This window comes from Vibrio galatheae, from assembly GCF_000967545.1.
GTDB lineage: Bacteria > Pseudomonadota > Gammaproteobacteria > Enterobacterales > Vibrionaceae > Vibrio > Vibrio galatheae.
In genome coordinates, this window is sequence record NZ_JXXV01000018.1 from 57672 (window position 1) to 173014 (window position 115343).

Sequence of the window (115343 nt, forward strand, 5' to 3'; positions counted from 1 at the left end):
ACAAGCAGCAACATAATCTAAAATGATAACTAGGTCGCTGACTGGCGAGAGATAACAACTCACAAGGATGTTTGTTTCACTAGTTTACAACTGATGTGACCCGTATGGAAATGGAGTCAAACAATGAGCCCAATTCATTTATTAATGAAAGTCTCGACCAAACCTTCGCGACGCGTATTGAAAAAGGCATTACGTATTGCCCATAGTTCTAATCAATCACTTAGAATTTATGCAGAAGACTTTAAGCGCAGTGAAGACCACACGTTTTTGGACTTTTTGATTCAAGGAGGAGAAAGTCACGCCAGATACGATGACTTTTTTGTCCAATGGTGCAGCTCCATTTTAGAAATGGTGGAAGAGATTCATGAGGAGTTAGAGTTAACAAAAGTCGATGTTGAACTCGAACACGCTAAAGACTCAAACTGGGTAAAAGCGCTGGTTAAGGATAACCAGGAACCACGCATACTGCTGGTTGACTATTCAACAGGGGTGCTAGCTGCCCACTTGCTTAGAGAACTGACGCGCAACAAATTCAATATCTTGCTCCTCACCAATAAAGGTTGGCAACAAAAGTTATCCATTGCGGCGGCTATCGACCCTCTCCACCGCGGTGACCAAGAAGCGAATGTGGACAAAGCGATCATTACGCAGAGTGTCAGCTTAAAGCAGCGGCTCAACGCTGGACTATCACTAGTCTATTGCCAGTTTGTTGCACCGCACTTATACAAACATAATCAGCAGATTCTTCTCAATCAGAAACAAGCGGTGCAAGCGTTTCTACATGATAATCAGCTTGATAAGTTTAACTTTAGGTTTATCAAAGGAAACCCAGAGCAAGGGCTACCACAAGTGGTTGAGCTGATGGAAGCATCAATATTGGCACTTGGGGCATGTAAGCGCAGTGCACTATCGCGTTACTGGTCAGGAAGTACGGTCGACGTACTACTTAAATATCCGCCATGCGATTTATTCTTAATCTGCGGTGATGCTAACTAAGTGAAATATGAACACACAGCGCATCCCTCACACTTAGAGAATTATGAGGGATGTGCGCGCAAACCTGCGACACTCATGCTTATACCCTTTACCACCTTGTCATAACCAGTTGTTCTATGAAAAGAATGTCCTTGGGCTTTTGATCAATAGGCGATGACCCAACCTTTATTATTGTCAGCCAACTACCTGAATAAGGAACACCTATGACAAACCAATACGTACCACCAAAAGTCTGGAAAAATGAACCAAGTTCTGGCAATCAATGGGCCAACATCAATAGCCCAGAATCTGGAGCAAGGTTTGAGCAAGCGTTACCTGTTGGGCAGCACCCATTTCAACTCTATTCACTAGGTACCCCTAACGGCCAGAAAGTAACCATTCTATTTGAGGAACTTTTAGCACTGGGTATCAAAGACGCTGAATACGATGCACATCTAATTAAGATTGGTGATTCAGAGCAGTTTTCGTCAGGTTTTGTTGGCGTCAACCCAAATTCAAAAATCCCTGCATTAGTGGATAAATCAGGTGATCAAGCGGTAAATGTGTTTGAATCTGCATCTATATTGGTTCACCTTGCTGAAAAATTTGGTCATTTTTTACCTGCCAGCGGTTCAGCGCGTACGCAAACATTTAACTGGCTGTTTTGGGCTCAAGGCTCTGCGCCTTTCTTAGGTGGAGGTTTTGGTCATTTCTACGCTTATGCCGATGAAAAGCAAGAGTACCCAATTAATCGTTTTGCCATGGAAGCAAAACGCCAGTTGGATGTGTTAGACAAGCAATTGGCAAACAATACCTATATCTCTGGTGATGAATACACCATCGCAGATATGGCAATTTGGCCTTGGTACGGCAACCTTGTGCTTGGCAAACTGTATGATGCCGCGGAGTTTTTACAAGTGCATACTTACGAAAATGTTGTTCGTTGGGCGAAACTGATAGAGTCTCGCGAAGCCGTGCAGCGTGGGCGTATCGTCAACCGTCCATTTGGTGAAGCGTGGGAGCAAGTACTAGAGCGTCATAGCGCTGAAGATATAGATAAGGTCTTGGCCTTAAAACCATAACGCGCTACAAAAACGCTCCATCAATTGGAGCGTTTTACTTCAAACTGGATCAAATCCACTCCAAGAATATTTCAGCGAATCTCATCTTTTTTGCCTTCTTGACTTCAAATTCGTAGACAGCAATAAACATAAATCACTCGTCGTGCTGAATTTAATCTAGACCTTTCCTTTCTATTTAATACCCAAACTAAGGAAGTGATATACGGGGAATACAGCTATGCTCAAAAGATACTATTGAGGCCACTGTTGTTGCACGCCTTAATAAAGACAGATGAATCAGATGAGCATAATTGCTTAAATTGAGGATTTCACACCGATGAATCAACATAAGGATAAGCCGCAATTTCGTATTGAGCAAGACAGTATGGGCGAGGTGAAAGTTCCGCTGAACGCGCTGTACCAAGCACAAACACAAAGGGCAATTGACAACTTCCACTTGAGCCAATATACGATGCCAACAGCATTTATTATTGCTTTAGCGCTGATCAAACAAACTGCCGCCACCACTAACGCTCAGTTGGGTTTAATCGACAACGACATTGCAGATGCCATTCATGACGCAGCCCAATTGATTATTGATGGCAAACATTTAGATCAGTTTCCAATTGATCTATTTCAAACTGGCTCTGGCACCAGCTCAAACATGAATGCCAACGAAGTGATTGCCACACTCGCCAGCAAAACCCTAGCAAAAGACGTTAAACCAAATGACCATGTCAATATGGGCCAAAGCAGCAACGATGTTATTCCAAGTGCGATACAAATTAGTGTTACCATGACGGTTAAATCACAGCTTATCCCTGCGTTAACTCACTTGGCTGAGACACTTGCGGCCAAACGAGCAGAAATTGGCAACGTAGTAAAAACGGGGCGAACGCATCTAATGGACGCCATGCCAGTGACCTTAAACCAAGAGCTTAGCGCTTGGCAGTTTCAAATCGAGCAAGCCCAAGCAGGTATTGAGCAAACGCTTAACTTAGTTAAAGCTCTCGCTCAAGGCGGAACCGCTGTGGGAACAGGTATCAATGCAGACTCGAGGTTCGCAGCCAAGTTTGCTAAAAATCTCTCCGATGTCACGCAAATCAATTTTACCTCTAGTGATAACTTCTTCTATAACTTGAGCTGCCAAGATGCCATTGTCGCACTTTCCGGACAGCTTAAAACGGCGGCTGTTGCACTAATGAAAATATCTAATGACTTGCGCTGGATGAATTCCGGCCCACTTGCTGGCTTAGGGGAAATCGAACTGCAAAGCTTACAACCCGGTTCGTCGATTATGCCGGGCAAAGTTAACCCCGTGATACCAGAAGCGGCCGCGATGGCTGCTGCTCAAGTGATTGGCAATGACACAACCATCACTGTGGCGGGTCAATCAGGGAATTTCCAGCTCAACGTGATGCTACCGATTATTGCTCACAATATATTAGAAAGTATTGAACTGATCGCAAACAGCGCCACCGCTCTAGCTGATAAGGCGATAAAAACCTTTACGGTACGCCAGAACAACCTCGACATTGCACTGGCTAAAAACCCGATTCTCGTCACTGCGCTGAACCCTGTGATTGGCTATTTAAAAGCGGCTGAAATTGCCAAAAAAGCCTATCAAGAAGGCGTTGCGATCATTGATATTGCGGAAAGAGAAACGGATCTCGATAGAGAAACCTTAGAGCGTCTGCTTAACCCAGCTAAGTTAACCAAAGGAGGTCTAGACTAAAGAGCGTCGAAAAAGCACACATCCTTGTGTCGTGTACTCTAGATTACATCCAAACCAGAGACAAAAGCAAAAGGGGTACGGCAACCGCCGCAGCCATTTTTGCCAACGCCAATACCTCGCGTAGAACCACTTCACGTGTCGGTGAAACTAGGTTTGTGCTACGGCATGACGTTGCAACTTGTGCACTATTCATAGATCCTCAATTAAATGAGATGCGAAAGGAGCGACAATTCTAGCGACGCTGCTGTAACGCTGCAACCGATATACGTTTGGTCAATCGTTTGCACGAATCTTCACTGTAGGTCTGATAATTTCAACCAGTAAAACTCGATAATTGCCTAAGGTATTCTCTCATTTTCTGTCGCCAGAACTTTCCATTTTTGAAAATAATTTTTCCATTATTAACAATTACTCATGCATAACAAAAGTGTTACTTTAAACAGCATTGGTTACACTGATATAAAGAATCTCTAAAGACTGAGGGTTTTTTATAACAGTTCAGATATGGATATTGGACCAACAATCTCCAAACAAACAACAAATATTGTTGCCCTTTTTGGCCCGCGTAGTTGCCCACTGCGCGGGCATTTTTCTCTCTAGATATCATTCACCTTCATCGAAAATTAGAAATTAATCACTTGTTTAAATATTGATTAATTTATGTCATATCGGTTAGTTAGCAATCTCTCTATAATTAATCATACGTTTAATAATGAGAGTTAACTTGTGGCAGAAACCAGCAGAAAAGCAGGTCGTCCCAGTGACAGTATTGATGCTAGACAAAAGCTTATCGATCACGCTCGTGAGCTCTTCACCATCATGGCCTACGATAAAGTATCGACTCGCCGCATCGCAAATCGAGCGGGTGTCAACGTCGCCATGATTCGCTATTACTTTGGCAATAAGGAAGGCTTATTTGAAACTGTCCTTCGGGAAACGCTTAAGCCAATGAAAAAACAGATTGAACTCATGGTGCGAGAAAGTTCTCAGAAGAACTTTCTCGACATTATGCGCACCTACTATCGGGAAATGTTCAAAGTCCCTCAGTTTCCTCGCTTAGTATTCCAAGTTATGCACATGGATAGCTCTGAAGTACAGCGTAAGCTACTTGAAAAGGTTTTCACTGACATTAGTCAGCCGATGCAAATGGTGATGTTTGATCGACTTATCGAGAGTAAAGTTTTAAAACCTGACGCAGACCCTAAGCTATGTAAAGTTTCGTTTATCAGCTTGATGGTTTTCCCTTTTATCGCTCCCCAATCTCTGCTTGCCATTCATGGCATTGAGCTTTCTGAAGAATTCCTTAACCAACTGTTAGAACACAACATAAAACTGATGACAAATGGCATTCTTCAGCCCAACGATCTGCAGGAACAACATTTATGAAAATCAATAAAAAACTACTGTTTTTTCCAGCGCTAGCCGTTGGCGTCATTACCCTAGTGCTGGCGGTCAAACTAAAACCGGATCTCCCAGTTAAACCCGCTGGCGACCGAGCACGTTTGGTTGATACTGTGCCATTGCAACTGCGCGCTATGGCCCCTCAGGCGATTGGTTACGGCAAAATCACGCCTAAAGTTGAATGGAAAGCCATCGCTGAAGTGACAGGAAAAATCGTCTACCGCCATCCTAAGCTCGAAAAAGGCCAAGTTCTTCCAGCGGGAACAGAAATTTTACGTATCGATCCACTCGACTATGAACTCAAACTGGTTCAAGCTCAGGCGGACCTCAAATCTGCTCAAACTTCTCTCGCCAAGTTAAACCAAGAAGAACAAAACCTCCACCAGACGCTAAAAATAGAGCGTAACCGTCTAGTTATCGCTAACAAAGAGTTGGAACGTAAACAAAATTTAAGGACAAAAGGGCTGACTTCACAATCGGACGTTGATCAGCAAGAACAAAGCGCACTCTCCCAGCGCAAGCTAGTGCTCGATATTGAGAATCAAATCGCTTTGATGCCCGACGAAAAGCGGGTCGCCGAAGCCTTAGTCAAAGTGAACTTGTCTAAAGTAGAAGAAGCACAACGTTCACTGGAAAAAACCATCATTACGTTACCCGATGATCTGCGTATCTCTCAGGTTGATATCGAGCAGAATCAGGTCGTTAACCTGCAACAAACCATGGTAACTGCACATGGTATGAACGTGATGGAGGTCGAAGCTCAACTGTCTATCCACGATATGCACACGCTCGCCTCAAGTATCGGCGAGTTTAATCGTGATCCATCAGGCATTCCCCAACCAGATATGACCTTTATAGACGCAAGCATTGAACTAAGCAGCGGTAATATGAAAGTAAGTTGGCCTGCAAAAGTGAGCCGAATCAGCGAAACTGTTGACCCCAATCAGGCCACAGCGGGCGTGATACTAGAGATCGAACAAGATTATCGTCATCTCAATCCAAGCTCAGTACCGCCACTTGTCAACGGCATGTTTGTCAGAGCATTTATCGAAGGGCAGCAAAACCCAAGCTGGGTGATCCCAGAACGTGCCCTTCACGGCGATAAAATCTATCTCATGGGAGAGGACAACAAACTTGAGATTAAACCAGTGTTGGTGCTCTATCGCCGAGACAATCAAGTCATCATTGATGGGCAATTGGAGCAAGGTGATAAGTTGATCCTCAACGATCTACTGCCAGCGATTAATGGCATGTTGTTGAAAGAAGCAGACAGTGGCACAGAGGAGTCGTCACTATGATACGATTCTTCTCTAAACACCCAACAGCTGCAAACCTGCTTATGCTGAGCTTGCTGGTAATGGGGTTGACCTCACTCTCCAGCATCAAGCGGGAAACTTTCCCTGAATTCGACCCACCCTACATAATGGCTGGTGTCGTCTACCCCGGCGCGTCGCCACAAGAAGTCGAAGAGAGCATCTGTGTTCGCATGGAAGATGCGGTTGACGGCCTAGCCAATATCGAAGAAACACAGTGTGAAGCGATTGAAGGCTCGGCAAGACTGATTCTAAAACTCAATGAGAAAGCCGATATCGGGCGCATGTTGGTCGATGTGCAGACTCAAATCAACTCGATCAATGACTTCCCTCAAGAGATTGAGTCTCCCGTGGTACAAGAACTCGACTGGAACGAACCTGTCGTGGACGTAGCAATTACTGCAGACACAAGCTGGCCTGAACTCAAAGCCTACGCGGAACAGCTTAAGCGCACATTAAAGCTTGATTATGATGTTTCTTTGGTTGATGTGGCAGGGTTTTCTGATCATCAGTATCGCGTCGAACTAGACTCACAAGCGATGCGTCAACTCGGCTTAAGTGTGGGTGATATTGCCACTCAAATTGGCCGACAGAATATTAAATTACCAAGTGGTAATGTTGAAACACCAGACAAGAACTTTCTGATCCGTTTTGATGAAAGACGAATTACACCGCAGCAACTAGAGTCGATCGTTGTTGGTTCTGGGCCAAATGGCTCACAGATTCGACTTAAGGACATCGCAACCATTACTGATCGTTTCGAGTTAGACGAACAGAAAGTACTGTTTGATGGCCACCCTTCTGCCCTGCTCAAAGTCAGCAAGAACAAAGAAGACGACGCGCTAAGAATCAAGGAGCGTGTTGCCCAGTTCGTTGAACAACAACAAGCGATTGCACCAGATGGCGTCAAACTCGAGCTTACCAATGATCTCTCATCGGTACTGTGGGATCGTTTAACCATGATGGTACGCAATGGCTGGCAAGGTATCGTTCTGGTATTTGCCACTATGTGGCTGTTCTTTAGCCTTCGCTATTCATTCTGGGTTGCCGCGGGCTTACCTGTTGCTTTCCTTGGGGGCTTATTCCTGATGGCGCAGCTTGGGCTGTCGATCAACATTATGTCTTTGGTCGGCTTACTGATGGCGATCGGGATTATGATGGATGATGCAATTGTGATTGCCGAATCGATTGCCGCTCATCTCGATCGAGGCGAAGATGTCGATAACGCCGTCATCAAAGGGGTGAAAAAAGTACTCCCCGGCGTTGTGTCGTCCTTCCTTACCACTGTGTGTATCTTCGGTAGCTTACTATTTTTGCAAGGCGAAATGGGCGCTGTGCTCAAAGCGGTTCCACAAGTGTTGATCCTTGTTCTAACGCTAAGTTTAGTCGAGGCTTTTCTTATTCTGCCTAACCACTTGTCACATTCACTGCATAAGGAGAAAAATGAAAAGCCACCCGCGAAATTTAAAAAGAAACTCCTAGATGGCTTTGAGAACTTTCGCAACACAACCTTAGTTAACGCAGTAGAAAAAGTGGTTGAGTTTCGTTACGCCTTCCTTGGTGGTGTCATCGCGCTGCTGCTTATTTCGGTGGCAACATTGGCCGGAGGATTACTCAAGTTTCAGCCCTTCCCTGAACTCGATGGTGATATCGCTGAAGCACGTATCATTCTACCTCCGGGGTCATCACTGTCTCAAACCGAGGCGGTTGTCGATAAGATCGTAGCATCTGCGAAAAAACTAGATAAAGAATGGACGCAAACTGTTGAAAACGGCGTGCCACTGATTGAGCACATTACCAGTCAATTTAACGCCAATGCGGACGCTAATGAATCGGGGCCTCACATCGCCACCGTTCGACTTGATCTACTTGGCGCAGAGAGTCGCAATACGGTTATTGATGATTTCATCGCCGCTTGGCGCCAAGATATCGGTGAATTAGCCGATCCCATTTCGCTAGTCTTTAAGCAGCCAACCATGGGACCTGGTGGACGCGCGATTGAAATCCGTGCAAAACATGATGATCTCGAAGCACTTAAAGCGGCGTCAATTGATATTCAGCAGTATCTCAACGAATTCGATGGCGTACATGGCGTGCTTGATGATATGCGTATGGGTAAGGAAGAAGTGCTAGTCAAACTTCGCCCAGGTGCAGAAACTTATGGCATTAATGGCCAACTGGTTGCCAACCAATTACGTGCCGCCTTTTTCGGTCAGACCGCAGACGAAATTCAGGTTGGCGTAGAAAATATCTCGATTGAAGCTCGTCTTGATAAAGTTCAAGCGGGAGACCTTCAACAACTGGCAAATTTCCCAATCATCATGTCGGATGGCAGTCAGATACCATTGGCAACGATTGCAACGTTAGACTTTCAGCGCAACTATGTTCGCATTCAGCGTATTGATGGCTTAAGAACCATCAGCGTATTTGGTGATGTCGACAACACCAAAGCCAACTCAACGGCGATCATCGCTCAGTTCCAACGCGATGAAGCAGCAAAACTGATGGCGAAATATCCAGGACTAAGGTTCGATTTTGAAGGTGAAGCTAAGGACACCGCTGAAACTGGCGCGTCTATGGGCAAAGGCTTCTTGCTTGGTCTGTTTGGCGTTTTTGCAATTCTCAGTTATCAGTTCCGCAGCTATCTAGAACCCGTGGTGGTTATGCTCGCTATCCCATTAGCTTTTATTGGCGTGGTTTGGGGACACATATTACTCGGTCATTCGCTTAGCATGCCTAGTATGATGGGTTTTGTTTCCCTCGCAGGTATCGTGGTCAACGATTCAATCTTGCTGGTGCAGTATATTCGCCATCACGTTGATGAAGGCGATAGCGTTCACGACTCAGTGGTGAAAGCGAGCCGAGAACGTTTCCGAGCGGTATTTTTAACCTCAATGACCACGGCGGCCGGTTTACTGCCTTTACTGACAGAAACCAGCTTGCAAGCTCAGGTTATTCAGCCTTTGGTTATCTCGATTGTGTTCGGCATCTTTGCCTCAACCTTACTGGTGCTATTTATGATCCCCGCGGCCTACTCGGTTCTCGCCGACTTTGGTTTGGTACATAAACACGAGGAAATTTAGTCGATTAACAGCGGGTCACATTGACCCGCTTTTGTTTAGTTTAGAAGCTCGTTATTGCTTTTTCGTCTCACCACTAAAGCTTTCAACTTAGTAAATAGCGCTTTGATATCTTCTAACATCAGATACAAGCAAGGCACCAATATCAGCGTCAGCAAGGTGGCAAACAAGACGGCAAAGCCAAGCGCCACAGCCATTGGAATTACAAATCTAGCTTGCAGACTGGTTTCAAACATAATCGGTAACACACCAACGAAGGTCGTGATCGACGTAAGAGTAATGGCGCGAAAACGTGCGCACCCGGCTTCGATAACCGCATCTTTAATACTCACTCCTTGCGCCCTAACTTGGTTGACATAGTCCGTCATAACTAGCGAGTCATTGACCACAACCCCAGCCGCAGCAATGAGTCCAAACGTGGACATCATGCTCAAATCCAGTCCAAACCAGTAATGGCCCCAAATCGCACCGGTTAAGCTAAACGGGATCACAGACATTATAATCAGCGGCTGAGAGTAGCTCTTTAATGGCACAGCAAGCAGTATGTAAACAATAATCATCCCCGCGACAAAAAAGATGATTTGTTCATTTTGCTGCGCTTGCTGCTCTTCAATGGTGCCACCAAGCTCACTTTTAACGCCTGGGTAAGCCGATAGGATGTCAGGAATCATTTCACTATTGATCTGTTCGACAATCTGATTTGGCTCTACTAGCTCCTCGTCAATTGAGCCGTACACATAGACACTACGATAGCCGCCTTCACGACGAATACTGCTCACGCCCGGCTTCTGCTGTATCTCTACCACATCCCCGAGCATCACTTTCTTCCCTTCTGGCGTGGTTATGACGGCGTAACGCAAAGAAGAAAAAGCTTCGCGAGTGAGCTGTGGATAACGCACCATGACTTTAATTTCTTCGCCATCACGCAACACTCGCTGCGCTTCACCGCCGTAAAAGCTACCACCGACCTGAGTCGCAATGTCAAACAGGTCTAACCCAAGGTCATAGGCGACGGGTGCGAGCGAAAGTAAAACCTCCTGACTGCCAGAGTCAATCGACGATGAAATATCAAACAAACCTGCTTGCTGTTGCAATTTGATGATCAACTCTCGACCGGCTGCATTTAAGCTCTCGATATCCGCGCCATACAATAAGAAACCAAACTCATCGCCTTTTTCATCGTCATTGACATTGTCAGAAACATTGAGCATTTTAAGACCGGGTATATTGGGCAGTCTTTCTCTCCAACGTCTGGCAAGCTCAAAAGTGTTAAACGGTCTCAGCTCTTCATCAACCAAGGGAATCACCAATCGCCCCTCTTTTCTCCCCTGATTAAAGGTGAGAATGTCGCGAATCATTTTTTGTCCGGTCTCTTGTTCAATCTCAGCATCAATCGTCAATACCGTCGACTCAATCAGCTTTAACGCGTCGATGGTTTGTTCGCTCGATACGTTGTCGTTCATCACCAGTTTTATACTTGGAAAGTCATGCGGAACTTTCGGCGAAGGGACAATGCGTACATAACTCGCTAAAACCATCGCAATACTGATGATCAGCAAGGCAGCGAAGCCCGCGAAAACACTCCAGCGCCAATACGTACACCTCTGAACAAACCGCTTATAAGGACCATTGATAAACCCGAAGAAGCGGATATTGAATTTATCGCGCCAACTCCCTTTCTTAATCGGTGCGAAATTAGAGTGCGCTAAGTGTGATGGAAGAATTAACTTAGATTCCACCAAACTAAAGAACAGGCACAAGATGACGATCGATGCGATACCAAAGAAAAATGCTCGTTCGATACCTTTCGACATCAGGAACGGGGCAAATACCGCCATAGTAGTCAGTACGCCAAATGTCGCTGGCGTCGCAACTCGTTTCACACCGCGGACAACATTTTCGACCCCTCCGCCATTTTTCTCAATTTCACTGTAAGCACTTTCACCGATGACAATCGCATCATCAACAACAATGCCGAGTACCATGATAAAAGCAAACAACGAAATGATATTGATACTGACGCCAATCGCAGGCATGAGCATAACCGCGCCTAGGAAACAGACCGGTAACCCAACCATCACCCACATAGCAAGTTTAACGCGCAAAAACAGGCTCAACATTAAGGCTACCAGCACGGCACCTTGTAGCAGGTTTTTCAGCATCATATCTAGACGAGCATTGAGGTAATAGGTCATATCGACCAAGGTTTTGATCTTCAGATCCGCAGGCAGTGTTTGGTTCTTCTGCTCAATGTAGGCCTTGACTGACTCAGCAACCGTCACCATGTTTTGATCTTTGGTCGCTTTGACCGAAAGATACATAGCATTTTGACCTGAATAGCGGAAATAGCGATCATCTTCAGTAAAGCCGTCTTTTATCGTCGCGATATCTTGCAACAATACTTTGCCACCATTGGCTCCAATTTTAACTGGAATCGCTCTGAACTCTTCACCACTGTAGTACTGGTTCTCGATACGTACCGAAATCATCCCCGCGTTGGTTCTAACTTCACCCGCAGAGTAGTTCGCTGAGTAACGTCTGATCGCATTGCTGACGTCGTTCAACGTTAAACTGTACTTTTGCAGCACACGTGGTTCTATCTCGATGGCAATTTCGTAGTCTGGGGCACCTAATTCGACCAGTGCAACATTGTTAAGCTGTAGTAGTTCATTTTCAATTTGCTTTGCAATAGGTTTCAGCTCAAGCAAGCTACGGTCACCCACCAGCGCCATCTCAATCACATCTTGACGCCATTCATATTGGTAAACCTGAATGGGTTCCATCGCATCAGGGAAGTTGGAGGTCGAGTCGACCTTTTGCTTTACCTTGTCGAGCACCGCATCGATATCTTCATCCACGCCGATTTCAAGCTCAATACTGCCGCTACCACGATACGCAGTTGACACCGCCTTTTTGATCCCAGTGACATCTTTAAGTGACTCTTCTAACTTAATCAGGATGCTTTCTTCAATTTCTTGCGGTGACGCGCCCGGATACTGTGCGCTAACATTGATGTAGTTAACTTCAATGTTGGGAAACATCTGCCGTTGAATAAAGAAAAAGCTCACGGTGCCAATAATCAAAATGAATGCCATCAGTAAGTTGGCCGCAACGGAGTTGTTAGCGAAATAGGCTATCAGCCCTTTCTGTTTAGTCTCTTCCATGATGGACCCTTACAAACTTGATGGATTGTCTTGTACCGCGACTTCAACCTGCAACCCTTTCTGCGGGTACTCTGGCACTGTGAGCACAATTTGGTCATCATCCGTTAGACCTTGGTTAATGAGCATGAATTCTTTCTCTGCTCGCAGCACATTGACGGTTCTTGGTTCCAATTGATTGTCACTATTCACCACCCAAACTTGACGGTTGTTCACCAGCTCTTGTGGGAGACGATAGATGTGTTTAAGTTCTTTGCCAGCGAACTGAACTTCAACATAAGAACCAAATTTAATCGGTGCTTTATCGCTTTCCATTGCATAAGGGTTATCAACTCGGACAACCAGGTTGATCATTCGTGTGCTGGCGTCGATAACACCCAGATCGCGGTCAATCACCGCAGTGCGCTGAACATTTTCGATCCCATGCTGAATGACAGTAGCCGAGGTGCCCGCATAGTCTTGTGGAAGAAAAGCACTATCAAACCCTGCGATAGGAAGGTGAATTTCCCCTGCCTCAACATTATTTAATACCGCAACTTGTGCTCCCGCTGAAATAAACTGACCGACACCAATTTGTTTCGCTACCACTAACGCGTCGTAAGGTGCAACCACGTTGCAGTTTTCTAGATCTCGTGTAGCACGCTTGAGTTCTGCCATCGCTGATTTTACCTGTGCATCGGCACTGAGTAGCTGTGGCTTGCGCAAGTACAGATCCGTGACTTGTTTCTGAGGGAGGTTTTTAGCCTGACGCGCTGCAACCTCAGCCTTGGCTTTCTCTTCAATTAAAGCAGCACGTGCGCTCGCCAACTGCGCTTCAGCTTGTAACACCGCAGCTTGATAATTGTCATTTTCGATGCGAAATAGCACTTCGCCACGCTTAACGACACCACCAACAACAAAATTAGGGTGCCAACTAACCACTTCTCCGGAGACTTGCGCTGATAGTTGAGTGACTTCAACGGGTTGAAGTTCGCCGTGGCTGGTAATCACAACTTTGTGATCACTCGACAATACTCGAGATACCTTAACAACAGGCGGAGCTTTGGGCGGCTTACTTTCCAATGGTTCAGGGGCCGTTGAAGCAATTGCGGCATACCCAGCATACGCGCCACCCATTATGATAAAGGGCAGCAACCAACGTAACGGCTTAATCGTCATTTGAATTCCTTGTTTGTCATTATTGTTATATACGTAGTGATAGAGCTTCGACATCAATATCGCGAAAACTATCCAAGCAAAAGATAAGTTTTATAAATTCCAATTATCTATTCTTAGAAATTGGATGCTTCATCAACTGCACACCCATACAGCAAATCAAATGCCAAGTAATATTTATATACATTACAATGGGATAGCCTTAGAAGCTGAAAACCAAAACCATTCACATGGTAAATATTATCAACATATGGTCAAATTTACCTGATACCGATAGAATAAGTTTTGAGCAAGGAAAACAGGAGATTAGAATGAGCCACGTTTATCTTTTTGATTGGGGCGACACACTGATGATAGATTTTCCAAGTCAAAGCGGGAAAATGTATCTTTGGTCCCATGTCGAAGCGGTTGCAGAGTCGGAACAGACACTTAAGCAACTAAGCCAACAACATACGATTTATGTTGCGACCAGCGCGCAGGATTCAAGTGAAGCAGAAATACAACGTGCTTTCGAACGCGTGGGTTTAGATTCATATATCAATGGCTACTTCTGTAAAGCCAACCTAGGGCTTGAGAAAAACAGCGCAGACTTTTACTTAGCAATTCTTGAATCACTTGGGGATAGCGCGTCTCAAGTTACCATGGTCGGTGATAGTTTAAGTAAAGATATTTATCCTGCGATAGAAGCAGGTTTGCATGCTGTTTATTACAACCCCGCAAGAGAGTACGTCCCTACAGATGTTACAAGTATTGAGCGCTTGTCGCAGTTGTTAGATATTGAGTGAAAAACCTCTTTACCTCAAGCTAAGTTAAGGTTTTATAGTCCTTTCATCTATTCATATCTCAGTACCAAAAAGGACTTATAGATGAAGACGTTAATCTTATTTTCAAGTGCTAACAAACATGGCAATACCGCCAAAGCGGTTGAAAAGATAAAAGCCAATCACTCAATAGAAGTTATCGATATTGATACTCTGACCATAACCCCCTATCGTTATGGAAACGACTATCCTAGCGATGACTTCTATTCGTTGGTGGAAAAGATGCTTAGTTCGGACAACCTTGTGTTCGCCTCTCCCATCTATTGGTATTCGGTCACTGCACCAATGAAAGCACTTATTGATCGTATGACCGAGTTGCTTGAAGTTGCCACACTCAAACCTAAAGCTCGCGCACTCGAATCCAAGCGCGGTTTTGTTGTCACCAGCTCAGGCCAACAGCATTTATGCCCAATATTTCAAGGTTTCTTTAGCGAGCTATTTCGTTACTTCAACATCGAATACACAGCAACACTCCATGCAGCCTGTCACAATGGTTTTTCGATAGTGGAGCAAGACATCAGAACGTTTAACCAAATACTCAATAATCAATAAAGAAAAAGGCTTAGCGTACGCTAAGCCTTCTTGACTATGACTTGTTGTTAAGCCGCAGTGGCTTGGGGTTGATATCTTCCCGGCTTATGATTCATCGCCAAAATTAAGTTGGTTGCGATCGCCCCCATAACGGAAAGAAGGATCAAGGATATATCGACGATAAACAGTGACAGAACAACAATTGTGCAGTCGAGAGCCATTTGAACTTTACCTGCACGGATTCCAAATCGTTCCTGCAAGAATAGCGCTAAGATATTAAAACCACCTAAGCTCATCTTGTGGCGGAAAATTACCAGCATTCCGATACCGATCATTCCCCCGCCTAGCAAGGCTGCATAAAACGGATCAATGCGCGCAATTTCAATAACATGATGCAAATGGTCTACGGCAAATGACACGATAGATACAGCGATAAACGTATTGAGCGTAAAACGCCAACCCATACGAGTTGTAGAGAGGATGTAGAAAGGTAGATTAAGGACAAAAAAGACTTGGCCAAAGCTAAAGTCACTCACTTTAGTCAAAAAAATCGCCAAACCTGCCGTTCCGCCCGTCAGTAATCCAACTTTATTGAAAAAAATAACGCCCAGAGACACTAGGGCACTTCCAAGAATCAGCGCGAGCAAATTCTCACGCATACTATGTTCTTTATCCATTCTTTGACTTCCTATCCCAAACAATTCACAAAAATGAGGTGAATCAAACCCGCATAAAATGTCGATTATTAACAAAGAAGTCTAGAATTTGGCTCAAATAGCCAAAATAGTAAGTGTTAAGCCAAATTTACACTGTGTTATTGCTTGTTATGTTGTGAGAACATTTCGATAACCTTTTTGTCCTCTTGAACGGCTAATTTTTGTCGTTTCTCCAGCGCGTTACGATCTTTGCTCTCTTTTTGCACATACATCGCTTTGTCTGCAATGCTAATCAAAGCAGCCTTACTTGAGCCTTGGTCTGGATAGCAGGCAATACCAATACTCGAGCCTACACTTAGCTCACACTCTTCAAATAGGACTGGTCGCTGAATTGCGGCACTAATTTGCTGTATCTTTCTCGGTATGCCTTCCAAGTCATTGAGTAAATCTAAACACACCACAAACTCGTCACCACCAATCCGGCCAACGATATCAGACTCGCGCACGCAATCTAATAAGCGTTCCGCGACCTTAACCAGCATATAGTCACCGGCATCATGGCCATAGCAGTCATTGATGACCTTAAAATCATCTAGATCGATAAACAGTACCGCTAATTTATGACCGGAACGTCGCGCCTTGATTATCGATTGCTCAAGTTGTTTATCAAAAGCTCTTCTGTTCATCAAATTGGTCAACGAATCATGTTCAGAAAGGAACAACAATTGATTCTGCTTATACTTAAGCTGCTCAGTCTGGCGGATAATTTCTTCTTCAAGCTCTTTCTTTGTCACTGTCGATTGACTCAATGATACCGTCATCTGGTTAAAGAAATTAGCAATAACGCGAAACTCACTATCCATTTTGACCGCCTGAACCTTGGTATCTAGGCGGCCTTGGGCTAAATTCAAGATTGCAGTTTTCATTGCTTCCGCACCAGATTTAAAGCGGAATAAGATTAACCAAGCAGTAAGACTGACCAAGATTGAACAGAGAATTAACCACGCGGCCGCCGTAGACATTACATTTGCGAGATGAGATGCGTTACGGTTAAGAACCAATTGATGAACATAAGCCAGCTCTTCTGTCATATTTTGCACAATCATATTGTATCGGGAATGGATTAACGCTCGGGCAGATAAGCTCGAATTGACCTGACTCTGACTCTGTCCCTGAGGGGCGAAGTAAAGACTTTTCTCCTTTAACAACAACGTGTGCAAGCTGTGATTCATACGTTGAATATTATCCAGTTGCAGGTTGTTGCCTTTATAAGCAGTAAGCTTAGTGGTCAGTTCCGCCTGAACCGAACCAATCTGGTTAAAACTTGAGGCGTCACTAAACTGCTGGAGCACCCACAACTGGCTTCTAAGAAGATCGACGCACAATTGCAGGTCAATAATCTGATCGAGTTCTGCTTTCGTCACTTTTTGCTGATCATTAATCTTAACGAACGAGACCACAATGAACAGCGTCAGAATCATAGTTGTCGTTGATAAAACAAACATTTTTTTAAACAGCGAGTCAACCATCAACATAGCTTAGTTCCTTAACGCTACGGCTTGCTGAAGTGGATAGCTATAAAAAAGCTCACGAAAATCTGGTGGTGAACCAGAAACATGACCACTTTCTAAAGCCCATCGTGACTGTAACTGCAAATTAGAAAGTAACGAGTTGCCGAGCGAGAGTCGAAACAGATAGTCATCCCATGACCACTGCACTTGGTTAAGCGGAATTTCTAGACGTTTGGCAATCAACGTCAATGCACTTTCGGGGTTGCTGTTTATCCACTCAATGGACATATCGAGAGCACGTAAAAGACGAACAGGTTCATCACCGACAAATTCCAAGTAAGGAGAGCGAGCAATTAAATTAAATGAAAGTTGGTAGACACCTTTGGTGCCCAAATTGGACACCTCAGCGACAGATAGCAAATCCGCTTCAAAGCCCATCGGTTCCCATGCAGAAATAGCGTCGACACGATAAGATAACAGAGACGGGACCAATTCTTTCGGTTGAAGGTAAACCTTCTCAACCTCAATATGCTGGGCGTTATTGCTGATCAATACAGAGTCAAAATAGAACTCGCTTGCAGAGCCTTTGATGATTCCAACCTTTTTTCCCGCCAGATCCAATACACTACGTATATTGACCGGGTTTAATGTGAGAAGTTTAAGGTCGTTGTCTGATTCGACAAAACTGACAATTAGTGAAAGGTCATCCCTTGCAAAGCTTTGGAACATAACAACTGATTCGGAAGCCGTTGCATAATCAACACTACGATCAAGCATAAGCTGTGTACATGCAGCGCCACCCGAACAAGGATAAAGCGTTACATCAAGACCAAGTTGTTTGAACAAGCCAAGCTGTTCTGCGACCAGAAATGGCGAAGAAAGAGGTGTCACTGACACCCCTATTTTAATTTTTGACGAAGACAGCTTAGTGTTTGGCGCTATCCCAATAATGACGCCAACAATTACTGTACATAGCAGCAATACAAACCCACCAAACGCCATTTTTTTATTGTTTAAAATCGGCATTCTAGAAGCACTCAGCCCAAATAAGAAACCTAGCACATATAAATCTAGACTATAGATTGAGATATTTAAATTACCAGCTCATTTTCTGCTCAATCTAGTGCATAAAGAAAGCGTAAATCTGTCAGTCGTCACAAAAGTAGATCACTATAGAACGACTAACCCTAGCGACTCTAACAATTGGGCCTGCTGCCAATCAGATATTTTTACCCCAACCATAGAGACCTTACGTAGGTTCAGACCTTCTAAATCGACGTGAGTGAGATTGCTGTGCTCTAGGTTAAATGATCCCCACTGCTCGGCGCTGAACTCGCCACCCGAAAGATCAGCGCCTTGCAAGTTTGCGCCAAATAGGTTGGCTCCATTCCAACGATTTTCAAACAGTTCACATTTTTCCAGTAGTACCCGCTCAAAATTGCTATAGGAAAGATTACACCCTGTAATATAAGCCGAACAAAAATAAGCTTTATGGCTAATATGATTTGCAAAATTGGCCCTTTGGAAGTTAGCTCCTTTAAGGTCACATTTGCGCAGTTCGATACCAAAACAATCGGCCCCGACGAACTGGCACATTGCAAGCATACAGTTGCTAAAGCTCGCATCTTTTAAGTTTGCATGTTGGAAACTGCAAGATTCTATTGCTTGGGGTTCGATAAATCGACAGTCGGTAAATCTCGCCTCTGTTAAATCAGCGCGGCCAAAATTGCATCTTATAAACTGACAACGCTCAAAAAGACTGTTTTTCAGATCTTGGTTAGAAAAGTCTTCAAATTCAAAAATTGCATCGGATTTAATCATAGTGTCTCCTTGTTAGACGCAAGGCTACCATTGTAAACGTCTGATTTTCCACAAAAATAAATATCTAAAAATCAAACACTTAAAACCCCTAAAAATCGCGAATTTAAGGCATTAAACCGAGACGTTAAGGGGGGTGTTTTTCGTTTTCCGTATGTGCTTGCCCTAAAAAAAGTTTCGTTCAATTTGGTGCGTTATAGGCGATGAATATGATTTAAACACCAACAGCCGTTTATCAACCAGATAATCTGTACTACTATCGCTGCAAATTCATAATGGAAAAGTCCTGTGTTAGAAGAAATTTATATTGCTGGTGGCTGCCTGTGGGGAGTACAAGAATTTATCAAGCACCTTCCAGGTGTCGTGACCACCGAAGCAGGAAGGGCCAACGGAACGACGAACACCACCACTAGCGAATACGATGGCTACGCAGAATGTGTCCGCACCCAGTTTGATTCAAACAAAATTTCAATAGCCGAGTTAATGGAATATCTGTTTGAAATCATTGATCCATATAGCGTAAATCAACAAGGCGAAGATATTGGTGAGAAATACCGAACAGGTATTTACAGCGACAATGAAGCACATCTAATTTCGGCTCGCGACTATATTGCTCGTCGCTCCGATAGTGAAAAGATTGCTGTTGAAGTAAAACTGCTCAGCAACTATGTGAAAAGTGATGAAGAACACCAAGATCGACTTTCACGCTTTCCAAATGATTATTGCCACATTCCTCTCGAACTTCTACATAAGTATAAAAACCAGTAGCCCGCGAGAATATTTACCACCTCAGGCTATGTAATCTTCGACAAATCAGTTAGTTTGGTATTTAGGATGGTGGTCAGTTCAGGGTGAAATATGTTGCAACAAGTGGTCGGAATACTCTTTCCGGTATTTGCATTGATAGTTGTGGGATTTATCGTTGGACGTTGGCTAAAACCCGATTTTAAGCCCATCAATCGCATTAACATGGACACATTTACTCCAGCGCTGGTGTTCTCATCACTGGTTGCTATGCCGCTTGATGTTAACCAAGTTCCTCTTTTAAGTGCATCAATCGTTGCTGTTCTAATGCCCGGACTGGTGATGATTCCTCTCTGCAGGCTCTCTAAGCTAAGATATAAAACATGGGCTCCGCCGCACATGTTCCGTAATAGTGGTAACCTAGCGATCCCCTTGTTTACCTATACCTTTGGTGACAGTGCACTGGCTCCTGCCGTATTGCTATTTGTCGTCTCAGCTTGCCTGCATATTAGTGTGGGATTAACGCTGTTAAGTGAAGGAAATCCTGCCAAGCAGATTATCAAAATGCCGATTTTCTTGGCAGCGATGAGCGCGCTTATCCTCAATTTTTCAGGTATTGGCGTGTGGCAGCCACTCTATGAGGCAACCGTATTATTAGGCCAAGCTGCAGTACCGGTGATGCTACTCTCACTGGGCGCGCAAATGTGCAACATGAGACTCAGCGGGCTGAAAATTGGCGTTCTGTGTACACTGCAATCCCTGTTCACCGGTGCTATTGCCTTCGCGGTGATCTACTTCTTCATTCCGCTTCCAACCATGCAGCTACAGATGATGGTGTTATTTACTATGCTCCCCCCTGCGGTCATGAACTACCTATTTGCAGAACGTTTTCAGATTGAGCCAGCGAAAGTGGCGTCTATGGTACTGTTTGGAAATTTCTTCAGTATTTTGACCTTACCATTATTACTCGGCTTCGCGCTCTCTCTGTGACCATTCTTCGGGGTTGGTGAGCAGCGTTTTACCTTTAAAGGTCTCTGCACGAATATCTTGCGGATTATAGATGGCACATGATTCCATTGAGAGGCAACCACAACCAATGCAACCACCAAGGTCATCCTGCAACGCTTTTAGTTGTTGTATTCGGTGCTCTAACATATCTTTCCAGCCCGACGCCATACGATCCCATTGCTCACGATTAGGAGCCTGATGTTTAGGTAGATGCTGCAGAGACTGGACAATCTCTTCCAGTGTTAGACCTACTTCTTGTGCCGCTTTGATTACCGCAATTCTTCTAAGAACGCTGCGGTGATATCGTCTCTGATTGCCCTGGTTTCTCCAACTGTATATTAAGCCCTTTTGTTCATAAAAATGGAGGGCGGATACTTTTATCCCGGCACGTCGTGCCACCTCTCCTACGCTCATTTCCATATCAGCCTCGAAATATTAAAAAATGACTTTACCTTAAGTTAACTTGAGGTTTTAGAGTAGCATCAAGTTAGCTGATTCACATAAGGAAATTTTATGAAGCGACTCTCAAACAATAGAACCTTTCCCTATCTCACAGGGCGTTTTTTCGACGGAATCTCTTCTGGGCTGTTCATGATGGCGCTGCCTTGGATAATGCTTCAATCGCCGAACATGGGTACCTTGGTTGCCTTGGTTGCGCTGGCTTGTACTGTGACATCTTTTGTCTTGACCCCTTTTTTCGCAACCTTGATCGATAGACGCTCACGCAAAGCTCTACTCATTGAAGTGCAAGTCGTTCAGTCAATGACAGCCATGATCGTCATGTTCGCCTATGGGTTAGAATTGGGTTCCTTTTGGTTATTGGCGAGTGCGCAGCTTATATTCTGGGTCACGAGCAACCTTGCATGGGCGACCAACAACGCGTTCACGCAAGAAAACTACGACCGTCACGAGTATGCATCGATTTCTGGAAAACAAGAAATTGTCATGCAGGGTACAACCTTAGGTGCTGGCGCGCTTGGTGTTTTGTTACTCCAAATATGGGGTATGTTTGAATTTGCCGCCTTCGCGGCTGCCGCCTCTGGGATTGCGGCGTGCAGTTACTTTATGACACCATATCGTCGCCAACTACGCCAAAGTCATGCGGTTGCGTTCATAGCGCAAATGAAAGAGAGCAAAACTATCTTCGCCCGGGAGCCACGCTTTTATACGTTTATATTACTCTCTTGCCTCTCCTATCCCATTCTCACCTTTTTAAGCAAGTTGGTGCCGATATGGTTTGCGGAAAATAACGTTTCCGGCGACTGGTTTGCGGGCTACAACATCGCATTTGGACTTGGCTCCCTACTGACTGGCGTCTTGCTGGGCAAGTTACTAACATTGAGTCGCCATCAAATCACGATGCAATACTCGATGGCTTTCATCGCCATCGCCCTTACCGGTATGAGTCTATCCGAGCAACCGATCTATATTTTGCTCTTCACTTTGATGTTTGGTTTTTTCAATGCGCTAAATCGTATTGCACGCACAAATTGGATGCACCATACGGTAGACGTCAATCAACGTGGCCGAGTCGATGGTGGGTTAGCGATGTTCTCAACTGCAGTTCAAAGCCTCAGCTATACCGCTATCGCCGTACTTGCCCACTATAATGCAACCCAATATGGATTTGCACTGGCGGCATTCGTTGTCTTAGTCGCGGTGTTTGCCATGGTAAAACTCAATAGGACATCGTTACTTAAGCCGCAGTTCGCATGAGCCTAAAAGCAAAAAGTGGCCGTTTGATAACGACCACTTTTTCATTTTCACTTTAGGATTAATCGAGTTTAAAGCGCCCGATAATTCCGGTGAGTTTTTGGTTCATATCTGAAATGTGTTTCGCTTCTTCAAGCGCTTGTTGGCCATTCGCATCTAGCTCACCCACAATATCGTTAATCGCAGACATATTGCGGCTCAATTCTTGGGTTACGCTACTTTGCTCTTCTGCAGCGGTCGCGATCTGCGTACTCAAATCATTAATATCCGTCACAAACTGCGTCATGACATCTAAGCTTTCAGCAACCTCACCTGCACCTTCAGCAGTCTGGGCACATTTCTGTTTGGTTGTTTCCATTGAGTCGACCACCGACTGACTTCCTCTCAGCAAGCTTGCCAGAGCCGCTTCGATTTCCTCTGTACTCGTTTTGGTACGACTTGCCAGGTTACGCACTTCATCTGCAACCACAGCAAAACCACGCCCTTGTTCACCAGCTCGGGCTGCTTCAATGGCGGCGTTTAGTGCAAGCAAGTTGGTTTGTTCTGCGATGTCGCCAATCACACCCAATATCGTGTTAATGCCATCGGTCTCTGAAGCCATTTTGTTGACATTATCAGAGGCCGTACTCACATCATCGACCAACTCTTGTACGTTATTTTGTGCCTGAGTCACCGTCGCCTTAGAGTTCGAACTGGCTTCATTTGCTTTGTGTGTCAGATCTGCAGTGTTAGCGGCATCTGTCGCCATCGAGTCGGCCGTTGAGTTCATCTCTTCAATCGCAGTCACCACTTGCTCGGTCTCTTGCACGTGGTTTTGCAATATCACGTTATTACGTTGGCTTTGATCTTTCATCCGATCGACGTTTTCATTCAAGTGGTTGGTGACTTCTCGAATGTCCAGCATCATCGCTTGTAAACTGGCGATGAACGCGTTAACGCCTTCAGATATTTGCCCTAAGTCATCGTTGGTTTTCACTTCAATGCGCTGTGTGAGGTCCCCATTACCTTGACTTAATCCGACCACGGTTTCTTTCAACACTAGGATAGGACGATATAGAACATTCAGAATCAATAAAGCAAAAATTACACTGACGACAGTCGCGATAACAGCAGTGACGATCGCCGTTTGTTTAGCCGATGCAAGGTCGGCGTAAACCACCTCTTTTTCTAGGCCCACAACAAAATACCAGTTCTTACCTGCAATAGTAATTTGATGAGAAAAGAACAATTTTTCTTTATCGCCCAGTTGCCCATCAAACACAGCTTCACTGGAACCAATCGCCTGCTTGGCAACGCTACTTAACCAAGGGAACTTATCTGAACTTTCTCCCGCTTTGACAGCGTCAAATGAAGAAGCGAGAACCGTTTTATCATGGTTGATAATCATAGCCAGTGCACCTGGTATCTCGTTGGCGTTTTTGACTATCTCGTTGAGAAATCCAAGCTGCATATCGACAGAAATCATACCGCTAAAGGTCTTACGTACAATCGATACCCAGTAAATATCTCCGTCGCTACTTAGATACGGTTCTGTCATCGCCGCAGTCGAGCTTTTACGACCAAGTTGATACCAACTTCGAGTAGTAACATCACCATCATATTTGTTATTCGGCCAAGTCTTGGCTGTTTGGTTCCAATAGCCATCACCATTAGTGAAAGCAACCACTGAACTATTAAGGTTCATGCCACCAGCGATAAGATGTGTGAGAGCAATAAAGTCTTTTTCTTCTCCCTTAATTGGGTCGTTCTCAAACAGTTTGCCGAGCTTATCCAGCCCTGCCACTTTCTCGTTGAGCTTGTTTTCAATCTCTTCAGCTTTGCTTTCTACATACTCTTGATTACTGCTGGTGATTAGATCTACTAGCGTCTCTTTTTGCTTAACATAAGCAACATAACTAGAGATTGATACGGAAAACACAACCAAAGCAATGATAGAAATAAGCAACAGCTTTCTAAATCCCAGATTCCTCATTACACACAACCCTTTTTCTCATCGATACCAAAAATGGCAACTGACTGTGACAATGCCACATTAATTAATTGTTAAATTTATAATTAAATTGTGGCTGTTATATGACAAAAATCCAGATTGGAGCGTGATAAATAGCAACTTCAGAGACAAAACTTACCTCAAAGCCGTCATTTATTTGCGAAATGAAAGCTTAGTTCACAAATAGCGACGAAAAAAATAACAGAATCATGAATAAATAATATCCGCCCAACGTGCTAATCCCGCAGTGACAGAGCCAAAATAGTTGCCGCTCACAATCGGAGTATTGGGTAGAACTTGGTTCACCGCTGCTCTTAATATGGGAGAGCGCGCAGAGCCTCCTGTCATATAGATAACATCGGGGTGGATACCACTTTGATTAATTGCTTCTTTAACCAAAGCTTTAATCTTATCTGTGGGTACTGCGATAGCAGCTTCCAACTCTGACTTGATGACAGGAATCGAAACGACTTCATTAAGTAGCTGAATTTTAGCCTCATAGCTGCTCGCGTCACCCAATGCGATTTTGGTTTGCTCAGCCTCGCGAATCAGTGCATACCCCAGCGTCGCTTGATACAGCTCAAGCAGTCGTCCGAGCTTTTCCGGCTGCAGCGCCTCTTTCACCATCAACTGGATTTGTTTTCGGTTTTCGTGACCATAGAACTTGCGTTGCGCTTGGACGTCGTTAATTGCTATCGGATTCCAAAACTGCGTGGTTGGCAGTTCCAAACCAGATTGATTTTGCGTTCCCAAACCAAACTCAGGCATAAACTGCTTAAACGCAGTGAATATATCAAGATCATTGCCGCCAACCATCTGCCCAGAGTGAGCGAGGAGCGATTCGCGTCTATCTTGTTTACCAGCCCAAGAAGGTCCCATACGCAAAAACGAACAGTCGGTTGTACCACCGCCAATATCTACCACAAGTACGTTTTTGTCTTTTGTCAGCGAAGCCTCATAATCTAGCCCTGCCGCAACGGGTTCGAACTGAAACTCGACCTCTTTAAACCCAGCTCGCTGAGCCGCTCGTCGCAATATACCTTCTGCTTGAATATTTGACTCTTCGCCGCCACGACCAAGAAAGTTAACTGGGCGACCAATGATCGTTTGGGTGATTTCCTTCTCTAGTGATAGCTCTGCGCGCTGGCGAATGTTCGCCATCATGGCGCACACCAGATCCTCAAAAAAAGACAACTGCATATCACGCAAGCCCATCGCACCCAAAAACGACTTAGGCGACTTTACGTAATACACATCTTGCGGGTCTTCAAGATAAAGGTTGAGCGCTTCATGGCCAAACTTCACCTCATCACCACGTACTTCGAGCCCTTCCTCCGCATTGAGTTTAATTGCTCGGCGTAGCATGTTTTCGCCCACTGAATCTGATGGTTTTATTCCCAGTGTTCTAAACAAATACTCAGATACTACTTCTGATGTGGGTGCACATAAGGTCGATGGAACATAAAACTCTTCATCTACCAAAGGGATTGGCTTTACCTCTCCATCAATGAGCGTTGCGACCGAACAATTCGCAGTTCCGTAATCAAATCCAATAGACATCGCGGGGTTACCTCTCAATGCGTGTAAATCTTATTGCCTGAATTTTGGCAAGCCGGAGAGTAAACCCTAGACAGGTAGTCAGGTCAACCCAGTTTCGATTCAGATGCAAAGAAAGAGGCACAGGAAAGGTGACCAGCAATAAAAAAGCAGCCACAAGGGCTGCCTAGGCAATTGAAATGGTAGTTATACGTCGAGAGACATACCAATTTGGCTTAGTTTGGTTTTAAACTCATCCACGCTAGCCGCTTCGTAAGTGGGAGAGCCATTAAAGTATCTGGGTTTTTCTGGCAGCATTGCGTTTTTTAACGCTTTTTCTTGGTCAATATCATCATGATAAACGGTAACGCGGTTGGGTATGTCCTGCTGGAACTTCGCCATGGTGTTCTCCTTTCCTGTGACGTTTAACTCCAATTAAGCGTAGAAAAGCTCACTCACATGTCAAAATAAAAGTTAGTAGCGAAAATATGCTGCTAATATGACATTACTCACTGATAATAATACAAATTCCTCTAAAACCAATTTCAAATAAGCGCAGACAAAGATCGTATTTCTGTGAAGCTTTGCTAATTTTTGAGCTGATTTATTAAGTTATCTAATTGAAAGATGATTGGCTTAACGCTTTCATTTGGCGCAAAGCGCTCACGTGATTAGTTACGATTGAAAAATTTCAACTAAAATCACATTTTACCTTTCTACGCCCCCTATAGTTTGCATAAGGATGAGTCTCTTACTAGACGCTTGTTCTAGCCTGTGAGAAACAACCGTTGGCGACCCTGCACAATGAAAAAACATAATATCTATCAAGTATTCACTCGACTATTTGGCAACACCAATCAAACCAATACGCCATGGGGAACCATAGAGCAAAATGGGGTTGGAAAATTCAGCGATTTTACCACTACAGCACTCAACGAGATTCGCAAGCTAGGCATTAGCCATATTTGGTATACCGGTGTCCCGCACCATGCAGTGATCCGTAACTACAGCGAATTTGGTATTGCAAATGATCACCCGAGTGTTGTGAAAGGACGTGCGGGGTCACCTTATGCCGTCAAAGATTACTATTCGGTCAACCCTGATTTGGCCGATGATCCTAGCCAGCGCAACCAAGAATTTTCTGCACTGATTGCCCGCACTCATCATGCAGGAATGAAAGTCATCATTGATATCGTTCCAAATCATGTTGCACGGGTTTACCAAGGGTTAAATAATCCTCACGGCGTGCGTGATTTTGGCGTCGATGACGATACCCGCGTTGCTTATGCAAAAGATAACAACTTTTACTATATCCCGAATCAAGCATTCGAGCTTCCTGATGCTTTGCAGGCAAATCCTCCACTCGGAGGCGAACAGCATCCTAGTTTGCAAGTTCCGTTTAAAGAGTTTCCAGCTAAGTGGACAGGGAATGGTTCGCGCCTTGCCAAGCCAAATCACGACGATTGGTACGAAACTGTCAAAGTGAACTATGGTGTAAAACCGGATGGCAGCAAAGATTTCCCTACCTTGCCTGATGATTTTCACGACAAAAGTGCGCAACAGCACTATCAGTTCTGGCAAGGAAAAGAAGTACCCGATTCTTGGATTAAATTTCGCGACATCGCTTTGTATTGGCTATCTCAAGGTGTCGATGGCTTCCGCTACGATATGGCAGAGATGGTGCCAGTTGAGTTCTGGAGCTTTATGAATTCATCAATCAAACACGTCAATCCAGATGCTTTTCTAATGGCCGAAGTTTATCAGCCACACCTGTATCGCGATTATATTCAGTTAGGAAAAATGGATTATTTGTACGACAAAGTCGACTTATATGACGCACTGAAAGATGTGATTCAAGGCAAGGGGTCAACCAAAGAGATTGGGCGCATCCAACATGAACTGCGTGATATTGAGCATCACATGCTGCACTTTATTGATAACCATGATGAGCAACGTATCGCTTCAGCAGAGTTTGCAGGCAGTGGTGACAAAGGCAAACCTGCCATGTTGGTATCAGCGTGTTTATCCAGCTCGCCAACCATGATTTACTTCGGCCAAGAAGTCGGCGAAGCAGGATCAGAGCAAGCAGGGTTTGGCCAACCATCACGTACCTCGATCTTTGACTATATCGGCGTACCTGCTCATCAACGATGGATGAATCATGGCCGTTTTGATGGTGGGCAGTTATCACCATCAGAAACTGAACTCAGAGTCTTTTATAGCAAGCTGCTTAACTTGACGTTAAATAGCTACGCCTTATGTGGCATGTACCATGATTTGTACGCTGCCAACTATAAAAACTTTGCTGAGATGAAAGACAAGCTGTATGCATTTGCCCGCTCAGATAAGCAGCAAGCGATCATTGTGGCGACTAACTTTAGCGATCAAGAAGAGAAAACCATTGAGCTCGTCATTCCACCGCAACTTGTACAGCTTTGGAACCTAAGTGATGGTCAATACCCAATCGTCGACAAGCTCAATCAGCAAACCTATCAGCTAAATGTTAGCAATAGCCAAGCGCAGATTGACATCCACCTTGCGCCACTGGCAACACACTTTCTATGTCTAGACAATCTCCAACAGTTCAGAGGTTAGTATGAAGTCGCTTCCTTTTCTTTACCACGGCCAGTCGTCTGATTGGTTATCTCTCCAAGCTGGCAAGTTAACGGTAACTTTAGCAACAGAAAAATCATATCATTTTACCAAGGTCTTGTTACGTCACGAGCCTGACAATGAAGAGTATTTGGTGGAAATGACGCTCAGCCGTAGCAGTGACCATTTGAACTATTGGAGTGCCGAGTTCCCTCTTAACAGCGACCGAGATATCACACACTATGTCTTTAAACTTCTGACGGAGACAGGCCAATATTGGCTTGATGCAAAAGGCATTTCGAAACGAACGTCAGCCAAAGAATTCCACTTTAAATATAACGCTAATCATCAGCCGCCAAGCTGGGTCAATCAGCAAGTGTTCTATCAAATATTCCCCGATCGCTTTTGCAACGCAAAACCTGACATCAGCGTAAAAGATGGCGAATATTTGGTATCTGGGGGACGTAAGCCCGTTGTTAGTAAGCAATGGGGCGAACCAGTAGACAGTAGCAATGGTAACGGCGGTTGCGAGTTCTACGGTGGCGATCTGTATGGGGTCGAAAGCAAACTGGATTACCTACAAGATCTTGGCGTCACTGCGCTCTATTTGAACCCGATATTTACCGCACCAAGTAATCATAAATACGATACTTCCAACTATCGTCAAATCGACCCACATTTAGGCACCAACCAACACTTCGCCGAGTTGTGCCAACAACTGCATAGCCGCGAGATGAAAATCATGCTAGACGCGGTGTTCAATCACACTTCGACTGAGCACCTGTGGTTCAACCTTCAAGGGAAACATAGCGAAATTGGCGCGTACCAATCGCCACAATCACCTTATCGAGACTACTATTTCTTTGATGGTGACAGTTCGGACTATGTTGGTTGGAAAGGCATTCAGTCTTTGCCCGTGCTTAATTTTGAAAATGAGCAGGTGCGAGATTATATCTACGCAAGCGACGACGCTGTGATCAAATATTGGTTAAAACCACCCTATCAGATCGATGCCTGGCGCTTTGATGTCATACATATGTTGGGTGAGGGGGAAGGCGCGAGTAATAATGCCCATTACGTAAAGGCGTTCCGCGACTCTGCCAAGCAAGTGAACCCTGATTGCTACGTCCTTGGTGAGCACTTCTTCGAGGCAACTCAATGGCTGCAAGGCGATCAAGAAGATGGTGCGATGAACTATTATGGCTTTGCTCATCCTGTTAGAGCACTGCTGACTAAATTGGACATCAGCTTTGACCCGATAGAGATTGGCGTGAGTGATTTTCTCGATTGGCAAGCAGAGGCGAGGGCAAAAATCCCGTGGCAGAACCAATTGGCCCAACTTAACCAACTCGACAGTCATGACACGGCGCGTTTTATTGAACTAGTGAAGCATGATCCGCGCTTGTTTAAACTCGCGAGCGCCCTACTGTTTAGTTACGTCGGAACACCTTGTCTCTACTATGGAACGGAACTAGGTATGATGGGAAGCCACGATCCAGACAACCGTCGTAGCATGCCGTGGGATGAGATCGAACGTTCAGAGTATTTAGGCTGGTTTAAACAACTCATTGCGATAAGAAAATCACACCCTGCACTACAAAAAGGTGACTATATCCCGCTGCATCACGATGACGAATGCTTTATTTTTGCCCGCAAATACCAACGCGATCTTGTACTTTGCGCATTTAGCCACAGCGACAAAACCATACATCGCAAAGTACCTGTTTGGCGTGTTGACATCCAAAACGCACTATTTAAAGGTGAACTCTGTGGTGAAAAGTCGCGCGCGTCAAATGGGTATGTCGCTCTATCACTGCCACCAAGAGGCTGTCGCTTATTGTCCCTACTAGATTAATTGTTCGCAGCTCACACTATTTACAACCAATAAAACGGCGCAAATATGGCATTGCGCCGTTTTATTTGATTACCCGCGAATAGCTATTTTCTTTTCACTTAAGTTCGAATCAAATTTAAATTAGCTGCTCTATCTGGCTTATAGTCCTCTGCGCCGATTGATAATCAACCTGAAGTTCGACCATTCCCTCGGCGGTTTCAACAAATAAAGACGGAAAACTATTGCCACCAATACTGCGCGCAAAGTCTAATTCACTGAGAAACTCTTCGTTTAGGGTCACTGAGCCAAAGTCAGATTCAAATCGCGCCACATCTAAGCCGATACTGTCAGCAAGCTCTATGAGTACTTTACTGTCGCTAGGGTTTTTGGCCTCTAGGTAATAGGCCGTTTGGATCGCAGTCAACATCTCTCTTTCCGCATTTTGCTTACGCGCTGCCAGTACTGCACGGCATGAAGGATAGGTGGAACGGCGTGGAACATTTTTGTTCCAAAAATCGTAGTTAAACTGAGTACCCAGATACTGTTCAATCTTGCGCCAATAAGAGGCTATCTGCTGCTGCATGGCTTCGGGCATAGGAAGATCTGAGTCTGGGGCCAGGCCACCCACCACATATTGAATCTCAATCCGTCCTTCTAAAATTTGGCAGATCTGCTGCCATACCGGTTTATAGCCCCAACACCATGAGCACATAGGATCATACACATAGTAGAGTTTGCTCTCGGACATCCGTTTCGCTCCAGCGTGTTATTGATAGCGTTAAGCATAACCTGTCGCAATTGGATTGCACTAGAATACGATAATTAAACTGGTAACAGGGTCACCAAAGGTTGGTAAATTGACTTTGCATCGCGCGGCTAATTGGCAATTTGGTATTGCCGATGACCACTTCCATTTTACCTGTAATCACTCTTTTCACCTTTTCCACCGCCGAGACATTAACTATGGTTGAGCGATGAATCTGCCAAAAGTGTTCTGGATTTAGCTGCTGTATCAACTCTTTAAGTGAGGTTCGCAGTAAGTACTCAACGGTTTGATTCTCTTCTTTGCAAAACACAGACACATATTTGTCTTCTGCCTTAAAATAGAGCACATCCGCAACTGAGATAAGATGAATATCATCACCTTTGCTCGCCTTTAACCAACTTAGATAAGTGGGTGCAGATCGCTGGCCCAGTTGTTGGATTTGGTTGAGAAGCGCAGCCATATTATGCGGCGGTGATGGAAGTTCGCTTTCGAGACGTTGTTTGAGCTTAGCAATACATTGATCGAGTCTTTGTTCGGAAAGTGGCTTCAAGAGATAGTCCAGCGCATTGGCTTCAAAGGCCTGCAAAGCAAATTCATCGTAGGCGGTAATAAAGACAACCTGAGTTCGACTGTGAGTTTTACTGAGCGCTTTAGCGGCCGACATGCCATCAAGTTGAGGCATTTTGATGTCGAGGAACACTATATCGGGAGCGAGTTGCTCAACCATCTCTAACGCTTCTTGGCCATTTTTCGCCTGACCGACAATTTCAAGTTGCGGCCAAGAGTCTGCTAACATCTTGTTGAGATGATGGCGCAATACTGGCTCATCATCGGCGATAACCGCACTAAATCCCTTGAATGTCATGCTACTCTTCCTATTTATGAATCCAGTGTACCTAACGGTAATTGAATGACAGCCAATACACCGCCAGTACTTGACTGCTTAATGGTGAGATTCGCAGTGTCACCATAAAGCGCTTTTATCCTTGCTCGGGTGTTTTCCAAGCCGATACCGTTGCCATTACTGCTTGAGGCACTCGAAAAGCCCACGCCAGAGTCTGTTACTTCGATCATCATATTTGCGTCTTGTTGAGAAATACAGATAGACACTTCACCACCATCGACTTTAGGTTCTATCCCGTGTTGAATGGCGTTTTCAACAATAGGTTGTAGCAGCAACGGCGCAAATGGAACGTCCTCACTCATCATATTGGTGATCTCGTAGCTCAGTCGGTCACCTAATCGAATTTTTTGAATCGCCAAGTAGGCATCAACCAGCTCTAGTTCTGCCTTTAAACTCGATACAGCTTGGCGGCTATTTTGCAAAGTACCTCTCAACAACTCAGTGAGTTTTTCCAACATATGCTGCGCTGCTTTCGGATCGTGGCTAATCAACGCACTAACATTGGCTAAAGTATTAAACAGAAAGTGGGGTTCTATCTGACTTTGCAGTTGGCTCAGTTGACTTAACACCAAAGCTTTCTCTTGCTCTGACTGAATACGTTTTGCTTTTTCAAGTTCCTTCTGAGCCATCAGTTTCTGCTCATGCGAGTAGAAATAGAAAAAACACGTTGTCGAGAAAATAAAACCAAGAACCACAATCGGCTTAAGCTCACTGATTTCAGCAAATTTGTCATAGCGACTTAACCACCAGTAGGCATTGAGCGTACCGAAAAGCATGGCACCAGTAATCGATAACACAGTAATGATATTATTGCTCAATCGAGGCCAAAGCGAGCTAACGATAAGTGAAGTCACCACCGAGCTATAACCATAGCCTAGGCTGATCGTCAAATGTTCAAGATAAGCACTAGGCCAGATTGATTGCGTGACAAAAGCGATAACAGCGCAAAATATCGTGGTATATGCGAAGCTCTTAAGTACATTTCTCGAATAGGTGGATGGTTCCATGATTAAAACTTCCCTCGTAGGTTGAGAAAAATCATACGCTTATCATTAAGATTTGCATACACCGAATCGCTGTCTCCGGTCATAAAACGGGCAGCAAGTTCAGCCGAAAATGACGCAGAGCCCGAGTCGTAGACTAGATAATCTAGCCATTGCGTTGCTATAACACCTTGATCCTGAGGTGAATAGAGCACGTCAAATGTTGGCGTTAAGCGATCAAGCCAAAGTTGCTCTTTTGACCACGACCATTGACTCCAACTTGAGGAATCTAACGACCAGTGGAACATCACGTTATGTTGCACCAAGTTGGCATGATTCAGTCCTTGAGCATAAGAAGTAGCAATTGGCTTGAGCGTCGCTTGACTCGACAAAGCAGCAACTTGTGAGTAGGCATTGTGCCATTCGGCGTCGCTCCAGCTACGACTGTCATACCAATACTCTAAAATAATGGTGTTACCTGCTGCATTAGCCCAATTGAGTCCGGCTAGCACTTGATAACCGTCATCTTTGGTTTGCAGACTGACCGGAGTAAAACCTCCCTGTTGAACATAGCTAAGGTACTTGTGCTGATAGAGCGCCGAACTATGAACAGACCAAGCCTCATTGACAACGGTAACGTAAGATCCGCCGAACAAACCACGGCGAACATCGTCATAGTAAGCCAATACTTGCCATTCACTGTCGCCCCACAGTGCGTAGCGCCTTAGTCCTATGCCTTGTTGCTCTGCTGCCTGTTCTAGACTAGTGCCTTGCTGCTGAGTCCATGATGAATCGCTGTAAACCAGACTCCATTCACCAGACATATCGAAGTACGAAGCCATCGCAACACCTGTCCCCTCTTCGACTTGAATGCCGACTGGATTACGACGATAAGGCTTAAATACATCCAGCGGACGATACCCATAACCAACGCCCCAGTCGAGCCGCACTTTGCCCAGCGTGATGTCGATTTCCATGCCAGATAACTCCACGTTGCCCTGCCAGAATAGATCCTGAATTATCAACTCGCCCTCCAAAGATTGTGTGTTATCGGAGCTGTAAATTTGATTCCCTTTAGCGGCAAACAGCCCCGTCAATCCCCTTCCTTCTAATTGCAGATCTAGCAGTGCATCTGCGGTTTCTGTTGTGTTTGTAACCGGCGCACCAAACAGCAAAGAATCGCGGTGCGTTGCTGTATTGGCGCTGAGCGTGTAATCCCAATCCAAACTAAACTCATTCGCCAAAACAGGCGCGGTAATGACGAGTGAGCTAAATAACGCGCAGTACGATTTCATTTACAACTCCGACAAGACATTTCGGGTTAAAAACGCCGGATTGTAGTATTTATCTTCAAGCTCAAATGGAGTGATTTCTTGATATTCAATCACGGTCTTTTTCGCGGGTTGAATCTGATCGTACAAGGTCATAGCAACCACCCGAACCTCCCCCTTTCGCTCACCTTGACTAAACCAAGCTTGTTTTGCGAGTTTGCCAGAATGTAGATAGAGATCCGCTTTGAGAGGGAAATCGTTCTTTTCATCTAACCACAGTTCGATCGTCGAGTAACTGGCGCCTTTGGTTGTGGCACGTAAACGCAAGTGGTTGGCTTGGCGCGGCTGGTTATCAACTTCGATTTGTTCTGGGTTAACAAAAGTCGCGTGGTAATCTTCACTCCAGGTGAGGGTAGAGATATCGCCTACCGAGGCTTCACCAAGCAATTTTTGCATTGGCGTAATGCGTATCGGACGACGGCTTTTCGGCATCACCAACCAGTAGTTGTCTCCCAGCATTAACATCTTCTGACCCGCTTCAACCTGAGACTTAAACAGCACCAGCGACTCACGATTTTGCCGAGTGTAGACATTGTACTCACGCGTTTTGTCCAGTTCACCATTTTCAAATAAGCTCACTAAAGAGACGACTTTCGCTGCATCAGAATCCAATCGGTACTGATCCGCATTTTTGACCATTTGGGCAACGTCTTTGGCGATAACGCTTGAAGCAACTAACATCAATAACGAAAAAATGGTTGTGTTTTTAATGACGTTAAACATAGATCAATGCCTCCGTAATCGGTTTTTTCACTCCTTTGGATGCTGACAACCAAGCCGCTAGGACACAGATTCCAAGCACGCCCAACGCTGTCATAGAGAGTAGTTCTGGCGAAAAATAGATATTCAGTGGGTAGGTTTCCGTCCTTCCCGGTGGTGGTGGCATTTGGACGTCGATCACTAACAGCAACAAACTGACCGCCAGACTTAAAACACCGCCTATCGCTGAACCAATCACAGCCAGAACTGCCGACTCGCGCACAAACCCAGAAACGATCTCTTTCGGATAGGTCCCCAGTGCCGACAAGGTTCCGATTTCACGCGTTCGCTCGGTGACGGACATAGTCATGGTGTTAAACAATGCAACAAACACTACCAATGCCATGACGGCACCCATGATGCCAAATATGCGGTCATAGAGTCCTTTCACCTTGATGTAGAAAAAAGCGCGATCTTGCCAAGGCGTCACTTCAACGGCTTGCTTGAGTGGAAGACCTGCGAGTTGCTGCTCTACCCAGTTTTTCATTTGCAGCGTCTGTTCGGTTTCGAACAAGAAAACAGACAAAGTGCTGACTTTGTCACTATTCAGCAAAGCTTGCGCTGAACGAATATGCAGGTAGAGCTGGCGCTTATCTAGCTCAGGGATGCCTGTGGAATAGATGCCCCTCACTTTGTAATCGTACGCGTTCAGTGCGCCATCGCTGGTTGTCGCCAATAACGTCACCCAATCACCGGGACTCACGTTAAGATTACGCGCTAAATCAACCCCTAGCATCACCTCTGGTTCACTCGGGTCATAGCGCGATGATTGTATACTCGACAACGTTTTTCCTTCTCGAACATCCAGAAATGGCCCTTTCATGTCAAACTCGCGTTCATTAACACCAGTACCAACGAAAATGGTCGACTTGTTGCCGTTGGATACCAGCCCAGTGAACTCGATTCTTGGCTGCACACCACGCACTTGTTCATTGGCAATCAGCCGCTGGGTAATCTGTTGACTGTCCGCCAAGCCATTCGCCAGAGGCATTTCTTCATCCTTTTCAAAGAAACCCGGTTGACTGATAGTCAGGTGCCCAGTATCTCTCGCTGTCGACTGTTTGAGTGAATCATAGGTATATAATCCAAAACCACCTGCTGAGGTCAGAGCGAAAATCGCAATAGCCACGATCAGCACCGACAAAACACTACGGCGTTTGTTGCGTTGTAAATTGAGATACGCAATGCGTAATGAGTGTGGAATTAACTTGCCCATTTCATTGGCTCCTTGTTAATTGTGCCGTCGAGTAAATCAATACTTCGGTCACATTGAACCGCCATGCGAGGATCGTGCGTAGCAACAATAAAGGTGGTGCCAAATTCATGGCCAAGACTTTTCATTAGTTCAATCACAACCGACGCAGTATGGCTATCAAGGCTCGCTGTCGGCTCATCGGCTATCACCATCTGTGGCTCGTGGACTAACGCTCTGGCTATCGCGACACGCTGCTGCTGACCGCCAGATAGATTATCTGGACGATGGTCAGCAAATTCTTTAAGTCCCACTTTATCCAGAATTTCGAGTGCTTTGCTTTTTTGGTCTGCCAATGAGTAGCCGTTAAGCATCAATGGATAAGCGACGTTTTCCCACGCCGTCATAACTGGAATCAGGTTGAACTTTTGGAATACAAAACCAAGCAGATTACGGCGCATTTTTGCGGCACTGAGCGCCTCTTTCGGATAAGCAACGCCAGAGAGTTCAATCGAACCCAAATAATCCATATCCAACAGGCCCAAAATGTTCAACAACGTACTCTTTCCTGAACCCGATGGGCCACACAAGGCGACCATTTCACCTTGATTAATCACGCCACCAACCTGATTCAAAGCATGTACTTGTTGCTGGCCGATCAGATAAGTCTTACTAATTTGCTCAAAACGTATCATAACCCCTCCTTAAGCTGCTGATTTCAGCATCGCTTCCGCTTGTACTGTCATTGAGTGATTAGGATTACGCACTTGCATATCTGCAACCCAAACTTGCGCTTGTGGCTTGTCTTCTGCTTTCAATGCGGCTTGGATGGCGTAGATATAAACCCACGAGATGGCATCGTAGTTTTGCTGTTTAAACGACGGATCAGAGAGTAAATCTAGGAAAATGTCATACCCTCGCTCGAAGTGGTTGAACATGTCTGGTAGCGAAGTAAATGTTGAACCTGCGATCGCCTTTGCTAACAGTGATTCAGGTAAACCCTGACGTAATGCCTGCTGATCAAGCGGTATAGCTTGTGTATTGAGTAAATCCAAACCTTTGCTAATGGTGGCTAATCCCTGTTCGGTATACTTCATCTTGTTCCAAGGCATAAATGCATCACGGCCCATTAAGGTTTTTGTACTTCCTAGGTAAACCAAACTCAATGGGTCCGCCCCGTCTTGCGCGATTTGTTGCTCAAGTTGCTGATAGACATACTCAACTTTTGCTTCATCACCTTGCGCGGCAAGGTTGTATTGAGTAATGATTTCTTCGCTGGGCGAAGCGACAGCTTGTGAAGTCATTAACAGGCCGATGCTTATTAAGCTCGCCAACGTGGTGGTTTTCATTTAAGTCTTCCTTGCTTGTTGTGATGCTGAAAGATTAACTTGCCAAACTAAACCGAGCAGCAGATTGCGATGAGCGGAAAAAAACGGGAATAAATGGTCGTTATGGGGATTAAATGGTGAAAACGCATACAACCAATCAGGCGCAACGGTAGCTTTTCACCACTATCATGGTTAGAGTAGCCGCAACGAGAAAACCGAGCGCTTGAGAATCGCGTCGGTAAGAAAAGAAATGTAGAAAGAGACCATCCTCATGATCAATGACGAAAGAATTATTGCCGACTTAACTGAACTAGAAGCCTTTCTAATTGCTGTCGAAAGTGGCGCTTTAGGACTAAGCAATGCAGCAGGCGTCGTATTAGCGACCAATAACAGCGATGGACGTCGATTTGTGGCGGTATTAGATGATAACCATCAACTACTTCTAGGGCGTTGGGTCACAGAGGAAGTGTTCCAAACCGGACAAGATTTGGTGCGTAATGGCCCCAAGCGACCGCACTAATCTAAATAGATTTGTACCGAGTAAGCGACTTGGGCTAGATTCACACATTAGATCTAGCCCTAGTGATAATCGAAGGATCTTATCTCACTAAGTTTCGCTAGCAATAAACATATTGAATACCTATAAGCCGCTGCCTACCGCAAAGTACACCACGCTCTCATCGAAACTGGTTGCCACATCTAAACCAATTCGAATGTCGTAAGTTTGACTGAGGTTATAGCGAAATCCTAAACCAACCGCGTCTGCGTTTTCTGTAACGCTATCATTACTAAGCACGTCGTCATTGAAAGTAACACCAACACCATAAAAACCAAGTAACGACCAACTGCTGTTTATGTCATATATCGCTTGGACCTGAGTAAAATGATTCATATCACACGATATCACTTTATCCTCGCCCAAAATACGCAACAAACAAAGTGCCCATTAGATTAATTCGGAGATAATCAAGCAATATGAAAAAGAGCTCCCCATGAAAATACTAGTTGGGCTGCTAAACAGATAGCTAAAAGCCTAGAGTTACTGCATAGCAGGTATAGGGATAATCTTCACTTTACTCATCGCCTTCTCATCACGGAGCTTTTTTAGTGGCGCGTATTCTGGAGAATCTTGCCACTGTTTTGCTGCGTTGACTGAAGGCCATTCTTGGAGCACGCACGCTTCTGAACTGAGCTCCCCATGAAGTGCGATCGGAGATTTGTTGAACGCGATCATTTTACCGCCATAAATCTTCATGGTCTCAGGAACACGTTGCGCGTACTCGCGAAATGCATCTTTATCTTCTATCTTGAATTGAATATACAAGTAAGTCGTTGTCACATTAACTTCCTATAAGTTGATGATTCTTATTTTTGCTTTACCTAGACTGATGCCAGTTTGTACATGGGTTAGTTTCCGCTTAGCACTCAGATTCTCCATGTAGCGCTTCACGTTTCGTACTATGTGACTCAGACCAACTGACTTCAGGACGGTTAGCTTCCACTTCTGTTAAAGGTTCAACCAACTTTAATTCTCTATGACAACGTGCCGAGAGTTTGTGATACATACTCGTACCTCTCTCTTTCCAAAGTAGCTCGTCAGCCGTCACCTCACGGATAAACCTTGCAGGGCTCCCCATGATCATACTGCGCGGTTCGAAATGCGCGTTAGTTTTGACAAAACTATTTGCACCAATGATGGACTCTTTGCCAATGCGAGCGAGATCCATGACCACAGCATTCATGCCAATTAAGCAATTTTCATCAATATGGCAGCCATGAATTATCGCCCCATGCCCGACATGAACATTTTGCTCCAATACGGTTTCTTTGCCCGGAAATCCGTGCATTACGCAGTTATCTTGAACATTGGCGCCATGACATACAATAAGACGACCAAAGTCACCACGTAGGACCGCATTCGGACCAATATAGACATTAGCCTCGATAATCACGTCGCCTATAATTTCAGCACTGGGATGAACAAAGGCCGATGGATGGATGACAGGAATCACATCGGCAAATTGATAGATTGGCATTTAACTTTCCTTGTTAATTCTGCCACGCTAATTTAAGCCACCAAAACGTAGATAATAATCGGGTGAAGGCAGTGGTAACTTACCACTCGATGTCTCACTATTATCTAATACATACTGCAATGCTTTAGCGTGAACTTTCTGATAAATATTGACAGTGAGTTGCTCAGCCTTCGGTCTTAACCACCCTTCTGGTAGTAGTTCCAATGGCAATTCTGGGTCTTTAACGATAATTCTTCGATAAAAATGAATCACAAGTAGACGCATCTTAAATGCATCTTCACTGGACAACTCTTCTATATTCATAGACTCCAAAATCTCCCAAGCTGGAGAAAATAGGTCAATAAACTTACGATATTCTTCATCAATCCTTTCAATATCCCAAGACTGACAAACCATATTGCTTAAGACTTCACCATCAGCAGCAAAGAATTCAGCCTGCTGAAATATTTTGGCACTTGGGATACGAGTGAGTATTTCTTGTTTAGTTTCAGGAGTCAGTTGCTGTAAGTCTGGCTGGATGAAAAAGTCTTTATCAAACAAACCAAAGCCTTTATGCAAAAGGAACTTCACTTCCTCTTTACTGCTGTGAGTCGGACCTAAAGAGGTATGAATAATATTCCATCGATGGTTCCAAACCCAGTTATTCGAGTGGTAGATCTTTTTGTTTGCATTGAGCATTTCATTATAGCGAGATGGCTCAAGATAATAATCACTTTTACGCCCCACCTTTTTAATGGTTAGCCAACCATCTTTATGCAAACGAAACACCGATGAGCGGACTACGCGCTGATTAAAACCTAGTGTGTCGAAGTGCTGAATAAGGCAGCCTAACCAAATGCCACCCCCACAAGTCCAAAGATAATCGCCGTAAAATGAAACAATAAGAGATGTACCACTAATGGATTGATGGCCGGAAATCCCCTCAAAAAATGACTCTAATTCACAATTCAAAATAGCTCCAATATGGTTAAAAATTTTTAACCATTTATTATTTATAGTATCTCCGTATTATTCACATTTCGCTTTGTTATACCACCCTCGGACTTGGCAAATGACGGGGGTGGTATTTTGCTACCTTTAAGACAATTTAGGACGCAAGTCTCTTACTCGGACCGCCTTGCCTTCAGAGCGAGGTATCCCATTAACCGGCAGTAGTTCTATCGTGGTAGAGATACCAATAATGGATTTAATTTGGTGTTGCAGACGTTTAGAAATGTAATCGCGATTGTCCAAATCAGCGTTATCTTTCACTTCTAAAATTACTTTTAGATGGTCAAGGTTACCTTTACGGTCTACTTCAATTTGATAATGCGCGCTTAGTTCATTGATTTTTAAAACTTGCTCTTCGATTTGTGATGGGAATACATTCACACCACGGATGATGAGCATATCATCACTACGACCAGTGATCTTGTCCATACGACGCATCGTTCGTGCAGTACCTGGCAATAAACGAGTTAAATCGCGGGTACGGTAACGAATAATTGGCATCGCTTCTTTTGTGAGTGAAGTAAATACCAATTCTCCATGCTCACCATCTGGCATCACTGAACCTGTATGTGGGTCGATAATTTCTGGATAGAAGTGGTCTTCCCAAATGGTCGGGCCGTCTTTCGTCTCGGCACACTCCATAGCCACACCCGGGCCCATTACTTCTGAAAGGCCGTAAATGTCCAGTGCAACAATTCCCAAGCGCTCTTCAATTTCTCGACGCATTTCATTTGACCACGGCTCAGCACCAAAAATGCCGACTTTCAGTGAACAACCTGATGCATCACCACCGTAGAACTCTTCCAGTTTATCTAGCAGGTTAAGACAATAAGATGGCGTGACCATGATCATTGTCGGTTTAAACTGATCAATAAGTTGCACTTGTTTCTCTGTTTGCCCACCGGACATAGGTATCACAGTCGCGCCCAATCTCTCAGCACCGTAGTGTGCACCTAACCCACCAGTAAATAGGCCATAACCGTAAGCAACATGGATAATATCTTTTGCACTACCACCTGCGGCGCGGATAGAACGCGCGACGATGTTGGCCCACGTGTCAATATCATTTTGTGTATAGCCAACAACGGTTGGTAGCCCTGTTGTACCAGATGAGGCATGCACGCGCACAACATCTTCCATTGGAACAGCGAAAGAGTTGAATGGGTAGTGCTCACGTAAATCTTGTTTAGTGGTGTATGGGAACTTGTTAATGTCTTCTAGGCATTTAAAGTCTGACGGATGAACACCAGCTTCATCAAACTTTTTAGTATACATAGGTGAATTTTTGTACGCATGCTCAAGAGTCCATTTCAGGCGTTTAAACTGCAGCTCTCTAAGTTCTTCTACTGAAGCTGTTTCGATGGCATCAAGCGTATCTGAGTACTTATTCATTGGTCGTTCTCCTCATAATTCCTTTTGTGCGGCTGACCCGCGACGTCTGTTGTTAGTTTATTTAGATTCAGACGTTCTCTATTATCATTGCAATCCCTTGGCCTACGCCAACACACATACAGCATAAAGCGTACTTACCGTTTCTGCGCTTCAGTTCATTACATGCAGCCATCACAATTCTTGCACCGCTCATACCTAGTGGGTGTCCTAATGCGATTGCCCCCCCATTTGGGTTAACATGTTCTGCATCGTCTGCGATACCTAACTCTCGCAGTACTGCTAATGCTTGAGATGCAAAAGCTTCATTCAGCTCTATGACATCCATGTCAGTGATGGATAAACCGGCTATTTCTAACACTTTTTTTGCAGCGGGGGCAGGCCCAATACCCATAATTGCAGGCTCAACTCCAACTGTGGCTGTCGCAATAACCCTCGCTTTCGGTTTTAAGCCGTATTGCTTCACGGCTTGATCACTCGCTAACAATACTACGGCTGCACCATCGTTCACACCAGACGAATTACCCGCGGTTACAGAGCCATTTTCTGCGAACGGTGTATTTAGCGCAGCCAGCTGATCCAACGTAGTCTGTGGACGTGGATGTTCATCTTCAGCCACTATAATCGGGTCGCCTTTGCGCTGTGGAATAGTGACTGGGACAATCTCTTCCGCCAGCACACCCTTCTCTTTCGCTGTATGTGTTTTCACTTGACTGCGCAGTGCAAACGCATCTTGATCTTCACGGCTAATTGCAAAACGATTGGCGACATTTTCCGCCGTTTCTGGCATTGAGTCAGTGCCGTATTGCTTGTGCATTTGCGGGTTGATAAAGCGCCAGCCGATTGTGGTATCAAACATTTGTCCGTTGCGGTCAAACGCAGTCGTAGGTTTGTTAACAACGTAAGGCGCACGAGACATAGACTCGACACCGCCTGCAACCATTAACTGAGCTTCACCTGCTTTAATAGTACGTGCAGCTAGACTTATTGCATCCATGCCGGAACCACAAAGACGGTTTACAGTTGTACCAGAAACCTCAATTGGCATACCAGCCAGTAGCAAAGACATACGTGCCACATCGCGGTTATCTTCACCCGCCTGGTTTGCACAACCGTAAAGTACGTCATCAATCGCTTTCCAATCGAGCTCTGGGTAACGTTCCATTAATGCTTTAAGAGGGATCGCACCAAGGTCATCTGCTCGTACCGCTGAAAGTGCACCGCCAAATCGACCGATAGGCGTTCTCACACCATCACAAATATATGCATTCGTCATCTAGTTGTTCTCCTCTACTAATTTTTTGCCAGTGCGGTGAGATTTACCTCTAAATAAGGCAACCAGCTTGTTGTTTTGATTGTAGATTTCAATGTCGTAGGTGCCGGTAACACGGCCCTGAGCTTTCACTTGTGCACAAGCCAGCAGCACATCGTTTTCAAAAGCAGGTCGGATGTATTCAATACTGCAACCAGAAGCGACCGCTGCGTAGTTCTCACTGTTACATGCAATGGCAAATGCGGTGTCCCCTAAAGTGAACAACATGCCACCGTGGCAAGTACTATGCCCATTCAGCATGGATTGAGTCACACGCATTGATACTTTAGCGATACCTTTGCCTACTTCGAGAACTTCCATACCCATTGACTTGGTGCAGTGATCATCTTTTAGCATTGCCGCGACGGCCTGCTCTGCGATTCGTTTGTCACTGTCTACCTGTGACACTTGTACTGTCTCTAATACACTCATTTTTCACCTCGCTGGCTTTGTAGTGCAAAACGGCGCAGTAGTGGTGATGGGCGGTACCTTTCTTCACAGTAAAAAGCCTGTAAATTCTCGATGCTTTGCAGTACGCGTGACCAACCCAGAGATTGCCCTTGTTCAATTGGCCCAAAAGGGTAATTGACGCCACTTTTCATTGCCACATCAACATCGGCCAACGACGCGCCTTTTTGATTCACAAGATCTAACGCTTCATTAATCAACATCATCCATGTGCGCCAAGCAATCAGACCAGGGTAATCATCAAGCACGATCACTCGCTTACCTTTTGCTTGGAAATAGCCAATCACGGCTTTGGTTTGTTCTTCAGTGTTTTGAATTGCAGGGGCAATCGCAATAACATCGCTACTACCGTAGTCTTGGCAGTAATCGACCAACACAACTGGCTGTTCAAGTTGGTAAGACAGTTGAGAAGCCGTTTCACATTGGGTTGGCATAACGCGAACGCCGTTCACCTCTAGACAAGGCTGAGTGCTCTGCGTGTTGGTAATCGGCAACCCTACCCACTTAGCAAACGTCGGTGCTTGGCTCCAGTCGCCAGATAGAGATAGCGTCCAATCGACATTCACCGAACAAGAAGGGGCAATATTTACTTCTGGCTTAGTTGCGTCAGCGCTGTAATCGTAGAATCCACGTCCAGATTTACGACCTAAGAAGCCCGCTTCTACCAACTCTTTCTGTACTAAAGAAGGCAAAAAGCGCTTGTCTTGGTAGTAAGCGTCAAAAACACTTTTCGTTACCGCGTAGTTGACGTCGTGACCAATCAAATCCATCAGCTCGAAAGGCCCCATGTTGAACTGGCCAGCCTGAGTCATGATAGTGTCGATATCTTGAACTTCAGCAACGCCGCACTCTAGTGCACGTAGCCCTTCCGCATAGAATGGCCTCGCGACACGGTTGACAATAAAACCAGGCAGCGAGCGAGTGATAACCGCATGCTTACCACACGATTCAACCCAACTTTTGCCTGTTTCAACAATATCAGTCGCAGAGGCAATTCCGCGCACCACTTCAACCAGCTTCATCAATGGGGCAGGGTTAAAGAAGTGCAGTCCGATACAACGCTCTGGTCTCGCTAATGCGCTAGCGATGGATGTAACAGAGATGGAAGACGTATTGGTTGCAAGAATCACGCTTGGTTTACACAGATCTTCTAACTGCCTAAATAGCGATTGTTTTATCTCTAAGTTTTCAACAATGGCTTCGATAACCAAGTCAGCTTCAGCCACATCCGCTAACGTCTCCGAGCAAAACATCGCTTCCAATAGAGTCTCCTTTTGCTCTTGAGAAATTTTGCCCTTGGCAACGCTCTTTCCTAAACGAGCAGCAATAGTCGCCTTCGCTTCTGCTGCTTTACCTTTTTCAAGATCAAATAATACGACTTGGTATCCTGACTGAGCGGCCACTTGAGCAATGCCTGCACCCATAGTGCCCGCACCAATAACGGCAACATTTTTGATATCGGTACTCATGATTTACTTACCTTTAAACTCAGGGGCACGCTTATCGAAGAAAGCGCTGATGCCTTCTCGGTAGTCTTGCGTTCGGCCTGCTAAACGTTGCAGATCTTTTTCCAGCTCTAGCTGCTCGTCTAAACGGTTTTGGCTCGAGTGATTAAGTGCGTGCTTAATAAAACCTAAACCTTTAGTTGGTTGAGTCGCCAGATGGTTCGCCACTGATAACGCCTTTTCAATCAGTTCATCATCAGCAACGCATTGCCAGATCATGCCCCACTCCTCAGCTTGGCTGGCAGACACTTTGTCACCAAGTAGCGTCAACGCTTTTGCTCTCGCCATGCCAATGACGCGTGGCAGCGTCCATGTACCGCCAGAATCAGGTATTAAACCAATTTTGCAAAACGCTTGAATAAAGCTGGCAGACTCCGCAGCGAAGACAATATCGCAGGCCAAAGCGATATTGGCTCCCGCCCCGGCAGCTACGCCATTCACGGCCGCGATAACTGGCTTTGGCATCGCAGAAATCTGTTTAATCAGTGGGTTATAGAATTTTTCGATGCTTTCACCAAGATCTGGCATCTCTTCACCACTATTCACATTGCGGTCATTGAGATCTTGTCCTGCGCAGAAACCTCGTCCGGTACCTGTCAGTAAAATCGCTCTGACTGAATCGTCTTGCTCGGCGTCTTTTAATGCTTTTTTAAGCGCTTTGTGCATCTCTGGGTTAAAGCTGTTTAGTTGTTTTGGGCGATTTAAGGTGATGATCGCCACTCCAGCTTCAACCTGAAGTAAAATTGTTGATTCCATGACTATTTTCCTTCGAATGTCGCTTTTCTTTTCTCTAAGAAAGCTTGAATCCCTTCGGCTCTGTCTTGCGTTTCAGCAAGCAGACTGAATAGTTGTCGTTCCATGAGTAGCCCTTGGCTTAAGGTGCCATTAGGAACGGACTTGAGCGATGCTTTCGCCGCTCGCACGGCTAAAGGCGCACGCTGGGCAATGGTTGATGCAATGTCTAGCGCTTTATTCAGCGTGTTTTCAGCGATGGTCACTTCACTGATCAACCCCGCTTCACGAGCCGTTTGCGCTGTTATCGCTTGGCCAGTTAATACCATTTGGTTGGCGAGAGATTTACCTATCGTACGTGCAAGTCGCTGCGTACCACCTGCGCCTGGCATTAAACCTAACGTGATTTCAGGTAAACCAAACAGAGTACCCTCTCCTGCCACGACAACATCACACAATAGAACCAACTCTAACCCAGCGCCCAATGCATAGCCGTTCACTGCCGCGATAAGTGGTTTTTCAAACTGATCAATGCGTTGCCATAGCTGAGGTCTTGGGTTGAGCCATGTTTCCACCGCATGCTGAGTCGACATTTCGTTTAAGTCAGCCCCGGCAGCAAACATGGTTTCACCGCCGTAAACCACAACAGTTTTAACTTCTGACTCACTCGCAGCCATGTCTAAGCAGCTGATAAGTTGGCTCAACACACCGTTGCTGAGCGCATTACGCTTTTCAGGGCGATTTAGCGTCACAACAAGGACACCTTGCTGTGTCAGCTCTACCAATAGATCGGAATAATCTGTGTGCATTTTCATTTTGCCTCTATACGTCGAAGTCAATTTCAACTTCACTAGTAGTTGGGACGGCTTGACAACTCAGTACGTAACCCGCATCCACTTGGTCTGCTTCCAAGCTGTAGTTTGTGCCCATTTCAACGTTGCCTGACTTCACTTTACAGATACATGTGGCACAGACACCGCCTTTACATGCGTATGGCAGATCCACCCCCTGTCTTAGCGCGGCATCCAGCAAGCTGTCATCTTGTGAGGTCATATCGATTTTCATCACGCGGCCGTCACGCTTTAATGTCACTTGAGTATTTTCTGACTGATTGGCTGACTTTTCTCGCGCTTTGTTTGCGGTATTAAAGCGTTCTACGTGATAATTATTTTCAGGTAAGCCGCCTTCTACGAGAGCGGTATAGGAAGACTCTAAAATTTCTTCTGGACCACAGACATAACACGCGTCAAATTCGCTCCAATTGAATAACTGCGCACCTAGCTGACGAAGCTTGTCACCGTCTAGACGGCCGTTCCAAAGTTCGACTTCGTTAGTTTCGCGGGAGAAAAAGTAGTTAACATGGAAGCGAGTCGGAAAACGGTTTTTCAGCGCCAGTAGTTCATTCTTGAACATCATGCTGTTTGAGTTGCGATTCCCGTACAGCAAAGTAAACGTACTGTTTGGTTCCGCTTCCAACGCGGACTTAAGCATAGACAAAATTGGCGTAATGCCAGAACCCACTGCGATACCAAGATAGTTAATCGCACGTGACATATCCGGCGTAAAGCCAAAATGACCTTGTGGTGTCATCACCTCTAGCTCATCACCGGCTTTGATCTCATTGACTGCAAAGTTTGAGAAGCGGCCTTCTTCGATCGCTTTAATACCGACTTGCAAACCCTTTTCGCTTGGCGATGAACAGATTGAGTAACAGCGGCGCAACTCTTCACCATCGATGGTTGATTTGATCGTCAAGTGCTGCCCTGGGTGAAAATCGAACTGTGTTTGTAATTCAGCTGGTACATCAAACTGTAACACGACCGAATCAGCGGTTCCTTTTTCGGCACTAGCGACTTTTAGAGTGTAAAAATCTGTCATAATAATCCCTTACTTTATATGCACTTGAAGTAATCAAATGGTTCTAAACACGATATACATTTAAAGTGCGCTTTACATGCGGTTGAACCAAACTCACTGACCAACTTTGTATTCTCGCTACCACAATGGGGACATTGAGGTTGCGCGTTGATAGCCGTGTGCATACATGCTTTTCTATCTGGTGGCGCAATCCCGTATTCTCGTAACTTGCGCTTGCTTGAATCTTGCATCCAATCTGTCGTCCAAGCTGGCTCTAATTGCACTTCGACTTGAACATTGTGGAAACCTTCGCTGTTTAGACGTTGCTTAATATCCCCCATGATCATTTCTGTCGCTGGGCAACCCGAATATGTTGGGGTGAATTTCACTAACCAACCAGAGCTGTGCTTGCTAATGTCGCGAACCATACCCAGCTCTCCAATAGAGATAACCGGGATCTCGGGGTCTGGAATGTCTTGAATGATTTTCCACATGCGGTGCAGGTCTGGGTCAGACAAAGAGTCGATTGTTTGCATCATCCCAAAACCCTACCACTGTTGGTTTGGATACGTCCGCTGCATGTATTGAAGCTCAGCAAGCAGGAATCCAAGATGTTCACTGTGTTGGCCTGACTTACCGCCAGAGAGAAAATATTCTTCCGCAGGGGTTTCGATGTTGCCTTGCGTAAGCACAGACTGAACATTCGATAACCATTCAGCTTTTAGCTCAGAAACATCGCCAATCACGCCCTGCTCGATTAATGCGCTTTCCGCTGCACCGAGTTCAAACATTTCATTTGTATAGCGCCACAAATCATTGACCGCGGTCTGAATTTTTTCATGACTTAGCTCTGTACCGCCCGCCAAACGCTCAATCCAACCTGTGCTGTAACGTAAATGGTAAGCGACTTCCTTCAGCGACTTTTTTGCAATGGCTGCTACTTGCTCGTCATTGCTTTGCGCCAGTGTTTGAAGCAATAGATTGTGGAAGTTATCAAACAGGAATTGACGGACGATAGTAATATCGAAACCCTCATTTGGTCTCTCTGCCAACAGCAGGTTTTTGTAATCACGCTCCTGTCTTAAGTAAGCGTAGTCGTCTTCCGTTTTGCCTTGACCGTCAAGTACCGCCGCGTACTGATATAAGTTGCGCGCTTCACCAAGTAGATCCAGACCAATATTCGCCAAAGCTATATCAATTTCTAGCTCAGGAGCGATACCACACCACTCTGCTAGTCGATGGCTAAGCACCAAGTTAGTATCAGCCAGTTGCAGCACGTAATTGAGCTTCGATTGTTGTGCATTCATTTCTGATACCCCTTACATATGCTTGATATCAGCCGGAATGGTGTAGTGGCTCGCGTGGCGGTACACCTTATCTTCAGCAGGATCAAACAGCGGGCCAGACTCGCTCGGTTGAGAAGCCGTAATTTGGCTTGATTCCACTACCCAGATTGAACAACCTTCGCTGCGGCGGGTATATAAATCGCGCGCACCTTCCAAAGCCATTTTGCCATCAGCCGCTCTTACGCTACCGACATGTTTGTGATCTAGACCTTGCTTGCTACGAACAAATACTTCATACAGTGGCCAGTTAATTGAACTCATTGTGATTCTCCTTATCTTTCTGCTTTGGTAGAGACTACGCGGCGCTTTGAACTTGTTTTTCGACAAAAGCCACTGCGGCTTCACGCACCCAAGCCCCATCTTCCCAAGCTTGTCGTTTGTCTTTTAGGCGTTCATGGTTACACATGCCGTGACCGTTGATGACTTGATAGAACTCCTTCCAGTCGATCGTGCCAAACTCGTAATGGCCTGTTTCCTCGTTCCATTTCAAATCTGGATCTGGCACCGCCATACCCAGTGCATGAACCTGGTGAACCGTGTTGTCAACAAACTTTTGGCGAAGGTCATCATTGCTAACGCGCTTGATTTTCCATGCCAAGCTTTTCGCTGAGTTAGGAGAGTCGTTGTCGTTTGGACCAAACATCATCAGCGCAGGCCACCACCAACGGTTAATCGCATCTTGCAACATCGCTTTTTGTTCTTCACTACCATCGGCGAGCACGCGGCACGCTTCGTAACCTTGGCGTTGGTGGAAACTTTCTTCTTTACAGATTCGTACCATCGCACGAGCGTAAGGGCCGTAAGAGGTGCGACATAATGCCACTTGGTTAATGATTGCAGCACCATCAACAAGCCAACCAACAACGCCCACATCCGCCCAAGTCAGTGTTGGATAGTTAAAAATTGATGAATATTTCATCTCACCAGAGAGCATTCTCTCGTATAGGGAATGACGCTCACCACCCAGCGTTTCAGCCGCGCTGTACAAGTAAAGGCCATGACCTGCCTCATCTTGAATTTTTGCCAGCAACACAGCTTTACGACGTAATGATGGTGCACGCGTTAACCAGTTCGCTTCTGGAAGCATGCCAACGACTTCAGAGTGCGCATGTTGACCAATCTGACGAATTAACGTTTTACGGTAACCATCCGGCATCCAATCCTTTGCCTCAATAGCGATTTCTTCTTCGATCTTGCGCTCGAATAACGTTTGCTCTAAAGACATTACCCCCTCCATTTGATACGTATTTATATTATTTAATAAATTAAATGTATCACTAAACGCACCAATCACAACATATATTTTACAAATTGAGCGAAAGATTGCGCTTTATTGTTAATAAAGTGATAAAAAAACGGGACCCGAAGGTCCCGCTTGGTTTCTTGAGCTAATGTAATTGTTGTTTAAAAGTCGCCATTCTGACGCGCAACTAAAGTCAGAATGGTATAAAGTGCCACTGGCTGATTATCTTGGTTAGTCACTTCCACGTCCCATGCCACAACACCTTGTGGTTGTTCTTCAGCGCTGCGTTGACGTTTTTGGATTTTCTTCTTACACGTCAAGTGTACTTGAATCGTGTCGCCAATCTTCACGGGTTCGATAAAGCGCAGCCCTTCCATGCCATAGTTGGCTAATACCGGGCCCGGGGCGGCTTCAACGAATAAGCCAGCAGCCGCAGAGATAACAAAGTAACCATGAGCGACTCGCTCACCAAACATCGACTCTCTCGCCGCAATCTCGTCCATATGCGCATAAAAGTGGTCGCCACTTAGACATGCAAAATTAACGATATCGGCTTCGGTTATCGTGCGTCTTGCCGTAGTTAGCGTGTCGCCAACACTGAGATCTTCAAAGTATTTCTTGAATGGGTGGATAGGATTGATGACCTTTTCAGCGCCGCGAACCCACTCGCGCCCGATTTGCGCTAACATGGTTGGAGAACCTTGAATTGCTGTACGCTGCATATAGTGTTTCACACCGCGAAGGCCACCCATCTCTTCACCACCACCCGCACGACCTGGGCCGCCATGAACAAGCATAGGTAACGGTGAGCCATGACCTGTCGACTCTTTTGACGACTGCTCATTGAGTATGTGTAAACGGCCGTGGGCTGGGCCAATCAATGAGGTTAGCTGAGCGGCAACACTGCCGGATGCGGTCACAATACTGGCAACTAGACTGCCTTGCCCTTTACTTGCTAGCGCTGCCGCATCCTCAATATCCTCGTATGGCATGATGGTACAGACTGGTCCAAACGCTTCTACCGAGTGCACTTCTTCTACTTGGTGAGGAGCATCGCAGCGCAGTAGTGTTGGAGGGTAATATGCCCCTTCAGCAGAGCCTTTAGGTTCTAGACACTGAGGGTTTCCGCCAGTCAGCACCTCACAATGATTACTCAATGTGGTCACTTTTTCTTGGACATCATTCAGTTGACCACGGCTAACCAGCGCCCCCATTTTCACCCCTTCAATCGAAGGATCGCCTACAGTGATGGATTCAAGTTTCGTCACGATCTCTTGAGAAACCGTATCGATTAAATGCTTAGGTACAATCGCACGACGAATTGCAGTACATTTTTGTCCTGCTTTCACCGTCATTTCGCGCACCACTTCACGGACGAAGAGTTTAAATTCTGGCATTTCCGGCGTGACATCATCGCCTAAAATAGCGCAGTTAAGTGAATCAGCTTCCATCGTAAATGGAATCGATTTTTTGGTCAGATTAGGGTGTGAACGCAGCATTTGCCCCGTTTGAGCTGAGCCAGTGAAGGTCACCACATCTTGGTAGTCTAGATGTTCAAACATGTCACCAACAGAGCCACACACAACCTGAATTGCGCCTTCAGGGAGTAGGCCGCTTTCTGACATCGCCTTCACCATTGCTTGGGTAAGGTAGGCCGTTTCTGTCGCAGGTTTCACCACTGCTGCTACACCAGCTAACCAAGTTGGCGCCAGTTTTTCTAGCATTCCCCAACACGGGAAGTTATACGCATTGATATGCAGCGCGACGCCTGTTTTACTGGTCAAAAAATGGCGAGCAGCAAAGCCGCCTTCTTTTGAAAGCGGGATTAATTCGTCCTCAGGCCAGATGGTATCATTCGGCAACTCGCGGTTTGCAAGGCTCGAATAGCCAAATAAAGTGCTCACGCCACCTTCGATATCAATCCAAGAGTCAACGCGCGTAGCACCTGTATGGTTTGACAAGGTATAGAACTCTTCTTTACGTGAAAGTAGGTACTTTGCTAAGTCTTTGATCATGTTAGCTCGTTCTAAAAAAGTCATTGCAGACAGAGCTTTAGTACCATGTTCACGGCCATATTCTAACACTGCGCGGGTATCCATACCTTCTGCGCTGACTTGATATAGACCTTCACCTGTTAAGGCACTATACACGTCACGCGGTTTGCCTGATCCGAAATACCACTCTCCGGCGATGTAGCTAGTTAATTGTTCCATTTTTGCCTCTTTATCCTTAGTTCCACAGCAATCGATAACTTATTCCTTGACTCAATTTGTGAGGTCAACGTTTGAAAATTTGACTGACGGTTTTGTTAATAGAAAAACAGAACCCGACTCACACAATTACAATTCATTAACATTTTCGATACACAAATCGATTTTCAAATGATACATTGCAAATGTCAAATCTAATTTCAATGTGTCATTTTACATCGTGATATAGACCTAGTGAGATAAACAAGGAATCAGTTATGTTCAAATCTACTTTAGCGAAAGGCCTAACGACATTATTTGCAGCAAGCATGGTGGTGAGCCCAAACGTATACGCTGAAAATCACGAATTAAAGATCGCTACTTGGCTAAGCCCAATGCAAACAATGAACGCCGATGTCTTGCCTACTTGGGGCAAGTGGATTGAAGAGGCGACACAAGGCCGCGTGACGATCAAACTCGAATATGATCTTGCCCATCCTAAAAGCTTGGTTGAATTAGTCGAAGATGGTGCCGTTGACGCTGCTTGGACTTTCCACGGCTATCAACCCGGTCGTTTCCGCCTCACTCAAATAGCAGAACTACCCGGTAACAAGTCGACGGGCGAAGCCGCCTCTGTTGCTCACTGGCGCATTAACGAAAAATATTTCAGTGACTCATTTGAATACGATGGTGTCGAACTCGCAGGAGTATTTGTACATGGCCCTGGCCAAGTCCATATGCGTGAGCCAATTAACTCGTTACGAGATCTCAAAGACAAAAAAATTCGTGTTGGTGGCGGCATCTCAACAGAAATTGGCAAACTGCTAAAAGTTTCTGGGGTAAGTGCTCCAGCGACCAAAGCCTATGAAATGCTTTCTCAAGGGGTTGCTGACGGCCTATTCATGCAAATGGACATGATGAAAGCGGCACGATTTAAAGACGTTGCTCCATACTCTTATAAATTACCAACTGGCCTGTATCTAGGTTCATTCGGCATTTTCATTAGCCCTCAGTTTATGGAAAAGCTATCTGAGCAAGATCGCCAAGCCATCCGCAGCGTGTCGGGTGAAAAACTGTCCGCTCTTGCGGGCCGCTACTGGTCAAAAGCGGACGAGATTGGTGAACAGGACATCATCAAGTCCGGCAGCAAAGTGGAAAACTTCCCTGCTGAAGATATTGCTTACTTTGAAGATTTGACCAAAGGCCTAGACAGCGAATGGATAAAATCGGTCAAATCACGCAAAGTTGACGCGCAAGCCGCACTTACCGAATTTAGGCAGATTGTCGACGGCTACCAACCCATTGAGCTGTAGTAGGTGCTGCTATGAAGCGCTCATTCATGATGTTAACCAAAAGCTGGGAGTTTAATGCCCAGCTTTTAGATAAACTGCTCAAACTTTGTGCTTGTGTAATCCTGTTTTCGATGATGACGCTGACTTGTATTGACGTTGTGGGGCGCTATTTGTTCGAGCATCCCGTCACAGGCAGCGTTGAGCTTACCGAAATACTGCTTGGGGCGTTAATTTTTTCCACTATGCCTCTCGTCACTTGGCGAAAAGAGCACATAAGCGTGGATCTGACCGACAGTGTTATTCCTCAGAAGGTCAAAAATATCCGTGATGTGGGCTTTGATCTTGTGGTTGCGATCAGTCTGTTCGTCATCGGTTTCAAGGTTTGGGAACTTGCAGGTCGAGCAGAAATGTATGGTGAAATGACGGAGTACCTCGAGATTCCTACCCACTACTTCATCTACTTTCTTGCTGCCTCTTGTTGGTTAACGGCGATAACATCCGTGGTTTTAGCCGTCACCCGAATTTTTAACAAAGAGTATTCAAATCAGAGGGATTGATATGACTGTTGCTCTAATTGGTTTTGCAGTACTGATGATACTCATTCTACTGCGTATGCCTATTGCCTTCGCAATGGGCGCGGTTGGTTTCTTTGGCTATGCGGCATTAGGAGATTGGAACTTTAACGGCGCTTTAACCGTAAGTGCAAAGCGCCTGATTGATACCGCGCAAGATTACGGCTTGTCGGTTATTCCAATGTTCATTTTGATGGGTAACTTGATTACTCGTGCGGGGATGTCTCAAGAGCTGTACCGAGCTTGTTACGCGTTCTTAGGTCACTATCGCGGTGGACTAGCAATGGCGACGGTCGCAGCCTGTGGTGGATTTTCTGCCATTTCAGGTTCTAGCCTTGCGACTTCAGCGACAATGGCCAAAGTAGCGATGCCTTCGATGCGTAAATATGGCTACTCAGACGGTCTCGCTGCGGCTTCAATTGCGGCGGGCGGTACGCTGGGCATATTGATTCCACCAAGCGTGATTTTAATTATTTACGGTGTATTGACTGAGCAAAGTATTCGCGATTTGTTCGCTGCTGGTTTTATTCCGGGCCTGCTCGGCATCGGCATGTACCTACTTGCGACTCGCTATGTGGTCTGGCGTAACCCTAATGCCGGTCCGAAAGGTGAGAAAATGTCCAAGGAAGACAAGCGTAGTGCCCTAAAATCAGTCTCTGGAATTTTAGGCTTGTTTGCCTTAGTGATGGGTGGTATTTACCTTGGCGTATTCACCCCAACTGAAGCGGCGGGTATTGGTGCTGGCGGTGCGTTTGCCATCGCTCTTTTCAGACGAACGCTGACTCTGGAAATCCTCAAAGAAATTTTGGTCGATACAGCAAGAACATCCACTATGCTGTTCGGCGTGATTATTGGCGCATTAATTTACTCAAACTTTGTTAACCGTACTGGCCTGCCGAACGAACTTGTAGAATGGATGTCGACGTTTGGTGCAGAGCCCATCTACGTCATCCTCGCCATCATGGGCATCTACATCTTGCTAGGTACGGTTTTTGAAAGCTTATCAATGCTGCTACTCACGGTTCCTGTTTTTTATCCGCTAGTTGCAAGCCTTGGTTTTGATTTGGTGTGGTTCGGTATTGTTGTTGTGGTTGTAACTGAAATCAGCCTGATTACTCCGCCAGTTGGCCTCAATATATTTGTATTAAGTAGCGTAGTAAAAGACATCAAAACCAGCACCATTTTTAAAGGTGTCACACCTTTCTGGTGCGCGGACATTGTGCGTTTATTGCTGCTGTTACTTATTCCATCGCTATCACTATGGCTGCCTAGTGTTATTTAATTAAAAACTAGCGTAGAAGATCTAGTTTAGGAATTAATGGCAGGTTCAATTGAACAAGAATCCGATATCGGTTACCTGATATCGGATTTTTATGTGTTTTGAAAGTGAGTTAGCGGCAGCCTTTCAGGCTTACAATACATTCGAAAAATATACAGAATTGCTATCTCCAGGGCTTGTTCAACAAAGCACCCTCTCGCAGGAGGTTGATTTCCCATAATTTTTTCTAATGTGTGGGAATTTATTGAACAATAGGATTGCTTGAACGTCCATTCAATATCCCCATTAGAGTCGATGTCGAAACTTTCGGTGGCACGATCATAACCAGATGAACATGAACTGGCTGAACATTTAGCTCCAAGACTTCACAACTTTTCATATTGAACGAAATGTAGATAGAGTGATAAAGCTTATTGCCAATATTGCCTTTCAAGATCTTAAATCTGTACTTTGGCGTTCCATGTGGTATTTACAACAACGCCAATATGCATGTAATGAACTTCTGTAATCGCCCATGTTTTTAGTTTCCTCTTACTTGTAGTGAATAAGAGCTTTACTTCTAACATAGGCTTTCCTTGGGGCAATAGCCCCAAGGAACAATCACTACCGTCCAAGGAGCTGGTTTAGGGCTGACAATAAAAAGCGGAGATGTTATTTCTCCGCTTTTTGAATGGCCATAGTATTAATCAAAAATGAATATGACACATGAGCTTATTGCGCTCGGCCTTGCTGATCATAGTACAGAGCCACCTGTTGTCTTTGCTCTGGCGTTAACTCATTCGCAATTTGCTGCATAATGACGGACTTACGTTCACCGCTGGCAAAATTGTTAAGCTGGTTAAGTAGATAGCCACTATTTTGGCCCAATAAGTTAGGCCACTCTGTGTTGATCGTTTTTCCTGACAGGCCATGACAAGAGACACAGCGTGCTCGAACGTCAGCACCTCTTCGATCCGCCGCCTGTTTTGGCGCTTTAAAGAAGGTCTGATTTGAGTAATGTGTCGCTAGCTGAGTAATATCTTTATCAGAGAGACCCTTAACGATGTCAGCCATCAGAGCGTTCTCACGGGTACCGTCTCGAAACGCTTTGAGTTGAGCTTCTAAGTAACCTTGCTTTTGTCCATGCAAAATTGGGTAAATATCTACCTGATTTACCAAGCTTTCATTGTGGCAGCTTTCGCAACTGTTAAGCAGCCCTTTGTTAAAGCCTGCATAAGCAGCGCCTATATTCAACGCGATACAACCCAAAAGAAAGCGTACTCCAATCCTTTGTAAACCTTTCATCTATTGACTCTCTTCTCTATTTGTCCCTTTGTTCAGCGCAATTTTCTGCACCAACCCTTTTCGATATTCCGTCACTTCAGTTAACGGGGACTGTCTTAGCCGACCAACTTCTTCGCTCGTGTAAGGTTTAAAATTATCTGGGGTGCTTTCACCGCCAAATTCAACCACAATCCAATTCATTAGATTGGCAAGGTCTTCATTATTAACCGCCGCATTCGCAGAGCCTGGTACCTGAATAAGATAATCTCGACCTTGAGGAATGGTTAAAAACGCGCCGATATGATCCCTCATATCGGGCACATCTTTACCACCACGGCCATCTCCGACATGACACCCCTGACAAAACATCTGATATTGGAAACGAACTTTGTGCAATGCCTTTTCGGTTTCATCTGAGTACCCAAACGAATAGGTACTCATTGAAAACAGCATCACTACAAAGCAGATTTTTGCCGTTATATGTCTCATTCTTCGAATGCCATCCCCACTACAATTGCAGTTGAACAATGGTAGACAGAACTTGATGCGCCAAGACACCAGTTAACATCGTTCGATTTATCCGAGCGATACAACGGCCTATCCCCCTCATCTCGTTGACACAAACACGTACCACACTGAGTTTTACCACAACAGTCGTTGTAGGAAATCACATAGTTGCGTCCATCGACTGGGTTACGGCAAGTACCGATCCAAGTAATAGGTGACATTTCCGTACCCGGAGGACAAGAGTTTGCAGAGCCGCCACAACAATCACACAAGAAACCGTCAATAGCACAGTATCGCCAGTAGTCACATGAGGATGGATCACCGGTTTCCGTTGGTACAGCTGGTTTTTCACTCGCCCGGGCAACTGGCAGTAGCGGAATACTCGCTCCACCAACGAGCAAACCACCCAGTTTTTTCATTGCGCCACGGCGGTCACTGGTTTGTGCAGCACTACGGACCGATTTTTCGAAAAACTTATCAAAGAAACTCATTATTTCACCTCAACAAATTGGCTGTCCGTGGTCTTACCTTGCATGTAGTCTTGAATCGAAGCGACACGATGTTCTTTCGCTTCAAATAGGCTGTCTAGGTGCTCACGTGAGTTGATGATACCCATTGATGCAATTGAACCTTGTTCATCCATAAGTACTGCGTATGGCAGTTTAGACACTCCAAAGTTTTTACCCAGTAGTTCTGACACCACGTAAGGAAAACGTTCTAACTGGTAGCGCTCAACAAACGCTTGGTGATCCACTTTGTTGCCATCACTCGCCAGTACTACTTCTAGCCATTGGTCTTCGTGTTTTGATGCAGACTTAAGCGCTGGCAGTAATGTTTTACATACCGGGCAATCTGGAGAAAGGAAGAACACCAATTGTGATTTGCCCGATTTGTTGCCACCAATTTCAACCAATTTTTTATTAATGGTTTGCAGTGACATTTCTGGTGCTTTCTGGCCAACTTCCAGTTTTTGGTTCATCGCTAGGGCACCTGCTGGTGCTACACGCTCAAACAAGATCCCTACTTGACGTAACAACGCATAAATAACCAGTGACTGAACGATCACGACCACCCAAAGCAGGCCCATTGAAACTACCGTAATATCCATATTAATTTGCCTTTAGTAATTTGATTTTTTGTAAATTAGAAATCGCTTTTTCAGCGCTTAAGTAGGTAAATGCAAAGAAAATAGCCAGCGCCGAAGCTAGAGCAATTGTTGAGCTAAACGCTGCAACGGCAGGTAAGAAACAGAGCGCAGCAATGATGCACAGCACAACATTCCTAACCAAAATTTCTGGACCGACTTTGATATTTGAATAAGGCCCAGAACAACCACAATCCATCTCGACTTTGCCTTGGTATAGTTGGTATGACATTAACGCCAGGTAAGAGACCAACAACGCGAGAATCGCAATCGCGCCAAGCATTCTTGTTGTTGGTGCAAGCAGTGCGAGCCCTGAGAGTAGCTCTACCCCACCGACCAGCATGATAACCCCACCTAACTTACTCGCCCAACTGCCCAAATACTCACTCATGAGATCTGCATAGTAACGGCGGTTCGCAGGTTTTAGCTTGCCTATCCCTGCACTAGCAAATAACCAGAACAGAAATAGCGCGCTTGAATCAGATAATATTTTCTCGATCATGCTTAGTACGCCTTATACACAACCAACGGAGTAATGTTGCCAAAGTCTGACAAGGTTTGGATAAGCTCACCCGTCCTTGGGTTAATAATATCCAGACCCATTTCACCGTTGGTCACGACAAGTACTGGCTCTTTCCCGCGAGTGACTGACATAGAGACTGCCCAATTTGGCGCATCGACAACGTTAATACGTTTCTTGGTTTTAACGTCAAATATCCAAATCTGGGCACCACCGTGAGTTTGGGAACCATCAAAGCCCTCGGGATTCATGATCACGTAGAACAAGCCTTGTTCGTCTGAATCGGTCAGTGCCAAGCCACCTGGTCGCCAGTTTGCACTTGCCTCTTGTTCTGTCACCAAACTCCATTTACCTAGGTATTTCGCGAATTCGCCATTGAGATCCACTTGGTGAAGTTCACCAGTGAAACTTGGGAAATAGGCAATACCATCAATGATGGCTGGACGTTCAAAAATTGGCGTCTCATCGGTATCAAAAAATGGTGCGATAAACTCTTGGCGCTTCTTGTGTCCTTGCTCGGTAAGCACTGTCGTCATCAACGAACCATTACTACAAATTGAAGTGATACTTCTCTTTCCGGTCGCAAAGGTCAGTACACATCCAGGAGTTTCGATTGACTCAACAACTTCGCGAGTATCGAGATCAAAGACAGTAAATGAAGCTGCCGGACTAAAGTTAGCCACATAGAGTAGTTTTTCGTCAGGTGACGTCGCCATTGCATGGCGTCGGGGCAGTGCGGTTAAACGCGTTTTCGGCCATTTAATCTCTTTTATTGGTGATAGAGTCTGCTTATCGTAGATGACTAACCAGTCCGTTTTTTCACCACGGCTGCCACGCTCGTGAAAACTCTCTATGACATAAAACTCGTTGCGCGTTTTCGGTGCTAAAAAGTTACCGATCAGGTTTTTATCAACCATCCCTTTGATGCGTTCGCTATGTTTCGGTTCAAGCGCATCCATCAGGATCATTTTGCCACCAAACATGCTCATAAAGCTGGCTTCATCGATATAAATCCAACTTTCAGGAAACGCCTGAGGTAACGTTTCAATTATGCCAATTTTCTCAATAGGTAATGGTGGTAGCGATGGATCAGCAACGATTTCCTGCGTAGGCGCAGACGTTTCTTCCTCCACCATTGCCGTTGGAGGCTCACTGGTGCTACACGCAGACAGCTGCATAGCTGTCAGCAAACACACTCCCCATTTTAATGTTGTTCGTTTTTTCATTCCTTTCATCCCTGAAAATTACTATTTGCACACTTTGACTGTTTTCAATGATACGTATTCGTGCAGACCATACTCACCAAACTCCACACCCAGTCCTGACTGCTTCAAGCCACCAAACGGTGCGTTAGGTTGGATTGCGCCGTGATCGTTAATCCACACGGAACCACTTTCGATCAACTGAGCGATTTGTTGTGCCTGATTAACATCGCTTGACCAAATTGATGCACCAAGGCCGTAAGGAGAGTCGTTGGCAAGCTCGATAGCTTGGTCAACATTTGAGAATTTGATGATGGGCAGTACAGGACCAAACTGCTCTTCGTCGACAATTGACATGCCATTGGTTACATCAGCGAGCACAGTTGGCTGATAGAAATAGCCCACGCCTTCAATTGGTTGACCACCAGCCAGCACTCGCGCGCCATCTTGTACTGCTTGTTCGACTAACTGTTTTACTTTGTTAAACTGCAGTTCATTTTGTAGCGGGCCTAGTTCAATGTCCTCTTCCAAACCATTGCCAACCTTGACTGATTTCGCACGCTCAGCAAGTAACTGACAAACTTTGTCATAAATACTTTCATGTACATACAAACGCTTCAAACATGCACAAGTTTGTCCATTATTGTGGAAAGCTGCAGTAAATAGCTTCTCGATAATGTTATCGACATCCGCGTCAGGCAGCACGATACCTGCGTCGTTGCCGCCAAGCTCTAACGTCAAACGCTTTAAGCTTGAAGAAGCCGACTGCATAATATGCTTGCCTGTTGCCGTTGAACCAGTAAATACAATCTTGCTCACTTTAGGATGAGACGTTAGCGCTTGACCAACATCCCCTTCACCAACAACGACGTTGAGCACACCTGGTGGCAAGATAGTATTAGCAAGCTCAACAAAGCGTAATGTAGAGATTGGAGTAAGCGGAGATGGCTTAATCACCACCGTATTACCTGCGCGCAGTGCTGGAATAACGTGCCAGATTGCAATCATCAGCGGCCAGTTCCATGGCGTGATCGACGCAACTACACCCAGAGGCTGACGCACCACTTCTACGTGTGCCGCATCCGAGTCTTCAAGTAAGTCGTTGCTTAGAGATAAAGTCCCTGTGTACTGCGTCCAAGCGATTGAAGCGCCGACTTCCATAATAGAACCCACACCGTTCAAACCATTAATTGGCTTGCCTGTTTCTTGGGTAACTAACTGAATCAGCTCCGGCATATTCGATTCAAGTAGTGATGCCAAAGCATTGATTTTCTCTACACGCTCAGTATCTGGAAGAGCTTTCCATGTTTTAAACGCTTCATCCGCCGCCTCTACGGCCAGATCAACATGTTCACTGCGTCCTTGATTATAAGTTGCAAATATTTCACTTGTTGCCGGATTCACGACTGACAGGATACTGCCATCAGAAATGATACTACCATTTAAGACTGTAGAAAAATGTCGCATTCTTTATCCCTTTTGAATACTTACGTTATAAATAAATAGGACCCACAAAAATTAGCCCTAATTGGATGTCGGTTAATAAATTACCAACAAACACCAAAAAAAAGTAATACTCAATTAACACAAAATCAACATTTAATGTATCATAATCATAATTAAAACCATGAATATAAACATGCATCACATCATTTTGGGACGTTATTCATTTAACACATTGCGCCTATTGCTAAGCATGCAGTTGGTAGATTGGTCTTAGCGAACATGTGATGTCGGTGTGTTTGAAATCTGAAATAACATTGTCCACGTGTTTGTCGACATCAAAATTAGCTAGAGCTGACTAACAGGGAAGGCCAACGTCTTGATGAAATAAGTAACGCACGCCATTATATGGACTAATTAAATAAGAACGTGGTCGGTGGAGAAAAAGCAGATTAATTAAACCATTGGTTTATTTGTGATAGCTCTTCAATCTGCTAACGGCTATGCGCATTTAGAAGCCGATATTTGGGATAGCAATGGCGCACTGATCGCCATCAGCAGACAAAGTGTCGCTGTATTTAGTTAAAAACGTGTAACGGCTAACTGGCGCAGATTTTTAGCTTAAATGTTGCTTGAAAAACGTCAGTGTCCGATCCCATGCGAGTTCTGCTTCAGTTTCCGCATAGCGACCTGTGGAGTCATTGTGAAAGCCATGATTGACTCCATCATAAAAATGCGCGGTGTAAGTGGCACCATTCGCTTTGAGCTGTTTTTCGTATTCAGCCCAAGTCGCATTGACGCGCTTATCCAAGCCAGCAAACTGCAGCAATAAGGGTCCTTTTACGTTTTCTTGTAACTCCATTGCCGCAGGTGTTCCGTAGAAGGGCACACCTGCATCGAGCTGTTCAGGAATAGTCGCTGCAAGCATGTTGACAATATAACCACCAAAACAGAAACCAACCGCACCCAATTTGCCGTTGCTCACTTGATGAGATTTTAAAAAACTGGCAGCGGCAATAAAGTCTTCTTCAATTTTTCTGCGCTCCATGCTTTTTTGCATCGCGCGTCCTTCATCGTCATTTCCGGGGTAGCCTCCAAGTGGGTAGAGCGCGTCTGGGGCAAACGCCACGTACCCTTTAGCGGCCAGCCGCCTAGCAACATCTTTAATATAAGGATTCAGACCACGGTTTTCATGCACCACCAAAACCACAGGGGCTTGACCATTTATCTCTCGGGGAACAACCAAATAGCCCTGACATTCACCACTCCCCTTTGGCGAGTCAAATTTGGCATACGTCGCTTTAATCGCCGGATCGTTGAAAGAAACTTGCTCGGCAAGGGCATAATTTGGCATTAACGCGGAGGTGAGTGTTGTCATGGTAAAACCTAATGCCACAATGCCAGAGAGTCGGGACATGAACTCTCTGCGTGTAATCAGCCCATGCGCATATTCGTCATACCAGTCAAAGGCTTCTTGGGGAATAGCTCGTTGCATTGTGTTTTGGCTTTCTTGCTGCATTTCCATCATACACCCGTCCTCGTTGCAAATTAGATAGAATCGGTCTTCAAGAAAGCGTAGTTCAATATAATGACAATTATTATCTTTTACATTAATTTACACAGCTCATCCGAAGGATCATCGTCATTCAAATGACTGGATACCATAATTTGCTCAAAATTCGCCGTGCAAAGCCATTCGCCTGGCGAATGTTATCGAAACGTTCTATTTCTAAGTAGAAGTACAAATAGCAGACTCGCTTTTGGCTACCAGCGCTCCGTTAGATCGCCGCATATTTTCGTCCATCAACACAAAAAGATACTCCGCACTGACTCTTATATAATCCACATCAATTTTGTGAACCAAATCAAATGTGCCACGAATACTCAAACGCATAATTCATTCGGCTTCAGTTATACAGCCTTTGTACCTAGAAATTTAGATGGAACCGAATATGAAAAATACCATTAACAAACCAGTTCTGCTCTCGCTTGCAGCAGCGCTAATAAGCGTATCTTCAAATGCCCTTGCCGAAGTACACAACATAACATTACTTCATACCAACGACATTGAAAGTGTCTACGAGCCGGTCGATGCGTTTTGGAACCCAAACATTACCCGAATTGGAGGTATTCCGTACCTTGCTACATTAATCAAAGAAACAAGAGCAAAGGAAAAAACAAGCTTCCTGCTAGATGCAGGGGATATTTTTACTGGATCCCTATCAAAAAAAACCAAAGGCAAACTCTCTTTTGATTTATACAGTGCAATGGGGTACGACGCGATCACGCTCGGGAATCATGAATTCGAATACGGATGGGAAACTCTGAAACAAAATATGCCTCGTGCGGCCTACCCCGTACTGAATGCAAATATCAAATTTGAACAAAATGACGCGCCTTTCGCCCAGCCATATACCATCCTAGAAAGAGATGGGGTTCGAGTGGGCGTCATTGGCGTAATGGGGATTGACGCTTTCTATAACACTATGTGGAAGGGCAACCGAAAAGGCTTAACCATTGATGATCCAATTGAAACGACACAGTATTGGGTTGACAAAATTCGTGATGAAGTCGATATGATTGTAGTGCTCACACACCAAAATAAAACAGCACCTATGCAAACTGACAAAGAAGCCGACCCAGAAGTTCAACGTGGATTCGACGAAGATTATGATATGGCAGGTAAATTAACTGGCGTTGACGTAATCTTTGGGGGTCACTCCGACCACGGTTTGTGGAAACCCGTTGTTCATCCTAAAACAGGCACAATTATCGGCTTAACTTTCGGACAAGGGAAATACCTTGGCTACACAAAATTCGCAGTCGATACTGATAAACACGATGTCAAATTACTTGAGGGCAAGCTGATTCCAGTGGAGTCTGACAAACTGAAGAAAGACGAAAAAACCAGTCAGTTAATTGAAACTGCGCGTGCCAAGCATCCAGAGCTGAAGCAAATATTAGCAACACTAGACAAAACCGCCTACCGTAGCTACTACCGAGAATCGAATGTAGGTAACTTGGTCGCCGACATGATGCGAGAGGCTGCAAAGGCAGACATTAGTATGATCAGTTCTGGTAGTATACGTGTCGACTTAAACAAAGGACCGGTAACAATGGAAAATATCATGGATCTTTTCCCTTTCACCGATAAGCTATCTTTGGTAGAGCTGACAGGAAAACAAGTGAAAGCGTTATTGGAATACAGTTACACTTTGCCATACGGCCTAGCACAGTTTTCAGGTATCGAAGCAAAATATGACAGCCAAAGACCTGAAGGCAACCGTTTACTAGCACTAAAAGTTAATGGCAGCACGGTAGATGACGATCAAGTGTATAAAGTCGCTACTTATTCTTATGCGGCAAGTGGTGGTGACGGGTATCAAGTGTTTGCTGAAGGTACGATGCTGTCAGAAACAGGCTCTATCACTCAGGTACTTATTGATCACCTCAAAGCGCATCAAAAAGTTTCGGTACCAGCTTTGGGACGTCAAATAGACGTATCCAAACAATAGTACCCTTATGGAGGGGAAACGGTGCGCTTCAGAGAAGATTACAATGGGTGCAAGACTTACGGTTGCCCAAATTGCGGGAACCCTAAACCCTCACTTTACTCTCGCTCAAACAGGCTCGGTTACGATGCTTGGTATTGCTCTGAATGCGGCGCTTACCCACCAGTATTACTAAATACACCCATCATTGCACTGGCGAAGCAAATTAGTCGTCGCCAGTGCGATATCTCTCTTTTTCATGGCTGCTCGTGCCAAAAACCACAATATCAACGCTATGGCTTTACGGCACAAGGTAGTCAGCGGGTACAATGTACACAATGCAAGCGTGTAATTACCCAACCCAATGCCAAGAAACTGGCAAACATACTCCAACCGATTATGGATGCTTTAATCAATCAGGTACGTCCCGAAGCTATCCAAAAAGCATGTAATCTAAGCGGTAAGGAACTTGCTAAGCATCTGGAGCTACTCGCCCATCTACTCACTCAAGTGAGTTTAAATTGGGAGAAAAAAGCCAACTTCCCTTTTATCCAAACTCGCACGACAAAACAGGTCTGCCGCTCAGGCTTACAGCACAACAATCATCAACAATACGAAACTCACCTTTGGACGCTTTCAAGTGTGGACTCTCAATCCGGTTATATGGTGTTGTTCAATGACAATGCTTTGTATGACGATACCCTGCTCACACCATCAGTGCTAGAAGAGAGTCTCTATCATCTCGATCACGTTGAACCCCTCTTAGAAAGTGATATTGAAGTACTGAATAAAGCCGAGATCACTTACAGTAAAATATTGGCTCGCAGCCAGTTTGATAAACTGGCGTATAGCCTCCAATGCCATGCTAAATCAAAAGAAGCACAGATACTTCGCCCGGTTTACGCCGCTCATGCCCACTTCCAAAACTTGTACATGAAGACAAATAAAATGCCACCATCAGCAATTATTCTCGAACATGAAAGCTTTTTACGAGGAGCTTCTATCACCGCTTTCAGTAACGAAGTAAGAAATGGTCATACAGACTTATATTATTGCCACCTAACCGACAATACAGATAGTACAAAGTCGAAGACAATCAGCAGAAATATGAGTTGGTGGAACGAGAAATGGTATAGCCTAGCGATTGAAAACTTACATGGTAGTTGGCAAGCGGGTATCGGGGTACTAACCAATGACACAAACAAAATTAGCCAAATTTTGCCTTCCAACCCCGACTGGAATCAACACTTCTGGAACAGTTTTAACCTGTGGCTTTCCCCTCAATACGCTAGACGCATTAGCCTAAAACGGCTCCATCAATGGCAATACATCTATCGATATTTGTACAACGTCGTCTTTACCAGCCGACTAAACAGTACAATAGTTAACAACGTTGAACCAACTGAGATAGGCTCTATCGTTACAGCCATGAACCAAGAAAATATTAGCGGATACAAATCGTAAGATTAGACGTTAATAAAAGAGCTAAGATTTCTGTATAGAGTGTTATTGTTAGGTGCGATAAAGAACCTTTACCACATGCCAACCAAACTTAGTTTTAACTAGGTGTGGAACCAGTGTTTCACCGGAAAAACAGACCTTGTCAAACTGGGGGACCATTTGTCCTTTGCGGAACTCGCCTAAATCGCCACCTTTCTTACCGGATGGACAGGTGGAATATTTTTTTGCGAGCGTCTGAAATTTTGCACCTTTTTTAAGCTGTTTGATAATGTCTTCAGCTTGTTCTTTATGCTTGACCAAAATGTGAAGGGCATGAGCTGTTTTAGCCATGTGGATGCCTGTATATATGACTTAATCTGCGAATTGTACCCCAATAAAACGAGATCTTCACCCAAGTAAATGGCGCTATTTATCTTGAATGGCTATCTTATCGACGTTTGGATACAATTTTGATTAGTGCCCATTGATCATCAGGGCAAATCCGTTACCATTTACATGAATAACCGACCGAATGAGAATCTCATGGCAAAACCAGTCAGTAAAGCAAATCAGTCTCAGGGCATGCTGATGTTTACTTTAACGCAAAGTAAGCAACTCTTCGCTATTGGTACTCTGAAAGTCAGAGAAATTGTACCATTCCAACCAACCACACAGATCCCCTATTCGCATCATCACGTGGTTGGCACAGTAACCATTCGTGGTAAAACCATCCCTGTGATTAATATGCCTGCCGCCATTGGTTTTCGCCCTATTCAACCGGAAGAGTACGAATCGTGCTACTTGATAGTCACTGACTGTCTGCGCACAGTCGTCGCCTTTATGGTTCGTTCCATAGAAAAAATCATTGAATGTGACTGGAAGTCGATTGAATCAGCGCCCAAAAGTGCCGGCTCAAACGTTTTTGTAACTGGCATTACTCGTTTCGACGGTCAAATTATTCAGATGCTCGATGTCGAATTACTGCTGTCTAAGATCTATCCTCAGTACGAGTCGACCAATATTCCTATGCTCACCGACATTGAGCGTGAGCGTTTGAAAGCTCTCAACATTTTGTTGGTTGACGACTCTTCAATCGCGCGCAAACAGCTATCTGATGCGCTAGATAGCATTAATATCTCATACCAGATCTGCAACAACGGTCTTGATGCCCTTGATTTAATGCGAGAAGAGGCATCCGCAGGTCGCCCTATCGATTTACTAGTTAGTGATATCGAGATGCCAGGCCTAGACGGATACGAACTCGCGTTTGAAACGCAGAATGACGCACAGCTTAAAAATAGCTACGTGATTCTGCACACGTCACTATCAAGTGAAATATGCGTTGACCGCGCCCAGCAAGTTGGTGCTCATGAAGCGCTAGAAAAATTTAACGCTGCCGACCTAATTCAAGCGATGTTGCGTGGTGCAAGCAAATTGGAATCAGGTAACGTTCGAGAAGAAGTACCGCATGGCGTTTAGCTAAGTTTGCTTCGGAGTTACTGAGGCAACTCCAAGTTTATGTCGCTATAATGTACCAATAGAGACATACAGTTGTGCTAAAGTTCATATAACGTATTAATTTATCATTGCAAATTGATACTAAACATACATCTAAATTAGAAATCCGCTACTCTTAGTGTAATGAGTGTCGAAATAAGATTATTCCTAACAAATGACAGACGACGACTTCAAGAAATCGACGGAAAACCTTAAAAAAGCCGTCCCATTGATGATGAAAAACTACGTAGCCGCCACACCTGCTAACTATGCACTGTGGTACACATACGTGGACAATGCTATTCCGCAGCTAAATCGTGAACTCGATAGCGTCGTTGAAAATTTTGGCATCTGCCCCCCAGCAGCCAGTGAACAGCTTTACAATACATATGTTGCTAGCCGTACTGAAACCGACATGCGTGATCTGCGCAATAATATCGAAATCTTAGTCAACGAAGTATCGCGTTCAATGAGTGACACCCTATCTGACACTTCTCAGTTTTCACAATTAATTGACAAAAGTTTCGATAATTTAGAGCGCGTTGAAGACCAAGCCATGTCAATGGACGAAGTCATGACGGTTATCCGCCAGCTGGTTTCAGAATCTCGCGAGATTCGTCATTCGACTCGTTTTCTAAACGATCAGCTTGAAACTGCGACCAGAGAAATTAATCAGTTGAAGACTCAACTCGCTTCTGTTCAGCAAGATGCGCTGTTTGATTCATTAACCAGTTTGTACAATCGCCGCTCTTTCGACAGTGACTTAAACACCCTCTGCCGTTCAGAACAGAAGATGTGTTTGATTTTGGCGGACATAGACCACTTTAAAGTGTTCAACGATACCTACGGACACTTATTTGGTGACACTGTCATTAAAGGAATTGCTCGCAGGCTTCAATTGAGTTGCCGTGATGGTATTCAAGCTTATCGATTTGGTGGTGAAGAATTCGCCATGATTGTGCCGAATAAATCACTACGCATTGCGAGGCAGTTTGGTGAAAGCTTACGCCGCGCAGTCGAGAAACTGTCGGTGAAAGATCGCCGGACTGGCAAACAAATCGGTAACATTACGATTTCGATGGGCGTAGCGGAATTAGAGCAAGGCGAGAAAGGTGAGTCACTCATCGAACGCGCGGACAAGTTGCTCTACGAGGCGAAAGAGTTAGGTCGTAACCGCGTTATGCCAATTTAAGCTGTTATTCGTTCCCACAATTAAAAACCGCCCCTAAGCAAAAACTTAGGGGCGTTTTTTACATCAGAAATTACTTAGCCGTCAGATGTGATGGCAGCTATCAGCTCTTGCTGCACACTTTCCGCTTGATCATTGCTAATCTGGCATGTTCCGGCGGCCTTGTGTCCACCACCACCATATTTAAGCATCAACTCACCAACGTTGGTTTTAGAGCTACGATCAAAGATAGATTTCCCGGTCGCAAACACAGTATTCTGTTTTTGGAATCCCCACATTTTGTGAATAGAGATATTGCACTGTGGATACAAGGCGTAGATGATGAAGCGGTTGCCCGCATAGATCACGTTTTCCCCAGTCAGGTCGAGAAAGATAAGGTTGTCATAAACCGTTGCGCATCGTTGAATCTGCTCTTTGAATAGATTCTCATGTTCACGATAGAGATCGATACGCTCTTTCACATCAGGTAACGCGAGAATTTCATCGATCGAATGGTTTTTACAGTACTCAATCAAGTCCATCATCAAGGTATAGTTAGAAATCCGGAACTCGCGAAAGCGCCCGAGCCCAGTGCGAGCATCCATAAGGAAGTTCAATAAATTCCATCCTGTCGAATCCAGCACTTCATCACGGGTAAACTGCGCGGAATCACCTTTATCGACAGCTTCCATCATATCTTGCCAGTCACTTGGAAAAACTTGCTCGCCACCATAGTAATCCCACACGACCCGCGCCGCCGAAGGAGCGTCAGGATCAATGATGTGGTTATCATTTTTGACAGGGTTACGTATCAGTTCTGAAAGATGGTGATCAAAGACAAGGTGAGCCTTATCCACGTAAGGTAAGTTAGTCACAATGTCATGAGAAGTGATGTCGACGACACCATCTTGCATATCTTTAGGATGAACGAACTTAATATCCTCAATAAGATCCAGCTGTTTCAACAGCACGGCACAAACAAGGCCGTCAAAGTCACTTCGTGTTACAAGTCGATATTTTTGATCCGACATCTGGCATTTCCTATGCTTAATCTTTTTATTCAGGGAATTTTTCAGTCATACCAAAACATTACAGCATGTTCTACTGCTTTGTTGTACAACTCCTTTTAATATTAGACATCACGAAGCTTTTAACAAACTCTAGACAGAGTTTTTCGTCCTGTGCTCTATAATCGATATGCTACCAATTGATTTTATATAGGTTTTGTTATGAATAAACTAAGTTTTGCTGTGGCTTGCGTGGGTGTTTTACTACTGGCTGGCTGTGCAAATGAACCGGATGAGTATGACGTTAAAGAATACACTTCTGTCGCTAACCCAGCCTCCGTTTACTGTGTGCAACAAGGTGGTGAGCTAGGTGCAGCAACCGAAAATGGTATACGCGTAACTTACTGTCTACTGGAAAACGGTGAAAGTGTTGAGCAGTGGGAGTATTATCGCCAAAACCATGATGGCCAATAACCTGACAATGATTGGAAAGAGAGCGCCATCCCAGCGCTCTCTTTCGCTCTATATCCCGTCCTCATAGCCTTGCTGCTCAGGGTCAAAGCGTCGATTGAGCTTAATCAAGTTGTCATTTAGCAGTGCTAATTGTTCACAAGCTTGCCCGTAATCAACATCCGCCGCAGTTGCGTCAACCGCAGACTTGATGATACCGAGCGCCCGCAGTGAATCAGCGTCAGTAATTAGATGGTTTAACTCTTTCAACGCATAACATGCAATCTTATAGGGCTGCTCACGAACCTGTGGAAGCGGCCTATTAAAGACGTTACTCTTTACCCCTTCCAAGTACACTCTATAAGTGGTGATCTCATCGAGAAGTAAAAACACTTGCCCAGCAGTCGAGCTATGTGGGTATGGTTCGGCGATATGGTCAGATATCGAAGTCGAAATGTTAAGCGTCAACCCACTCTGAGCACACTGCATTTTGAGCGTTCTCAACAACCCTTGCTCATCCATTAAAGTTTGAATCTCGAAAATACGCTTAAGGTGATAATCATTAGAAATGAAAGTCACTGTCACTGCCTGCCCCTGACGGCACATTTTACTGCTAACCAATTCTTGGGCGGCATTGGTGATATTTTCAATGGTGTTGGTCGATTTACCTTCAAGTATGATATGACGCGGCTTGTTGCCTTTATGGACATGTAAGAAGTAATCATACATCGCCTGAGCTTCTGTTTGCGTCTGTTCCCCCGTCATCCCGCCACAAAAAATTACCGCGCTCGATGCCAAGTTCCTATCATCTAACGCCTTAGATAGCGCTTCAACACGCGTTCTGCCTTCGCTGGTCAGCACATTGTTTGCGAGTCGTTTACCCAGTACCAACACCACATTTTCAATGTCCATTATTTATCCATGTCTCAATTATTCCTACCGACTTCAACATAAACTGTACAAGCATCTACTTTGTCGCTAGCTTATTGCAGGTTAATATTTTGTTAACAAGTCACAAACAAGACGTTATCCCCATTTACGTGCCATACTGGTAAATAAAAGAGCCTGAAACAAGGGCCACTACAACAGGAAGTAAAAGTTATGCTGTCAATATTTGATATTTTCAAAGTAGGCGTTGGTCCTTCAAGCTCACACACCAATGGGCCAATGCTTGCAGGGTATCATTTTACTCGCCTTCTTGCTTCATCAATAGAACAAGTGACTCGTGTTCAAGTTGACCTGTTTGGTTCGCTGTCTCTTACAGGCAAAGGGCACCACACAGATAGAGCCGTGATCTTAGGTCTACTGGGAAACAAGCCCGACACGATAAAAATGAGCAGCGCCAAACAAGCGCTCGCCAATACCATTGATCAAGGTAACCTACTGCTTTCAGGGACTCACGCCATCAATTTCAACTATGGGAACGACATCTTATTCCACAGTGACAACTTACCATTGCACGAAAACGGGATGACGATTACCGCTTATGATGCAAACGGAAATAACTTAGTGCACGAGATCTATTACTCCATCGGTGGCGGATTCATTGCCACCGCAAAAGAGCTCGAACAAGGCGGTTCAGCGAACAATGTTGAAGTCCCTTTCCCATTTACCAGTGCGGATGAAATGCTCGATATGGCCGAAAAAAATGGCCTAAGTCTTGGCGGAATGATCCTGAAAAATGAGCAAAATTTCTTTAGTGACGATGAGATTACTGCAAAAGCTGACCAAATCTGGAAAGTGATGTCTTTATGCATGCAACGTGGATTTGATACTGAAGGAATCCTTGAAGGCGGCTTAAACGTCACCCGCCGTGCGCCCAACCTACTCAAAAAGCTTGAAGCCAACGCCGCGATTGAAAACGACCCAATGGAAATAATGGATTGGATCAACTTGTTCGCTTTTGCTGTGAGCGAAGAGAACGCCGCAGGTGGGCAAGTCGTTACATCACCAACCAATGGCGCGGCTGGTGTTATTCCTGCGGTTTTAATGTATTACCATCGTTTTATCAAAGAGCTCGACATTAAACAGCTTAAAGACTTTCTTGCCGTCGCAGGCGCAATTGGTATTTTGTACAAGACCAATGCTTCCATCTCTGGGGCAGAAGTGGGTTGTCAGGGCGAGGTCGGCGTTTCTTCATCAATGGCTGCTGCCGGATTAACCGCACTGCGCGGCGGTAGCAACGAACAGATTTGTATTGCAGCTGAGATAGCGATGGAACACTCACTCGGTATGACCTGCGATCCAATTGGCGGATTAGTTCAGGTGCCTTGTATAGAACGCAATGCAATGGGTGCAATGAAAGCAATCAACGCGTCGCGAATGGCACTTAAGCGAACCAGTAAATGCCTTATCTCTCTCGACAAAGTGATTGCAACTATGTACCAGACAGGTAAAGACATGAATAAGAAGTACCGCGAAACCTCGCTAGGTGGCCTGGCGGTCATTCATATGGCTCCACCTTGTGAATAACACTTTAGAAACAACAAAGGCGCGATATTTTCGCGCCTTTGTTGTATTAATCCAGTAAGAGTTAAATCTTATCGACCATGGCAAGTGTTGCTGCCAGCATATCGTGGCCAAATTTAACGCTACGCTCAGGTGACCAACCATAAAGTGGATCAGGATAGTCGTTATTGTCCTTAAATGGCATCTCGACCGTGTAAGAAAGACACTTGAACTGCTCACCAACCCAATTTGAACCAACGGTCAGGTTCGCTTTACCTGGTTCATCTTTGTCGTAACCATGTTGATCTTGGAATTCTGGTGTCACTGTATGTAACGCTTGTTTAAACGTACTCTCAAGGTTTGCTAAACGCTCATCATAAGATGGGATACCTTCGGAGCCCGCCACAAAGTTAAATGGAATCGCTTCGTCTCCGTGGATATCAAGGAACATATCCACACCCGTTTCCAGCATACGTTGACGCACTAAATAGACTTCAGGACTGCGCTCAATTGACGGCGTCTGCCACTCTCTGTTGAGGTTAACCCCGATTGCGTTGCAGCGTAAGTGACCACGGATCGCGCCATCTGGGTTCATATTCGGCACGACATAAAGCACCGCATTTTCAAGCAAAGCTCGTGCACTGGTATCATCTTCATCAAGCAGTCTTTGGATAAAACCTTCCATAAACCACTCAGCCATTGTTTCACCCGGATGTTGACGAGCGATCAGCCAAATTTTCTTTTTACCCTCTTCTGGCTCACCAAACGTCAATAAACTCATGTCGTTGCCATCTAGCGTACTGCCTAAGGTTTCTAATCTGCAGTGATGTGCACTTTGCGCCATATGGATAAGATCGAGATGGCGGTCGTAAGTATAAGGTGCAAAATAAGCGAAGTAGATCGAGCTACGTTCAGGAATAACGGTAAACCTTAAGGTGTCACCATCAAACTCAGCAGGAATGCGGAACCATTCCTCACGGTCGTATGACGCTACGACATCGTAACCATTCCAGCCTTCTGGGTACGCTGAGTTTTTTAAATCGAGTAATTGAATCGTATGAGACTGCTCTGCTTGTGTCTCTAGGCGAAAATGAAACCACTGATAGAACTCAGATTGGTTGTCATTAGGGATCTTAAGTTGAACCTGATCTTTATTCTCGATACTCACTACTTCGATACTACCACTATCGAAATTACTGAAAATCTTCATGCTGACATTCCTTATACATTGGCCGAATAAGGCACGAGGCTAGCATAGTTCCTTACGTGAAAAAAACACTTTACTGTGCTGGATTGTCTCTTTGACTGGGAAAATTAAAGGAAAGCTGCTTCACGCAAACGATTTGGATCAATTACATTACAAATATTTATGCGAACTTGAGAAAAAGTCGTGCATCAAAAGTGCATTCTGCGATAATTGTTTCAATTTATTAAATGCCACTAATTATAATTTATGCAGATGTTATTGCTGAATTATAGCCAATAAGAGAGATTATTATGTGGAATAAACTCAACAAATCAATGATGTTTTGCCAAGCCATGTTTGGTTTATCATTCTATGGTGTAATGGTTATTTTGACCCGATTTTTCTTAGAAGATCTAGGGTACAGTGAAGCGGATACCATGATGGTTGTCGGCGCCTTTTCATCTATAGGTCCACTGTTTGCTATTGCTGGCGGATTTATCGCGGATAAATTCTTAGGTGCTTATCGCTCATTAACGATTGCCTATGGAACCTTTGCCACCGGGTATACATTGCTAGTGTTAGGTGCATCAACCACCAATGTACCATTAGCGCTTGTCGGTATTGCATTAGCCAGTTACGCACGTGGCTTGATGTCTCCGTCTTACCCTAGCCTTTACAAACGTACTTTTGCCAGCGAAGAAGACTTTGAAAATGGATACCCTGTTAACTATTCGGTAAACAACGTTGGTGCTCTTTTAGGTCAATACCTTTTCCCAATGTTCGTATTAGTGATTGGTTTCCATGGTAGCTTTACGCTTTCTGCTGTTATGGCTGGGTTTGCCTTTGCAGTACTGGTTGTCTTTAACAAACAATTGGTGAATGTTGGTGCTGACATCGACCAAAATCCAGTAAGCACTAAAAACTGGATCGCCTTCTTAGGCTTATCGGCAGCTATGGTTGGCTTGGTGTTCTTCATGTTCTCTAACATGGATATCGGGCAAAACATTGTCTACGCCATCGGTGCTGCCGCTATTTTGTACTTTGTATCACTCATGTTCAAAGCAGAGAAATCAGACGCGCTCAAGATGGGCACTATCTTGATTATGACAGTGCTCACTACCTGCTTCTTTGTTTACTACGGTCAAATGATGACCTCAATGACTATGGTAACGATCAATACCATGCGTGGTGACTTGTTCAACCTAATTCCAATCGCACCCGAAGCGTCAATGGCAATGAACCCACTATGGTGTATCGTTGCGGGTCCAGTTATTGCTATGACTTTCTCTTCCCTTGAGAAAAGAGGTATTAACTTCTCGACAGCTACTAAAATCGGTTTTGCGTTTGTTTTAACTGCAATTGCGTTTGGTATTTTAACCATGGCAGTGACAAACATCGGGGAAGATGTCGTCATTCGCCCAGAAGTTTTCCTAGCGATTCATTTCTTCCAAGCATTTGCAGAAGTGATCGTCGGTAGCTTGGTCGTTGCTTTCATTCTGTCAGTGGCACCAAAGCACATCGAAGGCTTCTCAGTGTCGCTGTTCTCTGTGGCGATGGCGTTAAGTGGTATTGTCGGTGCGGTGTTCTCGACTTCTATCGCGTTGGAAAAAGGCCAAGAGATTACCCAAGAAATTGTGCAAACTGTGTATGGGGATTACTTCCAACTGCTGACTGTTCTTGCTGTGGTAATGGTGGCTATCGCACTGGTCTCTTCGCTGGTTATTCGTAAGATGCTTGATGTGGCACGTGCTGGTGAGCAACCAGAGATGGTCGAAGCAGAAGGCTAATCTTTCTTTACCATCTAGACGAAAAAACCCAAGCTATAAGCTTGGGTTTGTATTTTTTTGCTAGCAGAAACCGGAATTCTGTACCTTAGTTTCTATCTCTAGCTCTAAACTCATAATTCACTTTGATTACAGGTTGAAACGCGATGTCACCTTCGTTAGTAACAATTTCGTTAACCGTAACTTGTGAGTCACGCAGTTCAAACGAATTTACGTCGACTTGGTCATTGCTTGAATAAGAAACTGAACGACTCAACTCATATGGAGATTTGTCATTAATATCCATAATCATACTTTTACCCGCAGCCAAAGCAGCTTCTCTTGACGCCACAGGATTACCGCTCATCGTTTCACTTTTCATTTTGGTCGTATACCCACCACCTGAACCTGCCACAACGACAGAACTGAACAAGACTATACTCGCTAAACTCATTAACTTAATCATAACTGACTCCTTAGTTACTTATCTTGCTTGCCTTACTTACCTAAAATAGAAATCAAAAAATCGAAATACATTGATGCACACGATTAACTAGATAGTACGTAACAACAGACCAGAAGGAATTAGAAATAATTGCACTTCTCATTCGAATAATTTGAATTGAGGTAAATCATAATTCAACCATTAGATGTAGGGGTTTAGCGGCTCGCAATATGCTTGTGGTTTTAAGATAACCACTTCAATCGCTTATTAGGCGTTCTGGCAAACAAGCGAAATAGCAGTGATGCCTATTTAGAGTGATTGGTTATAATGCAAAGTCTAAATATCATATTAATTTTTCCGCCTTTTTAACCAGATTGATTACACAACCGTCAAAACCAACCCGCTGAAGATCAAACCAGTGCCAAGAAATCGAGCTAAAGCAAAGCGTTCCTTAAGCAGCAACACACCCAGAATCAAGCCAAATACAATGCTCAGTTGCCTAAGTGCAACCACGTAACTCACGTTTTCTGTCATCGTCATAGCGTATAGCACTAAGCCGTAAGTCGTTGACATCATGATACCAGCCATTGCACACGGTTTTCTTATACTCCACGCTTGGGAAAACTGCTGCCACTGACGTGTGATTACGAGATACAAGGCAATAATCACAACAATCACCCAAAACTGAATGCCTAAATAGAAAATCGCCGAATGTAGATTTGATACAATTCTGGATAGTACCGCAATAATGTGTAGCGCTTCTTTATCTAAAATCGAATATCCGGTGGTACCAATCGCTGCGACTATGGCCCAGAAAACCCCCATATTTTGGTATTGAGCTAATTGCTGTTGGTGCAGTGTACTCAGTGGTACAAGTAGACAGCCGAAAGTAATCAATATAAATCCGCACCATACTTGTGGGCTAAGCTGATAACCGAGTGCTGCAGTACCGACGCCGACCATTAACACAGGTAAAGCACGAGCGATGGGATAAATCACACCAATATCACCATGTTGATATGCGTGCCCAAGCCCAATCAGATACACGCATTGGGCAACACCACTAACGAGCAACACCCACCAAAACACGCTAGGTATCTGGCTGAGACCCACTTGGCTCAAGTACCAAATGATATAGGGCGCCAATACCAAAGATGCCGCCGCGCAGCTTGATAGAAAAAACGCGGTGCCTGACGATTTATTGCTTTTGCTTAGTAGATTCCAACCCGCATGCAAAAACGCCGATATGACTACCAAAGCTATCGCCCATAGTGACATATTGCTCCCTTATTGAAGCGATAAATCGAAATAAAAGAAGACTTCTGCCAAACAGCAGAAACCGAATTGAAAACTCTAGTTAGCGTTGAAGTTGAGCGACGGACTCTATGCTAATTGCATCATGTCGCCAATATTCGATATCACAATCAATCAGCTCACCATTTTGATTGTAATTAACACGCTCAACCACCATAGCGGGCGTACCCGAGGTGGCTCTTAACGCTTGCGCGGTTTCACCAAGTAAGGTGCTTGTCGTGATTCGATAGCGAATCTTTTGGTATACAACGCCATAATGTTCCCGATAAATATCGGTAAGAGACTGGGATAAGTCAAAATCAAGCAGGTTAGGAAACAGCTCAGGGCGAATATAGTTGGTAACATACAATACTGGGCGGTCTTCCAAATAGCGCACACGATCAACTCGATAAACGTCGGAAAAAGGTTGTAAGTCAAGCAAACGAGCCGCTTGTTTGTTGGCCAAAATACCTTTTGCTGCGACCAATTCTGTCTTGGGCACTCGCTCCTGAGACTTCGCCATATTACTAAAGTTTAGCGTTTGAGTCGGGTCATACCTAAGTGGCAACGGAGAGATAAACCAACCACGTCTATCCTCTCGATAGATTCTTCCTTCTGCTTCAAGCAGTGATAATGCCTCACGCAAGGTCACTCTTGTGGTATCAAAGGATTCAGCCAGTTTTCGTTCCGCAGGAAGTTTCTGCCTTGGTGATAACATACCCGATTCAATTTGTTCGACTATTGAATCTTTAATTTTTACGTACTGCACTGTTTCCTTACCTTTTTCGCCAAGCTTGCGTTTTCGTTTCTAACCATTTGCCTAAAGTCATATGAACCAGTTTAGCCACCGCTGCAGACATCATAATCATGACTGCCATTGCCGCCGCCGCACCTGTTTGACCTGCGTCATCCATGTTCAACACTGACACCGAGGCTGGAATGGTATCGGTCGAATAGATAAATACTACCGCAGAAGTGGTGGTTAATGCATTAATAAACAAATAGGTAGCAATATCAAGCGTCGCCGGAATGCACACTGGTAATGTAACTTTAAAAAATAACTTGTACTGGGGCAGCTTGACTGACGCCGCCGTCGCTTCAATCTCTGCTGGAATCTGCTTCAGTGCGGTAACAGCGGTCATATGCCCGACCGTGTAATAATGGACGACCGTATTAATAACGAGAAACGCCATACCACCATAGAGAACGCTAAGAGGATTATTCGCATCATTGAAATAAAATATGTAACCAAGTCCTAGCACCATACCCGGCACAGCCATTGGCACAACACTTAACATCTGCATTACTTGGCGAATAGGTGAATAAGCGCGTCCTTTCTCGATACAATAAGCGCCAACAAAGATAATCATCGTACCAACAATAGCAGTCCAACTCGCAAGGGTTAGCGAGTTAAAGTAAGGCGACCAGCCATAGGTACTCATCTCAGAAAAGTTATAGTTATTGAGTGTTAGTGCTTTGTTCCATGGCCAAAATGTGACAAGTGAGCCATAAATCGCCATGCCAAGTACAGTAATGACGGCAAAAGAAATAGTCAGGCAGTAAACAAAGCAAATACCATCTCTTACTTTATTCGGTTCCGGCTGATAAGGTACAGAACCTGTATCAAACAAACTCTTTTGCTTCTTTTGCACCCAGCGGTCCGCAATAAAGGCCATCAGTGCAGGCAATAACAACAAAATACTGGTAACAGCGCCCATTGAGAAATTCTGCTGACCGACCACCTGTTTAAAAATATCCGTCGCAAGCACGTTATAGCTGCCGCCGATCACTTTAGCGACACCGAAATCACACACAACCAAGGTGAATACCACAATCAGCGTACTGATTAGGCCATATTTCGCGGCTGGAAGTGTGACAACAAAAAACGTTTTTAGTGGTGACGTTTTTAGTGCGCGCGCTGCTTCATATAACCGTGCATCAGACGTTCTCAACGACGTCGTCAAAATCATCAATGCATGGGGAAACGTCCAGAATATCAACCCTATCGCGATACCAATCAAGCCATAAACGGATTGTCCTCCGAGCATACCTTTTGCTATACCTTGGTTACCAAATAAGAATATCAAGCTAATCGCAGGAAGAAGCGAAGGTGCCAAGATTGGTGCACTACCCAAAACGTGAAACAATCCTTTAAAAGGCATACAAGAGCGTGTCAATGCGAAGGCGTAGCCAAATGCCAACACACCCACCACTGTCGTGACTAGGACTCCCAAACTAAAAGTATTTCCAACCGAGTACCACAAGCTGTCATTAGCAAAGTAAGCAAAAAAATTATCCAAACCAACGTATTCGCCACGGTCATTTTGCACACTTTTGACTAGCATTGCCCATAAAGGCATGACGATGAAGATCACTAGCAATGAAAATAGGCTTACCAACAGCCCAAATAGCACAAGGTTATCTTTACTGATTCTATCAAGGCATGACTTTGCGCGCGCCGGAATGACATTGAGATTCGAATTATACATACTTCCACCTTCCATCAACGCCACCTTAAGCCGCGATCGCTCTGTCGCCATTGGTGCTCAATCTTGGATAAGCAAGCACACCTTGATTGGAGAGCCGGACATAACGAATATCTCCAACATGCAATTTTAGCTCGCCAGCCAATTCTCCTGGTACGTCAACAATAATCGACGCCGCTTTTTTATCATGCAGAAGTTCGCAGTCAAAGCGATAGAAGGCGCCCAAGAATTCTTTCTCACGAATTTTAACTGGCAGTGCATTATTAAACTCTTGCGCAAAATGAATGCTTTCAGGGCGAATCGCAAGATCAAAGTTGTCTCCTCGCATTACAGACTTGTTTTCAATCAAAGGAGCAAGAATCAACGACTCAGCGATTCTCAACTGGGTATCGCTGACAGCCGAGGCCGCGATAAAATTCATGCTGCCGACAAACTGCGCAACAAAACGAGTGGCTGGCTGTTGGTAGATTTCTTGAGGCGTACCGATTTGTTCGATAACACCATGATTCATCACAACAATACGATCTGCCATCGACAGGGCTTCATCTTGATCATGCGTGACCATAATTGTGGTAATACCTAACTTGCGCTGCAGCTTACAGATCTCATCACGTAGGTGAACACGAACTTTAGCGTCAAGCGCAGAAAGGGGCTCATCCAGTAGTAACAGACCTGGCGAAAGAGCCAACGCACGAGCCAAGGCAACACGCTGCTGTTGACCACCAGAAAGCTGATTTGGGTACTTCTCTCCTGAGGTTGGTAGTCCAATCATTTCTAACCAATATTCCACTTTATGTAAGGCTTCTTGATTTGAAAGTCCTTGGTTCTTCAAGCCAATGGCAATATTTTCTTGAACCGTTAGGTTAGGAAACAGTGCATAAGACTGGAACACAATGCCAAAGTCACGCTTTTCGGGTGGCAAAAACGTCGTTTCTTGTCCGCCTTGGTAGATGGCACCTGACGTTGGCAGGTCTAACCCCGCGATGGCACGTAAAAGTGTTGTTTTTCCGCAACCCGAAGGGCCAAGAAAGCAGACGAACTCGCCTTTTTCAATCGCGAGGGAAATCTGTTTTAACGCGGTAAACTGACCAAATTGCTTCACCACGTTTTCTATTTGTAAGTAAGGTCGGTTAGTAGACATAACACACTCTCTAAATGGTATATACCAATATTGCATTGAGTTTATGTCACTGACATGACAAATTTATAGAGTAAAGATGACAGTAAAATGAATGGTATGGGCGCACTTTCAAATGACACGCACCAACTTCATTCAATGCTGCGGCTGAAAACTAAAAAAGGAGAGCTCGTTTGCTCTCCTTACTCGCGATTGCATTTATCGTTACGATTTTGGCTCTGATTTCGCGTCGAACTTCGCCGACCACGCCGCTAAAATATCTGCACGCTTGCTGCCCATTTGCGCAAAATCCATTTTAGCCATGTTATCTTGAACATTTGGGAAATTAGAAACTGTTGCTTTCACGTTTTTATGTGCCACCACTGGGTACATTTCAACATACAACTCGTTCGCTGCTTTAGAAATTGACCAGTCAACCACACGCTTCGCTGCATCTGATTCTTTAACTAGGCCCACAGCTTCTGATTCCCAGCCAATGCCTTTTGGTGTGATAACCGAAAGCGGTGCGCCTTGTGTTTTCAACTTCGCGCCGCGGCTTGCCATCGAAATACCGATAGCCACTTCACCCATGCCGGCTTGAACACATGGCTTAGAACCAGAGTGCGTGTAATGAGCTATGTTCTTATCCAGTTGGCTCATGTAGTTCCACGCTTGGTCTTCCCCCATATTTTGCAACCAAGCAGACACCTGCATGTAACCCGTACCAGAAGAGGCTGGGTTTGGCATAGCGATATGGCCTTTATAAACCGGCTTAGTTAAATCTTCCCAAGACGTTGGTTTAGGTAGGTTGAGTTGTTTTGCTACGGCTTCGTTGAAGCATACAGCGTTAAAGAATGCATCGTTACCAAACCACGCCTGGTTTGATTGAGGATCATTCAGGCTTGCGTTCAAATCCACTAAACCTTTGGGTGTGTAGTGCTTAAGAATACCTTCTTCTTTCAATAGTGCCATCGACGAACCAGCAAGCCCCCACACCACCTCAGCACGCGGGTTATTTTTTTCTGCCAGTAATTTCGCCGTCATGATACCTGTCGAGTCACGAACCCATCTGATTTTGATATCTGGGTTTTCCTGCTCAAAGGCATTTTTGTATTTAGCCAAAATGTCAGTTTCGAAAGCGGTGTACACCGTCACTTCCTGTGCTGCCATTACATTTGTTGCCAGCAGAGATACAAGTGCAGCTAGCGATCCTTTCATCAAACGGTTGTTCATCATCTTCTCCATTAAAGACTATCTGGGTTTGCATTGACATAACTGGTATGTACCAGTTGATGTATTCCACCCTAAAAGCGCTTTATTACGATTAAATGAACAAAAAATGGCAATTTATTAAACAATAGACAAAATGAGTACTCTTTGTGTGGATCAGTTTTTTTAATATTAAAGTTTTATTAATTTGCCTTGTTGTCTATTTACTGCTGTTTTTCACTCTTGGTAGAGTAACTTATAATTAATGGTATATACCAATTTATTGAATGGAAATTGAGATGAAAAACGAATACCTACTACTGACCCCAGGTCCTCTATCTACATCTGAAACCGTACGTGAAGCCATGCTGAAAGACTGGTGCACTTGGGATGATGATTACAACAAAGAGATCGTAGAGGTGATCCGCGCTAAGCTAGTGACTCTGGCAACCAAACAAAAAGGCTACACCAGCGTTTTGATGCAAGGCAGCGGGACGGCGTCTGTCGAAGCAACCATAGGCAGTGCCATTGGTAAACAAGGAAAGTTGTTGGTTGTTGATAACGGTGCCTACGGAGCGCGCATTGCCCAAATTGCTGAGTATTTAAATATTCCATACCATGTGGTTGCTCCGGGCGAAACATCACAGCCACACTTGAACGAGGTGGAAACTGCATTGGCATCGGATCCTGCTATCACACACGTGGCGATTGTTCACTGTGAAACCACCACAGGTATGCTAAACCCGATTGCAGACTTTGCACGCATAGCCAAAGCGCACAATAAAGTAGTGATTCTGGATGCCATGTCGAGCTTCGGAGGCATTCCAATCGATATCGCAGAACTTGGCATCGACTTTATGATCAGTTCTGCGAACAAATGTATTCAAGGCGTACCGGGGTTTGGCTTTGTGATTGCGAAACAAACTGAGCTAGAAAAGTGCCAAGGTCAGGCGCGTTCTTTGAGCCTTGATCTTTACGACCAGTGGCACTGCATGGAAGTGAACCACGGCAAGTGGCGTTTTACGTCTCCTACGCACACGGTTCGCGCCTTCTACCAAGCCTTGCTAGAACTTGAGCAAGAAGGCGGCGTGGAAGCTCGACACAGCCGTTACCAGACTAACCAAACCACACTGGTGGCTGGCATGCGATCACTCGGCTTTGAGCCACTACTCGACGATAGTTTGCACTCACCGATCATCACTTCGTTTTACTCGCCAACGCATTGCGACTATCAGTTCAAAACGTTCTACCTACGTTTAAAATCGCAAGGCTTCGTCATTTATCCGGGCAAAGTGTCTAACGCAGATTGCTTTCGCATCGGCAACATAGGTGAAGTTTACCCGAGTGATATCAAGCGTCTGATTGGTGCTGTTAAGAATGCAATGTACTGGCAAGACGTACCCGTTCAAGTGCTAGCGAACTGAGATAAACCGCGATGAATAAAATTGTACAGCCAACCCATTTTCGCAGCGAAGGTGATGTCAACACCACCTTGGCTCGTCAAGCGTGGAATGCAGCGATGAACGATGAAAGAACACAAGCGCTATTGAAGCGTGATTGTGATGTGTTTCTTCATCAAGCGATGTCAACGCCCTGCCTCGACACGTTAGAGGCCGCAGAAGGTATCTATATCCAAGATGCAACGGGCAAAAAGTACATGGATTTCCATGGCAACAATGTTCATCAATTGGGCTACGCTCATCCGCATGTGATTAAACGTGTGCAAGAGCAAATAGCCAAACTGCCGTTCTCGCCGCGCCGTTTTACCAACGAGACCGCGATAAAGTGTGCAGAGAAACTGACCCAAATCTGTGGAGGAAAACTTAACCGTGTGTTGTTTGCACCGGGAGGAACATCAGCGGTTGGCATGGCGCTGAAGCTGGCACGTCACATCACAGGTAGCTACAAAGTAGTCTCGCTGTGGGATTCCTTCCACGGCGCATCATTAGATGCCATTTCCGTAGGTGGCGAAGCCTGTTTTCGTCAAGGCATGGGGCCATTAATGGCTGGTGTCGAGCGTATTCCACCTGCAGTCTCTTATCGTGGCGCTTTCCCAGTTGCTGACGGTAGCGATGTCCATTACGCCGACTATCTTGAATACGTGATTGAAAAGGAAGGTGGTGTGGGAGCCTTCATCGCAGAAGCCGTTCGCAACACAGATGTTCAAGTGCCAAGTAAAGCCTACTGGAAGCGCATTCGTGAAATCTGTGACAAGCACGATGTCATGTTGATCATCGACGACATCCCTAACGGCATGGGCCGCAGTGGCGAATGGTTTACCCACCAAGCTTACGACATTGAGCCCGATATTCTGTGCATTGGTAAAGGCTTGGGCGGAGGCTTAGTGCCCATTGCAGCCATGATCACCAAAGACAAGTACAACACCGCCGAGCAAATCTCGATGGGCCACTACACTCATGAGAAAAGCCCAATTGGTTGCGCGGCGGCGCTGGCGACCATGGAAGCAATCGAGCAGCAGAGTTTACTCGAAAAAACCAAAGCTGACAGCCAGTTCATGCGTGAAAAGCTACTGGAAATGAAAGACAAATATCCAGTGATTGGTGATGTACGTGGTATCGGCATGTTATGGGGCATTGAGCTGGTCACTGACCACCAAAAAAAGCAGCGCGCTTTTGATGAAGCCGAAGCGGTACTGTACCAATGCCTCAATAATGGCCTGAGTTTTAAGGTGTCTCAGGGCAACGTGATTCAGCTCAGTCCCCCCTTAATCATCACACGTGCACAACTCAGTGAAGCCTTGGCGATCTTCGAGCAAGCCATCGCCAAAGTATGTAAAGACTTTAATTACTCGTAACTTAATTCAGTCGCCGCGCAAAAAGCTGCGGTGACAAGGCAAAAGGAATAAACATGAGCAAATCACCAATTCAAGCAATCATCTTTGACTGGGCTGGTACCATCGTCGATTTTGGTTCATTCGCGCCAACCAGCATCTTTGTTGAAGCATTCAAACAAGGTTTCGATTTCGCTATTGACCTCGCAGAAGCACGCGAGCCAATGGGACTCGGAAAATGGGATCATATTCAAGCGGTCGGTCGAATTCCTGCGGTTGATAAGCGTTGGAATGAAAAATTCGGTCGCTCAATGACCAGCGAAGATATCGACACCATCTACGCCGCGTTTATGCCGCTGCAAAAAGCCAAAGTAGCGGATCACGCAGCGCCTATTCTTAATGCGATTGACGTGGTGAATAACCTCAAAGACAAAGGCATTAAAATAGGCTCGTGTTCGGGCTACCCACGCGAAGTGATGGACGTTCTGATCCCGGAGGCCGCCGATTATGGATACAAACCAGATTACGTGGTCGCAACCGATGATTTGCCACAAGGTGGACGCCCTGCTCCATTTATGGCGCTGAAAAATGTAATAGAACTTTGCGTAACAGACGTGAATGCGTGTATCAAAGTGGATGACGCGGCACCGGGCATCGAAGAAGGCCACAACGCTGGGATGTGGACAGTGGGCTTGCTGCTTTCGGGAAACGAAGCGGGACTTACGTTTGAAGAGTATCAGGTCGCAGATGAAGCCACACTCAGTACAGCCCGCGAAACAGCGCGCGCGAAACTTATCAAGAGTTCACCGCACTATCTAATTGACACTATTGCTGACTTCCCTGAGGTGGTTGCAGATATTGAACGACGCTTAGCAGCAGGCGAAAGGCCTTAACTGTATACGGCAACGAAAAATAGGGCGCGATTCGCCCTATTTTTTATGCTTATTACGGCATTTGATACCGAGCTATGATTTGCGTTAACACCTCTGCACCTTCATCGGTATTGAACCAGCAATAGATGAGCAGATTTAAAATCAACGTCGTCCAGAACAAGAACTTAAACCCAATGTCACTGTATTTGTGATGCATAAAAGACTGCGCAAACAAGGCACCTATCCACCCTCCAACTAAATTCAACATATGGAAAGTAATCTCAGGAATGCGCCAGCTACCGATTTGCATCGCATGTTTGTCAAACGCATACACGGTATAGGTCACCGCACTCACGGCGAAATAAAACACACAAGCAATGACCGGGAAATCTAAAATCACGACACTGCCGACCAGTGTGCTGCAAAACCAAACCGCAATGGCTAAAGAAAAATTAAACACAACAGGCCGCTCAACCTCGACCGCCCTCATCACGCCATTTTGGTCTGTGCCGAGTCTAAACACCACTCGCTCACTGACATTGGGCAACTGGGAGACATTAGCCAGATCGCTAATATGGAATCGGACCTGAGTATCTTGGTTATCTACCGAAATATAGCCGTAACCTTTACTCTGGTCCCATTGAGAGATGGTTCCTTGAATAGACATGGATATTTCTTCCCTAGCAACAACGTTAGTCGGTTCTATTTATTTTGTTCTTTGTTTAAAACCTATAGCACACCTATTCCACTGCATTCATATTTTTTCGTATTTATCGTGAATTTTTTGAACTAAAACTCTCGTTACAAATACTGACTATCAAATGCTTGCTATTCGTTCACAGTGACAAACCATTTGCGCTGCATTTAGCTAACCAGCTAAGCCATTAGAATCTGCTTTAATTCGTGTAAAGATGTCACGGTAAAGTGGGGGGTGATCGCTTCATCCTGTGGTGTATCCGCTCGGTTTAACCAGCAAGTTTCAATACCAAAGTTAAGACCACCTAAGATATCTGAGTGTTGATTGTCCCCGACCATCAATATTTTGCTCTTACACGGCGCGCCCATTTTCTCATGCGCGTGGCTAAAAATCGCCGCGTCAGGCTTGGCGACACCAACTTGTTCGGAAATAATCACATGCTCGAAATATTGGCTCATGCCGGTTTTTTCTAGCCTGACCGCCTGAAGGTCAGTAAAACCATTGGTGATAATGCCCATTTTCACCTTGCCGTATAGAGCATCCATTAGCTCTTTCGCCCCTGGAAGCAGGGTACAGATATCCGCCATCGCATGAAGAAACGCAAGATTAAGTTCAGAGGTTGTGGTTTCGAGTTGATTTGCCCATTGTTGAAAACGTGTGTGTTTTAACTCTTGCGCATCAATGGTGCCATTTTGGTAGGCAACCCATAAAGGCTTATTGACACTCTGATAATGGTCGTAGTCACTCGGTGTAAACTCGACACCGATACGAGAGAACATCAGTTGCATCCCTTTAAAAGCATCGAAGTGAAACAGGGTTTCGTCAGCGTCAAATAAGATCCAATCGTACTTCATTATTTTCTCCTTAACATCGCGGAGCTAGTGTAAATTGTTTTCTTATAGATGATAATACACTGTTATAGAAACTTATTGTTTACTAGGGGTTAACCATGCAAGCGTTTTCTACTATTCCCATCTTCGTGACGGTGGTTGAAAGCGGCAGCTTTTCCACTGCGGCGAGTAAACTCAATATCACCAAATCTGCGGTTAGCAAGCGAATAACTCAGTTAGAAGATGAGTTGGGTATCAGGCTGATCAACCGCACCACAAGGAAGCTAAGTTTAACCGAGGCAGGGCAACGTTATTACGACTATGTTGAACAATCTCTGAGTTTAGCTAAACAAGGCATTGATGCCGTTTCTGAACTACAAGGTAACCCGAGAGGCACACTTAAAATCACCGCGCCAATGTCATTTGGTGTGCTGCACATTGCCCCATTGATAGCGGAGTTTCTTGATCGGTTCCCTGACGTGGAAATTGATCTTAATCTTGAAGATCGCATGGTCGATATGGTTGAAGAGAGCTTTGATGTGGGAATCCGGATTGGCCACCTACCATTATCGAACCTGATAGCAAAACGCCTTGCCCCGTGTAAAAGCGTTCTTTGCGCAGCGCCAGAGTATTTATCTCGAAACGGTAACCCCGAGAAACCCAGTGATCTCTCACACCACAGCTGTTTACAGTACAGTTATTATCGTGGGGGCAGTGAATGGTCTCTTATTTCATCCAGCAATGAGTTTAGAGTGATTCCCAAAGGACGACTTGTCGTCAACAATAGCGAAGCGATTCGCCGGGCAGTACTTGGCGGCAGCGGGATTGCAAATTTGCCAACCTTCATTGCAGGTAAGGATATTGCGGCTGGCAAACTGCAGGTGGTCTTGCCTGACTATGCGCTACCAAATCATGCAATCTATGCGGTTTTTCCCCAGCGAAAACATATGCCACTGAAAGTTCGAGCATTTATTGATTTTGTCTCTGAGAAACTGGGCACCGAGACACCATACTGGGATAAGTCGCTAAATCTTGAGTAACCTAAGGTTTAATGTGATTCTGGACTCAGATTTTTCTCTACAGTGACAATCTCAGCAAGTTTATGATGTAAAACAAATTCCCCCTTCTCTCCTAGATCCAAAATAACGTCGATATTGCACTTCTAGGAGACAGGTACAGTGAAACGATTCTTTCCATCTAGCGTTATGCTGACCCCCTTTGTTGTAAAAAACTATTCAGAGCAAGAGCGTGAAGAGAGCACGACTTCACAACAAGAGCCTCAACTGAACTCAGAACGCGGCCGGGATGAACAGAAGATTATGCCGATTGCAACAAATCAAATCTCACTCCCTTCATAAAACAGCGTTACTAGTAAGCGGAGTCGAAACGTAGTTTCTACCCTTTGGCTGTTATTTACGTACTACACTTCTACAACAACGGAGGTGTTCTATGAAAACAACTATTGGGCTTATTCTGGCATTACTCTCCTCTTTTGCTTATGCAGGAGAGAGCAAAATTTACAATGTAAAAGGCAGCGAATACGAGGGCTACTGGTCAAAGGTAAACAATGATGCTCCCTTGGTACTGCTTGTACATGATTGGGATGGATTGACCGACTATGAAATGAAGCGCGCCGAAATGCTGAACGAATTAGGCTACAACGTGTTTGCTGTGGATCTTTTTGGCAAAGGCGTTAGACCAACAGAAGTGAAAGACAAGCAGCAGCACACTGGTGAATTGTATAAAGATAGAGATAAGCTCCGCGCACTTATGCAAGGCAGTCTTGATTTCGCTGCTTCGCTTGGAGGTAACATCGACAATACGGTTGTGATGGGCTACTGCTTTGGTGGTGCAGCAGTACTAGAATCAGCGCGCGCGGGAATGAAAGCGAAAGGGTTCGTAACCTTCCATGGAGGTCTCGGCACACCTGAGGGTCAATCTTACGCGCAAACTCAAGCGCCTATTATGATCCTTCACGGCACGGCAGATACCGCTATCCCCATGTCACAATTTGCTTCTCTTGCAGAGCAACTGGAAGCCGCTAGCGTTGAGCATGAAATGATTACCTACAGTGGCGCACCCCATGCATTCACTGTGTTTGGTAGCCCTAGCTATCGAGAAGATGCCGACAAAAAATCTTGGGCAAGCTTTACTCAATTCTTAGCGGCTAACACGCAATAATCATAAACAAAATATCCCCAAGCGAGACCTTGGGGATCAATTATGTGTATGGCAAGATTAAGGCGCGGTATCTATTTCGACAGGCAAATAGTGCTTTGGTGCCAGTTTTAGCCACTCTGGCAGCACAGTGCCCATAGAGATAGAAGACCAAGTACCAGACAAAATGCCAATGAACATGGCGACCGCAAAACCTTGTAGCGCACTGCCGCCCATTATCCACAGTGCTGACACCGTCATTAAGGTTGTCCCCGAGGTCACCATAGTGCGCGAAAACGTCGCGATCACAGCTTGGTCATTGATCTCTTCAGTTGAAGATGACTGTTTCGCAATAAGCAGCTCTCGAATTCGATCGGCGATAATAATGGAATCGTTTAGCGAATAGCCCAAGATTGCTAAAATGGCCGCAAACACGGTGAGGTTAAACTCCATTTGTGAAGCAGCAAAAAAGCCAAGTACCAAAACCACGTCGTGAATCAGCGCCAACAAAGATCCACTCGCCAGCCGCCATTCAAAACGAAAGCACAGATAACCTAAGATACACAACATTGAGATCATTAAGGCTAAACCACCTTGATCAACCAAATCTTGCCCGACTTGAGAGCCAACCATGCTATTGCTAATCACCTCAACTTGGTGAGAGATCGGTGAAAGCGTCGCGGTGAAATCGGTAATCTGCTGATCTTGTTGTGGAATGGGGTAACGAATCACCCATCGCCCAACCTGATCCGACTGAGTCACATTGGTAAACTGACCAAGTTGTGGCTCCAGACGTTCAACCAGTTGTTGCTGGGTAATGTTAGCATCAACTTTAACCTCAGTGACCATGCCTCCGGTAAAGTCCAGTCCCATGTTAAGTCCGTTGACAGCCAGAGCGATGAGTGACACCAACATCAGCGCAAAAGAAACGAAGTTGGTAATGTAGCGGATTCGACGAATGCGCTGTTTAAAGAATTCAACCATAGTTACACCCTCACCTCACGACGCGCGTCACGTCCCCAAACCAAATTGATGATTGCACGCGATGCAAACACACCACTAAACATACTGGTCAGCAGACCCAAGCCTAATGTCAGAGCAAAGCCTTGAATCGGACCATTGCCAATCGAATACAAGACGACGGCAGTGATCATGGTGGTAATATTGGCATCAAGGATTGTGCTGAATGCACTACCAAAGCCAAGGTCTATCGACTGAGCAAAAGTGCGCCCTTCCGCCAGCTTGTCCTTAATACGTTCAAAAATAAGTACGTTGGTATCAACCGCCATCCCGACTGTCAAAACTAAACCTGCAATACCCGGCAAAGTCAGCACCGCGCCAGGAAGAAGCGCGATCATCCCCAGCAAACTGGCCATGTTGATCAGCAACGCAACATTGGCAACCCAACCTAAACGACGATACCAAAGTGCCATAAAGGTCAGGGTCATCGCTAAACCGAGCGCGAGAGCCGCAAAACCGTTTTGAATGTTTTCTGCGCCAAGGGATGCACCGATAGTACGCTCCTCAACTATCGTTATAGGCGCGGTCAGTGATCCGGCGCGAAGTAATAGTGCTAAGTTTTGCGCATCTTCCATCGAGCCAGCACCAGTAATTCTAAATTGACTGCCCAATTGAGACTGGATGGTCGCAACGCTAATCACGCGTTCGGTGCGTTCGGTTTCGCCTTTAGCGTTGGTGGTGTATTCGCGATACACAGTCGCCATCGGTTTACCAATATGACCTGCTGAAAATTCACTCATGATTTTGCCACCAGCGTGGTCGAGCGAAATATTCACTTCGGAAAAACCCATTTTATCCACGCCCGCACGAGCATTAATAATATGCTCACCAGTGAGCACCGGACGTTTAGCCAAAATTACATCTCGCCCGTCATTGTCACTGAGCACTACGTCACCGTATGCGTTAGCCTCTGATGGATTACGAGCTTCGTGAAACGCTAACGTTGCGGTTGCGCCTATCACATTTTTCGCAAGCGATGGATCTTGTACACCAGGCAGTTCAATTCGAATACTGTGTTCGCCTTGTCGTTGCACTAAGGCTTCTGTAATCCCCAGCTCTTCAATTCGTTCACGCATAATCTTCAGGTTTTGCTTGATGGTCACCGCCTGAAAGTCATTCTTGCTTTCTAGTGTTGGCCTCACTGCTAGGTAATCGGAGTGGCGTGTGACGGTCCAATCGGGGTAATTCTGCATTAAGAAAGTAGTTGCGACGCCAAGCACTTGATCTGATTCAGTTTTCACATCAAACGCTTCCATGGTGACAGGTGATATTTGCACGCCGCGTAATCGCTCCTGACGTAGGAAGTCCCTGACTTCATCCATCAAGCTGTTACGTTGCTCTTCAAATGCTTTATCAATATCGACATTCAATAAGAACTGTACACCACCACGCAGATCCAGCCCCAATTTGATCGGACTAAACCCCCACTCTCCTAACCATTTAGGCGCAACAGAGACGTACGAGAAAGTAATTAAATCATCTTTACCAAGCAATGAATCGAGTGCTTGGCGAGCTTGAGTTTGTTGGGTTTCATTTTCAAACACCAGTGTGGTGGCCGTGCCCACTTGCTGGATTTCCGCCACTTCGATATCACGCTGATTTAGATATTGCTGCAACTCGGGAATACTGACGCCCAACCCATGTGACGTTGTAACTTTAATCGCAGGTTTTTCACCATACCATGTAGGGATAGCACTTAAGGTCAGCACAACCACAGTGGCAACAAGAACCACGTATTTCCACGCGGAATAACGGTTCATAAGACGCGCTGAACTCGCCTTATTAATGGGATTAATTTTCATAGAATTTCTTTGCTTAACTTGGCGCAGATAGATCTGGCCTAGGAATAAATAAGAAGCGGTAAAACTTCGGTTATGTAAGCGAGAAAGTCAGTGAATAATGCCCATTGAGAGCAACATAGAGGGTATTGGACTCTTTCCATCCCGATATGCGATAGGAAGAGGAGTAATGTGTGACGAGCCCTGAACCAGTCTTTAATTTTGGAAGTTGATACAGCCTAAACAGCGCGGGAACGATAGGTTCAAAACTAGATAAATCAGTGCCTGACGGTGTTTCATTTTCGTCAAGGTAGCGAGCAACCGCCAGCAAGCGATTTGTGGTAATCAATGCTAACCAATCGTGAGACTGGTCAGATTGAGTCTCAGGCTGGGAAGTTCGCTTTACTTGATCAAATAACGCTTGAGCACCACTTTTCGATAACGGAAGTAATGCGTGTGAACGATTATCTAGACGCGCAGCGGCTTCGTTTTCAGCTTGTAGCAGATAAGCAAATGCCTGCGCTGGCATTGCTAGCGCTAAGGTAAAAAGCCAAAGATATGAAACAATCCGTTGAAGCATTGATAGGCCTGATGATAGGAAACAAGGTGATACTAGAGCGAAGCCCAGCGCCGAACAACTAAAATATTCTAAAAGCTAACATTTCAAATTTGATCGCATACAACTCGCTACTTATCGGTAGAAAATTTTGCCAGTTCTAACGTTCAAGTAAATTTTATTCGCTTGCTTCAAACCACCGCAATAGACAAAGTAGGCATCAACCTCTTCGAACGTCACAGACCGTATCCACCCTTTGGTCTCTTCAAAGTCTTCCGGGGTGCAAGTCCCCTCTTTGAGCAGTTGATCAGTCGATTGAATAAACATTTCAAAGTGATGCTTAAAGTCGTCAGAGTTTTCTATATAGGTGGTGACTGTTTCGGTTCTTTCCTGTTTCGTTATCGTAGGAGCCACCTCCAACAGTGCAGACATAGGTACCCACTCTGCAACTTCAGGGCCGCCTTCTTCGTATACATAGTAAGGAGAGATGCGACCCCATCCGTCGCGTTTTTCAAGCACATGTAGCTTGTCACCCCGATAGACGACACTTTCAATAAAGGCGGCTTCATCCGGCGTTTCACGCACCCCCAATTTAGGAGGGCTAACATAATAGTCGGTAACGGGGGGCGCAGGTTCTACGACAGGCTCTTCTTCAACCTCGAGAATTGGGGGTGGCGGCTCTTCTACTGGCATATTTTCCAGCGCAAGCGCGTCTTGTTGCGGTTTGTAGTAGAAGATGTAGTAACCACCAGCCGCGCAAGCAATACCGACCAGCAGTAGGAGTAGCATGATTAGCTTTTTCATATCACCTTGATTCTTTTCCTATACTAATTAGGTTGCAAACTCCACGACCATCATAATGAAATGGCACAATAACTATTTAATTATAGCGGCAGCATTGCTTATCACTTTACCTTGCAAGGGAAATAGTGTGCGTTGCAACGCCGATTCTTGGAACCATGCCCTCAAACATCATCAAGAGATCGAACAAGAATATAACTTTCACGCGACACGTTTTAATACCTTATTGCAAGCCCATCGAATTCAGCCATTTCTTTATCAAGAGTTTAGTCGCGAAGAATTACAAGGGTTATGGCTAAGCCCGAATTCAGAGTTTCACAAACAGATGCAGACTCAAATTGAAGCTTCATTGACCATCATCGAGCAAATTCAACAGGAAAAACAAACCATAGCAAGATTAACCACTCAGGCTGAGGCTCAATCACAACTTTGGAGAGCAATAAGCGAGCATTGCCGGCGCATAGGTGAACAATCCAATGTCATCATCAGTTGGAACTACGCTGAACTTAATCAAGCACTAACGGCAGATATAGAGGAGATGATTCAAAAACTCATCATCATCGAATCACGCTACACAAAAGAAATAGAGGCTTTGGAAAATGCTAAACCAAAGCCTCTACAAAATCAGGAATAATAAGGAAAGCAATGTCTGCTTAGCCGAGTCCGTCGCACTTAGCAGCGCAGATGAAGTCGTTTTGATGTAAACCTTTGATGGAATGACTCCACCATGTCACCGTCACTTTTCCCCACTCTAGTAATATTGAAGGATGGTGAAATTCTTCCTCAGCGAGCTGCGACACTTTGTTGGCAAACTCCCATGCCAGTTTGTAGTTTTTGAACTTATAGACCTTTTCTAACTGAGGAATACCATCGCGCTCCAACATCTGCCAATCTTCCAACTCTGTCAGCAGTAGCCTTCTCTCTTCTGCACCCAACGCCACTGCACTGCTAGTGCAAGATTCACAACGTAATTCATCAAGCATGTGTTACTTCCTTTGGTTCAAATAGTGGGGGTAAAAGTCCAACCTGCATCGCTTGCTTAACATAGAACATCAAGTCCATTTTGCTTAGCTTGTACAATTGTTGAATATTGTCCAACACAAAGTACTCAGGCTGCATAATGTCAATTCGGTAAGGGGTACGTAGTACTGTGAGAATATCAAATTCCTCACGCAAGGCCTCTGGCTCATCTAAAGCGTAAACGGTTTCACCAGGCGAAGACAAAATACCTCCGCCATAGATCTTAGTGTCATTGCCTTCTCTGACTAAACCAAACTCAACCGTAAACCAATAGAGCCTCGCTAGGTATACCCTTTCTTTGTCACTGGCATTACGACCCAAAACCCCATAAGTATGCGTAAACTCAGCAAACTCTGGGTTGGTTAACATGGCGCAATGACCAAAGATTTCATGAAAAAAATCCGGCTCTTGCAGGTAGTCGAATTCATCTCGACTGCGTAAAAAAGTGGCGACTGGAAACTTTTTCTCTGCAAGCAGTGCGAAAAATCGGTCAAAGTTTATCAGTGCCGGAACGGGTTCAATTTGCCATCCTGTGGTCTCTTTCAACACACGGTTGATATCTACAATCTGTGGTGCTTTATCCATAGGTAGGTCGAGAAGCTCAAGACCTGCGAGATACTCCTTGCAGGCACGCTGCTTGACCAAGTTAAGTTGACGTTTGACTAAATCACGCCATACGTCATTTTCTTCAGAACTCCACTCCACAATCCCGTGTTCACTCACAGGTTTAGAATGATACTGTGCCATACCTAGCCCCATTAACAAATCCGTTACATTAAGCCTATCGCCATGATGGGTCGGTGACAATTTGTTAGGCCATCTCTCCCTCCCACTCTTTCTGTAACATTTTTTTTACATTTGACGGCTTTTTGCTTATTTTTCATAAAGCTGAAGTACACCTAGATGTTTGACTTTGACCACATTTTCATCAAAGCTTATTTGAATAACGAAGAACAACACGACGAGGATGTCATGTCTAACTCACAGCAGCGCAGCCCTTCTCCTATTTGGGAACCAAGTCGCGAGCGAATTGAAGCTTCTAATCTGAACCAATTCATCAAACACATTAATATTCAAGGTCATAGTGTTGAATCGTATTCAGACTTGCATCGTTGGTCTGTTGAGCACAAGAAAGATTTCTGGCTAGAAGTGTGGCAGTTTTGTGATGTCATAGGGTACAAAGGCGATTGTATTCTCGGCGAAGGACTCGCGAAATGGGGCGCATTCAGCCCAAGTAGAGATACGATTTGGTTCCCTCAATCACAAATAAACTACGCGGAAAACTTACTCGCCTACGCATATCAAGCCCCTGAAGACATCGCGATCTGGTTCAAAAATGAACGAGGTGATGCGGAGAAAATTTCATGGCAAAGCTTGTGCGATAAAGTGTCTATCCTCCAACAATGGTTGAAACAAAACGGCGTCGAGCGAGGTGATGTCGTAGCAGGTTATCTACCGCATATGCCAGAAACGGTCATTGCTATGTTGGCGGCGACAAGTTTAGGCGCGATCTGGACATCTACCTCTCCTGATTTTGGTGCCGAGAGTGTTGTCGAACGCTTTGGTCAGGTACAGCCTAAAATTCTGTTCTGCTGTAACGGGTATTACTTCAACGGCAAGACTTTTCATATGGAAGAGAAGAACCGCCAAATCGTCGAGGCGATACCGAGCATAGTGAATACGTGCCAAATTGATTATTTGGAATCTCAACTCGACGAACAAATGTTGAATGACAGCTATTCAGACTGGGAAGCCATTCTTGCAAGTTATTTACCGCGCGGAATGATTTTCCAAAGGATCAGTTTTAACGACCCGCTATTTGTTCTCTACTCATCGGGCACCACAGGCAAACCGAAATGCATTGTGCACTCCGTAGGCGGCACAATTCTAAATCATCTCAAAGAGCATCAGCTTCACTGCGATATTCAGCCAAAAGATCGCGTCTTTTACTACACCACATGTGGCTGGATGATGTGGAACTGGCACGTCTCTGCACTAGCCAGCGGTGCAACCTTAGTGATCTATGATGGCAGCCCCATGTATCCAAACCAGAATGCACTGTGGCAACTCTGTGATGAGGCTGATGTGACTTTGTTTGGCACTTCAGCCAAGTATTTAGAAGCACTAGAAAAGACCCAATTCAATCCTAGCAGCGGCTATTCACTTAACTCTCTACGTACTCTGTGCTCGACTGGCTCAGTACTGTATCCAGAGCAATTTGATTATGTCTATTCCAATATTAAGGTCGATATTCACCTTGCTTCGATAGCCGGAGGTACCGATATTTGTGGCTGTTTTGTTTTGGGTAACCCGATGTCACCTGTGTATCGCGGCGAATGCCAAGGAGCTGGCTTGGGGATGGATGTAGCAGTATTTAATGACTCCGGTCGTGAAGTCACCTCGGAGCGTGGCGAACTCGTTTGCCGCAATAGCTTCCCCAATCAACCTTTAGGTTTCTGGCATGATAACGGCGCAAGATATCATCAAGCCTATTGGGATAAATACGCCAACACTTGGCACCATGGCGATGACGTTGAAATGACGCCGCGTAACGGGATGATTTTTTACGGACGAAGTGATGCGACACTCAACCCTGGCGGGGTTCGTATTGGTACGGCAGAAATCTATCAGAAAGTGAACCAACTAGCCGAAATCCAAGATTCTATTGCCGTTGGAAGACGAATAGATGGTGATGAAAAAATTGTCTTATTTGTCCAAGTTCATCCTGACTATGAACTCAATGACGAGCTAGTTACCAACATTAAACAAACGCTTCGAGTGCAGTGCTCCCCACGCCATGTTCCCTCAGAAATCTATCCAATTAGTGAAGTACCTAAAACGAAGTCAGGCAAACTGGTCGAGTTAGCCGTCAAGCAAGTGCTCCATGGCAATGAAATTCAAAATAAAGGGGCCATCGCCAACCCATGGGTACTGGATGAAATCGAGAAACATCAAAATAGCACTGTCATTTAAACAAAAAGCCCAGCGTTTATGCTGGGCTTCTTAGACAAAACTGATGGTGGTTATTTTTTCGCAACCGCCATTAACACTTTCAGAGTGCCATTTGAAGTATCGACATCGAATGGCGTCGTTACAATCACTTCACTAAAACCGACGCTAGATAGAACCTGTTGAGCGTGTGTGATTGTCATACCGCCTACTTCATCTTTGTCCGACAACCAATCCCAATGAATGAAGTAGCCGCCCTCATCAAGCAAGCTAAATATGATGTCGGCTGAATCTGAGTAGCTCGGCACAAAGCTACACACTGAAGAGGCAACAACCAGATCGAATTGAGCACGAAATGCAGGGTGCATAGCAACAAGGCCGCGAGTCAGTATATCAACAACAGGTTCGACGTTGGCGAGCTCTTTTTTGTCAAGTTGCTCTATCATCGCTTCAGAGCCGTCTAATGCGACTATATCTTTTGCTTGTGGTGATAATCGTTGACTTAACAAGCCCGTACCACAACCAAAATCCAGAATATGTAATCCTTTAATATCAACAACTTTCTGTAGCGACTCAAACGCTTTGTCAGCAAATACATTAGTCGCAGTATCTGCATCCCAATTTAGCGCGACATCGTCCCAACTGTTAGCCATCATGATCTCCCTGTTACTACATTCACTTGGCGTCGCCCAAGAGTATCAAAACTGCATGAAATTCATAGCATTTCAATGCGGAAAACAGACAATTACCTACGATTAATATAATATCGAAATCAAGCCAATCAAATTGAACAAAAGATGAACTTATCGCAAATAGAAGCGTTTTGCAGCGTCGCCGATGCGGGATCAGTCTCCGAAGCCGCACGCCAGCTTGAGTGCAACCGTACTAAACTCAGTATGGCGCTTAAGGCGTTAGAAAAGGATCTGGATGTCGAATTGTTCGTTCGTAGCGGTAACAACCTCACCCTATCAGAAGCCGGAAAAGCGATTTACAAAGACTGTCAAAACCTACTGGTGACCGCTTCACGTATTCGCCAGACATGTGCTCAAGTTTCTGGCGAGTTTAACGCCGAGGTCTGGATCGCTCGTGACGACTCTCTCCCCGACGAGTTATGGCAAGATCTCTCCCATCGTCTCAATAATCGTTTCCCTGCGACAGCATTCAATATTGTTCTAGCATCAAGCGGTGACTTAGCCAATCTTGTCGCAACATCTCAGGTAGATTTCGCTTTTGGTGTCGACTATGAACGCACTGACGACCCATTAGTGGCCTTTCAACCTTTAGGCAAAATCCGGCTAATGTCAGTCTGTCGGACAAGCCACCCACTTGCTCGTCTTCGCCGAGTGTCAGATGAAGAACTGCGCAATGCGATGCAAGCAGTGATGGTTTATCTCAATGAGAAAGACAACCCTGAATTACAACCCTTCTCGTTAAGATATATCGGGTTCTCAAGCTTTGACTATATGCTGAATACTATTTTAGAAGAAGACGCGTGGGGAGTACTGCCCGAACCGCTTATCCGACACTTATTAAGAAAGCAAGAACTCGCTGTAATTAAACATACCTACGGTTTGACTCAGGAAGATTATTGCATGTTTACCTCTGCAGGCATGGCGGAACATCCTGGAATGTCCTGGTTGGCAGACAAACTCAACGAGTATTTGTTTGACTTCTAGGCAATATCTGAGCAATCGCGTCAGTCAGTGCCAATTTTATTGACACAAAAAATTCAGATTAACTAACTGAAAAATAACTAATTTACATTAGACCGCAATAATACGGCATACTAATTAGCCAGATAGTGTTTGTTAAATCCATCGATTTTGAGAACACTGGTAGGGTAAATTAATTAGAGATCGCATTATGTGTGCCCGAACAAGTTTAAACGAAAAACAAATCCTTACCTTCTCAGCGATGCTTGCATCAGGCTTTGCGGGTGCAGGACTTGTGCTTGGTTTACTTATGGGATCGCTGGTTATCGTTTTTGATGGAGTATATTCCTTAGTTAGCCTACTGTTAACTTTATTGTCACTGGCAGTTTCTCGCTTTATTCAACAACCATCAAAACGCCACTTTCCTTTTGGCAAAGCGGTATTAGAGCCTATCGTCATCGCCATAAAAGGCAGTGTTATTCTCACTATCGTTAGCTTCTCGCTTTACTCGGCCATTACAGCAATGTTCACCGGCGGTAGAGAAGTCGACGCGGGTATCGCCACTCTTTTTGGGGTTGTCAACGTGTTAGGTTGTGGCTATGCATGGTGGCATATCGCCAGTAAATCAAAACGTTTTTCTTCAGGTCTGATTGAGGCAGAAAGCAAGCAGTGGCAAATGGATACACTACTGAGCGTAGCAGTAACCTTAGGCTTCATTAGTGCTTGGCTGGTGTCTGTCTCACCATTTGCAGAGTACGCGGTCTACGCTGACCCTATGATGATGATCTTAATGTCGTTCTACTTTATCAAAGTACCGTTTGACATGTTTATCGGCGCTATTCGCGAATTGTTGATGATGAAGCCAGACGAAGCTATTTGTAATGTTGTTGACAAAGAAGTATCGGCAATCGACAGACAAGTATCTCAACATCTGAAAGTGGCGGCTGTCACCAAAGTAGGAAGAGAACTACGTGTCAATCTAGATGTCCATTCAGCTGGTCAGCAAGTTGAGGTTGCCGAGTTAGATAAAACTCGGCGCGTACTAAAAGACAAACTGTCCAAACTTTCATTAGACTTGAACTTAACCATGAATATCGCGAGCTAGCAAACTAGGCAATAAACTGCAAATACAAACAAGCTAGAAAGGCGGGTATACCAGCTAGAAACAACACAAACCCGTCTTGATAATTTTGTCGGCTGGTTTCTTGCTCGTCTTTTTTGAAATCGTGATCACTTACCATCTTATAAACACTGTCTGTTTTGGCGTCATCATAGCACGTTGTTTTGCTGTGCCTTCCACCATCCCACATTAGTTTCGCCAAGCCCCATATAATGAAGACAACCACAAATAGAAAATCGATCAATCTGGTCGTTTGAAACCATTCAACATATTGCGACAATCCTAGAACCAACGCTGACGCAACGAGGTTAATAAGTAGCACTTTCTTAAACAACTCAAGCACTTTTCTATCCTTCTTAGCGTTCTATTACAAATGCATTTGCCCACAAATGACAGTGTGAGCTGTACCGCTCAACTTTACCCGCTCACCGTCAATCTGAATACTAATATGACCACCGCGAGCAGAGGCTTGGTAGGCATGGAACTGGTTTTTACCTAACACCTTTTGCCAATACACAGCCAACGCGCAATGTGCAGAGCCTGTCACCGGATCTTCATTGACACCGACCCATGGAGCAAAGTAGCGTGAGACAAAATCCACGTTGCTATTGTCACTTAAAGCGGTAACCACTACACCACGACCTTCTAGCCGTTTCATCGCGTCAAAATTAGGGGATAGTTTATTAACAACCTCAGCGGAACATACCGATATCAGTACTTTTGTGTCAAACAGAGCCACTGATAATATTTGTTCAGATTTCAAGCCCAAGGCCTCTATCAACGTAGGGTCAGCCGTTTCACTAGCGATAAGCTTCGCAACTGGGAAATCCAGTTCAATAAGATTCCCTTTGAATTGGGCAGTGAGTGGACCAGAGAGCGTGTTAAAAGTGATGCAATCCCCATCTTCAACCTTACCTTTTTGCTTGAGAATATGGGCGACAGCCAAGGTTCCATGTCCGCACAGTACCACCTCGATTTTGGGTGTAAACCAGCGTAGCCGCATATCGCTAAGAGTGAGAAATGCGGTTTCCGACACCGCCATCTCTCCAGCAATTGCAAACATTGTCTCTTCTGGTAACGGATGTTCGGTTATACATACCCCAGCGGGATTGCCTCGAAATGGCCCTGAGGCAAACGAATCAACTTGATAGATCTCTACGTTCATCATTAACTCCTTCTGCAGACTACAGACTAAGAGCACCCGAAGCGTCGTTCGAGCGACTGCAGCTAAACATCGTCTGTGATGTACCTATTCGGCTTTGATGCGTAATCGTACACAATCAAGCGCTTAAGCAACAGGGCGTTTAGCAACGGGGAGATAACTTAATAAAAAAGCCCTAAAAATAGGAATATGAAGGATTTTCAGATACAAAAAAGGAGAGCCGAAGCTCTCCTTTTCTTAATCCTAAAAACTTACTCTAATTAAAGAGCAGCTTTCGCTTTTTCAACTAGAACTGCAAATGCAGCTTTGTCGAATACCGCGATGTCCGCAAGGATCTTACGGTCGATCTCGATAGATGCTTTCTTAAGACCGTTGATGAAACGGCTGTAAGATAGACCATTTTGACGAGATGCAGCGTTGATACGTGCAATCCATAGTTGACGGAATTGACGTTTCTTGTTGCGACGGTCACGGTAAGCGTATTGACCAGCTTTAGTAACTGCTTGGAAAGCTACGCGGTAAACACGTGAACGTGCACCGTAGTAACCTTTAGCTTGTTTTAGAACTTTCTTATGACGTGCACGAGCTTGTACACCACGTTTTACGCGAGGCATTATGCTTCTCCTAAACTAAACGATTAATAAACTAAAAAGAATTATGCGTATGGTAGCATACGAGCAACTGCAGCCACTTCACACTTAGGAAGGATTGCATTTGGACGTAGCTGACGCTTGTTCTTAGTAGTACGCTTAGTCAGGATGTGACGTTTAGTAGCGTGCTTAAACTTAATACCACCAGCAGTTTTCTTAAAACGCTTAGCAGCACCTTTGTTGGTTTTCATCTTAGGCATGATGAATAACTCCGCATTGTTGAGTTGTATAAACAATAGTAATTAGGGCGAATAAAACCCTACCGCTTCGGCCTTTTTGCAAAGGAAATACGGCAGAGTTTCATTACTTGTAAAGCCGTTAATTACTTCTTCTTAGGGGCAAGAACCATGATCATCTGACGGCCTTCGATACGATTTGGGAAAGATTCCACTACAGCAAGTTCTGCAGTGTCTTCTTTCAAGCGTTTAAGAACGTCAACACCGATGTCTTGGTGTGCCATTTCTCGGCCACGGAAGCGAATTGTTACCTTCACTTTGTTGCCGTCTTCAAGGAAACGCGTCAGGTTGCGTAGTTTTACCTGATAGTCTCCAATATCAGTTCCAGGGCGGAATTTTACTTCCTTAATCTGAACCTGTTTTTGCTTTTTCTTCTGCTCTTTAGCAGACTTGCTCTTCTCAAAGAGGAATTTACCGTAGTCCATTACACGACATACTGGTGGCTCAGCATTTGGGCTGATCTCTACTAGATCCATGCCTGCTTCTTCAGCTGCTGCTACCGCTTCTTGAATAGAAACAACACCAACTGATTCACCATCAGCGCCAGTTAATCGAACTTCACGAACGCCACGAATTTCACCGTTTAAACGATGAGCATTTTGTTTGGCCGGTACTTGGCCGCGTCTTCCGCCTTTAATAGTTTATTCCTCCAGATTGAGCTTACGGCTTGAAATCTCGTCTTGGATGTATGAAATAAAGTCATCCACTTTAAACTTGCCGAGATCTTTGCCTTTACGCGTACGTACTGCAATTTCGCCAGCTTCCATCTCTTGGTCGCCACAAACAAGCATAAACGGTACACGCTTCAAAGTGTGTTCGCGGATTTTAAAGCCAATCTTCTCATTTCTCAAGTCCGCTTTAGCTCTAATTCCACATTTTTGTAGTTTTTGTGCCACTTCCTGAACATAATCCGACTGCTTGTCGGTAATATTCATGATTACAGCCTGTTCTGGCGATAACCATGTTGGGAAGAAGCCATAGTATTCTTCAATCAAAATACCGATGAATCGTTCAAGTGAACCTAAGATCGCACGGTGAATCATAACTGGCACTTGGCGCTCGTTATTTTCATCCACATAAGTTGCACCTAAACGGCCTGGCAAGTTGAAATCTAGCTGCACAGTACCACATTGCCATGCACGGTCTAGACAATCGTGAAGTGTAAACTCGATCTTAGGACCGTAGAATGCTCCTTCACCCTCTTGAATTTCATATAGAATATCCATTGCTTCAAGAGATTGCTTAAGTGCTTCTTCAGATTGATCCCAAATCTCATCTGAGCCAACTCGCTTCTCTGGACGAGTTGATAGCTTCACGACAATGTTGTCGAAACCAAATGTTTGGTACGTATCGTAAACCATTTTAATACAAGAAGTCACTTCTTCTTGAATTTGGCTTTCTGTACAGAAGATGTGTGCATCATCTTGAGTAAAGCCACGAACACGCATAATTCCGTGTAGTGCACCCGATGGTTCGTTACGGTGACATGAACCAAACTCAGCCATACGTAACGGTAGGTCGCGGTACGACTTCAGACCTTGGTTAAAAATCTGCACGTGACCCGGACAGTTCATTGGCTTAATCGCGTATTCACGGTTCTCAGAAGAAGTTGTGAACATGGCATCTGCGTATTTGTCCCAGTGACCCGAACGTTCCCAAAGCACACGGTCCATCATTAGTGGACCTTTTACTTCTTGGTAACCGTACTCATCTAGCTTAGTTCGGATGAATACTTCTAGATCACGGAAGATAGACCAACCATTGTGATGCCAGAACACCATACCTGGCGCTTCTTGCTGCATGTGGAACAAGTCTAGCTGCTTACCGATTTTACGGTGGTCACGCTTCGCGGCTTCTTCAAGGCGAGTTAAATGCGCTTTAAGCGCTTTCTTGTCGTGGAAAGCTGTACCATAGATACGTTGCAGCATCTTGTTGTCACTGTTACCACGCCAGTAAGCACCCGCTACATTAAGTAACGTAAAGTGCTGACAAAAACCCATATGTGGTACGTGTGGACCACGACACATATCGATGTATTCTTCATGATGGTAAAGACCCGGACGATCATCACGAGATACGTTCTCGTCTAGGATTTCCATCTTGTATGTTTCACCGCGAGCTTCGAATGCATCGCGTGCTTCCTGCCAGCTAACCTTTTTCTTGATAACTTGGTATTTGGTCTTAGCTAGGTCTTTCATACGCTTTTCGATCTTTTCTAGATCTTCTTGCGTTAGAGAGTGTTCTAAGTCGATATCGTAGTAAAAACCACTATCGATAGTCGGACCAATCGCCATTTTCGCTTCAGGGAAAAGCTGCTTGATCGCATGACCAAGAAGGTGAGCACATGAGTGGCGAACGATTTCTAGACCATCTACTTCATCTTTTACCGTGATGATTTCTAAGCTAGCATCTTGTTCGATAAGATCACAGGCATCAACACGATTTCCATCAACACGTCCAGCAATGGTTGCTTTTGCAAGACCAGGGCCGATAGATTGCGCGACATCAAGAGTAGAAACTGGGTTGTCAAATTGACGCTGACTGCCGTCAGGAAGAGTGATAATAGGCATTAAACTGTCCTTACAGTGGTGTTGCACACCAAGCAACACATGCAATTTAAAACGTGTCTTCAATATGAATTTGAGAATTAAAGACGAGTGTCCTTGTCCTTTTGTGCGCAAATACGGATGCACAATTCAGGAAAGAACGCGTATTGTAACGGATCAGCGCGAAATAACAATCGAAGTCACAGAATTGATTGAGAAAAGTTTAAAATGTACTCAGCTTAACCAGCTATTAATCACTTTACGGGCTTGTTCAGCCACCTCGCTGGCTAAAATGCCGATCTGACCGACTTGTTGGGCGATTTGATCGGCAGCAACACTGTGGATTAATACACCAAATTTAGCCGCATCAGGTAATGACATGCCTTGGGCAATTAATGCAGCAATAATACCAGTGAGCACATCTCCCATTCCCCCCGTCGCCATTGCAGGGCTGCCAGCTTGGCAAACATAGATATCTTGGCCATCATACACTAAGGTACCGGCCCCTTTTAACACAACGACGCCAGCGTATTTTTTATGCAAGTCTATTACGGCTTTAAAGCGGTCTTGCTCAACCTCACGTGTCGTACATGCCAATAGCCGCGCAGCTTCCCCTGGGTGAGGTGTGATAATTCTTAGCGCATCATGTTGAGGTTGTAGAGCCAATAAATTGAGACCATCAGCGTCCACCGCTTTAGGGAGTTGGCAGTTTGTCACCTGTTGATATAAAACTTGAGCCCAAGTATCTGTTCCAAGCCCGGGGCCAATTGCAATGACGTCAGCAAAGGCTAACGCTTGTTGCAGAGCTTCGTCTTCCTCTACCCATGCCTGCGTCATAACTTCTGGACACGCTACTTGAAGAGGCAATGCAGAGCTTGAGTGACATAAGGTTCGAACCAGCCCCGCACCACTTTTGACACTAGCGCTGGCGCAGAGGCGAATTGCGCCCGCATAGCCCTTATTGCCCCCAAGGCAGAGTATTCGACCATTATCTCCTTTATGCGCGGTTGCCCGACGTGTAGGCAGTGCGGCTTTAAACTGGCTAGGATTAATAAACTGACTGCTGGCTTTAGCTATTCGCTGAAATTCCTTTTCGATCCCAAGACCGGCAAAATGAAGGTCTCCTACCACCGCCCTTGCTTGACCTGTCGTTAGCCCCTGTTTAACGCCAATAAAAGTCACAGTATGTAGAGCAACGACAACATCACCCAAAACATCTCCTGTCTCAGAGCTCAGTCCAGAAGGCGTATCTATCGCTACGACTGGCAAATGAGTGTCATTTATCTGTTTAATAATGCGTTGCAGCGGTTTTCGAACCTCTCCAGTGAGCCCTGTCCCTAATAAACCATCAATAATGACGTCGGCTTCCAGTTGTTGGCAATTCAGCATCTCTAGAGGGCGAATCACTCCACCACTAGCGAGCCACTCTTGTTTGGCTGTTTGCGCGTCACCAGAAATTTTTGACTCATCACCATAGACATATGTCGCTACTTTCAAGCCATCCTGTTTGGCAAGTTTCGCTACTACAAAGCCGTCGCCTCCGTTGTTACCTGTTCCAGCTAAAATTAAGATTCTCTTTGCGTTAGGGTATTGCTGCTTAACCACGCCATATACGGCGTCTCCAGCGCGCAACATTAGTGTATACATCTCAACACCAGCACACTTGGCGGCTTGTAATTCACCCAATTTGACTTGTTGTCCGGTATAGAGCGATAACGGAAGTTCAGGTTTCATAGTTTAATGAGCAATCAGTGAGATAAGATAAGAGTAGACAACAACGCCAAGGAACACCTCGGCGTTGACTGGATATTATGGTTGTTTAGACACTAAAGCTTCCGCAGTTGCGTCCTGTATTGATAGGAACAAGGAGCGAATTTCACCTGTTGGAGTACGCATAGGATTCAAGGTGATATTCTGATACATAAAATCCGCTTGCTGCGTCACGGGACGAACATTACGACATTTAAAAAGATAAGGACGTTGCTGCCATGTGATGAAACTACGACACCCTAAATCATAGACTGGCTTTGTTTTTAACTTAAACCAATCTTTTGGAATTTCAGGAAACAACTCAAACAAAGACTTACCAATCGCGTCGTGCGCCTGTATGCCACTGTGGTGAGTCATGAAACCATTCCAGACTTGGACATTATGATCGCTATCAAGAACCACCAAGCCCAATTCAACGTTTTGCACCATATCCACCATCCAGTGGAACTGCTCAAATTCAGCAGGAAGAGATAACATTAAAAGTCCTCCATTAGGTACGAAAGTTTGTTATCAAGAAGTGGTAACGACTCATCAACAAACATAAACAACAAATCACAACGAATAGACGTGCCATCAATGGTGTAACTGACTTCGAATGTCATGGTTTTACTGAAAGAACCCGTCGTTGAGGAAATCACTGAGTCAATCGATATGTGTTGCCCGAGCAAAACCGGAGAGCTTTGGAAAAAGCGTACTTCGGCCTGCTCACCCAAGCCATTTAAGAAGGAACCCACAAGGATATTAGACACATCCATTAACAGCTCAAGTTCTTCAAGCTCTTCACTATCAGCGGGCACTTTCATCAATTTTTTCAGGTCGCTGACACTCGAATCACTGAGCAATACCAAGGCTTCACCTGCGATCCCTTCCCCGCTAAACCCTTGACAGACACCAGAAACCTGATCATTTTCTGCGAGGTCGCGTAGCGCCATATGTAGCTCGCTGACCTCAAAAATATTCACATTAGGTAGGGGTAAATGAACAAATACGTCAAAGTGCCTTGCCAGAGCATCAGCCGCGCGGCCAATCGAAACGTTGGCCACTTCCATATAGATGTCACGACGACGTAAGATAGGCAACTCAATGGAAACCGGAGTGACAATTCGTGGCTGAGTTACAGGCTCAACTAACTCTTTAAGCACCTTGTTGAGCGCTTCTTTGTCAATTGGCTTCTGAATAAACGCTTTCGCGCCGAGAGCCATGACTCGTTCTTTAGCTTTAGGTTGAATATCGCCAGAAACGACCACAACAGGCACGTCAAATGCGCGCTTACCCATTTCCTCCAACGTACCAAAACCATCCAGTTCCGGCATAGTTAAATCCAAGAACATCAGCTTGAATTCGTTTTGTGCTAACTGTTCTAGTGCATCCAAACCGTGAACAGCAAAGTTGATATCAGCATTAAGCGAAGCAGGCAGTGAGCGAGCCATTTGTTTTCTCGCCAAAGCGGAGTCATCGCATATAAGTACCGGAAAAGACATGCGTACACCTACTCCTATCTATTATTTGTTTCTTTATTGAGTGTAACAAAAACAGTGGAGTACCGGGGACAACAGCGACACGTAAATTGATTAAAGTGATTTGTCTCACCTTGATATGCATATGTGTTGACTGGAACTTCCACCCTTATTGTTAGGTAAAGTATTGAGTCGTATACAGTGTGCGTCAAGAAAGTTGTGTGATTCGCTGTGCGGATTCACTGAATAAACAATTGCAGCCTGGCTGTTTAGAGCGATTATTCGCCTATAAATTAGCAAATGTAGATTAAGAGCGTAGTCAGAAAAATGGGATAGAAACTAAATAATTGTCGAGAGGTAACCAAGGGTGAGAGCAGCAAGCCTTCCAAAGAAGGCTTACTACGTTAACTTTATTGAGTCATACGAATCAGTGATTTACCAATCAACCACTCAAGCTCTTTCGCGCTACCTTGGCCTAATTTTTCTTCACATACCGTGTATAAACGTTGGACAGCATTGCTTGCAAACTCATGCGAGTTTTGCGATGTCACAATGTGGTGGAACATCAAGCGAAGAATGGCGCGAAACTCGTCATTATCTAACGCCGAAACCCAGCTAGATGAAAATTCGCTAACGCCTTTGTCAAACTCAATATGTTCAACAAACATTGTAAAAATACGACCATCGAGCGCAGCGGTAAAATCTGTTTTCTTAGGAAAATGATGACTAATTCCCGTTCTGGATACTCCAGTTTGTTGGCTCAATGTTGTGTACGACATTTTGTCGTAACCTAATCGCAATAGCTGGTCAACTACCGCATCCATAATTTTCTGAATGGTGATCTCGGTATCTTCTTTACTACGCTTTGGCATGGTTAGGTTCTTCTCTCTGTATATCCGTCTGCAATTATTGACATCCCCAGGCACTTACTTGAGATTTACGCCGCATGTCAGACATCACCGAAAAGGATTCCACCCGATTAAACCATACGGCTCATCTAATTGTAGTGAGGTGCAAGCTAATTTTCACAAAAAACACCATTGATGGATTTTATGAAACCCAGGGAATTTATCTTTTTGTTTATATAATAATGACGGCCGATAATCTTACAAAATCTTGATGCTTACAACTAATTGGATAAGATTCTGACATAATACCTACACGCATTTTCGTATTTTATTGACTCACATCACACTTAAATGTGAATAATTATCATGTCATATAACGGTAATAAATCTCTATAGCCAATCAATCATGCTGCGACTTCGAGTCAAAATAGCACACCGTTTTTTTATAGATTCCCTGCCAATTACTGGTTAATATAGCCTTACTATTTGTAAGAGGATTTAATTGAGATGAGCACCGAACCAGAACAAGTTTGTGAAGCCTGCGGCTGCGCAGGAGAAATCGGCTTCATCATTAAAGAAGGTGATGATGTTGCAGAGGTTTCAATCTTTGCAGCAGGTAAGACACTACTCGAAGCTGAATTAAACAAATACATTGAAATGGCGAAACAAGTATGCGCCAACGTCGAATATGAAATCTCTCCAGTCACTGAAGATTCAACAGAGCTTACCGCTCGCTTTAAGTTTGAAGTTAGCGCCGAGAAACTCATCTTTGAACTGAAAAGTCGCTCTTTAGCGCGATAACCTGCGTCTTTTCCTAGGCTAAAAACGGGCGATTCAGCCCGTTTCTCTTTCTCTACACATTAATATTATTGATCTATTTGAAGCGAGATTTATTATTAAGTATTAGCTGTCTCTACATCGAAGACTATGTTACGCCTTTTTTTTACCATTTTATTGCTTGTAGGCTCAACCAACGCACACAGCGCTGCGCTTGATCCCTTTCGTATTCTCAATCATCTCGATAATTATGGGAACTTAGATCTTCGTAACAAGCCCTATACCGAACTTCCAAGTGGGCTTGTCATCAAGGGTAATCTCAATATAGCTAAAACCTCAATCAAATCCTTACCTCAAGACTTAGATATACAAGGCAGCCTCACCGCAACCAACTGTGGCCTAAGTAAGATAAATAAAGGAGTTCAAATCAAGGGCTACGCAAATCTGTTAGGCTCGCAAATCCAACGCTGGCCTTCTGGTATTAAAGTAGGCGGCTACATCAATCTGACAGATACACCACTCAATTCACTTCCTCCACGACTACGAGTCAAAGGCGATCTCAGTGTGATTAGAACGCCTCTAGAAACCTTACCAGAAGGACTCATCGTCGAGGGCAACCTATATATTGGAGGTTCTAACATTAGTGAATTTCCTGACACTATGACAGTGAATGGCAATATCTTCCTCGGAGGAAACCGTATTTCTAAGTGGCCGACCAATTTAACCTTAGGTGGTGCCGTCGCGCCCTAAGCATTTAACTTAACCCTGGCTGGGTAAGCGATTCACTTTGTTACTAATTGACACAGCTTTGACTGGTCATATCTCGCACAGCAATCTGTTATCATGTATAATCTAACGCTAAAGTAAGCCGCCACAAGTTAACTTCAGCATACGCTGGATGACGATAGCCTAGTAATTATCTCTATCCTAACCAGTGGCGAACCCGTACTAGCATTGTCAAAGGTGTCTTAATTGTCACCTTTTCTCGTCGTTAGATTGATAGACGTTTAATAGTGTGCATATTATGGAACAAGATAAATTCACCAATATTTATCGATTGCCGACAGCTATACAAATACGCATAGGTAAGTGGCAGCAGACGTTCAACGGTACTTCTGATCTTGTCATGCATAAAGCAATCGAAGTTCGAAATCAGCAATACAAAAAGCCTAACTTTTTTCCGTCGGGTTGGAGCGTCCAGCTGTTCGATAAAAATGATATTTCGATCACCAATCATGGTAAATACATCCAAACGGCGATGCGTACGATGATGAATCGCAAGGTCTCCTATAAACGGATCTACTTGTCTCGATTACCTTTGGAAGTCGCCCAACCGGGTATGATTGCGTTCAAGGAAGAGTGGATAGCGAAACACAATCGGATCGCTAGAAAATACAACCAGATTAAGAAAAAAGAGTTTACCCGTTATGCGATGGAAGAAGCCGAAACGCTCTACCCTTCTATCCCTAAAAACGAGTTTGACGCCCAGCTCTGGAACCGTTTGGTGGTCAAAGAGCTTGGCAACCCTAACAAATACGACAACCCTTACTTTGTCAAAAAGGCCGTTGTATAAATGCAAGGACAGCCACAGCGCTGTCCTTTTTTATTACTAGTATTTGTCGAGAATTTCTTGGTATCGACTATTACCTGACTCACCTTGCATCTTAAGCAGTTCTAACCCACGCTGCAGTTTATCAACAACCGATTTATCCGTATCTCGATTCACAGCAAAATAAACATCGCCTTCTTTAACCACGTATACAGGCTCGAACAATTCTGGATCGACGCCTGCCTGACGAGCCCACCAATACGCTGCGCGCTCTGCATAAACCAACAAATCGATGCGTTTTTTCATTAGTTGTTCAGCCAATACAGACACAGAAATCGCTTCCTGCATGGCATCTCTAGGAATACCCAGTTCAATCAAGCTCTGTTCCCCGATATCATCTTTGATGACACCGATTCGATACGACGCCATATCTAACGGGTTTTCAATTTTAATATTGGCGTCTTTTCTAGCTAATAACACAACTTTGATATCGACAATAGGCCCAACCCATTGAAAAAGGCTTTCTCTGAGCTCAGAACGGGTGGTCGAAAACAGTATCGAATTTTCATGGGTTAACACAGTGCGATATGACCTTGCCCACGGTTGCAGTGTGATTTGCGAGAGTGCTATCGGCTCACCGACCAACGCACTTGCCTCGGTTAAAATGTCCACTGAGTAACCGGTTATCTTATCGCCTTGCATATAATTCGCTGGCGGGTACGCCTCGGTATAAAATGAAACTTGGCGTAAATCGTCCACGCTGCCGTATGCAAGGGGGGATAACAGCCAGACCAAACTCGCAATCAAAATATGATGAATAGCATGACTATGATTCACAACACTTTCCCTCCGTGAGCCACCTCACATTAAACTTAGCTCACAGATGAAGAGTTCAACAGCACACAGGTAAATTTTTCCTCGGCTTCGTGCAAGATATAGCTGTCGAAATGTTAAATCACGATCGCTAGAGCGCTTCAGTTTTGGCTAACTTCTTTGACGTACCGAAGCTTGGCGCCTTGGCAACTAGGTATACTGCAACCGCGGCACACATAAAACCGAACACACCCAAACTATCAAAAGATTCACCAAACATAATCCATGCTTGAATCGCTGTCGTTGGCGGTACGAGATAGAAAACAGAGGCAACACTAGATGAAGCACCATGTTCAACCATGTACAGTAGCAGCAGTATCGCAATACAAGACAACACGACCACAAGCCAAATCATTGTAAAAACAAACGGGTAACTCCAATCTATGTGCATGGTTTCAAAGCTCAACGCGTAAGGAATAAACATCAATCCTGCCGCAAAATACTGAACGGTCGCACTGCCAACCATATCGACACCTTGGCAGAATTTTTTCTGGTACAAGGTTCCTAAGGTAATACCCAACAACGATATCAAGCAAAGTGTCACCGCCGCAGTTTTATGGGCTTCGTCTTGCCAATCGACTTTGCCCATCAAAACCAAACTAATTCCGACAAAACCAAGCAATAGACCGAGCCATTGAGAGGCTTTGAACGAGTGGCCCACCATCGAAACCAGCAGCAACGCCGTTAAAATGGGTTGTAACCCAACCAAAAGTGAACTCAATCCAGCAGGCATGCCAAGATCGATAGCAATATAAGTCCCACCTAGATAGAAACCATGGATCAACATTCCCACGATAGCACTATGAAGCATCGCTTTACCGGTAGGAAGTTTACGGCGTAAAACCACAATCAAAACGAGGAACAAAGCCACATTCGATACCATGCGCAACGCGAGTAGAGTTGCTGGCTCAGCATATTGCAAACCAAACCTTGCGCCGACAAAGCCAGACGCCCACAGCACGACAAAAACAAATGGGATAAGTCTAACTAACATGAATATTCCTCTGGATCTTTTCTCTATTATCAGGCTACTTTAATAGGTACAGAAAAAGCTTAAAGGCACAGATTTGAGTTATTTATTGGGTACAGTTTATGAATGCAAGCAATAAGTATCTGATGGTTGAGCATCACATTAAGCAGCGTATTGACTCTGGGATGCTCGCTGACAATGAGAAGCTCCCTTCAATTCGCTCGTTGAGTCAGCGTCTTACCGTCAGTAAGAATACTGTCATTCGCGCCTATCAAGAGCTTGAAGCCCAAGGTGTGATTTATACCGTGCCCAAATCTGGCTACCGTGTTTGCCCCAACACCTTGTCTAGCACGCTGACTCAGTCGCCAAGCAATGTTGATTTACTTTCCGTGTGCAAAGAAATATTGACCTACTCCCCAGAAAAAGAATTGTTGGCGACAGGTTCCGCACATCCAAATATCGACACTCCTGCGATTCGAAGCCTGTATGCAGAGATTGGTCGTCACAGCCGCAGACAAAGCCAAACACCAAGTCATTATCAATTACCACCGGGAAACCAACAACTGCTTAAGCACTTGAGTAAAATCAGTCAGGATTTGGGGGTTAAGGTCGCAACGAATGAAATTGCCATCACTCATGGAGCGCAGCAAGCCATCAGTTTAGCATTGCGGGCATTAACCACAGTAGGAGACATCATTGCTGTAGAATCGCCTTGTTACTTTGGCAATCTATTGTTGATGGAGTCATTGGGGCTGCAAGTGATCGAGGTACCCAGTTGTCCGCGAACTGGGCTCGATATTGATTCGTTGCAAGAAGCGATTAACCAATGGGACGTCAAAGTTATCTTAGTTACCCCCAACTTTACCAATCCTACTGGTGCGCGAATGCCACTTGAGAAGCGACTCGCCCTACTTGATGTCAGTGGCTCAATTCCCATAATTGAGGATGATGTGTTTGGCGCACTCGCCTTTGATGAAGGGATCGCGCCACTCAAGTCACTTGATAATAGAGATCGAGTCATCTACGTCAATTCGCTTTCAAAAATGCTCGATTCACGCTTGCGTATTGGTTGGAT

The 115343-nt window shown here is 44.9% G+C and carries 113 protein-coding genes and 1 pseudogene (1 of these 114 only partly in view); 39 read left to right on the plus strand and 75 right to left on the minus strand.

Annotated features, from left to right (window positions below):
* Positions 1-123: 123 nt before the first annotated feature.
* The 3 genes from TW81_RS10970 (at position 124) to TW81_RS10980 (ending at position 3771) form a co-directional block, all read left to right on the plus strand.
* Positions 124-996, plus strand: a complete 873-nt coding sequence (locus tag TW81_RS10970; protein ID WP_045955761.1) for a universal stress protein — start codon at positions 124-126, stop codon at positions 994-996.
* Positions 997-1199: 203 nt separating this feature from the next.
* On the plus strand, positions 1200-2057 hold the full coding sequence (gene yghU, locus TW81_RS10975; protein WP_045955762.1) for a glutathione-dependent disulfide-bond oxidoreductase: 858 nt from the start codon (positions 1200-1202) through the stop codon (positions 2055-2057).
* A 316-nt stretch (positions 2058-2373) separates the two neighbouring features.
* The gene (locus TW81_RS10980; protein WP_045955763.1) at positions 2374-3771 is read left to right on the plus strand and encodes a class II fumarate hydratase; all 1398 of its coding nucleotides are present in this window, start codon (positions 2374-2376) and stop codon (positions 3769-3771) included.
* A 43-nt stretch (positions 3772-3814) separates the two neighbouring features.
* Here the strand turns inward: TW81_RS10980 and TW81_RS19445 are convergent, their stop codons facing one another.
* Complete coding sequence (locus TW81_RS19445; RefSeq protein WP_045955764.1) at positions 3815-3964, minus strand: hypothetical protein; 150 nt, start codon at positions 3962-3964, stop codon at positions 3815-3817.
* 533 nt (positions 3965-4497) lie between these two features.
* Between TW81_RS19445 and TW81_RS10990 the strand changes: the two genes are divergently transcribed.
* The 3 genes from TW81_RS10990 to TW81_RS11000 are packed head-to-tail and all read left to right on the plus strand — an operon-like array spanning position 4498 to position 9568.
* A complete protein-coding gene (locus TW81_RS10990; RefSeq protein ID WP_045955765.1) occupies positions 4498-5157 on the plus strand; it encodes a TetR/AcrR family transcriptional regulator in 660 nt (219 codons plus the stop codon).
* Positions 5154-6470 carry an efflux RND transporter periplasmic adaptor subunit gene (locus TW81_RS10995; RefSeq protein WP_045955766.1) on the plus strand — a complete coding sequence of 439 codons (1317 nt, stop codon included), beginning with the start codon at positions 5154-5156 and terminating at the stop codon, positions 6468-6470. The genes TW81_RS10990 and TW81_RS10995 overlap by 4 nt, the downstream gene beginning before the upstream one ends.
* Complete coding sequence (locus TW81_RS11000) at positions 6467-9568, plus strand: efflux RND transporter permease subunit (protein WP_045955767.1); 3102 nt, start codon at positions 6467-6469, stop codon at positions 9566-9568. Before TW81_RS10995 ends, TW81_RS11000 begins: the two co-directional genes overlap by 4 nt.
* 35 nt (positions 9569-9603) lie before the next feature.
* Here TW81_RS11000 and TW81_RS11005 read toward each other — a convergent pair whose 3' ends face one another.
* Together TW81_RS11005 and TW81_RS11010 are read right to left on the minus strand one after the other, a co-directional pair.
* Complete coding sequence (locus TW81_RS11005) at positions 9604-12729, minus strand: efflux RND transporter permease subunit (protein ID WP_045955768.1); 3126 nt, start codon at positions 12727-12729, stop codon at positions 9604-9606.
* Positions 12730-12738: 9 nt separating this feature from the next.
* Positions 12739-13884, minus strand: a complete 1146-nt coding sequence (locus TW81_RS11010; protein WP_045955769.1) for an efflux RND transporter periplasmic adaptor subunit — start codon at positions 13882-13884, stop codon at positions 12739-12741.
* Between the two features lie 308 nt (positions 13885-14192).
* Here TW81_RS11010 and TW81_RS11015 point away from each other — a divergent pair, with 308 nt between their 5' ends.
* Together TW81_RS11015 and TW81_RS11020 are read left to right on the plus strand one after the other, a co-directional pair.
* Positions 14193-14666 carry an HAD family hydrolase gene (locus TW81_RS11015; protein WP_045955770.1) on the plus strand — a complete coding sequence of 158 codons (474 nt, stop codon included), beginning with the start codon at positions 14193-14195 and terminating at the stop codon, positions 14664-14666.
* Between the two features lie 81 nt (positions 14667-14747).
* Entirely contained in the window at positions 14748-15254 is a 507-nt protein-coding gene (locus TW81_RS11020) for a flavodoxin family protein (RefSeq protein ID WP_045955771.1), read from the plus strand.
* 47 nt (positions 15255-15301) lie between these two features.
* On the opposite strand, the gene TW81_RS11025 is transcribed toward TW81_RS11020, so the two are convergent.
* From TW81_RS11025 to TW81_RS11040, 4 genes are all read right to left on the minus strand, one after another.
* The gene (locus TW81_RS11025; protein ID WP_045955772.1) at positions 15302-15910 is read right to left on the minus strand and encodes a YitT family protein; all 609 of its coding nucleotides are present in this window, start codon (positions 15908-15910) and stop codon (positions 15302-15304) included.
* A 137-nt stretch (positions 15911-16047) separates the two neighbouring features.
* Positions 16048-17424 carry a diguanylate cyclase domain-containing protein gene (locus tag TW81_RS11030; RefSeq protein WP_338061732.1) on the minus strand — a complete coding sequence of 459 codons (1377 nt, stop codon included), beginning with the start codon at positions 17422-17424 and terminating at the stop codon, positions 16048-16050.
* 3 nt (positions 17425-17427) lie between these two features.
* On the minus strand, positions 17428-18426 hold the full coding sequence (locus tag TW81_RS11035) for an ABC transporter substrate-binding protein (protein ID WP_045955773.1): 999 nt from the start codon (positions 18424-18426) through the stop codon (positions 17428-17430).
* A 144-nt stretch (positions 18427-18570) separates the two neighbouring features.
* A complete protein-coding gene (locus TW81_RS11040; RefSeq protein ID WP_045955774.1) occupies positions 18571-19221 on the minus strand; it encodes a Qnr family pentapeptide repeat protein in 651 nt (216 codons plus the stop codon).
* Between the two features lie 285 nt (positions 19222-19506).
* On the opposite strand from TW81_RS11040, the gene TW81_RS11045 reads away from it, so the two are divergent.
* Both TW81_RS11045 and TW81_RS11050 read left to right on the plus strand, forming a co-directional pair.
* Complete coding sequence (locus TW81_RS11045; protein ID WP_045955775.1) at positions 19507-19986, plus strand: peptide-methionine (S)-S-oxide reductase; 480 nt, start codon at positions 19507-19509, stop codon at positions 19984-19986.
* A gap of 90 nt (positions 19987-20076) precedes the next feature.
* Positions 20077-20952 (plus strand): AEC family transporter, encoded by an 876-nt coding sequence (locus TW81_RS11050; protein ID WP_045955776.1) that lies wholly within the window; start codon positions 20077-20079, stop codon positions 20950-20952.
* Here TW81_RS11050 and soxR read toward each other — a convergent pair.
* Positions 20926-21390: a redox-sensitive transcriptional activator SoxR gene (soxR, locus tag TW81_RS11055; RefSeq protein ID WP_045955777.1), complete on the minus strand. Its 465-nt coding sequence runs from the start codon at positions 21388-21390 to the stop codon at positions 20926-20928. The genes TW81_RS11050 and soxR overlap by 27 nt on opposite strands.
* A gap of 93 nt (positions 21391-21483) precedes the next feature.
* Between soxR and TW81_RS11060 the strand changes: the two genes are divergently transcribed.
* Entirely contained in the window at positions 21484-22686 is a 1203-nt protein-coding gene (locus TW81_RS11060) for an MFS transporter (protein WP_045955778.1), read from the plus strand.
* A 58-nt stretch (positions 22687-22744) separates the two neighbouring features.
* On the opposite strand, the gene TW81_RS11065 is transcribed toward TW81_RS11060, so the two are convergent.
* From TW81_RS11065 to TW81_RS11075, 3 genes are all read right to left on the minus strand, one after another.
* Positions 22745-24655, minus strand: a complete 1911-nt coding sequence (locus TW81_RS11065; RefSeq protein WP_045955779.1) for a methyl-accepting chemotaxis protein — start codon at positions 24653-24655, stop codon at positions 22745-22747.
* Between the two features lie 225 nt (positions 24656-24880).
* Positions 24881-26233, minus strand: coding sequence for a molecular chaperone (yegD, locus tag TW81_RS11070; RefSeq protein WP_045955780.1), 1353 nt, complete (start codon positions 26231-26233; stop codon positions 24881-24883).
* A gap of 183 nt (positions 26234-26416) precedes the next feature.
* Complete coding sequence (locus TW81_RS11075) at positions 26417-26611, minus strand: hypothetical protein (RefSeq protein WP_045955781.1); 195 nt, start codon at positions 26609-26611, stop codon at positions 26417-26419.
* Positions 26612-27013: 402 nt separating this feature from the next.
* Between TW81_RS11075 and TW81_RS11080 the strand changes: the two genes are divergently transcribed.
* A complete protein-coding gene (locus tag TW81_RS11080; RefSeq protein ID WP_045955782.1) occupies positions 27014-28804 on the plus strand; it encodes an alpha-amylase family protein in 1791 nt (596 codons plus the stop codon).
* A gap of 1 nt (position 28805) precedes the next feature.
* Complete coding sequence (gene malZ / locus TW81_RS11085) at positions 28806-30656, plus strand: maltodextrin glucosidase (protein ID WP_045955783.1); 1851 nt, start codon at positions 28806-28808, stop codon at positions 30654-30656.
* Positions 30657-30771: 115 nt separating this feature from the next.
* On the opposite strand, the gene TW81_RS11090 is transcribed toward malZ, so the two are convergent.
* The 8 genes from TW81_RS11090 to TW81_RS11125 all read right to left on the minus strand — a co-directional run bounded on the left by TW81_RS11090 (position 30772) and on the right by TW81_RS11125 (position 37919).
* Positions 30772-31383, minus strand: coding sequence for a DsbA family protein (locus tag TW81_RS11090; protein WP_045955784.1), 612 nt, complete (start codon positions 31381-31383; stop codon positions 30772-30774).
* Positions 31384-31474: 91 nt separating this feature from the next.
* A complete protein-coding gene (locus TW81_RS11095) occupies positions 31475-32266 on the minus strand; it encodes a LytR/AlgR family response regulator transcription factor (RefSeq protein WP_045955785.1) in 792 nt (263 codons plus the stop codon).
* Positions 32267-32280: 14 nt separating this feature from the next.
* Positions 32281-33312: a sensor histidine kinase gene (locus tag TW81_RS11100; protein ID WP_045955786.1), complete on the minus strand. Its 1032-nt coding sequence runs from the start codon at positions 33310-33312 to the stop codon at positions 32281-32283.
* Positions 33313-33314: 2 nt separating this feature from the next.
* Positions 33315-34583, minus strand: a complete 1269-nt coding sequence (locus TW81_RS11105; protein ID WP_045955787.1) for a hypothetical protein — start codon at positions 34581-34583, stop codon at positions 33315-33317.
* Positions 34584-35300 carry an outer membrane lipoprotein-sorting protein gene (locus TW81_RS11110; RefSeq protein ID WP_239424353.1) on the minus strand — a complete coding sequence of 239 codons (717 nt, stop codon included), beginning with the start codon at positions 35298-35300 and terminating at the stop codon, positions 34584-34586. It lies immediately after the preceding gene.
* Positions 35301-35334: 34 nt separating this feature from the next.
* Positions 35335-36594, minus strand: coding sequence for an ABC transporter permease (locus TW81_RS11115; RefSeq protein ID WP_045955789.1), 1260 nt, complete (start codon positions 36592-36594; stop codon positions 35335-35337).
* Positions 36582-37265: an ABC transporter ATP-binding protein gene (locus TW81_RS11120; protein ID WP_045955790.1), complete on the minus strand. Its 684-nt coding sequence runs from the start codon at positions 37263-37265 to the stop codon at positions 36582-36584. Before TW81_RS11120 ends, TW81_RS11115 begins: the two co-directional genes overlap by 13 nt.
* A 9-nt stretch (positions 37266-37274) precedes the next feature.
* Positions 37275-37919: a hypothetical protein gene (locus tag TW81_RS11125; RefSeq protein ID WP_045955791.1), complete on the minus strand. Its 645-nt coding sequence runs from the start codon at positions 37917-37919 to the stop codon at positions 37275-37277.
* Positions 37920-38169: 250 nt separating this feature from the next.
* Between TW81_RS11125 and TW81_RS11130 the strand changes: the two genes are divergently transcribed.
* Positions 38170-38418, plus strand: a complete 249-nt coding sequence (locus tag TW81_RS11130) for a hypothetical protein (protein WP_045955792.1) — start codon at positions 38170-38172, stop codon at positions 38416-38418.
* Positions 38419-38538: 120 nt separating this feature from the next.
* Here the strand turns inward: TW81_RS11130 and TW81_RS11135 are convergent, their stop codons facing one another.
* The 16 genes from TW81_RS11135 to paaZ all read right to left on the minus strand — a co-directional run bounded on the left by TW81_RS11135 (position 38539) and on the right by paaZ (position 52989).
* Complete coding sequence (locus tag TW81_RS11135; RefSeq protein ID WP_045955793.1) at positions 38539-38790, minus strand: hypothetical protein; 252 nt, start codon at positions 38788-38790, stop codon at positions 38539-38541.
* A 147-nt stretch (positions 38791-38937) separates the two neighbouring features.
* Positions 38938-39237, minus strand: coding sequence for a DUF1330 domain-containing protein (locus TW81_RS11140; RefSeq protein ID WP_045955794.1), 300 nt, complete (start codon positions 39235-39237; stop codon positions 38938-38940).
* Positions 39238-39316: 79 nt separating this feature from the next.
* Positions 39317-39934, minus strand: coding sequence for a DapH/DapD/GlmU-related protein (locus TW81_RS11145; protein ID WP_045955795.1), 618 nt, complete (start codon positions 39932-39934; stop codon positions 39317-39319).
* Positions 39935-39961: 27 nt separating this feature from the next.
* On the minus strand, positions 39962-40885 hold the full coding sequence (locus TW81_RS11150) for a PaaX family transcriptional regulator C-terminal domain-containing protein (protein ID WP_045955796.1): 924 nt from the start codon (positions 40883-40885) through the stop codon (positions 39962-39964).
* Positions 40886-41011: 126 nt separating this feature from the next.
* On the minus strand, positions 41012-42316 hold the full coding sequence (paaK, locus tag TW81_RS11155) for a phenylacetate--CoA ligase PaaK (RefSeq protein ID WP_045955797.1): 1305 nt from the start codon (positions 42314-42316) through the stop codon (positions 41012-41014).
* 67 nt (positions 42317-42383) lie between these two features.
* A complete protein-coding gene (gene pcaF, locus TW81_RS11160) occupies positions 42384-43589 on the minus strand; it encodes a 3-oxoadipyl-CoA thiolase (protein WP_045955798.1) in 1206 nt (401 codons plus the stop codon).
* Positions 43590-44057: a hydroxyphenylacetyl-CoA thioesterase PaaI gene (gene paaI / locus TW81_RS11165; protein ID WP_084715860.1), complete on the minus strand. Its 468-nt coding sequence runs from the start codon at positions 44055-44057 to the stop codon at positions 43590-43592.
* Positions 44054-45562: a 3-hydroxyacyl-CoA dehydrogenase gene (locus tag TW81_RS11170; protein ID WP_045955799.1), complete on the minus strand. Its 1509-nt coding sequence runs from the start codon at positions 45560-45562 to the stop codon at positions 44054-44056. Before TW81_RS11170 ends, paaI begins: the two co-directional genes overlap by 4 nt.
* A gap of 3 nt (positions 45563-45565) precedes the next feature.
* A complete protein-coding gene (paaG, locus tag TW81_RS11175; protein WP_045955800.1) occupies positions 45566-46354 on the minus strand; it encodes a 2-(1,2-epoxy-1,2-dihydrophenyl)acetyl-CoA isomerase PaaG in 789 nt (262 codons plus the stop codon).
* 2 nt (positions 46355-46356) lie between these two features.
* Entirely contained in the window at positions 46357-47145 is a 789-nt protein-coding gene (locus TW81_RS11180) for an enoyl-CoA hydratase-related protein (protein WP_045955801.1), read from the minus strand.
* Between the two features lie 7 nt (positions 47146-47152).
* On the minus strand, positions 47153-48208 hold the full coding sequence (gene paaE / locus TW81_RS11185) for a 1,2-phenylacetyl-CoA epoxidase subunit PaaE (RefSeq protein ID WP_045955802.1): 1056 nt from the start codon (positions 48206-48208) through the stop codon (positions 47153-47155).
* A gap of 14 nt (positions 48209-48222) precedes the next feature.
* Positions 48223-48726 (minus strand): 1,2-phenylacetyl-CoA epoxidase subunit PaaD, encoded by a 504-nt coding sequence (paaD, locus tag TW81_RS11190; protein WP_045955803.1) that lies wholly within the window; start codon positions 48724-48726, stop codon positions 48223-48225.
* A gap of 9 nt (positions 48727-48735) precedes the next feature.
* Positions 48736-49494 carry a 1,2-phenylacetyl-CoA epoxidase subunit PaaC gene (gene paaC, locus TW81_RS11195; protein WP_045955804.1) on the minus strand — a complete coding sequence of 253 codons (759 nt, stop codon included), beginning with the start codon at positions 49492-49494 and terminating at the stop codon, positions 48736-48738.
* A gap of 12 nt (positions 49495-49506) precedes the next feature.
* Positions 49507-49794, minus strand: a complete 288-nt coding sequence (gene paaB / locus TW81_RS11200) for a 1,2-phenylacetyl-CoA epoxidase subunit PaaB (protein ID WP_045955805.1) — start codon at positions 49792-49794, stop codon at positions 49507-49509.
* Between the two features lie 34 nt (positions 49795-49828).
* Positions 49829-50758, minus strand: a complete 930-nt coding sequence (paaA, locus tag TW81_RS11205) for a 1,2-phenylacetyl-CoA epoxidase subunit PaaA (RefSeq protein WP_045955806.1) — start codon at positions 50756-50758, stop codon at positions 49829-49831.
* 179 nt (positions 50759-50937) lie between these two features.
* The gene (gene paaZ / locus TW81_RS11210) at positions 50938-52989 is read right to left on the minus strand and encodes a phenylacetic acid degradation bifunctional protein PaaZ (RefSeq protein ID WP_045955807.1); all 2052 of its coding nucleotides are present in this window, start codon (positions 52987-52989) and stop codon (positions 50938-50940) included.
* 254 nt (positions 52990-53243) lie between these two features.
* Between paaZ and TW81_RS11215 the strand changes: the two genes are divergently transcribed.
* From TW81_RS11215 to TW81_RS11225, 3 genes are read left to right on the plus strand one after another with little or no spacing between them, the layout of a single operon-like run.
* Positions 53244-54278 carry a TRAP transporter substrate-binding protein gene (locus TW81_RS11215; RefSeq protein ID WP_156980948.1) on the plus strand — a complete coding sequence of 345 codons (1035 nt, stop codon included), beginning with the start codon at positions 53244-53246 and terminating at the stop codon, positions 54276-54278.
* Between the two features lie 11 nt (positions 54279-54289).
* Positions 54290-54814, plus strand: a complete 525-nt coding sequence (locus tag TW81_RS11220) for a TRAP transporter small permease (protein ID WP_045955808.1) — start codon at positions 54290-54292, stop codon at positions 54812-54814.
* 1 nt (position 54815) lies between these two features.
* A complete protein-coding gene (locus TW81_RS11225) occupies positions 54816-56111 on the plus strand; it encodes a TRAP transporter large permease (protein ID WP_045955809.1) in 1296 nt (431 codons plus the stop codon).
* A 176-nt stretch (positions 56112-56287) separates the two neighbouring features.
* Here the strand turns inward: TW81_RS11225 and tnpA are convergent.
* The 8 genes and pseudogenes from tnpA to TW81_RS11260 all read right to left on the minus strand — a co-directional run.
* Positions 56288-56624 (minus strand): annotated as a pseudogene (gene tnpA / locus TW81_RS19055) (IS200/IS605 family transposase); the annotation flags it as partial.
* Between the two features lie 195 nt (positions 56625-56819).
* Positions 56820-57392 carry a c-type cytochrome gene (locus TW81_RS11230; protein ID WP_052706192.1) on the minus strand — a complete coding sequence of 191 codons (573 nt, stop codon included), beginning with the start codon at positions 57390-57392 and terminating at the stop codon, positions 56820-56822.
* Positions 57393-57860, minus strand: coding sequence for a hypothetical protein (locus TW81_RS11235; RefSeq protein ID WP_204243998.1), 468 nt, complete (start codon positions 57858-57860; stop codon positions 57393-57395). It lies immediately after the preceding gene.
* Positions 57857-58369, minus strand: a complete 513-nt coding sequence (locus TW81_RS11240) for a methylamine dehydrogenase light chain (protein WP_045955810.1) — start codon at positions 58367-58369, stop codon at positions 57857-57859. The genes TW81_RS11235 and TW81_RS11240 overlap by 4 nt, the downstream gene beginning before the upstream one ends.
* Positions 58369-58986: a redoxin domain-containing protein gene (locus TW81_RS11245; RefSeq protein WP_045955811.1), complete on the minus strand. Its 618-nt coding sequence runs from the start codon at positions 58984-58986 to the stop codon at positions 58369-58371. Before TW81_RS11245 ends, TW81_RS11240 begins: the two co-directional genes overlap by 1 nt.
* 1 nt (position 58987) lies before the next feature.
* A complete protein-coding gene (locus TW81_RS18870; protein ID WP_052706195.1) occupies positions 58988-59524 on the minus strand; it encodes a MauE/DoxX family redox-associated membrane protein in 537 nt (178 codons plus the stop codon).
* Positions 59525-59526: 2 nt separating this feature from the next.
* Entirely contained in the window at positions 59527-60768 is a 1242-nt protein-coding gene (locus tag TW81_RS11255; protein WP_204243999.1) for an amine dehydrogenase large subunit, read from the minus strand.
* A 21-nt stretch (positions 60769-60789) separates the two neighbouring features.
* Positions 60790-62211 (minus strand): aldehyde dehydrogenase family protein, encoded by a 1422-nt coding sequence (locus tag TW81_RS11260; RefSeq protein WP_045955812.1) that lies wholly within the window; start codon positions 62209-62211, stop codon positions 60790-60792.
* Positions 62212-62662: 451 nt separating this feature from the next.
* On the opposite strand from TW81_RS11260, the gene TW81_RS19560 reads away from it, so the two are divergent.
* Entirely contained in the window at positions 62663-62773 is a 111-nt protein-coding gene (locus TW81_RS19560) for a thioesterase family protein (RefSeq protein WP_239424339.1), read from the plus strand.
* A gap of 30 nt (positions 62774-62803) precedes the next feature.
* On the opposite strand, the gene TW81_RS11265 is transcribed toward TW81_RS19560, so the two are convergent.
* The gene (locus tag TW81_RS11265; protein WP_045956030.1) at positions 62804-63712 is read right to left on the minus strand and encodes a dienelactone hydrolase family protein; all 909 of its coding nucleotides are present in this window, start codon (positions 63710-63712) and stop codon (positions 62804-62806) included.
* A 427-nt stretch (positions 63713-64139) separates the two neighbouring features.
* Here TW81_RS11265 and TW81_RS11270 point away from each other — a divergent pair, with 427 nt between their 5' ends.
* Entirely contained in the window at positions 64140-65702 is a 1563-nt protein-coding gene (locus TW81_RS11270) for a bifunctional metallophosphatase/5'-nucleotidase (protein ID WP_045955813.1), read from the plus strand.
* A gap of 21 nt (positions 65703-65723) precedes the next feature.
* Entirely contained in the window at positions 65724-67142 is a 1419-nt protein-coding gene (locus TW81_RS11275; protein ID WP_045955814.1) for a hypothetical protein, read from the plus strand.
* Positions 67143-67190: 48 nt separating this feature from the next.
* Here the strand turns inward: TW81_RS11275 and ppiC are convergent, their stop codons facing one another.
* A complete protein-coding gene (gene ppiC / locus TW81_RS11280; RefSeq protein ID WP_045955815.1) occupies positions 67191-67469 on the minus strand; it encodes a peptidylprolyl isomerase PpiC in 279 nt (92 codons plus the stop codon).
* Between the two features lie 192 nt (positions 67470-67661).
* Between ppiC and TW81_RS11285 the strand changes: the two genes are divergently transcribed.
* Together TW81_RS11285 and TW81_RS11290 are read left to right on the plus strand one after the other, a co-directional pair.
* Positions 67662-68597, plus strand: coding sequence for a chemotaxis protein (locus TW81_RS11285; RefSeq protein WP_045955816.1), 936 nt, complete (start codon positions 67662-67664; stop codon positions 68595-68597).
* Between the two features lie 193 nt (positions 68598-68790).
* Positions 68791-69807 carry a GGDEF domain-containing protein gene (locus TW81_RS11290; protein ID WP_045955817.1) on the plus strand — a complete coding sequence of 339 codons (1017 nt, stop codon included), beginning with the start codon at positions 68791-68793 and terminating at the stop codon, positions 69805-69807.
* A 74-nt stretch (positions 69808-69881) separates the two neighbouring features.
* On the opposite strand, the gene TW81_RS11295 is transcribed toward TW81_RS11290, so the two are convergent.
* Positions 69882-70814 carry a DHH family phosphoesterase gene (locus tag TW81_RS11295; RefSeq protein WP_045955818.1) on the minus strand — a complete coding sequence of 311 codons (933 nt, stop codon included), beginning with the start codon at positions 70812-70814 and terminating at the stop codon, positions 69882-69884.
* Positions 70815-71012: 198 nt separating this feature from the next.
* Between TW81_RS11295 and TW81_RS11300 the strand changes: the two genes are divergently transcribed.
* Complete coding sequence (locus tag TW81_RS11300) at positions 71013-71264, plus strand: putative hemolysin (protein WP_045955819.1); 252 nt, start codon at positions 71013-71015, stop codon at positions 71262-71264.
* 48 nt (positions 71265-71312) lie between these two features.
* On the opposite strand, the gene TW81_RS11305 is transcribed toward TW81_RS11300, so the two are convergent.
* Positions 71313-72152, minus strand: a complete 840-nt coding sequence (locus tag TW81_RS11305; protein WP_045955820.1) for a YdcF family protein — start codon at positions 72150-72152, stop codon at positions 71313-71315.
* A gap of 189 nt (positions 72153-72341) precedes the next feature.
* On the opposite strand from TW81_RS11305, the gene TW81_RS11310 reads away from it, so the two are divergent.
* Positions 72342-73712: an L-serine ammonia-lyase gene (locus TW81_RS11310; RefSeq protein WP_045955821.1), complete on the plus strand. Its 1371-nt coding sequence runs from the start codon at positions 72342-72344 to the stop codon at positions 73710-73712.
* A 61-nt stretch (positions 73713-73773) separates the two neighbouring features.
* Here TW81_RS11310 and TW81_RS11315 read toward each other — a convergent pair whose 3' ends face one another.
* Positions 73774-74898, minus strand: a complete 1125-nt coding sequence (locus TW81_RS11315) for a M14 family metallopeptidase (RefSeq protein WP_045955822.1) — start codon at positions 74896-74898, stop codon at positions 73774-73776.
* A gap of 287 nt (positions 74899-75185) precedes the next feature.
* On the opposite strand from TW81_RS11315, the gene TW81_RS11320 reads away from it, so the two are divergent.
* Entirely contained in the window at positions 75186-76661 is a 1476-nt protein-coding gene (locus TW81_RS11320) for a peptide MFS transporter (RefSeq protein WP_045955823.1), read from the plus strand.
* An 85-nt stretch (positions 76662-76746) separates the two neighbouring features.
* On the opposite strand, the gene TW81_RS11325 is transcribed toward TW81_RS11320, so the two are convergent.
* The 6 genes from TW81_RS11325 to TW81_RS11350 all read right to left on the minus strand — a co-directional run bounded on the left by TW81_RS11325 (position 76747) and on the right by TW81_RS11350 (position 83214).
* Positions 76747-77103 (minus strand): DUF3316 domain-containing protein, encoded by a 357-nt coding sequence (locus TW81_RS11325; RefSeq protein WP_045955824.1) that lies wholly within the window; start codon positions 77101-77103, stop codon positions 76747-76749.
* 357 nt (positions 77104-77460) lie between these two features.
* A complete protein-coding gene (locus tag TW81_RS11330) occupies positions 77461-78360 on the minus strand; it encodes an EamA family transporter (RefSeq protein WP_045955825.1) in 900 nt (299 codons plus the stop codon).
* Between the two features lie 79 nt (positions 78361-78439).
* Positions 78440-79144: a phosphonate utilization transcriptional regulator PhnR gene (gene phnR, locus TW81_RS11335; protein WP_045955826.1), complete on the minus strand. Its 705-nt coding sequence runs from the start codon at positions 79142-79144 to the stop codon at positions 78440-78442.
* Positions 79145-79151: 7 nt separating this feature from the next.
* Complete coding sequence (locus TW81_RS11340; RefSeq protein ID WP_239424341.1) at positions 79152-80864, minus strand: putative 2-aminoethylphosphonate ABC transporter permease subunit; 1713 nt, start codon at positions 80862-80864, stop codon at positions 79152-79154.
* Between the two features lie 25 nt (positions 80865-80889).
* Positions 80890-82002, minus strand: a complete 1113-nt coding sequence (locus TW81_RS11345) for a putative 2-aminoethylphosphonate ABC transporter ATP-binding protein (protein ID WP_045955828.1) — start codon at positions 82000-82002, stop codon at positions 80890-80892.
* Between the two features lie 201 nt (positions 82003-82203).
* Positions 82204-83214: a putative 2-aminoethylphosphonate ABC transporter substrate-binding protein gene (locus TW81_RS11350; protein WP_045955829.1), complete on the minus strand. Its 1011-nt coding sequence runs from the start codon at positions 83212-83214 to the stop codon at positions 82204-82206.
* A gap of 272 nt (positions 83215-83486) precedes the next feature.
* Between TW81_RS11350 and phnW the strand changes: the two genes are divergently transcribed.
* Genes phnW through phnX form a run of 3 tightly spaced genes read left to right on the plus strand, consistent with a single transcriptional unit; the run spans position 83487 to position 86871 of the window.
* On the plus strand, positions 83487-84611 hold the full coding sequence (phnW, locus tag TW81_RS11355; RefSeq protein ID WP_045955830.1) for a 2-aminoethylphosphonate--pyruvate transaminase: 1125 nt from the start codon (positions 83487-83489) through the stop codon (positions 84609-84611).
* Between the two features lie 11 nt (positions 84612-84622).
* Positions 84623-86002, plus strand: coding sequence for an aspartate aminotransferase family protein (locus tag TW81_RS11360; RefSeq protein ID WP_045955831.1), 1380 nt, complete (start codon positions 84623-84625; stop codon positions 86000-86002).
* A gap of 53 nt (positions 86003-86055) precedes the next feature.
* Positions 86056-86871, plus strand: coding sequence for a phosphonoacetaldehyde hydrolase (phnX, locus tag TW81_RS11365; protein ID WP_045955832.1), 816 nt, complete (start codon positions 86056-86058; stop codon positions 86869-86871).
* Between the two features lie 52 nt (positions 86872-86923).
* Here phnX and TW81_RS11370 read toward each other — a convergent pair whose 3' ends face one another.
* Both TW81_RS11370 and yjjG read right to left on the minus strand, forming a co-directional pair.
* Positions 86924-87517, minus strand: coding sequence for a DUF1294 domain-containing protein (locus tag TW81_RS11370; RefSeq protein WP_045955833.1), 594 nt, complete (start codon positions 87515-87517; stop codon positions 86924-86926).
* Between the two features lie 209 nt (positions 87518-87726).
* Positions 87727-88401, minus strand: a complete 675-nt coding sequence (gene yjjG / locus TW81_RS11375) for a pyrimidine 5'-nucleotidase (RefSeq protein ID WP_045955834.1) — start codon at positions 88399-88401, stop codon at positions 87727-87729.
* A 95-nt stretch (positions 88402-88496) separates the two neighbouring features.
* Here yjjG and TW81_RS11380 point away from each other — a divergent pair, with 95 nt between their 5' ends.
* The 3 genes from TW81_RS11380 to TW81_RS11390 all read left to right on the plus strand — a co-directional run bounded on the left by TW81_RS11380 (position 88497) and on the right by TW81_RS11390 (position 90558).
* Positions 88497-89417, plus strand: a complete 921-nt coding sequence (locus TW81_RS11380) for a LysR family transcriptional regulator (RefSeq protein WP_045955835.1) — start codon at positions 88497-88499, stop codon at positions 89415-89417.
* A gap of 138 nt (positions 89418-89555) precedes the next feature.
* A complete protein-coding gene (locus tag TW81_RS11385) occupies positions 89556-89735 on the plus strand; it encodes a hypothetical protein (protein WP_045955836.1) in 180 nt (59 codons plus the stop codon).
* A 91-nt stretch (positions 89736-89826) separates the two neighbouring features.
* Positions 89827-90558, plus strand: coding sequence for a dienelactone hydrolase family protein (locus tag TW81_RS11390; RefSeq protein WP_045955837.1), 732 nt, complete (start codon positions 89827-89829; stop codon positions 90556-90558).
* Between the two features lie 57 nt (positions 90559-90615).
* Here the strand turns inward: TW81_RS11390 and secF are convergent, their stop codons facing one another.
* The 4 genes from secF to TW81_RS11410 form a co-directional block, all read right to left on the minus strand.
* Positions 90616-91518, minus strand: coding sequence for a protein translocase subunit SecF (gene secF, locus TW81_RS11395; protein WP_045955838.1), 903 nt, complete (start codon positions 91516-91518; stop codon positions 90616-90618).
* A gap of 2 nt (positions 91519-91520) precedes the next feature.
* Positions 91521-93356, minus strand: a complete 1836-nt coding sequence (secD, locus tag TW81_RS11400; RefSeq protein WP_045955839.1) for a protein translocase subunit SecD — start codon at positions 93354-93356, stop codon at positions 91521-91523.
* 70 nt (positions 93357-93426) lie between these two features.
* Complete coding sequence (locus TW81_RS11405; protein WP_045955840.1) at positions 93427-93912, minus strand: hypothetical protein; 486 nt, start codon at positions 93910-93912, stop codon at positions 93427-93429.
* Positions 93913-94023: 111 nt separating this feature from the next.
* A complete protein-coding gene (locus TW81_RS11410; RefSeq protein ID WP_084715864.1) occupies positions 94024-94692 on the minus strand; it encodes an SH3 domain-containing protein in 669 nt (222 codons plus the stop codon).
* Between the two features lie 55 nt (positions 94693-94747).
* Between TW81_RS11410 and TW81_RS11415 the strand changes: the two genes are divergently transcribed.
* Positions 94748-95323: a hypothetical protein gene (locus TW81_RS11415; RefSeq protein ID WP_045955841.1), complete on the plus strand. Its 576-nt coding sequence runs from the start codon at positions 94748-94750 to the stop codon at positions 95321-95323.
* A 19-nt stretch (positions 95324-95342) separates the two neighbouring features.
* Here TW81_RS11415 and TW81_RS11420 read toward each other — a convergent pair whose 3' ends face one another.
* Positions 95343-95672 carry a 4a-hydroxytetrahydrobiopterin dehydratase gene (locus TW81_RS11420; RefSeq protein ID WP_045955842.1) on the minus strand — a complete coding sequence of 110 codons (330 nt, stop codon included), beginning with the start codon at positions 95670-95672 and terminating at the stop codon, positions 95343-95345.
* Positions 95665-96456: a phenylalanine 4-monooxygenase gene (gene phhA, locus TW81_RS11425; RefSeq protein ID WP_045956032.1), complete on the minus strand. Its 792-nt coding sequence runs from the start codon at positions 96454-96456 to the stop codon at positions 95665-95667. The genes TW81_RS11420 and phhA overlap by 8 nt, the downstream gene beginning before the upstream one ends.
* Before the next feature lie 225 nt (positions 96457-96681).
* On the opposite strand from phhA, the gene TW81_RS11430 reads away from it, so the two are divergent.
* Positions 96682-98682, plus strand: coding sequence for an acetoacetate--CoA ligase (locus TW81_RS11430; RefSeq protein ID WP_045956033.1), 2001 nt, complete (start codon positions 96682-96684; stop codon positions 98680-98682).
* A 50-nt stretch (positions 98683-98732) separates the two neighbouring features.
* Here the strand turns inward: TW81_RS11430 and TW81_RS11435 are convergent, their stop codons facing one another.
* Complete coding sequence (locus TW81_RS11435) at positions 98733-99311, minus strand: class I SAM-dependent DNA methyltransferase (protein WP_045955843.1); 579 nt, start codon at positions 99309-99311, stop codon at positions 98733-98735.
* Positions 99312-99455: 144 nt separating this feature from the next.
* Between TW81_RS11435 and TW81_RS11440 the strand changes: the two genes are divergently transcribed.
* Together TW81_RS11440 and TW81_RS11445 are read left to right on the plus strand one after the other, a co-directional pair.
* On the plus strand, positions 99456-100334 hold the full coding sequence (locus TW81_RS11440) for a LysR family transcriptional regulator (protein ID WP_045955844.1): 879 nt from the start codon (positions 99456-99458) through the stop codon (positions 100332-100334).
* Between the two features lie 187 nt (positions 100335-100521).
* Positions 100522-101415, plus strand: a complete 894-nt coding sequence (locus TW81_RS11445) for a cation diffusion facilitator family transporter (RefSeq protein WP_045955845.1) — start codon at positions 100522-100524, stop codon at positions 101413-101415.
* Between the two features lie 4 nt (positions 101416-101419).
* Here TW81_RS11445 and TW81_RS11450 read toward each other — a convergent pair whose 3' ends face one another.
* From TW81_RS11450 to TW81_RS11495, 10 genes are all read right to left on the minus strand, one after another.
* On the minus strand, positions 101420-101773 hold the full coding sequence (locus TW81_RS11450) for a hypothetical protein (protein WP_045955846.1): 354 nt from the start codon (positions 101771-101773) through the stop codon (positions 101420-101422).
* 24 nt (positions 101774-101797) lie between these two features.
* Positions 101798-102595 carry a PhzF family phenazine biosynthesis protein gene (locus TW81_RS11455; protein WP_045955847.1) on the minus strand — a complete coding sequence of 266 codons (798 nt, stop codon included), beginning with the start codon at positions 102593-102595 and terminating at the stop codon, positions 101798-101800.
* Between the two features lie 257 nt (positions 102596-102852).
* Positions 102853-103206, minus strand: coding sequence for a 50S ribosomal protein L20 (gene rplT / locus TW81_RS11460; RefSeq protein ID WP_004401084.1), 354 nt, complete (start codon positions 103204-103206; stop codon positions 102853-102855).
* 41 nt (positions 103207-103247) lie between these two features.
* The gene (gene rpmI / locus TW81_RS11465) at positions 103248-103442 is read right to left on the minus strand and encodes a 50S ribosomal protein L35 (RefSeq protein ID WP_004411425.1); all 195 of its coding nucleotides are present in this window, start codon (positions 103440-103442) and stop codon (positions 103248-103250) included.
* Between the two features lie 122 nt (positions 103443-103564).
* Entirely contained in the window at positions 103565-104116 is a 552-nt protein-coding gene (infC, locus tag TW81_RS11470; protein ID WP_084715868.1) for a translation initiation factor IF-3, read from the minus strand.
* A gap of 3 nt (positions 104117-104119) precedes the next feature.
* Entirely contained in the window at positions 104120-106048 is a 1929-nt protein-coding gene (gene thrS / locus TW81_RS11475) for a threonine--tRNA ligase (protein WP_045955849.1), read from the minus strand.
* Positions 106049-106258: 210 nt separating this feature from the next.
* The gene (locus TW81_RS11480; RefSeq protein WP_045955850.1) at positions 106259-107758 is read right to left on the minus strand and encodes a bifunctional ADP-dependent NAD(P)H-hydrate dehydratase/NAD(P)H-hydrate epimerase; all 1500 of its coding nucleotides are present in this window, start codon (positions 107756-107758) and stop codon (positions 106259-106261) included.
* Between the two features lie 75 nt (positions 107759-107833).
* Positions 107834-108271 carry a PAS domain-containing protein gene (locus TW81_RS11485; protein WP_045955851.1) on the minus strand — a complete coding sequence of 146 codons (438 nt, stop codon included), beginning with the start codon at positions 108269-108271 and terminating at the stop codon, positions 107834-107836.
* A complete protein-coding gene (locus tag TW81_RS11490; protein WP_045955852.1) occupies positions 108271-109275 on the minus strand; it encodes a response regulator in 1005 nt (334 codons plus the stop codon). The genes TW81_RS11485 and TW81_RS11490 overlap by 1 nt, the downstream gene beginning before the upstream one ends.
* A gap of 386 nt (positions 109276-109661) precedes the next feature.
* Positions 109662-110123 carry a TetR/AcrR family transcriptional regulator gene (locus TW81_RS11495; RefSeq protein ID WP_045955853.1) on the minus strand — a complete coding sequence of 154 codons (462 nt, stop codon included), beginning with the start codon at positions 110121-110123 and terminating at the stop codon, positions 109662-109664.
* A gap of 483 nt (positions 110124-110606) precedes the next feature.
* Between TW81_RS11495 and TW81_RS11500 the strand changes: the two genes are divergently transcribed.
* The 3 genes from TW81_RS11500 to TW81_RS11510 all read left to right on the plus strand — a co-directional run bounded on the left by TW81_RS11500 (position 110607) and on the right by TW81_RS11510 (position 112449).
* Positions 110607-110900, plus strand: coding sequence for a YfcZ/YiiS family protein (locus TW81_RS11500; protein WP_045955854.1), 294 nt, complete (start codon positions 110607-110609; stop codon positions 110898-110900).
* A 126-nt stretch (positions 110901-111026) separates the two neighbouring features.
* Positions 111027-111626, plus strand: a complete 600-nt coding sequence (locus tag TW81_RS11505) for a hypothetical protein (RefSeq protein ID WP_045955855.1) — start codon at positions 111027-111029, stop codon at positions 111624-111626.
* A 274-nt stretch (positions 111627-111900) separates the two neighbouring features.
* Positions 111901-112449, plus strand: coding sequence for an MSHA operon transcriptional regulator (locus TW81_RS11510; RefSeq protein WP_045955856.1), 549 nt, complete (start codon positions 111901-111903; stop codon positions 112447-112449).
* 36 nt (positions 112450-112485) lie between these two features.
* Here the strand turns inward: TW81_RS11510 and TW81_RS11515 are convergent, their stop codons facing one another.
* Together TW81_RS11515 and TW81_RS11520 are read right to left on the minus strand one after the other, a co-directional pair.
* Positions 112486-113262 carry a substrate-binding periplasmic protein gene (locus tag TW81_RS11515; RefSeq protein WP_052706198.1) on the minus strand — a complete coding sequence of 259 codons (777 nt, stop codon included), beginning with the start codon at positions 113260-113262 and terminating at the stop codon, positions 112486-112488.
* A gap of 127 nt (positions 113263-113389) precedes the next feature.
* Positions 113390-114292, minus strand: coding sequence for a DMT family transporter (locus TW81_RS11520; protein ID WP_045955857.1), 903 nt, complete (start codon positions 114290-114292; stop codon positions 113390-113392).
* A 98-nt stretch (positions 114293-114390) separates the two neighbouring features.
* Here TW81_RS11520 and TW81_RS11525 point away from each other — a divergent pair, with 98 nt between their 5' ends.
* A protein-coding gene (locus TW81_RS11525) for an aminotransferase-like domain-containing protein (protein WP_045955858.1) crosses the window boundary here: on the plus strand, positions 114391-115343 show its 5' portion. The gene runs 466 nt beyond the window's last position; 953 of the gene's 1419 nt are visible here — the first part of the coding sequence; the start codon lies at positions 114391-114393; its stop codon lies beyond the right edge, outside the window.

Excerpts from the sequence above, each read along its gene's own strand:
- TW81_RS18870 (WP_052706195.1), bottom strand. The coding sequence starts at position 59,524 with ATGATCGAGAAAATATTATCTGATTCAAGCGCGCTATTTCTGTTCTGG.
- TW81_RS11090 (WP_045955784.1), bottom strand. The coding sequence starts at position 31,383 with ATGTCCGAGAGCAAACTCTACTATGTGTATGATCCTATGTGCTCATGG.
- TW81_RS11065 (WP_045955779.1), bottom strand. The coding sequence starts at position 24,655 with ATGAGGAATCTGGGATTTAGAAAGCTGTTGCTTATTTCTATCATTGCT.
- TW81_RS11290 (WP_045955817.1), top strand. The coding sequence starts at position 68,791 with ATGACAGACGACGACTTCAAGAAATCGACGGAAAACCTTAAAAAAGCC.
- TW81_RS11170 (WP_045955799.1), bottom strand. The coding sequence starts at position 45,562 with ATGAGTACCGATATCAAAAATGTTGCCGTTATTGGTGCGGGCACTATG.
- TW81_RS11135 (WP_045955793.1), bottom strand. The coding sequence starts at position 38,790 with ATGAATCATTTTACTCAGGTCCAAGCGATATATGACATAAACAGCAGT.
- TW81_RS11370 (WP_045955833.1), bottom strand. The coding sequence starts at position 87,517 with ATGTCTATTCAAGGAACCATCTCTCAATGGGACCAGAGTAAAGGTTAC.
- TW81_RS11125 (WP_045955791.1), bottom strand. The coding sequence starts at position 37,919 with ATGAAAACCACCACGTTGGCGAGCTTAATAAGCATCGGCCTGTTAATG.
- TW81_RS11030 (WP_338061732.1), bottom strand. The coding sequence starts at position 17,424 with ATGTTGATGGTTGACTCGCTGTTTAAAAAAATGTTTGTTTTATCAACG.
- secF (WP_045955838.1), bottom strand. The coding sequence starts at position 91,518 with ATGGTTGAATTCTTTAAACAGCGCATTCGTCGAATCCGCTACATTACC.
- TW81_RS11300 (WP_045955819.1), top strand. The coding sequence starts at position 71,013 with ATGAATAAACTAAGTTTTGCTGTGGCTTGCGTGGGTGTTTTACTACTG.
- soxR (WP_045955777.1), bottom strand. The coding sequence starts at position 21,390 with ATGGAAATGAGCGTAGGAGAGGTGGCACGACGTGCCGGGATAAAAGTA.
- phhA (WP_045956032.1), bottom strand. The coding sequence starts at position 96,456 with ATGGCACAGTATCATTCTAAACCTGTGAGTGAACACGGGATTGTGGAG.
- paaE (WP_045955802.1), bottom strand. The coding sequence starts at position 48,208 with ATGACAGATTTTTACACTCTAAAAGTCGCTAGTGCCGAAAAAGGAACC.
- TW81_RS11405 (WP_045955840.1), bottom strand. The coding sequence starts at position 93,912 with ATGCTTCAACGGATTGTTTCATATCTTTGGCTTTTTACCTTAGCGCTA.
- TW81_RS11345 (WP_045955828.1), bottom strand. The coding sequence starts at position 82,002 with ATGTCTACTAACCGACCTTACTTACAAATAGAAAACGTGGTGAAGCAA.
- phnX (WP_045955832.1), top strand. The coding sequence starts at position 86,056 with ATGAGCAAATCACCAATTCAAGCAATCATCTTTGACTGGGCTGGTACC.
- TW81_RS11485 (WP_045955851.1), bottom strand. The coding sequence starts at position 108,271 with ATGTTATCTCTTCCTGCTGAATTTGAGCAGTTCCACTGGATGGTGGAT.
- TW81_RS11095 (WP_045955785.1), bottom strand. The coding sequence starts at position 32,266 with ATGACATTCAAGGGATTTAGTGCGGTTATCGCCGATGATGAGCCAGTA.
- TW81_RS11350 (WP_045955829.1), bottom strand. The coding sequence starts at position 83,214 with ATGATGAACAACCGTTTGATGAAAGGATCGCTAGCTGCACTTGTATCT.
- thrS (WP_045955849.1), bottom strand. The coding sequence starts at position 106,048 with ATGCCTATTATCACTCTTCCTGACGGCAGTCAGCGTCAATTTGACAAC.
- TW81_RS11325 (WP_045955824.1), bottom strand. The coding sequence starts at position 77,103 with ATGATTAAGTTAATGAGTTTAGCGAGTATAGTCTTGTTCAGTTCTGTC.
- TW81_RS11445 (WP_045955845.1), top strand. The coding sequence starts at position 100,522 with ATGTGTGCCCGAACAAGTTTAAACGAAAAACAAATCCTTACCTTCTCA.
- TW81_RS11380 (WP_045955835.1), top strand. The coding sequence starts at position 88,497 with ATGCAAGCGTTTTCTACTATTCCCATCTTCGTGACGGTGGTTGAAAGC.
- TW81_RS11255 (WP_204243999.1), bottom strand. The coding sequence starts at position 60,768 with ATGAAAAAACGAACAACATTAAAATGGGGAGTGTGTTTGCTGACAGCT.
- TW81_RS11225 (WP_045955809.1), top strand. The coding sequence starts at position 54,816 with ATGACTGTTGCTCTAATTGGTTTTGCAGTACTGATGATACTCATTCTA.
- TW81_RS11295 (WP_045955818.1), bottom strand. The coding sequence starts at position 70,814 with ATGTCGGATCAAAAATATCGACTTGTAACACGAAGTGACTTTGACGGC.
- TW81_RS11330 (WP_045955825.1), bottom strand. The coding sequence starts at position 78,360 with ATGTCACTATGGGCGATAGCTTTGGTAGTCATATCGGCGTTTTTGCAT.
- paaZ (WP_045955807.1), bottom strand. The coding sequence starts at position 52,989 with ATGGAACAATTAACTAGCTACATCGCCGGAGAGTGGTATTTCGGATCA.
- TW81_RS11100 (WP_045955786.1), bottom strand. The coding sequence starts at position 33,312 with ATGGAACCATCCACCTATTCGAGAAATGTACTTAAGAGCTTCGCATAT.
- TW81_RS10980 (WP_045955763.1), top strand. The coding sequence starts at position 2,374 with ATGAATCAACATAAGGATAAGCCGCAATTTCGTATTGAGCAAGACAGT.
- paaI (WP_084715860.1), bottom strand. The coding sequence starts at position 44,057 with ATGAGTGTATTAGAGACAGTACAAGTGTCACAGGTAGACAGTGACAAA.
- TW81_RS11270 (WP_045955813.1), top strand. The coding sequence starts at position 64,140 with ATGAAAAATACCATTAACAAACCAGTTCTGCTCTCGCTTGCAGCAGCG.
- TW81_RS10995 (WP_045955766.1), top strand. The coding sequence starts at position 5,154 with ATGAAAATCAATAAAAAACTACTGTTTTTTCCAGCGCTAGCCGTTGGC.
- TW81_RS11240 (WP_045955810.1), bottom strand. The coding sequence starts at position 58,369 with ATGAGTTTCTTTGATAAGTTTTTCGAAAAATCGGTCCGTAGTGCTGCA.
- TW81_RS11340 (WP_239424341.1), bottom strand. The coding sequence starts at position 80,864 with ATGTATAATTCGAATCTCAATGTCATTCCGGCGCGCGCAAAGTCATGC.
- yghU (WP_045955762.1), top strand. The coding sequence starts at position 1,200 with ATGACAAACCAATACGTACCACCAAAAGTCTGGAAAAATGAACCAAGT.
- TW81_RS11510 (WP_045955856.1), top strand. The coding sequence starts at position 111,901 with ATGGAACAAGATAAATTCACCAATATTTATCGATTGCCGACAGCTATA.
- TW81_RS11430 (WP_045956033.1), top strand. The coding sequence starts at position 96,682 with ATGTCTAACTCACAGCAGCGCAGCCCTTCTCCTATTTGGGAACCAAGT.
- secD (WP_045955839.1), bottom strand. The coding sequence starts at position 93,356 with ATGAAAATTAATCCCATTAATAAGGCGAGTTCAGCGCGTCTTATGAAC.
- malZ (WP_045955783.1), top strand. The coding sequence starts at position 28,806 with ATGAAGTCGCTTCCTTTTCTTTACCACGGCCAGTCGTCTGATTGGTTA.
- TW81_RS11120 (WP_045955790.1), bottom strand. The coding sequence starts at position 37,265 with ATGATACGTTTTGAGCAAATTAGTAAGACTTATCTGATCGGCCAGCAA.
- yegD (WP_045955780.1), bottom strand. The coding sequence starts at position 26,233 with ATGTCTATTGGATTTGATTACGGAACTGCGAATTGTTCGGTCGCAACG.
- TW81_RS11245 (WP_045955811.1), bottom strand. The coding sequence starts at position 58,986 with ATGGATATTACGGTAGTTTCAATGGGCCTGCTTTGGGTGGTCGTGATC.
- TW81_RS11230 (WP_052706192.1), bottom strand. The coding sequence starts at position 57,392 with ATGAAAGGTTTACAAAGGATTGGAGTACGCTTTCTTTTGGGTTGTATC.
- TW81_RS11435 (WP_045955843.1), bottom strand. The coding sequence starts at position 99,311 with ATGGCTAACAGTTGGGACGATGTCGCGCTAAATTGGGATGCAGATACT.
- TW81_RS11220 (WP_045955808.1), top strand. The coding sequence starts at position 54,290 with ATGAAGCGCTCATTCATGATGTTAACCAAAAGCTGGGAGTTTAATGCC.
- ppiC (WP_045955815.1), bottom strand. The coding sequence starts at position 67,469 with ATGGCTAAAACAGCTCATGCCCTTCACATTTTGGTCAAGCATAAAGAA.
- TW81_RS11500 (WP_045955854.1), top strand. The coding sequence starts at position 110,607 with ATGAGCACCGAACCAGAACAAGTTTGTGAAGCCTGCGGCTGCGCAGGA.
- TW81_RS11480 (WP_045955850.1), bottom strand. The coding sequence starts at position 107,758 with ATGAAACCTGAACTTCCGTTATCGCTCTATACCGGACAACAAGTCAAA.
- yjjG (WP_045955834.1), bottom strand. The coding sequence starts at position 88,401 with ATGAAGTACGATTGGATCTTATTTGACGCTGACGAAACCCTGTTTCAC.
- TW81_RS19445 (WP_045955764.1), bottom strand. The coding sequence starts at position 3,964 with ATGAATAGTGCACAAGTTGCAACGTCATGCCGTAGCACAAACCTAGTT.
- paaG (WP_045955800.1), bottom strand. The coding sequence starts at position 46,354 with ATGGAATCAACAATTTTACTTCAGGTTGAAGCTGGAGTGGCGATCATC.
- TW81_RS11110 (WP_239424353.1), bottom strand. The coding sequence starts at position 35,300 with ATGTTAGTTGCTTCAAGCGTTATCGCCAAAGACGTTGCCCAAATGGTC.
- TW81_RS11010 (WP_045955769.1), bottom strand. The coding sequence starts at position 13,884 with ATGACGATTAAGCCGTTACGTTGGTTGCTGCCCTTTATCATAATGGGT.
- TW81_RS11105 (WP_045955787.1), bottom strand. The coding sequence starts at position 34,583 with ATGAAATCGTACTGCGCGTTATTTAGCTCACTCGTCATTACCGCGCCT.
- TW81_RS11390 (WP_045955837.1), top strand. The coding sequence starts at position 89,827 with ATGAAAACAACTATTGGGCTTATTCTGGCATTACTCTCCTCTTTTGCT.
- TW81_RS11455 (WP_045955847.1), bottom strand. The coding sequence starts at position 102,595 with ATGAACGTAGAGATCTATCAAGTTGATTCGTTTGCCTCAGGGCCATTT.
- rplT (WP_004401084.1), bottom strand. The coding sequence starts at position 103,206 with ATGCCTCGCGTAAAACGTGGTGTACAAGCTCGTGCACGTCATAAGAAA.
- TW81_RS11130 (WP_045955792.1), top strand. The coding sequence starts at position 38,170 with ATGATCAATGACGAAAGAATTATTGCCGACTTAACTGAACTAGAAGCC.
- TW81_RS11490 (WP_045955852.1), bottom strand. The coding sequence starts at position 109,275 with ATGTCTTTTCCGGTACTTATATGCGATGACTCCGCTTTGGCGAGAAAA.
- TW81_RS11180 (WP_045955801.1), bottom strand. The coding sequence starts at position 47,145 with ATGAAAATGCACACAGATTATTCCGATCTATTGGTAGAGCTGACACAG.
- TW81_RS11075 (WP_045955781.1), bottom strand. The coding sequence starts at position 26,611 with ATGGCGAAGTTCCAGCAGGACATACCCAACCGCGTTACCGTTTATCAT.
- TW81_RS11360 (WP_045955831.1), top strand. The coding sequence starts at position 84,623 with ATGAATAAAATTGTACAGCCAACCCATTTTCGCAGCGAAGGTGATGTC.
- TW81_RS11215 (WP_156980948.1), top strand. The coding sequence starts at position 53,244 with ATGTTCAAATCTACTTTAGCGAAAGGCCTAACGACATTATTTGCAGCA.
- TW81_RS11040 (WP_045955774.1), bottom strand. The coding sequence starts at position 19,221 with ATGATTAAATCCGATGCAATTTTTGAATTTGAAGACTTTTCTAACCAA.
- paaC (WP_045955804.1), bottom strand. The coding sequence starts at position 49,494 with ATGAATGCACAACAATCGAAGCTCAATTACGTGCTGCAACTGGCTGAT.
- TW81_RS11115 (WP_045955789.1), bottom strand. The coding sequence starts at position 36,594 with ATGGGCAAGTTAATTCCACACTCATTACGCATTGCGTATCTCAATTTA.
- TW81_RS11005 (WP_045955768.1), bottom strand. The coding sequence starts at position 12,729 with ATGGAAGAGACTAAACAGAAAGGGCTGATAGCCTATTTCGCTAACAAC.
- TW81_RS10970 (WP_045955761.1), top strand. The coding sequence starts at position 124 with ATGAGCCCAATTCATTTATTAATGAAAGTCTCGACCAAACCTTCGCGA.
- paaD (WP_045955803.1), bottom strand. The coding sequence starts at position 48,726 with ATGATGCAAACAATCGACTCTTTGTCTGACCCAGACCTGCACCGCATG.
- TW81_RS11410 (WP_084715864.1), bottom strand. The coding sequence starts at position 94,692 with ATGAAAAAGCTAATCATGCTACTCCTACTGCTGGTCGGTATTGCTTGC.
- TW81_RS11260 (WP_045955812.1), bottom strand. The coding sequence starts at position 62,211 with ATGCGACATTTTTCTACAGTCTTAAATGGTAGTATCATTTCTGATGGC.
- TW81_RS11035 (WP_045955773.1), bottom strand. The coding sequence starts at position 18,426 with ATGCCGATTTTAAACAATAAAAAAATGGCGTTTGGTGGGTTTGTATTG.
- TW81_RS11235 (WP_204243998.1), bottom strand. The coding sequence starts at position 57,860 with ATGAGACATATAACGGCAAAAATCTGCTTTGTAGTGATGCTGTTTTCA.
- pcaF (WP_045955798.1), bottom strand. The coding sequence starts at position 43,589 with ATGACGAATGCATATATTTGTGATGGTGTGAGAACGCCTATCGGTCGA.
- TW81_RS11305 (WP_045955820.1), bottom strand. The coding sequence starts at position 72,152 with ATGGACATTGAAAATGTGGTGTTGGTACTGGGTAAACGACTCGCAAAC.
- TW81_RS11050 (WP_045955776.1), top strand. The coding sequence starts at position 20,077 with ATGTTGCAACAAGTGGTCGGAATACTCTTTCCGGTATTTGCATTGATA.
- TW81_RS11015 (WP_045955770.1), top strand. The coding sequence starts at position 14,193 with ATGAGCCACGTTTATCTTTTTGATTGGGGCGACACACTGATGATAGAT.
- TW81_RS11020 (WP_045955771.1), top strand. The coding sequence starts at position 14,748 with ATGAAGACGTTAATCTTATTTTCAAGTGCTAACAAACATGGCAATACC.
- phnW (WP_045955830.1), top strand. The coding sequence starts at position 83,487 with ATGAAAAACGAATACCTACTACTGACCCCAGGTCCTCTATCTACATCT.
- TW81_RS11310 (WP_045955821.1), top strand. The coding sequence starts at position 72,342 with ATGCTGTCAATATTTGATATTTTCAAAGTAGGCGTTGGTCCTTCAAGC.
- TW81_RS11415 (WP_045955841.1), top strand. The coding sequence starts at position 94,748 with ATGAAATGGCACAATAACTATTTAATTATAGCGGCAGCATTGCTTATC.
- TW81_RS11145 (WP_045955795.1), bottom strand. The coding sequence starts at position 39,934 with ATGCCAATCTATCAATTTGCCGATGTGATTCCTGTCATCCATCCATCG.
- rpmI (WP_004411425.1), bottom strand. The coding sequence starts at position 103,442 with ATGCCTAAGATGAAAACCAACAAAGGTGCTGCTAAGCGTTTTAAGAAA.
- TW81_RS11285 (WP_045955816.1), top strand. The coding sequence starts at position 67,662 with ATGGCAAAACCAGTCAGTAAAGCAAATCAGTCTCAGGGCATGCTGATG.
- TW81_RS11505 (WP_045955855.1), top strand. The coding sequence starts at position 111,027 with ATGTTACGCCTTTTTTTTACCATTTTATTGCTTGTAGGCTCAACCAAC.
- TW81_RS11320 (WP_045955823.1), top strand. The coding sequence starts at position 75,186 with ATGTGGAATAAACTCAACAAATCAATGATGTTTTGCCAAGCCATGTTT.
- paaB (WP_045955805.1), bottom strand. The coding sequence starts at position 49,794 with ATGAGTTCAATTAACTGGCCACTGTATGAAGTATTTGTTCGTAGCAAG.
- TW81_RS11495 (WP_045955853.1), bottom strand. The coding sequence starts at position 110,123 with ATGCCAAAGCGTAGTAAAGAAGATACCGAGATCACCATTCAGAAAATT.
- TW81_RS11265 (WP_045956030.1), bottom strand. The coding sequence starts at position 63,712 with ATGGAAATGCAGCAAGAAAGCCAAAACACAATGCAACGAGCTATTCCC.
- TW81_RS11060 (WP_045955778.1), top strand. The coding sequence starts at position 21,484 with ATGAAGCGACTCTCAAACAATAGAACCTTTCCCTATCTCACAGGGCGT.
- paaA (WP_045955806.1), bottom strand. The coding sequence starts at position 50,758 with ATGTCTTTAGAGCAAACGTTATTCGAGCGCAAGATCGAAGAAGAAATC.
- TW81_RS11000 (WP_045955767.1), top strand. The coding sequence starts at position 6,467 with ATGATACGATTCTTCTCTAAACACCCAACAGCTGCAAACCTGCTTATG.
- TW81_RS11440 (WP_045955844.1), top strand. The coding sequence starts at position 99,456 with ATGAACTTATCGCAAATAGAAGCGTTTTGCAGCGTCGCCGATGCGGGA.
- TW81_RS11080 (WP_045955782.1), top strand. The coding sequence starts at position 27,014 with ATGAAAAAACATAATATCTATCAAGTATTCACTCGACTATTTGGCAAC.
- TW81_RS11420 (WP_045955842.1), bottom strand. The coding sequence starts at position 95,672 with ATGCTTGATGAATTACGTTGTGAATCTTGCACTAGCAGTGCAGTGGCG.
- paaK (WP_045955797.1), bottom strand. The coding sequence starts at position 42,316 with ATGAATAAGTACTCAGATACGCTTGATGCCATCGAAACAGCTTCAGTA.
- TW81_RS11025 (WP_045955772.1), bottom strand. The coding sequence starts at position 15,910 with ATGGATAAAGAACATAGTATGCGTGAGAATTTGCTCGCGCTGATTCTT.
- TW81_RS11520 (WP_045955857.1), bottom strand. The coding sequence starts at position 114,292 with ATGTTAGTTAGACTTATCCCATTTGTTTTTGTCGTGCTGTGGGCGTCT.
- TW81_RS11315 (WP_045955822.1), bottom strand. The coding sequence starts at position 74,898 with ATGAAGATTTTCAGTAATTTCGATAGTGGTAGTATCGAAGTAGTGAGT.